Genomic DNA, 115,343 nt, shown 5'->3' with positions numbered 1-115,343 from the left:
CGATATCCAAGTGTTTCTCCATGGTCAGGATAAGGTTCCTGGAACCTCTGGTTTTGACCTCATGGAGATTGGAAACCATCTTTTCTACCAGATCCGACTGAGTCACCGGACTGATCACGACAGTGCCGTCTTCAATCAGCGCAATCGGGCCATGTTTCAGTTCTCCTCCGGGATAGCTCTCAGAGTGAATGTAGGTTAGTTCCTTAAGTTTCAGGGAACCTTCGGTGGCAGTGACATTATCCAATCCTCTTCCGAGGAAATAGACATCATGGACTCGGAACATGGTTTCGGCATAGGCTCTGACTTTCTCGTTCATGGCCAGTGCTTCTTCCACTTTTTCGGGAAGATTCAGCAGAGCGCTCTTCAGTTCATCCAGATCGGAACCCTGGCTGATGTTCAGGATTTCGGCGAACTTCATGGCAAGGGTGTACATGGCCACGAGCTGGGTCAGATACGCCTTGGTCGAGGCGACGCCGATTTCCGGTCCAGCCCAGGTATAGATGACGTCATCTGCATCCCGGGCAATGGAAGAACCAACGACGTTGGTCACGGCAATAACCCGTGCCCCTTTGGCTTTGGCGTCCCTGAGGACGGCAAGGGTATCGGCGGTTTCCCCGGACTGGCTGATCACGATGACCAGGGTCGCCTGATCCACGATAGGATTCCGGTAGCGGAACTCTGACGCGACATCGACTTCGACTGGTATGCGGGCCAGATTTTCAATGGCTTTTTTCCCAGCCAGGCCGGCATGGTAAGCTGTGCCGCAGGCTACGATGTAGATCCGGCGGTAGGCTTTCAGCTGTTCCTCGGTCAGTTCCAGCTCATCCAGTCGAATCGGGTTGCCGGGCTGAATCCGGCCGGTCATGGTATCGCGCAGCGCTTTGGGCTGCTCATGAATTTCCTTCAGGGTAAAATGGTCATATCCGCCTTTTTCAGCCAGTTCCGCAGTCCAGGTAATTTCATGAATATCCTTCGTGAGCGGATTGAGATCATAATCATAGAAGTTCATGGCATCGGCGTTCAGCACGGCGATTTCCTGATTATCCAGATAAACGACCTGTTTGGTGTATTTCAGAATCGCCGGGACATCACTGGCAATGAATCGTTCTTTGTCACCAACTCCGACAATGAGAGGGGAATCCTTGCGGACGGCAATCAGCTGGCCTGGCTCGCCCTTTGAGAGAATGCCCAGCGCATAGCTGCCCTTGAGTTCCTTCACCGTGCGGGCTACTGCCTTAAGCAGACCGCCTTCCTTACTGAGATAAAATTCAATGAGATTCGGAATAACTTCCGTATCGGTGGCACTGCGAAATTCGATGCCTTCTGCCTGAAGTTTCGACCGCAGTTCATTGTGGTTTTCGATAATGCCGTTATGAACCACCGCAATATTGCCGCTCATGGAGGCATGCGGATGGGAATTGATGTCACTGGGAGCTCCATGGGTTGCCCACCGGGTATGGCCGATGCCGGCATGACCTTCCAGATGGTGATGTTCCAGTTCCTGAGCCAGATTCTTCAATCGGCCTTTGGCCTTTGACATGCTGAGCTCTCCGTTTTTCTGAATGCAGATTCCGGCTGAGTCATAGCCGCGATACTCCAGTTTGGAGAGGCCCTCCAAAAGAATCGTTTCTGCCTGCTGTTGTCCTAAGTATCCTACAATACCACACATAGTCTGTTTCCTTTCCTGTCAAAAAATTGCAGGGGCAGCCTGGTCAGATCTGTCACCGAAGTTGCCTTCGGGCTTTGCTGACTGTTATCGGAAGCTGTCATTCCGTGGAGCATCCGCCGAATTTTCGATCACTCCAACCTCGTCAACCCCAAGGGGTTCTGGCGCTTGGTTCGTCCGTAATTCCTATAATAAATTCCTGCTCATTCATTATATTGAAATTAACTACGCAATACAAATCAAATTATAAATAATATCGTGCTAAATCCTCTTTTTGTTAACACCTCTCCTTCATAGATGGCTTGATTCTGCCAATGCATTAACGATTAGCCTTTGTTCAGAATTTGAATGGGAAAGATATAAATATATTTATGTAATTTTCAGGAGTTATTCATAACTTCCAAACATTCAGAGGCTATAATGTTATAAAGATTACAGCCACTTTTTTGAAAGGGACGATTGCATATGAACAGAAAAGGGGAGAACTCATTCAATTTGGATGAGGAGAAGGCGAAATACGACCTTGGCATGGAGGTTTACCTGAAAAAGAAAACCGGTAATATCATCTTCATGAATGAGCATTATATCACAGTGAAATTTAAGGACGGCATTAAGGAATCATTTATCTGGCACGAACTTTTTGAAAAATACACGGGGATCCTGGGTGAGTCCGAGGAATCGGATGAGCCCCTTGATCTGAACCTGTAACGGAGCGTGAGCTTACATGCGAAGACCAGTGGGTCCGGCTCCGAAAAAATGGAATATGGGAAGGGCATTTCTCGGCTCCATCATGGGAGCATTCCTGGGGAGTGTTCCTTTGTTTTTTATAGAATTCAGGGATCAGCTGATGGTCCTGCCGCTGGCCGCTCTGACAGGCTTTCTGGCCGTCATGGGCAGTCGCCTGCTGGGGGCGCGTCTGAAAAACTTCAAGGTGCTGGGAATCATTGTCCTGGGGACCACTCTGGTGAACGCAGTCTATCAGCTGTCGATCAACATGCTCTATGTGTATGAGTCCGGTCAGGCAACAACACTGGGCAATTTGTATCAGTTTACGCTGGTTGGCCCGGCTTTGATCACCGCGTTGACTCAGTTCAGCTTCCGAGGGGTGATCATCCTGCTCAGTGTCATTTTCATGGCTTATTTTCTGGTCGATCCCGACCTGATGGTACAAACCAGCTCCCGATCCAGATCACGATCCCGATAGTATGTTAACGTTCTGATAAGATCCTTAGATTTTTTGACATAGCATGTAAAAACTTCATTGCTGGCCGTCCCGAACCGGGACGGCCTGTTTGAATAACAGGATTCAGCAGATTAGCTGGTCATGGACCGGGATTTTAAGTCAGTCTGCGGCGGGTTCCTGCTTGGTCGGGTCTCATTGTTTTTCGTGAATTATTTATTGAATATGAACTCATGGAGCTTGCGGACCGTATACTCTTTGTCGTATTTGAGGTAATAGATGCCCTTGATCAGAACACCCTTGGAGGTTTCATCCTCCGGGTAAGAATCCTGTACCACTTCATAACCGCCCAGACCGGTGGTATAGCCCATTCCCAGAATCTCCGGAGAGGACAGGGAGGTTTTCACCAGCGGAATCAGGCTGTCTACAGCCTTGGCCATTTCGATGGGATTGAGTTTCATGAGCTTCTGAGTAATCGCGGTCAGAACTTTCCGGTGTCTCAGGGTCCGGGTAAAGTCTCCGCCTGCAGTGCTTCGAATTCGGGCATAGCGCAGAACCTGATCTCCCTGCAGATGATACGTGCCGCTGCCGGGTACACCGACAATTTTGGCCTCAGCGTCCGACAAAGCCAGTTCCAGACCGCCAAGAGTATCGACAATCTTCTTGATGGAATCAAAATTCACTGTGACATAGTCCGTAAGGTTCAAATCAAAATTGGAATTGACTGCCCGCAGCGCCAGGGAAGGACCGCCAAAGGAAAAGGCATGGTTGAGTTTATCCATGCCGCGTCCGGCAATATATACATAGGAATCACGGATCAGAGAGGTCAGTTTAATTTTCTTGGTGGTTCGGTCCAGTGTGAAGATCATCATGGAATCAGAACGTCCGATGCCGTTTTCAGAATCGATGCCCAACAGGAGGATGTTTGTTATCGTACCATCATATTTTTTTAAACCATCGAGAACATCTTCGGACATGCCCAGGCCGTTGGTGGAGGGGGCGATTCCCTGCTGGGCCAGCAGATCGGGGTCCTCATTGGTGACGACGGGTTCTACAACGGCTTCCTTCGGTATTTTTTCCAGGTAGTACCAGAGAGCACCACCTGCGGTTACTGAAACAACCGTGAGGATAATAAGCAGTGAAAGCAAGATTTTTTTAAGCATAATCATTACGTCCTTTTTCGTTAATCACGTTTTATTATAAACCGTTCTGCACGGGAGAAGTTAAAAAAAGGTGTCAGAAGCGGAATTGTATTTGAAAAGATTTGTTGGTATTTAAACGTTTTATGTTGCCGGAAATCATCATGTTATTATAAGATGAATGTGTCAGGCCAAATGTTTTTCTAATAATTTCGTCATTTGGCAATAACAGTCTACAGGGGGAGTCATGAATTTAGCAAAAAGAATCTTAGTCTGCATTTTGTCTGCGGTGATCCTTTCGCCCGTCATTTTTCACCAACCGGTTATGGTTTCTGCAGCCAATGAGGTGGTCATCATGTCACCGCAGCCTGATAACTGGGTAACGGACCAATATGTGGTTCGCTATAATGTCAGCAATTTGATCCTGCCGACTTCTATTCAGATCAGTTATCGCAATGCCATGAATACCGAAGCTCAAGTGATGGTAGTCCCAAATCTTTCCTCGACTACGAGGTCTTCCTACACGACATTGATCCAGGGCCTTGGTGTGGGAGCCAATTATATTAAAGTCACGGCGCAGGGTCAGGACGGGCAGATCTTCAGTGACATCCGTCAGGTGACTGTGGATCCCCAGCTGACCAACATTCATTCCGATCAGACAAATATTGCGCCATATGTCAACGACCGCAATCAGTTCAAGCACATGCTCAAGATCAGCAATGAAGCTTCCGCAAAAGAACATGGGCTCATCCCCAAGGACAACGCGTTTGTCAGCCGGTTTGTGGATCTGCTGTTTGAAGAGGCCGCCCTTGAGAAAGTCCGGCCGGATATCGTATTTGCTCAGATGATGCTTGAAACGGGCTGGCTGAGTTATCTGTATACCGTTCAGGAAACTCAGAACAACTTCGGCGGAATCGGCGCTACGGGTGGTCCGGTCCGCGGCAATGTGTTCCTGAACATGAGAGAGGGAATTCGGGTCAATGTTCAGCATCTTGTGGCCTATGCGTCCGCACGGAAACTGAATGGAACCCTGGCGGATCCGCGCTTCAATTATGTTACCCGGGGGAACGCGCCTGCTGTCGAGTATCTTGGCTATCAGGAGAACATCCAGGGCGGAGGCTGGGCTATGGGCCATCAGTATGGCTACAAGATCCGCAACATCATTGATCGGACCAGCAAGTCTTCCAACCTGCCCTTTGATCCGACGCCGGGCACAGCGGCTATTACGGACATGGAAGTCTCCAGCGTCCTGCGCTCGAAAACCAATGCCCTGAACATCACCCTGGAGGATGGCTTTGCCCCCGGACAGGAGTTGCGGGTGGCTGTTGCGACGAATTCAGATACAGAACACCGTTTCACGTTTACCAATCGTACCACCAACCAGACGGTTCAGACTGCCTGGACAGAGAATAAGGCGGCATTTTATACGCCCACAATTGCAGGAAACTATCGTTTCTCGGTTCAGATTCGGCCTAGAGGCGCAACGACGGTCAAGGATGTTAAGGAACAGGACGTGACCATCGGTGAAATCATCGAACAGCCCGATCCGGACCGCGATGTCATTCCGGTAATCGGCACGGTCCTGTTAAGCTCATCGCCTTATTATCCTGGAACTGAAATCGGAATCCAGATTGAGGATGTGTCGGAGGCGACCACCCGAGTGAATGAGTATCAGCTGGAAGTGGAACATGCCGGAAAAACCACTTTGCTCAGCTCCTGGTCAGGCAGCCGGGTTTATGAATACACACCGCAGACCACTGGAACCCATATGATTCGGGTGCTGTCCAGAAATAAACTGATCGGCGGGGAAGCGGTCCAAAGTGCCACGGTGACTATTGAGGTGGAAGAGGCACCCGTATCGCAGGCGGTGATTGCTTCTATCTCATCTCCAACCGGAGGAGTATACGTGAATCGCCCGGCTTCGGTTACAGTGACTCCGATTGCCGGAACGGGAATGAACCTTGAATATCGACTCATAGATCAGTCCGTTTCTCCGGCCAGAATTTTACGGGACTGGAGCCTGGATCCCAAGCTCACCTTTACACCAACCCGGAGCGGCGAGCTGAACCTGACCGTTCAGGCCCGTCAGCAATCCGGCAACGGGACAGTGCTTGAAGAAAAAGGACTGAAACTGCAGGTGCTGGCGGAACCCGTTGCGGATCTTAAGACCATTGCGCTGGGAACCGGGCCTTACGTAAAGGGAAGTCCGCTGTCTGTCAGCGTGACGCCTTATCGGACAGATACGGCCTATGAGTATCGACTGTTCCTCCAGGACGGTGCAGCCAGCCTGCCCCTGACTCAATGGGGTTCTTCTTCGAAGTTGAGTTTCACCCCGACCATGAAGGGAAGCATTACGCTGGGAGTAAGGGCGAGGGAAATCGCTACCGGCCGCGAAGGAGCCCTGAAGACAATTCAGGCAACCATTACCGATGCGTCTGTACCGGTATATGGCCCAGCTTCATATACTCCTGAAAACCCTTATTCAATCTCATTGAACGGAATGTATACCGCAGGCATCAAAGCGGCCGGCAAAAACCTCGAAATCAATGCAGCGCCTGTCAGATCGGACTACCTGTATCGCTATTACCTGATCAGCCAGTCCACCGGACAAAAGATCATGGTGCAGGACTGGTCCAGTCAACCCAAGGCCACTTGGAAAGCTCTGACCGGTTATTACACCGTTGTGGTGGAAGCCAGGCATGCTGCTTCCCGCAGTTTCTGGGATGTGCGCCGGACAGAATCCATTCGGATCAAGAACTATCCTACTGTGTTCCTGGATCCGGGCCATGGTGGAACCGATAAGGGCGTAACGGTCCTGAAAAATGGCGTGACCTACTCGGAAAGCAATCAGGCACTGTACCTGTCGAATCTGGTCAGAACCAAGCTCAAGGGCCGCGGCATCAATGTCGTTGTTTCCCGCAGCACCAATACAACGGTCTCGCTGGATCGCCGCATCGAACTGGCCAACAATGCCAAAGCAGACCTGTTTGTGTCGTTCCACTACAATAAGAGCTCAATTTCAACGACCAAAGGAATCCGCACTTACTTTGCAGGAGCCAAGCTGGATCCGCTGGCCAATCTGTACCAGCCGGAAGGCAAGGAAGCCGCTGGAATTCTGTCTTCGAAAGTCGCGCCGATCTACACCCGCAATCTGGGCATTATCTCAGATGTCGACCATATGGGATACAGCTTCCGCATTCTGAAGAATACTCAGATGCCGGCAGCCCAGCTTAACCTGGGATATCTGTCCAATGTAGAAGATCTTGCCCGAATCAAGAGCAGCTCTTACCGCGACAAACTAGCTCAGGCAATCGCAGATGGGATTATGAACTACATGAACGCCAATTAAACGGGGTACGAGCTTCGATGGAATCGCTCGTTGCGCCATCAAGTCAATAAAAAATGACAGGGACCTTCGCGGCAGGCAGCAGCCTGCCTGGGAAGGTCCCTGTTTGATATGACGGAACTAATATTGATTTCGGAAAGTCAGGATTGATTTCGGAAAGTCAGGATTTGGTTATCAATCCTTGATCCACAACCTTAAACCCTGGATTCTTCACCAAGATCGGCTCTGGTAATTGATCGGAAGGCTCCAATTCCCGCACAGCTCAACGGGCAGGTGATAGGGTTAGCTGCCCGATTCAGCGCGGTCTGATTAAGGATACTGTCCTTCGGACGGGCCCTGCTGCAGGAAGGTTTCAGTGTTTTGTGGGGGGATATCACGGTAGATGTAGTCATGGAGTTCATCCACTGTGGCGGGTTTGTCCATTTTGATGTACCACTCGGATTTGCTGATTTCCTCCGAGGTATTGACCGTGGGGAAATGAGTTCCCTTGATGCTGAATTCTTCCGTCAGGACTTTCAGACCCAGGTCGAATATCTCATCATAAGTCAGGCTGGTCTTGACAAAGGGACTTAACTGGGCGATATAGTTGGGCAGATCCACCAGGCTGGCGGTTCGTACTTTATCATACACTTTCTTCAGGACGAGTCGCTGTCGCTCGGTTCTGGCGTAATCTCCGCCCTTCGTGCTTCGGATCCGGGCGTAGGAGGTCGCCTGGGTGCCATCGAGATGGATCAGGCCTGGTGTTTCTACATAGGGGATTTGAGTGCCTTCCAGGTTGTTGAGGTTTCGAATGCCGTTGTTGATATATTCGATTTCATTTTCTTTGATGTCCACATCAATCCCGTCCACCGCATCTATGATAGAGATCATGTCATGAAAATCAACCATGACATAATCCTCGATATCTAAATCAAAATTCGTGTTCACGGTTTTCATCAGAAGCTTGACTCCGCCATAGGCATAGGCATGGTTCAGTTTGGTGGTGCCGTGGCCGCTGATTTTTACGTGAGTATCACGCATCAGGGATGACAGTTTCAATGAATTGTGCTGATCATCAACCGAAAGAATCATCATGGTGTCCGAACGGCTGGGATCAGCCGGATCATTGTTCCGGTCAATGCCGATCAGGAGTATGTTTTTGATTTGGTTGTCGTATCGATTGATACGATCCCGAACGGAGCGATCGATTCCTGCCTCCATAGGGGTAATGGCTTCGCCGCGGATATTGGTCAGTACGGTGGAGGTGTACTGATGGATAAACCAGGCGATGCAGCCAACCAGCAAAAACAGTACGACGAGAATGGATCTCATGATCAGTTTTCGTTCGACCAGCAATCTATGTTCTGTATGATTCGGCTCCAATGGTTCACCTCCTAGTTTAGAATACAAGGGTATTATATCATCATGAAGTTACGGCAGGGTTACAGCGGAGCGGCCTGACCGATTACTTTTTCCAGGTGGTTCTGTCAATTTGCCGGGCAGATATATTATGAAATTCGAAACATTGCCTGGCGGAGCTGGATAATTGGTGAAAGCCTGTCCTTCTCCCCGTCAGGTTGAATAAACCCCCTCCAAAGTTTATCATGAAATTACTATTTCAATTCTTCAGTCGGTTGGTATAATGATTAAGTCAACCGCCCGGATGAAATAAGATCCATGAAAGAAGGTCTCAAACTGATGAAAGAAATTACATTAAATGCCATATTGCTCCAAATTCTCCGTAGAAAAAGACTGTTTGCACTGGTGATTCTGATTCCTCTGGTTCTGGGAATGGTGCTCGGCATGCAAAAGAGCCTGAGTCCGGTAAGTTCCGGAGAACAGCAGGAAGAACCACTTTCCTTCAATTATCGAAAAACTCAGTATGATGCGCTCGAAAGCCTTTACCTGAGTCAGCAGAAGAGTCTCAAGGAGAGCATTTTGCTGAATTTTGATCCTTCTGCGGTCACGACCCGCAGACACGCCATTTTTATTGATGATTCTTCCCGCGTGGAAGGAGGAGCACAGGTCCAGACTGCCAATGAAATTGGATATTTCTACTCATTCTATAAGTTCACGTCGCAAGATTATGTTCAGTTCAAGCGGATTTTGGGCAATGCTTCCCTCAGTGATGAGCAAGTTGATGAACTGGTGGCGCAGGCCTATAATGACGATCTCAATCTACTGACACTGGCTGCAGTCCATGAGGATCCGGCCGTGGCGGAAGCACTGGGAAACTACAACTATGACCGCATCATGGGGATCTATGAAGCACAGGCTAATAAAACCTATGAACTGAAAGAAATCGGCGCTACGACGCAGAAAAAAGCTGATGAGACCATCATGCAGCGGCTCACACTTCGAATTGAGCAGCTGGATGACTATAAGAAGCAAATGGATGAATTGAGACCGGCCCTCGTACTGCCAACGAATCCCTCAGCCGGAGTCAGTGCCGGTTCCATTCTCCGCTCGGTAGCGAAATGGGGACTGCTTGGGCTGTTCGGAGGATTGGCTCTGGCCTTTGTTCTGGCAGCGGTCCTGGCGGGGCGCTCCATGATGATTCATGACAGTGCAGACCTTGAGCAATTGACCGGAAGACCGCTGCTTGGGTTTATTCCGGATGGTTCGCAAAAGCTGGCTGACCGATTGATTTTTGGAACCGTGACACAGAAGGATCAGACCGAGCGACTGTTGTCGCGTCTGAGTCTTGATTTGAAGGATGCCCAGGCTCACCGTCTGACACTCATCCAGTTGGGAGCTGCCTCTGCGTCAAAGCTCCAGACGACGTTGTCGGATCAGCTGAAGGAAACGGAAGTGGAGCTGCTGGAGCGATTCGATTATGACCATCTCTCAGAAATCGGCCCGGATTCCCAGGTTGTCCTGGTTGCCAATCCCATGATTTCCAGGAGTGAACTGAAAAACGTTCAGGAACTGGCACAAAAGGCCGGAGCCAGACTGTTCGGGACGGTTATCATCGCCGAATAGAACGGCTCAATGCCACAGAAAGGAACCCTATTATGAAAGTACAATCGAATCACCGGGATCTGGTGAATCTGGGAGGGATCCTGGCATTCAAACTGGTGCTGGAGGCCATATACATCTTGTTCGTCCAGCCGCTGTTTGTTTCCAACCGGTTTATTCTGGAATTCTCTCCCTATAAATATTTGCTGGGTATATTTCTCCTGGTCCTGATGTATTTTCTAATGCCGCGGGACCAGCGCCCGGCCTCTGTCATTTTGCAGATCCACCTGCTGCTGATCTTTCTCCCAATGCTGTCCTATTACAGTCTGACGGACAGTTCCATGCGGTTCATGGGATGGAGCATAGCCGCCTTCCTGCTGGAGTGTATCCTGGTACGGGTGATCCCTCCACTGCGAATTTTACGAATTGCAAATTCCCGCCGGATTCTGCTCGTTCTGATCGCGCTGATGACGGTTGCGGTTTATGCGGTGATGATCCCGGCGAACGGTATTTCCCTCGGCGCGCTCAACTTCGACAACACGTATGACATCCGGGAAACCATCCGCTTTCCTTTGGGGATGGGATATCTGGTGCCATGGCAGAGCAAGGTCATAAACCCGTTTTTGATCGCTTTGGGATTCAAGCAGAAAAAAAAGAGCCTGCTGGGACTCGGCATAGGACTTCAGCTCCTCCTGTTTTTTATTACAGCCCAAAAGGCCATGCTGTTTATTCCCGTGGCCATCCTGGGAGTCATGTGGTTTATGGAGCACTTTGATTTCCTTCCGTCGGCGGCTCTGATTGCTCCGCTGTATGCCGCCGGCAATCTGGTAGTGTATGTCTACACCGGAAATATCTATATTCCGTCCCTGTTTATCAGACGACTTCTGTTTCTTCCCGCGCAGCTGAAGTTTTTCTGGTATGAGTTCTTCACCTTCAATCCCAAGCTGTACTATTCTCAGGGAACCATCGGGCGGATTCTGAATATCCCCAATCCGTATCCGACGGACGCGGCGAAAGTCATCGGTGATACCTTCTTCAATAAGCCGGATATGCACGCCAATGCCGGTTATGTGGCGGATGCCTATGCCAACGGCGGTCTCATCGGACTGGTGGCCATTGCCGTCGTGTTTGCGCTGATTCTGGTTCTGATCAATTCGCTCAGCCAGTCCCTGGGTCAGGATTTCATCATCGGAATGGCTATGTTCCATATCATTTCCCTGAATGACGGAGGGCTTGTAACTGGCCTGGTTACCGGAGGACTGCTGTTTCTGCTGCTGATCCTGTACCTTTATTCCTCAGAAACCGAAGATGGCCTCTCAAAAACCAGGTAAAATCTGCTCAGTGGCTTATGACAGAAGATCGCCGGGCTGACAGACCACAAATACAATGCAAAAAGAAGAAGGTGCTGGCCTTCTTCTTTTTGCGTTGTATTCGATTCGTGTTTCCCTGTGTTTGGATATGACTCATGGACTTGGGTTTGATCCCGGAAATTCTCTGATCCTGACTCTGGATGGCGGCAGGATCAGAGTCTTTGGCAGCGGTAGATGTATTTCAGTCGACTTACAACTGATAGCTACTGTTATCTACCGATTTCTACTGATATCTGCTGGTTCATTCATGTTCGCACAGGGGGCGGTAATAAGACTTGACCATTCAGGCATCAACGATTAGGGTCAGACTGATAGATCTGACTGAGGTCCTTCACCACATGGTCCCAGGTGAACTGGAACTGAATGGATTTCATTCGTTCCCGCATTTGGGCCAGTTCCTCGCGATGGGTGGCGATATGAGCCAGCAGACGGCGAATTTCTCCGATGTCTTCACCATCGACCAGATAACCGATGCCATACCTGGTAACATACTGAGCCAGGCGGGAGAGCGGACTGACGATCATGGGGGTTCGCGTGATGATGGCTTCGAAGAACTTGATGGGTTCAGATTCCCGGTTCTGCAGCGTATCCATGGGGTACATGATATATAGCAGATCGGCTTCTGAGAACAGACGAGTGCTTTCCTGGAAATGGTAAGGACCGGTAACCTGAGCATTGGGATAGCCCGCTTCAAGCTCCTGGAGCTGTTTATATGCCGTTCCAAACCCGTGGATCGATGTGTAGACACCTTCGGCACCTGAGGCGGCATCCAGGAGGTTTTTCATTTGCTGAAAGTGCCGGACCGAACCGATATAGGAAACCCGCAGCAAAGGAGAAACGGTCTTTTCATCCGAACTGAAATTGGCTGCATCGGGATAGTTTGGCAGATGAATCAGTTTTTTACGATTCGCCGGGCTCATGTGCTCCAGCTGAAGTTCATTGACATACAGGATGGCGTCGGCCAGGCCGTGATAACGCGAAACCAGCGCACGAACCAACCGGCGGATTTTCTGCTTTTTTCCCTGAACTTCATAGATTTCGTGCATATCAAAAATCAGTTTGGCAGAAGGATTGGCGGAGCGGCAGGCCGCGCCGACGATCATGCCGTCCAGATCATGGCAATGGAGATAGGCATATTCCTGAGTCTTAAGATATTGCCGAACCTGCCGGAGAAATTTGATGTAGGGAACCAGCTGCTGCAGGCCTGTGCCATATACAGCGGGCGGATTGAACCGGCGGATTCGTATTCCATCCACCACTTCAGTCCGGGCATATTCATTTTCCCGATCCCAGCACAGGATTTCAACGTCAAAACCTTGTGCTGTGAGGTAGCGGGCTTCTTTATAGACACGCACATCGGGATCAAACCGATTGGTCAGTATCATTTTCACGGATTGCTGCCCGGATGCAGCAGGGGAGTGGGCGACAGGCGAAACTTGTTTCATGATGGGATCCTCCAGCGGATAATTTCCATCCCCATTATATACCATGGTATAATAAAAATGGTGTATTATTGTCTGGCTTCCTATGAACAGCCAGGAACAATGGGGTCCAAGGGATCCTCAAAGCGGGAATAAATATGTTTTGATACTGTTTTGTTCTTTATTTCTTTATATGCCGGATATATAATAGGGAACGGTAAGCATTCAGACTGAATGGTGTGGCATAAAGGAAATTCCTTTATGCCATTCGTATAGTTATGGAAAGAAAAAACTTGATTCCCAAATCTGAATGGTCACTTGCACATGTGGCTGGATGTTGGGATTGATCCCTGAGGCAGAGGAGGAACCGTGCTTGTCCCCTCGAGAAGTGAATTGACATTTGAAAGGAACTATCATGACAACCAATTATCGCAAGTATGTTTTGATGATCGCGGATATCATTATTATCTCAGGCGCATATTTCATCTCGCTGAATCTGAAGCGGGACTTTTTCCTGACTTCGGGTGATATCAACTATTTTAAAACTTATGTGCCCTTTATCCTGATGATTTATCTTGGCAGTTTCCTGCTGTTCGGTCTGTATCGCAACATGTGGGCCTATGCGGGACTGGACGAATACATGAACGTCATGTATGCCAACGTCGTTGCCATGTTCGGTTCAATTATGCTGGATCAGTTTTATCTGAACGATATCACCATCGCCACGATTCTGATCTCGGTCATCATTGCGTTTATCGGGACAGAGGGGGTTCGAATTGCCTACCGCGTCCTTCTGAATAAAACCAAGGCTCCGATCCTGGGAGCAGAGAACAAGACCAGACATGTCCTGATCATTGGAGCCGGACTGGCTGGCAAGCTGCTCATCAATGAAATCCGCAACAACCCGAATTTCGACTATGAAGTACTGGGCCTCATCGACGATGATCCCTTAAAGCTCCATCAGAGCATTTCCGGTGTATCCGTCATCGGCACCACTGCCGATATCCCAAGACTCGTGGAGGATTTGTCGGTGGATGAAGTCGTGTTTGCGATTCCGTCGCTGACCGGAGAGCAGAAGAAACGCATTATGGAAATCATCAACCAGACGAAAGTCCGGATGAAAACTCTGCCCAACCTGTCTGAAATCATCAGCAAAGGGGTCGACGTGGCTGCGATCCGCGATGTTGAAATCACCGACCTGCTCGGCCGCAAGGAGATTGAGCTCGAGGTGTCCTCCATGATGGAGTACATTGAGGACAAAGTCATCCTGGTGACAGGGGGCGGTGGATCCATCGGTTCAGAGCTTTGCCGTCAGATTGCGGAGTTTAGGCCCCGCCAGCTGATCATTTTCGACATCTATGAAAACAATGCCTATGAGATCCAGATGGAGCTCCTCCGGCGCTATCCTCAGATGAAGCTGGTCACGCTGATCGGCAGTGTCCGTGACCGCAAAAAAGTCTTTGAAGTATTTCAGACCTACCGCCCTAATCTGGTATTCCATGCCGCGGCTCACAAGCATGTTCCTTTAATGGAGACCTCTCCGAAGGAAGCGATCAAGAACAATGTGTTTGGGACTCTTAATGTGGTACAGGCAGCCGATGAAACGAAAACAGACCGGTTTGTCCTGATTTCAACGGACAAGGCAGTGAATCCGACGAACATCATGGGCGCGACCAAGCGTCTGTGCGAAATGATCATCCAGACTTATAACCAGACCTCAAAACACACGGCCTTTGTGGCAGTCCGTTTTGGCAACGTGCTGGGATCCAACGGTTCCGTCATTCCGCTCTTTAAAAAACAGATTGCCGAAGGCGGCCCCGTAACCGTTACCCATCGCAACATTACGCGTTATTTTATGACCATTCCAGAAGCGGTCAAGCTTGTCCTGACAGCTGGTTCATTCGCCAGAGGCGGTGAAATCTTCGTTCTGGATATGGGGGAACCGGTCAGGATCTACGATTTGGCCAAGAATTTGATCCGCCTGTCCGGCTATGAACCGGATGTCGACATTAAGATTGAAGTCACGGGGCTGCGCCCCGGAGAAAAGCTCTATGAGGAGTTGCTCATGAGTGAAGAAGGACTGACCAAGACCAAAAACTCCCTGGTCTTCATTGGCAAGCCCAGCGAATTCAAGTGGGAAGAACTGCTTGACGGACTGACTCAGCTCAAAGCGGTCATCGAAGATAGCGCTGCATCGAATCAGAAAGTGAAAGACACCATGAGGACCATTGTTACGACCTACCGGGAAGCTCCCACCGAGAAGCTTTCTTGAAAGAGGGACATTTGATGAAAATTAATTTTTCGCCACCGGATATCAGCCAGCTGGAAATTGATGAAGTGGTCGACACCCTGCGGTCCGGCTGGATTACGACGGGTCCGAAAACCAAACGACTGGAACAGGAACTGGCTCAATTTGTCGGCACCAGCCGTGTCGTGTGCATGAACTCAGCGACTATCGCCATGGAAATGGTGCTGCGCTTTCTGGGAATCGGACCAGGGGATGAAGTCATTACATCAGCCTATACGTACAGTGCTTCCGCTTCCGTGATTCATCACGTCGGCGCCAAGATCGTCATGGCCGATACCGCGAAAGACACCTTTTTTATTGACCCGGAAGATGTCCGCCGCAAAATAACGAATCGGACCAAGGCGATCATACCCGTGAACCTGGGCGGTGTCATGACTGATAATTCCGCCTTGATCGAACTGTGTGAGGAGTACCGCTCTGTGTTCACTGCAGCCAATGACCGGCAGAAACAGCTCGGACGGATCGTCGTGCTGGCCGACGCGGCCCATTCTCTGGGAGCAGTTCGCAATGGACTGCGCAGCGGACAGGACGCCGATTTTTCCTGCTATTCTTTCCATGCGGTCAAGAATTTTACGACCGCAGAAGGCGGAGCCATCACCTGGCGGCAGGAGGGCGGCTGGAATGATGAGGAAGTGTATCGGGAATTCATGCTGCTGGCCCTGCATGGCCAGAATCGGGACGCCCTGGCTAAAACCAAGGGCGGTGACTGGGAATATGACATTATCTATCCCGGCTATAAGGGCAATATGACTGATATCATGGCATCTCTGGGACTGGCTCAGTTAAAGCGCTACCCCGAACTGCTGGAACGCCGGGCTCAGATGATCCACCGCTATGACGAGCGTCTGACCCAATTGCCTTACCTGCGCCCGCTGAAGCACTATGATGATACCAGCCGGTCCAGCGGACACCTCTATCTGGTCAACCTCCTGGGCTTTCCGGTTGAGGCCCGCAATGAGGTGATCGAGCGCATGAGTGAACGCGATATCGCCGTGAATGTCCATTACAAGCCTTTGCCGATGATGACGGCCTACAAAAATCTGGGATTTGACATTGCGGATTATCCCAATGCCTACCATATGTACGAAAATGAAGTCACTCTGCCCCTGCACACCCTTTTGACCGATGAGCAGGTGGAGTACCTTCTGGACCAGTTCATTGAAGTATGTGAACTAGTGCGTAAGGAGCACCGGATTGACTATGAAACCATCTAACAGCTTCGCCAAATCAGCCTTTGACCGTATATTCGGAGTCATCGGTTTTGTCCTGCTGTCGCCGTTCCTGGCAGTCATTGCCCTCCTGGTCAGACTGACTTCGCCGGGCCCTGTGCTGTTCCTTCAGGAACGGGTGGGGAAAAACGGGAAACCGTTCCGGATCATGAAGTTCAGAACCATGGTGGAAGGAGCGGAAGAAATGGGCCTGAAGATCACAGTGGGCAATGACGCCCGGGTGACCCGGGTAGGGGAAACGCTTCGCAAATTCAAGTTGGACGAACTGCCCCAGATCCTCAATATCGTCAAGGGGGAGATGAGCTTTGTCGGTCCTCGGCCGGAAGTTCCCAAATACGTCGCCCATTATACACAGGAACAGAAAAAAGTTCTGTCCATTAAGCCTGGGGTGACCGACCTGGCCTCGATTAAATACCGCAAGGAATCCGAGCTGCTGGGTCAGTCACAGGATCCTGAGAAAACTTATCTGGAAGAAATCATGCCGGAAAAACTCCGGATCAACCTGGACTATGTCGAACGCGCTTCTCTCGCTTATGACCTGAGACTGCTCTGGATGACCGTGCGTGAAGTGTTTTTCGGCAATTGACCTTCCCTGAATTTAAAGGAGATGACTCCGACCATGAACGTACTATACATTGACCATTATGCCGGCTCAGAAACCCTGGGGATGGAATTTCGCCCCTTTTACCTGGCTCATGAGTGGCGCAGGGCGGGAATTGACACGACCATCCTGGCGGCTGATTATTCTCATCTGCGCAGCCATAATCCGGACATCGGCGAAGACCTGGAAGAAAAAGTCATTGACGGGGTCCGCTTTTGTTTTCTAAGGACCAGGCATTATCACGGCAATAATTTTGACCGTATTCTGTCTATGGCGCAGTTTGTTCAGAAGGGCATGAAAGCCGCCGATGAACTCATCCGGCGCTACCAGCCGGATGTGGTCATCTGTTCCTCCACGTATCCAATGGATACCTGGATCGGGCAGAAAATCAAACGAAAATCCGGGGCGATGCTGATCCATGAGATTCATGATCTCTGGCCGCTGTCACCGCGCCTTCTGGGCGGTTATTCCAAGCATCATCCCTTCATCGCGGCGATGCAGGTTGCGGAAGATTCGGCCTACCGTCAATCGGACTGCATCGTTTCGGTTCTGCCGAATGTGAAGCCCTATATTCAGTCCCGAGGCTTCACGACTCCGGTAATCCACATTCCCAATGGACTGCCGCCATCCTATTTCAAGGAAGCCGGCACTCCGCCGGAGGTCAGCGACCGCGTCGCGAACCGGATTCAGAAACTGAAAGAGCAGGGGAAATTTGTCGTCGGTTATGCCGGAGGCATCTCGGTCAGCAACGCCATGGAGGATTTGATCCGCGCCATGATTCATCTGAAGGATCATCCCGAGATTGCCTGCGTGGTTATCGGTGACGGCATTCTGAAGAGTGAGCTCCTTCGCCTGAAGGAAGAGCAACAGCTGAATGGGGTGCATTTTGAAGATCCCATTCCCAAAGCTCAGGTCATTGGGACACTTTCTGAATGCGACGCGCTGTATCTTGGCAGCCAGCCTTCGCCGCTTTATGAATATGGAGTGTCCGCCAACAAGATCTTCGATTATTTGCTGGCTGGCCGTCCCATCATCAACGCCTGGGATACGGAGCACAGCCCGATGGATGAAGTCGGGAATACCCTGAAAGCCCGTGCCGGAGATGCCCGGGACATTGCTGACCGGATCCTGGAGGCGAAGGGTCTGAAAGAGGAAGAACGAACAAAGATTTATGAGGAATCCAGACGTTTTGTCCGTGAAATGCATCACTATGGCAAGCTGTCCGATGACTTCCGCAGATTATTCCGTAAACGAAAAGAGGATAAAAAATCATGATGAAAAATGAACTGTTGAAGAAGATTCAGGATCGTGCGATCACGGTCGGGGTCGTGGGACTTGGCTATGTCGGCCTGCCGCTGGCCGTGGAAAAGGCAAAAGCCGGATTCCAGACCATCGGCTTTGACGTCCAGGAGCAGAAAGTGGACTGGGTGAACGACGGCCATAACTATATCGGCGATGTGGTAGATGACGATCTGAAAACCCTGGTTCAGCAGGGCATGCTGCGGGCCACCAATGACTTCTCGTTTATCCGTGATGTCGACTTCGTCGCCATCTGCGTTCCGACGCCGCTGGATGCGTATCAGCAGCCGGACATCAGCTATGTCAAGAGTTCTACGGAAGCCATAGCGGGGTACCTGAAAAAAGGTAGCATTGTGGTTCTGGAGTCCACCACCTATCCCGGTACAACGGAAGAACTGCTGAAGCCGATTCTGGAGGCTGGCTCAGGACTGACCTGCGGCGAGGATTTCTATCTGGGATTCTCTCCCGAGCGGGTCGATCCGGGCAATAAACATTACAATACCAAGAACACCCCGAAGGTAGTGGGCGGAGTCGGCAAGGATGCCACCGAAGTCATCGCGGCCATGTACCGGGCGGTTCTGGCCGGCGATATTCTGGAAGTTTCGTCTCCGGCTGTCGCTGAAATGGAAAAGATCCTGGAAAACACCTACCGCAACATCAACATCGGACTGGTCAATGAAATGGCGATTATCTGCGATAAAATGGGCATCTCCGTCTGGGAAGTGATCGACGCGGCCAAAACAAAGCCTTACGGCTTCCAGGCCTTCTACCCGGGCCCGGGTCTGGGCGGCCACTGCATTCCGCTGGATCCCTATTATCTGACCTGGAAAGCCAGAGAGTATGATTATCACACCAAGCTGATTGAAACGTCGGGTGAAATCAACAACTACATGCCCCAGTACGTCATCGAGCGCGCCGCCCGGGTGCTGAACCGGCATCGGAAACCGCTCAACGGCTCCAAGATCCTGATACTGGGTGTTGCCTACAAGAATGACATAGACGACTACCGCGAATCCCCGGCACTGAAAGTCATTGAAAACTTTGAGAAGCAGGGCAGCGAAGTGACATTCTTTGATCCCTACATCCCGGAATACAAGTTCAAGGGTCAAAATCATCAGGGACTGACGGAACTCACTATCGAAACCGTGGGACAGTATGACCTGGTTGTGATCACTACGGCCCATGGCGTCATGGATTATGAAGCCATCAACCGGGAAGCCCAGGCGATCCTGGATACCCGGAATGCCATGAAATACATTGCGGATCGGTCCAAGATCGATCTGTTATAGGAGATATGTCATGAAATTTGCAATTATCGGCTGCGGCCGGATTTCGGTTAATCATTTTGCGGCGGCCCAGGCCAACGGCCTGGAGATTGTTGCCATCTGCGATGTGATTCCGGAGAGAATGGATGAAAAGGCACAGGCGTTTGGGCTTGCCCAGGTTAAGAAATACACGGATTACCGTGAGATGCTCAGGCATGAGGCCATCGACCTTGCGGCCATCTGCACCGAGTCGGGCAAACACGGGTCCATTGCCCTGGACTGCATTGATGCCGGGGTTCATCTGATCATTGAAAAGCCGATCACGCTGTCCCTGCCGGAAGCCGATGAAATCATCCGGCGCAGTACGGCCAAGGGGGTAACGGTGTGTGCCTGCCACCAGAACCGGTTCAATAAATCGGTCCAGAAGATCCGTGAGGCCATGGAACACGGCCGGTTCGGCCGTCTCCTGCACGGAACCGCCCACATCCGCTGGAACCGCGGTGAATCCTATTACAGCCAGGCTCCCTGGCGGGGAACCTGGGAACAGGACGGCGGCGCGCTGATGAATCAGTGCATCCACAATATCGATCTCCTGCGCTGGATGATGGGCAATGAGATCGAAGAAGTGGTCGCCTACACCGACAACCTGATGCATCCGTTCATTGAGGCGGAAGACCTGGGCATGGCTCTGGTCAAATTCTCCAACGGATCCTACGGCATCATCGAGGGAACAACGAACATTTTCCCGCAGAATCTGGAAGAAACGCTCTACCTGTTTGGTCAGGACGGTACCGTTAAGGCCGGCGGAAAATCCGTCAACATTATCGAAGAATGGCTGTTCCGTGACCAGCTGGATGATCCGGAAGAGATCAAAACGGTGTACCATGAGAATCCCCCCAATGTCTATGGGTTTGGCCATACGCCGCTGTATCAGGATGTCATCGCTGCCATTCGGGAAGGGCGTCCGCCGTACATCACGGCGCAGGACGGACGCAATGCCCTGGAACTGGTGCTGGCCATCTATCAGTCGGCGGCGTCCGGCAAGCCGGTCAGACTGCCCCTGACAGAGGTGGCATCCACCGACTTTGAAGGCCGGTTCAGCGACCGGATCGATGTCGAGCATGTTGCCCAGGTCAAACGCAGGCTGCGGGAGACCAACTGATGAGCGAATCGATGGAACAACATCTGCCAGAGGCTGCTCCGGCCTTGGAGAAGGACTATTTTGTCCATGAGTCGGCATATATCGATGAGGACGTACAGATCGGCACTGGAACAAAGGTTTGGCATTTCGGCCATATTCAGCGGGGTGCCCGCATCGGGGAACACTGCTCCCTGGGACAGAATGTCAATATCTCGAACAATGTCATCATTGGCAGCGGAGTCAAGATTCAGAACAACGTGACGGTCTACGAGGGGGTGGAGCTGGAAGATTATGTCTTCTGCGGCCCCTCCATGGTATTTACCAACGACCTGACTCCCCGGGCCAAATATCCCAAGGGACGGGTCGGCTATCTGAAGACAAAAGTAAAATATGGCGCATCGATCGGCGCCAATGCCACCATCGTATGCGGCGTCACACTGGGCGAATGGTGTCTGATCGGTGCCGGTGCCGTTGTGGTGCGGGATGTGAAAGCCCATGCCCTGATGCTGGGCAGTCCGGCCCGTCAGCGCGGCTGGGTCTGCGAATGTGGCAAGGTTCTGCCCGGGGAACTGCACTGCAGCTGTGGTCGTTCCTATGAACTGACTGAGACCGAGGAACTGAAGGAGTTGAAATAGTTGGAATTCAGAGATCTGAAAAGCCAGTATCTGGCACTAAAGGAAGCCATTGACCCCAGAGTCATGGAAATCATGGGCTCCGCCCAGTTCATCGGCGGGAAGCCGGTGCGGGAGCTGGAAGAAATGCTGGCAGATTATGTCGGAGTGAAGCACTGCATCAGCTGTGCCAATGGCACGGATGCTCTGATGCTGGTATTGAAGGCGTGGGGCATCGGACCCGGCGACGCCGTCTTCGTTCCTGACTTTACGTTTTTCGCCTCCGCGGAGGCTGTCAGCGTAACCGGGGCGACCCCGGTGTTTGTCGATGTCCTGGAGGACACGTTCAACCTCGATCCCAAAGCATTGGAACAGGCCATTCGCAAGGTTCGGGCGGAAGGCCGCCTGACCCCGAAAGCGGTGGTAGCCGTTGACTTATTTGGTCTGGCGGCGGATTATCCGACCCTGGAACCGCTGTGCCGGCGCGAAGGCCTGAAGCTTCTGGAAGATGGGGCGCAGGGATTTTCCGGGGCCATCGGAGATCGCCGAAACTGCAGTTTCGGTGATGCTGCCACCACTTCCTTCTTCCCGGCCAAGCCGTTAGGCTGCTATGGCGACGGCGGAGCGGTCTTCACCAATGATGATGCAGTGGCTGCGCTGATCCGCTCCCTGGCGGTGCACGGCAAAGGGGAGGAGAAGTATGACAATGTCCGCATTGGGTACAATTCACGGCTGGATACGATCCAGGCGGTGATTTTACAGGAAAAGTTCAAGGCCCTCAGAGACTATGAGCTGGATGACATTACCGGAGCAGCCGCCAACTACGACGATCTGCTCCGGGGTGTGGCTCAGACTCCCATCATTCCTCAGGGGTATACCTCCGGCTGGGCGCAGTATACCATTAAATGCAAGGATGAAGTGCAGCGCGATCATGTCATGACCGAGCTCAAAGCCCGGGGAATTCCTACCATGGTGTATTATCCCAAACCGATGCACCGGCAGACCGCCTATGCCAACTTGGCCGTCAATGAGGCGGAGCTGGCGGTTTCAACCGACCTGTGCCGGCGTGTACTGGCTCTGCCATTGTCGCCCTATATCACGCCAGCGGATCAGGAAGCCGTTGCTGCGGCGTTAAAGGACGCTCTTCATGCCTAAGAAACCGCTCACCCCGGAGGAAAATCTGAACCAGAAACCTGCGGCTGAAACCACCAGCAGCTCAAAGGGAAAGTCTGCCCGATCGGCGGTCATCCTGCTGATGGCATTGTCAGCATTTACGAAAGTGTTCGGATTTATCCGCGATATCCTGCTCGGCCGGTTCTTTGGGATCGGTGAAACGGCCGAAGCCTACAAAATCGCTCAGACCATCCCCATGATCATCCTGATGATGGTGGGGACAGGAATTTCCACGGGCTTCATTCCGACCTTCAACCGGACTCAGATGAAGAAGGGCAGGGACCAGGCCCACCGGTTCCTGGCCAATACAACCAATGTGACGATCCTGATCGGGATCGTCTTCAGTCTCATTGTTACGCTGTATCCCGGATTTTTTGTGAAGCTGTTTGCCTCAGGCTTTACCGGCAGCAAGCTGGAACTGACCAAGCAATTCACCCGAATTGCGGTGTGGGGCGTGGTATTCTCATTTATGAGCTATCTGCTGCAGCCCTATCTGCAGATTCACGACAACTTCTGGGTGCCGGCACTGGTGGGGATTCCGATGAACCTCGTGTTCTATCTGTCCTATCCAGCCGCAAAGTACCTGAATCCTCTGTTCCTGCCCATCGGGATTGTTCTTTCGGTGCTGGTTCAGGTTCTTTGGATGATTCCTTTTGCCCGGCGGCTGGGCTATCGCTGGCAGCCGGTGATTGATTTTCAGGACCGGGAACTCCAGCATCTGCTGGCTCTGGCGGCGCCGGTGGTGCTGGGAGTGGCTGTCAATCAGATCAACGTTGTCGTGGACAAGACCATGGCTTCCCGGCTGCTGGACGGCGGGGTGGCTTCTCTGGACTATGCCAGCAAGATGAATGGCTTTGTACAGGGGATCTTTGTTTACTCGATCATCGCCGTCATCTATCCCAAGATCAGCAAGCTGTTTTATCAGAAAGATCTCAAAGGAGTGGAGGACATGACAACCAATTCCATGGTGACCATGGCGCTGGTAGTCATTCCGTGTGTCATGGGGCTGATGGTTTTAAGCCACCAGATCATCTATCTGCTGTTTTTTGGCGGAGAATTTGATGAACGGGCCGTCAATCTGACCGGCGGCGCCATGTTCTATTATGCGCCGGGCTTGATTGGTTATGCCTTCCGTGAAATCTTCTCCCGAATTTTCTATTCCATGAGTGATTCCAGAACCCCCATGATAACAGCGGCCATTGCCGTTGGAATCAATGTGGTCCTGAACCTGTTGCTGTCGAGTTTTATGGGCATCAATGGCCTGGCTTTGGCTACCTCGATTTCCTCACTGATCAGTGCCGGCCTGCTGGTAATTATCCTGCGCTGGCGCGGAGAGATTTCGCTGCAGTATCGGTCCATGGCAGGGAAGCTTTTAAAAATCACGTTCGCGTCCCTGGTAATGGGTGCCACGGCATGGTTCTCGTTCCATCAGCTGGAAGCAATGGCGGGGACAAAACTGGGTGTTATGGCTTCCATTCTTCTCTCTGCCGTCGTTTATGGTCTTCTGATCTTGTGTCTGAAGATCCCCGAAGTGGATCAGATCGTCCAGGCTGTCTGGAAAAAGATTCGTCGGGCCTGAAGCATAAGTTGAGCAACTCTTTGCCGCCGGCAGAGAAAGGAGCATTCGCATGAAAAGAATTCTTGTCATTTTTGGCACGAGACCGGAAGCCATCAAAATGTGCCCCCTGGTTCTGGAACTGAAAAGCCGCGAGGAGTTTGAAACCATTGTCTGTGTTTCCGGCCAGCATCGCGAAATGCTGGATCAGGTGCTGGATGTCTTTGGCATTGTGCCGGATCATGATCTTTCCATTATGAAACCCAGACAGACCCTGAATGACCTGACCACAAATATCCTGACGCGGTTAAAGAAAGTGCTGGAGCTGGAAAACCCTGATCTGGTCCTGGTTCATGGCGACACGACCACAACCTTTGCCGCTTCCTTAACCTGTTTCTATGAAAATATCCCGGTGGGGCACGTAGAGGCAGGGCTGCGCACCTTTGACATTCATTCGCCCTTTCCCGAGGAATTCAACCGACGGGCGGTATCTTTGGTGGCGGATCTCCATTTCGCCCCGACGGCTACTGCCAGAGAAAATCTGCTGCGGGAAGGGGTTGACCCCGCGCGTGTCTTTGTGACGGGCAACACGGCCATAGATGCTCTGCGCACCACGATCAGCCCGGACTTTGAGCATGATGTGCTCGATTGGGTGGGCGACTCCAAAATGATCCTGATCACGGCTCACCGCCGGGAAAATCAGGGGGAACCGATGGATCACATGTTCCAGGCACTGGCTCAAATCTTGCAGGAGAGACCCGAATTGAAGGCAGTCTACCCGATCCACCTGAATCCGGATATCCGGGCAACCGCCGATCGGATCCTGGGTCACTTGGACAATCTGCTGCTGATTCCCCCGCTGGATGTTCTGGAGTTCCACAACATTATGGCTCGGGCTTATGTAGTCATGACAGACTCCGGAGGAATCCAGGAAGAAGCGCCGGCGCTGGGCATACCTGTTCTGGTCATGCGCAACACGACCGAACGGCCGGAAGGGATAGAATCCGGCACCCTCAAACTGGTCGGGACCCAAATTGAGGAAATCACCACAGCCCTGTATCAGCTCCTGGATGACCAGGCCGAGTATGACCGAATGAGTCAGGCCAGGAATCCTTACGGCGACGGAACGGCATCCAGACAGATCGCGCAGATCCTGTCGGAGACCATGAATCGCTGATCCGGCAGTTCGCTCTGGCGGATTGCCTCAGTCATAGCAAAAAATCGGATAAGACACTTCATTCAAATATTAATTCAGCAAAAGGACTCCGAATTGCCGAAGGGCAGCCGGAGTCCTTTGCTATTTTCGAAAGCGTTAGTTCCCTGCGGGGACAACACTTTGGAACAGCGCTTTGGGGAAAGCGCTGTTCCGGGTCAGGTTTTTTGTTAATATGTGCTTATTTTCTCCGGTTCGACATTCTAACACGTAAAGCGATCCGGCAGCGGTTGACGCCTGAAAAGCCCGGTGATAGGCTTAATTTGGGTCTTTCCGAGAATGAAAGAATTTCCGGGCAAACCGATGATCAAGACGGACAAATTTCTATTTCTTGATCGATATGGCAGCTATCATTAAGCGGATAATCCTGGATAGCAGCAAAGCCATTGCCAGGTAATTCTGCTTGGAATCGGAAAGTCCATGGATTGACGAATGGTGGCGAAAATAGAAACACATGACATTTTAGAGGGGGAGAAAATGAAGATTGCAGCAGCAGGGGATAACTGCATCGACTGGTATGATGAGGCCGAAACGGGGTATCCGGGAGGGAATGCGGTCAATGTGGCCGTCTATTTTAAGCGACTGGGGGGAGAAGCCTCCTACACCGGAGCGGTGGGGCCGGATGATCATGGAACCATTCTGCGCAGCGCGTTGTTGTACAAAGGGGTCGACATTACTCATCTGTACACTCTTCCGGGCCAGACGGCAGTGACGCATGTTGCCGTCAAAGAGGGAGACCGGATCTTCGGGGCCTATGAAGAAGGAGTGGTGGGTGACTTTGATCTGCAGGCGACTGACATCGACTTTCTGTGCGATCACGATCTGGTAGTCACCGGCTGCTGGGGACATCTGGAACACCACCTGGCCGGTCTGAAACAACGCGGACTACAGACCGCCTATGACGCGTCGACGGACCCAAACAGTCCCGCAGCTTATCTGGCGGCAGCATCCACAGATTATTTCTTCTATTCTGCGCAAAGCCCGGATGGTCCGGAACTTCGCAAACAGATGGCGAATATCAAAGCCCGGGGACCACGTCTGGTCATTGCGACCCTGGGTGAATCCGGCAGTCTGGTTTTTGATGGTACTGAGTATCATCAGTACGGCATTGTCCCCTGTGAAGCGGTGGACTCACTGGGAGCAGGAGACAGTTATATCGCGGGTTTCCTCAAAGGCATTCTGCTGGACCTGCCCATCATTGACTGCATGGCACTGGGGGCAGAAAGTGCAAGCATTACGCTGGAATATAAAGGAGCCTGGTAAGCAGCTCCCTGGAGCAAAGCACAATCAAGCTGAGTCATCGGTAGATCCGACTGATTCCCTCATCTCGGGATCAGCGTGATCTGGCTGATTCCCTTTGAAATGACTACACGGCAAATAAAACTCAGAATTCGTCAGGTGCAAGGATTCTATTGGAAGAAGGAGTGAAGAACATATGTTGAATCTGGATGTCGAACGGCAGGTCATGAGCGTAACAGGGGCACTGGAGCTGCGGCCAAGGATTGAAGCGGTGGTGGACCAGTTCTGCCAGGTGGGCTATGATGCTGTTTTCATCATGGGCATTGGGGGAACCTGGGCGTCCGGTCTTCAGACACAAGCTCATGTTAAGGCGAGAAGCGCCATCCCGTTTGATGTAGAACATGCATCGGAATATCTGACTACCGGTAACCGAAGGATTACGGATCGTTCCATCGTTCTGTTCTCTTCGGTCACCGGCACTACGGAAGAGATGGTACAGGCATCGAGAAAAGTGAAGCAGACCGGTGCCAGGATTCTTGGATTCATTGATCTGGAACATACCGCGTTGGAGGAGTTCTGTGATTATTGCATCTCCTATCCGAAGAATGAGCAGCTGAAGTTCTTTATGACGGCTGATCGATTTCTGTATCAGGCTGGAGATTTTCCTGAATACGACACATATTATGAAGAGATGGAGGCGCACCTGCCGCAGGCTCTCGCCGAAGTGGAGAAAGCAGCGGATGAATGGGCTCAGGAGTTCGCGGCGGACAAATACCGCTACTGCCTGGAGAATCCGCACATGCCGCATTATTTCATTGGTTCAGGCACTCAATGGGGTGCGACCTATTCCTATGCCATGTGCTACTGGGAAGAGCAGTTGTGGCTCCGGACCAAATCCATCAGCGCAGCCGAATTTTTCCACGGAACACTGGAAATCATTGATGCCCAGACCCCGGTGGTGCTGTATATCGGAGAGGATGCCCAGCGTCCCTTAGCGGAGCGAGTGGCCAGATTCCTTCCGAAAGTGTGCAGAAACTATACGGTGATTGATTCGAAAAACTACGAGCTGAAAGGAATTCGGGAAGAATACAGAGGCTCTGTTTCCCACTTGATTTTAAGAGCTGTGAACAATCGCATCGATGCCCATATGGAACGTGAATTTTGCCATCCCATGGGGATCCGGCGCTACTACCGTCAATTCGATTATTAGGATCTGCCGGTATCCAGGTGAAAAGTGAATGCAGACAAGGGACCATACGATCGTATGGTCCCTTGTTCATGAAATGCAATTTAAGGCAGGGGAAAGAGAGTATAGATTTCATCTAGAAAGGAGCAGTCTGTGACTGTTTACTGGACAGGTGCCATAAGCACAAAATCGGCTGAAATATAGTACTTGCGTCCATCCAAATTCAGTTCATACCAGCCATTGAAGTTGTTGCCAAGGATGACCTGATCTCCTTTGTACAGCTGGGTGACAACCGGGAAATCAAGGCCTGGTCCAGATCGGACATTAACGGAGTCCTCCAGGACTGTACCATTGGGGGTTGTTTTCAAATACAGTGGAGTGGTATCTGTGGCAGGACTGGTTTGCGGCTGGGAACCGGCTGATGTTGTGGATCCGGCACCAGGGGTTGGGTCAGCGGCCGCAACCGGCGTAGTTGAATTTTGCGCTGTCAGGTTTTCAAATTCCGTTATTGCCAGTGATTCTTCGGGACTCAATGTCTCTTTATGGCCAAAGAAGACCATGAAGGAGAGGACGGCAACCAGGAAGATCATGTACTTCAGGATTTTCATCGTAAAAAATACCTCCAACCGGATTGGATGTCTGTTGTTATTGGGAATGAGTTTGATTAATTAATATCATCAGTTCATGATTAATTATAGCATAAGTGTTCAGTTGTGCCGTGAATTTTTGGCCAGGCTCATGACATTTGCTTGAAAATTCTTGATACGGAGTGATCAGTGTAGCGAATTCATTAATAAAAAGAACAATACGAAAAGGATGAAAACGCCGGAACAGATTGAGTTCACGGATAGGAAACCTCAATGGATGAGTAGGAGGTCTCAAACCAGGGATATTGAATGGACTTCATGAAGCAAGGCAAGAAATTGCAGACCCGATTTGTCATGTGCTGATGTTGTTTCTGGAGATAGGAAAGGCCTCTGGAAATGTTTCCAGAGGCCTCTAATTATTCACTTTACTGATTGGATCCGGTCATGGTCTTGACGGAGACGAATTCACTCTTGATGTAGAGCTGAGTTCCGTTGATGGAGACTTTCCACCAGCCGCCGACCAGTTCTTCTACAAGCTGAACTTCATTTCCCTTAAACAGCTGCATAACTGCCGGGAAATCTACGCCGGGTCCTTTTCTGACGTTGACACTGTCTTCCAGAACGATTCCGTACTTCAGGTCGGAAGGAGTTCCTTCCGTCATCGTGGGTACAACCGTTTCGGAAGCTACCTGAGTCGGAGCAGCCGGTTCACTGTCCACTTGAGCGATAAATTCCTGGACATAAGACTGTTCTTCGGCTGTCAGTGTTTCTTTTGGACCTAATACAATCATCCAAGCCATGACAGCGGCTAAAAAGAAGGTGTATTTGATCACCTGGCGTCCGATACTTTTCAATTTACCATTCAGTATCATGCAAACTTGCTCCTCACGTATAATTATGATTTCACCTTTTTCATTATATAACGAATCAGGCGAATGTAAAGTGTATTTTCCGAGAATTCTGTTGATGTCAGTTGATTATTTTACTCAGCCGGCACGCTGGTGCGCCATACGCCGCCGCGTCTTGAATCAGCCGCGCCGTCCACGGTTTTGGTGACCGGATCAAACAGCAGCGCCTGGATTCCACCGAAGTAGATCGAGTCATCATTGACTCGGATGGAGTAGCCCATGCGGTTGAGATCTTCAGTCACCTGGGCGTTGAGTGCACGTTCTGTTTTAATGACGTTCTTATCAGCAAAGATTCGGTACCGTTCCATGGCATCGCTCAGCGGAAGGTTGTAATAAACGTAGTTTGCCACGCCTTGAGCGAGCATGGAAGGGATTCGAGCGCCGCCGGGAGATCCCAGTCCAAGCACTTTGCCATCCTTGATCATGATGGAAGGGGTGATAAAGGAGCGGGGACTTTTGCTGACACCCCAGTAGCCGGGATTTTCATCGTAATCGTTGAAGTTTGTCAGCAGGTTGTTCATGAAGAATCCTTTGGGGAACTTTCCGGTTCCGAAGAACGTACCCAGAGTATTGGTCATGGAAACCATCATGCCCGTCTTATCCACGACAACCAGGTGGGTGGTGTGGGATTCTTCCTTCGGAGCATAGGTGGGGATGGGATCAGCCATACCGGTGGTTCCTGCGGGGGTTGTGGAGGCAGGATCCCCGGGGTTGATTTCTGAATCCTGGTTCGGAATAAAATCATTCTGATCCAGTTCGGTCTTCACCCCTGGCTTGATCTGGGCTGCCAGCTTCTGAGAATAAGTTTTGCTGGCCAGCGAGGTTGTGTCGATAACATCGACCGAAGGATCAGCCAGTTCCAGGAAGCGGGAGCGATAGGCCAGATTCGTGATGTCGGCAATGAAGTGATAATACTCCGTAGAGTCAACAGAGTAGTTCTGCAGCTTGACGTATTCCATCATGTTCAGCATCTGTACGAAGGTAACACCGGACATTGGGGGGGATGCGGTAAAGATGTCCCAGCCCTCGAAGGAGCCCTTGACCGCTTCGTCCACATACATGGTGTATCCTGTAATATCGGACACATCCAGACCGGTCACGGCTTTGGCCAGTTCGGAGGCAAAGGGTTCCTTGTAGAAGGAGCCCAGCCCGTTATCCTGAAGATACTTCAGGGTGTCAGCATACTCCGGCTGTTTCACGAAGGTCTGCATGACGCCGCTGGGGAAGAACAGGTCATTGGCTTTTTTATCGAGCAGGTTGCCGAATTTATAGCGCTTCCAGATATCAAACAGAGTGGAGTCCATCTTGAAGCCATTGGCGGCAAGCTGCCGGGCGGGTTCAATGAGAGTTTTTTCATCCACCGACCCGAAGGAAGCGATAAGATACTCCAGACCTTTCGCCAGTCCCGGAACGCCGGTTTTTTTGCGAAGGTTCTCCGGATTGGCGGACGACTTTTCGCGGTACATGATCTGAGTGACTTTCTGATCCGCCGGGGTATAGACCAGAGCGGCGCCCGCTCCGCCCAGACCGGAAGCATGAGGTTCTACCACGCTGAGCACCAGAGCGGCGGCAGCGGCTGCATCTGCGGCATTTCCGCCCTGTGCCATAACTTCCATGGCGATATCTGCGGCAATGCGGTTTGAACTGGAGACGCCGTAGGCTCCGTCAGCGGTGACCACGGTAGTGGTGGTATTGCCAGGCTGAGTAGAAGGGTTGGTCGGAAGGGTCGAGACCCCCGGCACGGTTTTTCCCGTTGAGCCCGGTGTGGTGTTTCCGATGTTGACATATCCCTGGACATTTCCGGTTTCCCGGGTGTTCTGAAAGATCGCCATCAGTGGCTTGACTGCCATGGACAGGATGACGACAAAGCCAAGAACAACGGTCAGTTTGGATGCCCAGCTGCGATATCTGTTATTTTGATCTCCCATTAATTATCCCTCATTCTATTTCGTTCCCAGGTTGATGATGATTTTATCGTCTTTCACTTCCCACTCAATTTTGGAATCCAGATCCTTCGTCAGAAGGGCTTTCATTCGATTGAATTCCATGCCGGCCAGCGGGCCGCTCAGCGGGGATGGACTTGCTTCATTCACCTTCATGGGGGTGAGTTCAACCGTCTTGGATCCGTCGTCGTGTATTTTGAACTGGGCGACCACGGAATCCTTGGTTTTGGACCAGCCCTGGTCAAATACAAAATTGCCCAGTGAGTAGAAAATTACTTTGCCTTTGTAGATTTCCACCGGCTGCAGCGTGTGGGAATGATGTCCCACGACAATATCCGCTCCGGCATTGACCAGAGCCCGGCCGATTTCTTTCTGCCTGGGGTTAGGTGATGAATCATATTCTACGCCCCAGTGAGAATGAACAATGACCAGGTCGGCATTCTTTCGGGCTTCCTTGACGATCGGCAGCACATCGGTGAGCCGGGTTTTGTTGGCACCGGCCTGATGATCGGTGGAATAACCCCACTGATAACCGACATCGGTCATCCCGACCGTTGCTACGACAAAGCCATTGTAATCTTCATAATGGATCTGTCCGGACTGGAATTTGTTCAGTCCGCCGCCGATGGCGGCAGTTTCAGTTTTTGCAAAGGTGTCCAGCGTTTCGGTGAGTCCGGCTACCCCGTAGTCCATGAGGTGATTGTTGGCCAGGTTCACGGTTGTAAACCCAATAGAGGACAGGTAGGGGGCAACATCGGCCCGGGCATGAAGGTAAATGCTTTTATCCGGCAGTTCATACTCTGATTCATCCCGCAGAATGATCGGATTTTCGAAGTTGCCCGTGTTGTAGTCGGATGCGTCCAGATAAGGTTTGGCGTAACGGAAAAGGAAATCATATCCCTTGCTGTCCACGACTTTCTGCACATTTCGGCCGAACATCATGTCACCGACCATGGTTGCTGTAAATTTCGCGTCTTTGGTTACCACCACCTGAGCGCTGGCAGTAAAGGCATTGGCCAGCTGTACGACCAGATACAACACAATGAGCCCTAACAGGAGCAGTACCGCCTGGCTGTCAGTCTGACGCCGGTTCTTTTTCTGGAACAGCATGATGCGTTCCTGAAAACTCAGATTTTTATATTTATTTGGCTTTTGGTTTCGTTCTTCCATAGGTCCCTTCCTTTTCCTAGAATATGATGTTGTATCCCAGGATGATGAGATAAGTGAGCGCTGTCATCAGAACAGTACTGGTAACGGTGAGAACGACGCCTTCCTTATGAATCGTGTTGGCGATGAGTCCGGGAACAATAACGCCGATTCCGCGGAATTCATGGATCTGAAAGGGGACGATGGGATACAGAAAGTCAAATACCAGTTTCAGCAGCAAGCCGACGGTAAGCATGGCGGCAAATTTGCGCTTTCCATAAAGAATCGTGAAACGCCCGATTCCGTGAACTACAATCAGATAGGTCAGCAGAGCGAAGATGAACACATAGGCGATGAACATGGGCTGGTCAAAAATCAATGACAGGTATCCCGGAACAACCAGACCCGATGGGGAAATACCGGTGACATCGTTATAAATCAAGCTGACAACAATTCCTACAACTAAGGCAATATACAGATCAGTACCGAACATGGTGATTAATCCTCCTGAAGATTCCGTGAAAGATAGTTTGAGAATTTTGGACTGGTTGATTGAAGATTTCTATATAAGTCGGTGTGTTCACTGACCTCTTCCAGGGCTTCCAGAAGCGGCTCGCCGTCTCTGTGGATATTGCCGACGGAGAAGATGACCGAATTCGGTTCCTGTTTTCGAAGTTCCTTCATGATCGAGGCAATGGGAGCGTCTTCCATGTTTATATACTCCGGTGCCTGATACTTGCCTTGCTGATAAGCCTGAGTGATGGGATGAGTGATCTGACCCATGGCAATGATTTTCTTTACGTTCATATAAGGCAGGACATCATCGGCGAACTGCTGCGACCGGTCGACCCGGTCGGGCCGGCAGTTCATAATGACTGTAGCATTTTCCGTCTGATAGCCCAGGGCATTGATTCGCTCCAGCATGGACAGCGTAGAGGAGGCATCATTTACGGCAAAGCCATTGATGAAGTAAACATTTTTGCCGAAGGAGGGCAGGCTCCAAACCTCAGCAGCACCCGGATCCGGGTGAGCGTGCAGCATTCCTCGGAACGAGGTTTGCCGGTCAATGCCGAGCGCATCGGCGACTGCCAGCGCCAGCGAGGCGTTTTGAGGGAAAACCATGTATTTGAATTTTTTCAGGAACGCTTCTGAGATCAGGTTGTCATCCGCCACATAGACCTTGGTTTTGCGGCGGCGGGCGATCCGTTTATAGTAATTGACGTATTCATTATTGGAAATGATCAGCTGTCCGTTGTAGGGGATCGTATTGGTGAACCCTTCCGCAATCTGGTCCAGGGTTGGCCCCATGACGTCCATGTGATCTTCCAGGACGTTCACAATGACCACCAGATTGGCCTGTACGAATTCTTCCTGCAAGGCTTTCTGGTAATCCGGATTTACCGCCATGCATTCCGAGACCAGAGCGTCGGCTCCTTTTTTAGCAGCTTTTCGAACGACGGATTTTTGTTCCGTTATGTTCGGACCTTCCGGCCGGCGGTAAATGATCTCCTCTTCCTCGGAGTCCCAATAAATCATTCGGGCTGCGGAGCCGGTAGTTTTACCAACCACCTGATAACCGGCTTCCTTCAGGATTCCGGTGATCAGTCGGGTAACCGTGGATTTCCCTCGAATTCCGTTGACGACAATTCGCAGCGGGATTTGATCAATATTTTTTTTGACCTTTTTCTTTTCCATGACGCCAAGCGCGAATGCGCCAGCCATGATGACCGGAATCAATGTTAAATTCTGCATCTCTTTAACCTTTATTTTCATATTTAACGTTAATATTGTGCCCAATTGGCACACACTAAATCTTAACACATCCACTGTTCAAACTCTACCTTCAATATAAACTTTTCATTAGATGGCAAGGTGTTTACAGGTTGCATTCAGCCATCTTCCCGGGGAGTGAATCAGGTGGTTTCGGATGGAACCGGATGATGTCAGACCTCAAACAAGCTTAATGGACGGACGTGTCCAAATCATGTAGAATTTGAGGCAATTTAGTGACAAAAAAATGACACCGGACCAGTCAGGAGATCCTAGTGTTCCGAATCATTCATTGCCATCGAGAGTGGGAAGTATGTCGAATGTAGAAACGCAAAAAAAACCGGTCAATGACCGGTTTGGATTAAGGCAGTTTTCATTTGCTGAATCGTAAGGGACAGACCCTGCTGAATGGGCGTGACCGGAAGAGTCAGGAGTTGGTCCATCTTTTTTGTCGACAGGAAAGACCGCTCAATATCACCAGGTCTGGGTGGACCAAAGCGAGGCGGCTTTGAAAAGCCAGTGAACCCGGCAATCAGTTCATACAGCTGTAGTATGCTGGTCTCAACTCCGGTGCAGACATGAATGGTTTCCTGTCCAAAGCCCGTAAGGCAGCGCAGATTAGCCTGAGCCGCGTCGTTCACAAAGAGAAAGTCACGGGCAGCCTGCCCGTCTCCAAAGATTACCGGGGTGCTGTCATGGAGCATGGCCTGACTGAAGATTGATACCACACCACCTTCTCCGGATGCATCCTGTCGCGGACCGTACACATTGCTGTAGCGCAGGATGGTGTAGTCCAGGCCATACAGTGCGTGATAGACCTGAAGATAGTGCTCCACTACCTGCTTGCTGACTCCGTAGGGAGAGAGGAAGGAGATGGGGTGGGACTCATCGATTGGCAGATATTGGATTTTGGCAAACATCGATGCCGAGGCGGGATAAATGATCTTGCGGACGCCTGTTCTGACGCAGGCTTCCAGAAGATTCAGCGTTCCCAGGATATTGACGGAGGCGTCATGAAGCGGATGCTCAATACTCTCAGGGACGCTGATTTGAGCCGCGTGGTGAATGACCACTTCCGGGGCCAACTGACTGATCACCTCAGTCAATGCCGGATCTCTGACATCAAAGGTCAGCAGCGGGATCTCAGAAGGCAGATTGGAACGATGGCCATGACACAGCGAATCAATCACCGTCACTTCATGGCCTTGCAGCAGTGCCAGTTCAGCAATATGTGAGCCGATGAACCCGGCTCCTCCGGTTACAGCTATTTTCATTGCCCACCTCTTTGGCTGCAGTGCGATGCGAATGGGTTAGCACTGCGGATATCAATTATTATCCTTATTATAAGGCAGGACAGCAATGTATGATCATTCTTTGCAAGGCAGCAGATAATTTTTGATGATCTATTATTGATGATCAGTGGCAAAGTCACTACAGGGTGGATTTCAGCTTGGCCAATGCCAGATCCTTCATGTAACGGACTTTCCGGTAATTCTTGCTGTATTTGTCGGCATATTCTTTCAGACCGCCATAGGGGTTCATGATGTAATAGGAGATAAGGTCTTTCTCTTCGGTGGAGAGGGTATTGTAACTCTCCTTGAGGGCCCGCTTGTCCAGGTTGTACAATACCTGGGACTCGGTATTGGCTGAATCATCCACCAGCAGGTCCATTAATTCCAGGCCGGAATCTCCTTCGGTGTTTAAACTGTCTGGCTCGGGCTTGGACAGAACCTTGCGGCATTCAAATTTCAGAGCGTTCTGCATGCAGCGGATAATAAAAGACGGCGCTGTGACCAGCTCCTGTTCGTTCAGGCGATAAACGGCATATACGATGGTCTGGTAACAGACCTGCTTGAGATCTTCAAATTCATAGCCGCGAAGGTGATAATAGTTGCACTGCTTTACCACCCAGCCCTCAAAGCTCTTGATTACCTGAAACATCGCTGCCTGATCTCCATTCTTTGCCAAAAGCAACACATCGGTTTTCATCTACTTGGTACTCCTTTAGAGAAAATTGTTCCTACAATAATTCAATATGGTATCATTAGGATAAAAAGCAGGTGTATTTATATTTCCGAAAATAAAAAAATATAGACAGATTTTTGCGCTATTATTATATTTGTCCTTTATTTACGGATTGTCAATGATAGATTGCATATAATCTGAGGGAGGGATCCACATGAGCGTGAAGACAAATGCCATGCGCCAACTGGACAAAGCCAGGATTTCATATCAGATGGTTGATTTTTTGCCTTTGAAGGAAGATGAGGAACTCAGCTACGATGAAATATCTGCCCGAACGGGGGTGCCAAAGGAGAAAATTTATAAGACCATTCTTGCTGTCGGTCATTCAGGATCCTACTGTGTCCTGGTTGTCCCGGGTGAAGCCTCCGTTGATTTGAAAAAAGCTGCAAAGGTCCTGGGTGAAAAATCCATCGAGCTGGCAGATGTCAGGGATCTAGAGAAAATCACCGGCTATGTTCGGGGCGGATGCTCTCCGGTAGGCATGAAGAAGCAGTTCCGGACGGTGATCGATCAAACGGCAGGTACTAAGGAGTACATTATGGTTTCCGCCGGCAAGCGGGGATTCCAGTTGAGACTCGTTCCAGAGGATCTGATTTCTTTTGTAAAAGGATCCGTGGCAGACATTTGCGCCGGTACTGATTAAAGTGATTCCCACTCGCGCTGCCCGTCAGAATCACTCAAAAAGCCTCCATGACCTCAAGGACTACAATGGCTTCAATAGTTGCAATGACTTCAAGTGTCTCGAAACAATAATGGCAGAACGCTATAAACGATAAGACCATCGGATGATCTTAACCTCACTTTATGGGAACCATCGACCCTAGGAACCACCGTCAATAAGAATCGCAGGCCATCAGTACCTCAGGCCATCAGTACCTCACGCCATCAGTACTTCGTACAATAACAATCCCCGTTCGGTCAGATCACCAGATGAGATCAACCGGACGGGGATTTTTTAGCTGCTTATGATATTTTTTATTTGATCATATGGGTTCATCCGCCCCCCTGGGAAAGCGGGGAATAAAAAGCCATTCAATGGACTCTTCCGGTGAGGAATAAATGCCGACTGCGCCCTCTGCGGAAACACAGTAGAGGATGTCCGGATCCGGCGGATTGATTTCATCGTGGACTGTACAGACGGCCAGGAGAGAAGCTTTGTCATGACATTCTTCGGTTTCCTGGAATCGCCAGTTGGAACAATGTTTCGCGGCTTCGAGAGCAGCCAATGTCAGAGTCTCGATCTTCTTCAAGACAGATCACCCGTTTCCCGTGCTTTCGCTTTGTCACAGCCTTCTGCCTGGTTATGAATGATTCCATCCCAGCCGGAGATTGTCGCGCAGACGCCGGTTTCCTGCCACAGTTCATCTTTGAGCTTCAGAATTTGCTGTGAATCCTTAATTCCATGAACGATCTCGATGCTGGAAGCTGTTCCCTTTTTGCCGAAAGTCAGCTGGAGGTGTTGCTGATCAATGCGGATTCGTTTCAGGTAGTCTTTGCCGGAGCCCTCTGTGTCCCAAGGGTATACCTTGCTGCCCACCAGCAGGCCTATGTTTGAGATCACAGTATCGCCATGAGTCCGCTGCATCTTCCCACTGGCAGTTTTCAAGTAGCTGGAAGGGAAGGTCCAAATCGCATTGCTGGTTATGCGCCGGGCATGAAACAGGTGCTGGTTCAAAATGAGCAGAAGGACCCATAAAAGCAGATTGATCCCCATCAGTAAATAGGGGAAATCCTTGGATGTCAGTGAGGACCACATGGTGACTGCGACTGACAGAAGTAAGAGTGCTGTGAGAAGGAATTTTTGTTGCTTTATGACTTTCATACGATGTCACACTCCGTGCAAATAATGATTTATGTAGAGGGAGAAAAGGGCCACAGGCCGGGCCATGAAGTTGTGGATGCCGGTTCGTAACATGCAAACGCCGGTCTCTTTGATTCCTAATTATAAGGGATGAACGCCTAATAATAAACAGATTATTCACAAATAATTACGGAAATGTTAACGTTATAACTTTTTATGCATTCTCTTATATTTTAGTGAATATTGTTGGCTGAAACTGCGAATTAAGCTAAAAAAACAACACCACCCCGAATCGAAACTGAGGTGGTGTCAAGGAATATCTGCTATTTACGTACACCGAGCAATCCACCAATGGCCATCTGCCGGATTTGGAATGCTGTCAAGCGTTCGTCCGTATAGAGGCGTGGAACCACGAAATCAAAAATGCTGAAATCGGAGGCGACCACTCCACCAGGCAGACCGATAACCGGACAGTCCTGATGATATGCCAGCATGAACATTGCTCCTGGCAATACCGATGTTCCATATATCACTACTTGATCGCAGACTTCAGCAATGGCGTCCTTTGTGCAGTCATCGGGATCCACGGACATTCCTCCGGTCAGCTGCACCATGGTGCAGCCTTCATCCAGGAAATCCCGGATGGCCTGTTCAATCGCTGCCTGCTCATCGCCTGGGTAGCGAGTTCCGGCAATCACACCGCCTAATTCTTCATTGCGGCGAACCAGAATGGGCCCAAAAGCATCCGCAATTCGTCCGTCCGATATTTCGGATCCAGTGATAATCAGACCGACTTTTTTCGGAAGGTATGGATCCACCCGAAGGAGAGCAGGCCGGGAGCTAAATGTATCTTCGATGGCTTTCAGCTCTGATTCGGGCTTGAACAGGGGAATAATCCGGCAGGAAGCCAGGAGGTCGCCTTTTTTTACAGCCAGGTTCGGAGTTCGGGTTGAGTAACAGATTTCAGGATCTTCAAGGAGTTCCATGAGACCAGATTCATCCAGACGAAAGACACCTGCGCAGGGACTTTTCAGGTTGACTTTTCCTTCCGCCGGTTCAGTGATTATGATGGATTCGTCGCAGGTTGAGCGGGCAATGCGCAGCCCGGCTTCATCTTCATGAACCCCTGATTCGGATCCGTCGGATACATAAACATTCTTCTTTCCAATATCGAGTAAAAGCGGAATATCATTTGCTGTAATCAGATGACCCCGTTTAAAAAAAGCGCCTTTTTCTACCCCGGGAATAATCCGGGTTAAGTCATGGGCAAGAGTCATTCCGATGGCGTCTTCCACCCTCATTTTCTTCATGCTGATTCCTCCTGATTGGAACTTCTGACCCGCGAATGGGCAGATTGATCGATTGACTGCGCCGGGCTAAACCCAATGTCTGATTGGTATCACTATCTATTATAACCATTTTTCATGCAATTGCTTCCTTTTGCTTTTCCGTCTCAATCTTATTTTTCCTTCTCGACTCAACAGATCAGCTGAAAAAATCAGCTGGATCTTACCGCCTGATCGATTCGTCGATCCCATGATCCCGATCGATTCTCCCATCGGTCAGACCATGGCATTGCCCGGATGGATTCGCCGGGATGACCGGCTCAGACCACCGGCCGGGACATTCGGAGGGTGATCACTTAAAAGCTCTTGATAGCACAACACACAGCTGTTCCAGTGGGGGGAGCGCTTGAAAGGATGCGGCCTCACGGCAGGAGGACATGAATCCGGTGATGTATACCCTGTTTTCGGGGATCGGGCAACGATCGGACCTGGCTTGGAACGGATGCAAGCGACGGTTTTAGAACAACGAGTCATTATGGCAAGAATTGCCAGGACGTGAAAGACTTATCCGAACAGGACAGGACAAAGCTTAACAGACATTGACAGGAATCTGTTTCGAGAGTGTTTGAATGATGCCAGTTGCAGTCATGCATAAGTTGCAGTCATGCATAAGTTGCAGTCATGCATACGTTACAGTCATGCATAAGTTGCAGTCATGCATCCGTTTTTCACAAAGGGAACGTGATGCTATAATTTAATGGTTGACTCATGGCATCCTTCTGTGCAGTGGCACCAGATTCAATGCCTAGATTGACCGTATTAGCTTATATTTAGGTGTCCGCAGATCTGCCTTCGATGGCAGGAACGTCTGTGGGACAACCGGAAGTGAGGGAATCATTCATGACAGGACAAAAGGTCGTTCTGGCCACCGAGCAGCTTTCGTTCCAAAACTTCTTATCCTATCCTGACCTTGAGGTCTGTGAAGGCGAGTTTATTGCCGTTGCCGGAGCATCCGGAGCTGGAAAATCGACATTGTTTAAATTAATGAACTATACGCAGACACCCACCCAAGGGACGATCTACTATCGGGGGATGCCAACGCATGAAATGGATACGGTTGAGTTAAGACGGAAGATTCTACTGGTCAGCCAGTCGACGTTTCTGTTTGACGGAACCATCTCAGAAAATTTTGACCGGTTTTACGAGTTTCGTCAGAAGTCTCATTTAACCGAAGCGGAAAAGAAGCAGTTTTTGCAGCTGGCGCAGGTACCCTTTGGTCTTGATGAGATATGCCAGACAATGTCAGGCGGGGAGCGCCAGCGTGTCTACATCGCGATCTGCCTGTCGTTTCAACCGGACATCCTGCTGCTGGATGAACCGACATCGGCGTTGGATCAGACAACTGGCAGCAGACTGTTTCATGCCATCAGGGACTACGCGCAACATCAGGGGATGACGGTTCTTGTCATCAGCCACGATCGGTCTCTGCTGGATGGGGTTGCGGATCGTACCATTCTGATCGAGCGGAGGAATTGATATGAAAGGAATCGTCGTCATGCAGATCTGGCAGTTTGCATTAATTTATCTGCTGTTGCTGGTTGTGCTGTTTGTGATGAAAAAAAGTCGGATTGATCAGACCAGGCTGCTGGTTATAGCCAGCATTCGAATGACAGTTCAGTTGATCCTGGCCGGTCTGATTCTGACTTATATTATTCAGAACCCGCATCCTTTGTTTACTGTGGCGTATTTTCTTCTGATGACTGGGTTCGCTATTCTGCGGATTCTGCGCAAGAACAAGGGGCTGAACCGCGGCTTTCAAATCGCAATTGCCGGATCGCTCTTTTTTTCGGGACTGTTTGTCGTGGTCTTCTTTATTGCCCTGGTGGTGGGGGAGTCTGTCTTTAATCCGCAATATATGATTCCAGTCAGCGGGATGGTCGTGGGGAATGCAATGACCGGAACCACATTGGGGGTGAAAACCTTCCGGGAGAGCTTCTCGGGTCAGCGCAACCGGATTGAAGCCTTGCTCAACATCGGAGCACGGCCGGATCAGATTCTTCTGCCTTTTGCCAATCAGGCCATTGAGACGGCTCTCCTGCCGACTCTTAACTCGATGCTTGGCATGGGGATTATCGCCCTGCCGGGAATGATGACCGGGCAAATCCTGTCCGGCACTCTCCCAACCACGGCAATTCTCTATCAGATCGCCATTATGATTGCGATTACGACAGTGGTGTGTCTGTCCGTGTTCGGCTCACTTTATTTTGGGTATCGTTCGATCTACAATGACAAAAATCAGATTCTGCTGGAGTCGGATCCGGCAGCTTAGCAGTTGATACCGGCTGATCCGTGCCTGATTCACGGTTCATTCGGAGTTCCGTTACTGAACGTCCATCAACTTATGGTAAACTGGTCTCATCAGGAATCGATCTTCATAATTAAATCACAGGAAGGGAAATCGATATGAGCATTTGGGATAAATTGAAAAAGAAGCCAACAGTGCCTGCTAGTACGGAGTATCACCGGGAAAAAGGCCGATATGAGAAACCTGAAAATGAGAAATCGCCTGTCGATCACTCAGATGCCTTGAATCAGGTGAATGATGACGCTCTGAAACAGCTGTATGAGGATCAGGCCGTAAAAGCTCGTCTGAAGGAAGAACTGGCAGCCTGCGAAGACAACGAGAAGAAGACCTTTGGTCAGATGCTGGGCAAGGGTGCCGCCACCCTGGGGGAATCACTGAAGAAAGTGTCAACCGGACAGGATCTCCTGGATGAGAACCCGCAGCGGAAGGATTCTCCAAACCAGGACTAGGAGAAAAGGCAGGGACACTCACTCCGGATCCATGCATCCATTCAGTCGAAAAAACCGATCTGACTCAGATCGGTTTTTTCGTGTGGAAACCTGCAGTAATCATCTTACGGATGCCAGGGATTGATTTTTCATCTCGGAAGCGGTTCGGTTCGGGCGATCCATCAGAGGATGCCTGAACTAAAAATCATGGCGTCAACCAGTATGATTACAGCCATACTGGTTACAGTCAGTCTGTTTACTGTCAATCGATTGAAGACAGTCGGTTTAAAGCAGACTGTTCATAGCAGTTGCCAAATGGAATATCAGGATGATGAATAAAGCGGTGTGCCGGTCGGTGGTTTGTGGATCAGGTCATCATCTCATAAATCATCTTGACGAATACAGCAAAACTCATGATGAGGAAGATCGGTTTGACGAAGGAGGCACCTTTTCGGATGGCTACTTTGGTTCCAATCACGGACCCCATCAGGGAGAAGATGCCAGCCATAAGACCGAAGCTGTAGTTGATTTTGCCAGCCAAGGCAAAGACGATGAGGGAGGTAATGTTGCTGATGAAATTGAGAATTTTAGTATTGCCTCCGGCCAGGACAAAGTCCATCCCGAAAAATTTGATGAAGATGAAGAGCAGGAAGGATCCGGTACCGGGGCCAAAGAATCCGTCATAAAAGCCAATGACAAACCCAAAGAACATGCCCATGGCGATCTGAGTTTTGGATTTGAGTTGGAACGTATTGATCAGGCCGAGATCTTTCTTAAAGTAGGTATAGATGCCAACGACCAGGATCATCACCGAAATCAGCGGGTACAGGAAATCCTGATTGATCAGCAGAACTGAATTCACGCCCAGGATCGCACCAAGAAGGGTGCAGGGGATGATGTATTTGACCAGGGGAAAGTGGATCTTGCCTTGCCGGAAAAATTCGATGGTGGAGGAAAAAGAGCCAAAGGTGGCCGAAAGCTTGTTGGTGCCCAGTGCGAAGTGGGGCGGGAATCCGCCCAGTACGTAGGCTGGCACGGTGATCAGCCCGCCGCCTCCCGCAATGGCGTCAACAAAAGCTCCGATAAAAGCGGCGGCGCATATAAAAACGAATGAAATAAGACTGCCGTATTCCATATGAATAATCTCCTTAAGTCCATTAAAATCAGCACTTTTTCCATTTTATCATTCTTTTGTCCGGTCGAGACAGGGTACAGTCAATTTTCCTGTACTCTCCAGCGCAAATCAGAGGAGCATTTCAGATTGTTCCCCTATGTTATAATGGATTTCAGACACGAAAGGGAACTGAATCCATCAAGCCAAAGGAGTACCGATATGAGACGTGTTGTCATCCAGATTTTCAGCATTTATTTTTCTGTGTTTTACGGGATCTTCGGAATATACATGAGGGAGTACCCGATCGCGATTTTTTTGATTATGAGTGCCATCCTGAACTTCATAGTGGCGATCAAAATCAGTATGTTTAAATCCCGGACGAATATGTTCTATAACAGTCTGTTTATGTATCTATCGTTCCTTATAAACTACTTCATGATCCAAAACTTTTTATTGATCAATTCGGATCTGATGAGCAATTATATTTATCGTACGCTGCCTGACTTGTTGAAATACAGCTTCCTCCTGGTAAACCTGGTGGTAGTGATCATAGCTCTGATTGAATTCACCAATTCGAAAGTTATGTATTAGGACAGGCGTTCAAATGAAATTTACCGAAAGGCGGAGCTAACAAGTCCATGGAAAAAAGAAGACGAAACCGACCAGAATATGAGATGGAGATCATAGATACCACCTATCCGGGCATTGGCGTGGGGTATGTGGAAGGTCAGGAGATGCATGCCAAGCATATGTTTCCAGGTCAGGTCATTCTGGGGCGGCATCTGAAAAACAAGCAGGGCATCGGTCAGATGATGGTTCTGGATAAAGTAAAGGCAGCACCATGGGAAGTTGAGCCCAAGTGCGTTCATTACTTAAAATGCGGCGGTTGCATGAGCCAGGAAGTCCCGTATGACCTTCAGATTCGCTGGAAGGAAAAAGAAGTCCTTGAGATGATGGAAGCCGGCGGCTTGATCCCGGTTCGATATCACGGTATACACTCCAGCCCGGAGCAGTATCATTATCGAAACAAAATGGAGTACACCTTCGGGGATGAAACCAAGGGTGCACCCCTTAGTCTTGGACTTCATTACCTGAGTCGCAAGAACTCAATTATTACGGTGGATCAGTGCCAACTGGTATCGGAAGATTTCAATCGCCTGCTGCGTGCTACGCTGGATCACTTCAGTGCAACTGGAATACCCTACTACTGGCCGATGAGCCATCAGGGAACCCTGCGCAATCTGATCATCCGGGAAGGCAAGCGAACCGGAGAGTTAATGGCAATTCTCGTGACCGCCACCGACCCAGAACTCGATCCCCTGGCTTGGGCCAACGAACTGCTTAAGACAGACTTGTCTGGCAAGCTGACCTCGATCTGGCACATGACCAATGATTCACTTCAGGATGCCGTAGTGGCAGACCGGCTGGATCTGTTGTATGGGGAGCCCTATATTCATGAGATTGTCTGTGGACTGAATTTCAGAATCTCCCCGCAAAGCTTCTTCCAAACCAACACAGAAGCGGCCGAGCGTATGTACCGGCAGGTTCTGGAGTTTGCCGGAGATCTTGCAGTGAAAGATGTGTTCGACCTGTACTGCGGGACCGGTACCATCGGCAACATCCTGGCTCCTTACGCCAAACACGTGACAGGAGTCGAAATTATTGAAGAGGCCGTTCAGATGGCACAGGAGAACGCCAAAATCAACGGAAATGATAATGCCACATTCCTCGCCGGTGATGTGAAAGACGTCATAGCCACACTAACCAAAGCCCCCGATTTGATCGTGGTAGATCCCCCCAGAGGCGGAATCCACCCCAAAGCACTCCAGTACCTCCTGGAGTTCAAGGCAGAACAGATCATCTATGTCTCCTGCAATCCCAAAACAATGGTTCAGGATGTCATGAAGATGACCGACTACGCAATCCATGATCTGGTTCTGATGGATAACTATCCCAATACGAACCACGTTGAGACGGTGGTATTGATGTCAAGGGTCGATAAGTAAGGGTGCAATAAGATAAGTAAATAAAGGCTTTCCGTGATTTGAGGTCTGGTTCTAAGCTGGAAGGATAATCATGGTTTTTTGCTTTGAGGGAAGTTATCTAAGATTGTTGAACTTAAAAAGTCATCAGCAAATACCGCAGATGACTAAGTGAGTTGATAAGATAGTTGGCGAAATAATAGTGAGTTGACAAGATAGCTAGTATGTTCAGAGGATTATCAAGTTAAAAAGGGTGTTAAAAGTAATTACTTTATAAGTGCATAAACAGGTTGAAATAGCAATGTCTATATGTTATTATAAAAAGAAAAGGTGGATTTAGGTATGGATAAGGAAGATAAAGCCCAAAAACAACCAATGGAGTTTTATAACATGTCAGATTTTCTTAGAGGACAATCCTCTAAATTAATCACAGGTTTATCAGATGAAGATAAAACTGCTTTTGTTTTGAAAAATGGAAAGCCTGTAGCAGTGCTTATTTCTCACGAGAGATACGAAAGGCTATTAAAAGCAGGAATAGATATAACTGAATACTGAATATAAAACAACTAAGAGATGAGAGAGGTTAAATGAATGGCCGTGAAAAAATCAGAATTGTATTCCCTATTATGGGAGGCTTGTAATAAATTAAGAGGTGGAGTAGAACCTTCAAGGTATAAAGATTATGTGCTTGTATTGTTATTTTTTAAGTATGTATCAGATCGATACAAAGGGCAACGTTTTGCTGAATTTACAGTAAATGAAGGTGCCTCATTTGACGACTTGATTGCTGCAAAAGGTAAGCCAGATGTTGGCGAAAGAGTAGACGTAATTCTTCAAAAGTTTCTAGAAGATAATAAGTTAGTAGGTGCGCTTCCTGATGTAAGCTTTAACAATCCAGATGAACTAGGTTCTGGTAAAGAACTCGTTGATAAAGTTTCTGGTCTTATTGCTATTTTCCAGAATCCTGCGATTGACTTTAAAAGTAACAGAGCCAGTGGCGATGACATCATTGGAGATGCATATGAATACTTTATGATGAAATTCGCTCAAGAGTCTGGTAAGAGTAAGGGACAGTTTTATACACCTAGTGAGGTATCACGTATTATAGCTAGACTTATTGGCATTGGCGATATTAAACAAGAGACAGGAAAGAAATGGACCCTCCATGATCCTGCGGCGGGAAGTGGATCTTTACTTATTCGTGCAGCAGATGAAGCACCAACTGATGATAATGGAGATTCCATAGTTACAATATTTGGACAAGAAAAATATCCTGATACTGCTGGTTTAGCAAAGATGAACTTCATCCTACATAACAAAGGTACAGGTGAAATTAAAAGCGGAAATACATTAGCTAATCCACAATATACTGATGATTTTGGTGGACTTAGAAAATTCGATTTTATTGTCATGAACCCACCATTTTCTGATAAAGACTGGACTGATGGAATTAAACCATCTGAAGACAAATACAAGCGGTTTGATGGTTATGGCATTCCGCCAGAAAAGAATGGAGACTACGCTTGGTTTTTGCATGTTCTAAAAGCATTGGAAAGCAACGGTAAGGCAGGGATTATTCTGCCACACGGTGTACTATCTAGACCTAATGCAGAAGAAATTATTAGAAAAGCGGTTATTGATAAGAAATATATAAAAGGTATTGTTGGATTGCCTACAAACTTGTTTTATGGCACAGGCATTCCTGCCTGTATCATTATTATTGACAAAGAAGAAGCGGATAAACGTGAAGGCATTTTTATGATTGATGCAAGCCGTGGATTTAAGAAAGACGGAAACAAGAACCGCCTTCGTGAACAAGACATTGAGAAAATAGTTCAAACCTTTATTAACAAAGAAGAGATTGAGGGATACTCTAAATTTGTTACCTATAAAAAAATCCTAGAAGAGAATGATGGGAACTTAAATGTGCCTCGCTATATCAAAAAGATTGATGACACATTGCCTCAAAATATATCATCTCATCTTAAGGGAGGTATTCCAGAAGTCGATATTAACTCTTTAGAGAGACTCTGGAAAATATCGCCCCAGTTAAGACAAGAGATATTCACTTGTGTCGATGAAGATCATAAAGTCTATAATCTTGCTATAAAACCAAATGAAATTGAAACAGTCATTTCTGAAGATAAAAATATAAAGGTTGAAAAGGAAACTGAATACGGTTCTCTATTCGAGGCATGGAAAAATAAAGTAAAAGATTTATTACTCAACGTTAATACAGATACAAATCCAAAAGAATTAATTCGAAGCTTGGGCATTGAAATTTTAAGTGATTTTGAATCGGCAAAACTTTTAGACAATTACGATGTGTACGACTTCTTGCTTAATTATTGGAATGAGAAAATGCAAGATGATGTATATGTAATAAAAGCGAGTGGATATGATGCGGGACGCGAGATTGAATATGTATACGCTCAAAAGAAAGCTAAAGATGAAAATGGAGAAGAAATAAAAGTCGATGATACTTCAAAAATGAAGTCTTTTGAAGGTACTTTAATTTCGAGAGACATTATTGAACGGGAGTATTTTGAAACTGAGTTAATGGCTCTTAATGAGCTAATTGAGAAATCTGCATTGCTTGAATCTGAACTGGATGAAATGAGAGAAGAAGAATCAGGTGACGAAGGCTTGCTTATAAATGCATTGAATGAAAAAGGTGACGGTATACCTAAGGCAAATCTGAATAAGCAGATAAAAGAACTTGAAAGAAAAAAGACTTCTGAAGTGATTGATGACATTACAAAACTTATTGAATTATTTGATGCAGGCAGTACTTCAGAGATGGAGAAAATTGTCAAAGTAAATAGTGAGCTGAAGATATATGAACTTAGAAATAAGAACGGTTCTTTCGGAAAGGCTAAGCTTAAAAATGCATTAAAAGAAGCAAATGATAATGCAATAATGCCTGGAACATATATTGAGGAATATAATGCTCTTCTTTCTTACCAAGCTAAGTTAACTGCAAAAGAAGAAGCTGACAAAGCGATTAAAGATGCTCGAAAAGAACTGGATGATTTAGTACTTGCTAAATACGGGGAACTAACGATTGATGAAGTAAAGCATTTACTCTTTGACAAAAAGTGGATGGCAAGACTTGAAAATGATATTACTGATGCTATTGATCAGGTACTGAATAGTCTCGCCTCAAAGGTTGTTTTAATTGCCAAACGCTATGAGCACACTTTAGGAGAGGTTGAAGAAAAGACAGCTCTGTCGAAGGCTAAAGTTAAATCTGCATTAGAAAGGATGGGATACACATGGTAACTCATTCTAAAGATATTATTGAGTATAACGAAATAAAAAATATATATAAGCGTGTTAGAGGAACTCCTATAACTGCAGAAAGAATGAATGAAATAAAATCTGCTACTGGAGCGATAAGAGTTTTTGCCGGAGGAGCAACAGAGATTAGAGCAAATGTATCAGATTTGTCCAATGCAAATATTATTAATGATCCTGTAGTAATTGTTCAATCAAGAGGGTTAATAGACTTTATTTATTGCAATGTCCCTTGTACATTTAAAAATGAGATGTGGGGCTATACGTCATCTGATGTATATGCGGTAAAATTTCTTTTTTATTATCTGAAACATAATGTTGATTATTTCAGAAATGCTGGAGAAGGAAGAAGTTCTTTTTCGCAGATTTCATTAGCTGTTACTGAAGAGTATAAAATCCCGCTTCTTTCTTCTAAAGAACAACAAGCCGTTGCTTCAGTATTATCAGATTTTGACGAGCATATCGACAATCTATCTGAACTAATCGAAAAGAAAAAAGCAATTCGTGAAGGTGCTTTAGAAGATTTGGTTAGTGGGAGAACAAGAGTTGATGGGTTTGATGGTGATTGGACAGAATCAACAGTAGCAAGTTTAACAAGTGCAATTATTACAGGAGGTACTCCATCAACCACGATAGACAAATACTGGGGCGGGGCAATTCCATGGCTTGCTTCTACAGAAATACATCAAAAAATAATTACCAAAGCAACCAGAAATATTACAGAAATTGGTTTGAATAATTCATCAGCTAAAATAGCACCAAAAGATTCGGTATTAATCGCACTGGCAGGACAAGGAAAGACTAGGGGGACAGCAGCGTTTCTAGCTTACCCAATGGCATTAAACCAATCCTTAGCTGCATTAGTCCCATCAGATAAAACGGATCCCAAGTTCTTATACTACTTATTTGAAAATATGTATGTTGATTTAAGAGAGCATTCATCAGGTGATGGTGGACGTGGTGGATTAAATAAGACGCTAATAAAAAATATAAATATACGACTTCCGAGGGAAATAAAAGAACAACATGCAATTGCCGAAGTTCTGACAGCAATGGACGAAGAAATAGAATCTCTCGAAATAGAAAAAGAAAAAATGATGCAAATTAAAGAAGGTGCAATGGACGACCTCTTAACAGGCCGTGTGCGTCTTAAAGTATGAGGAGGTAAAGGCTATGTCTGTTGATTTAGAAAGAAAATTGCAAAACAAGGTCCTTCACTGGTTAATAGATAAAGAGGAAGACGGTGGTCTTGGTTATACGTATCTCGGAAATCTAGAGGATCAGAATAACAAACCTATCAGAGAAGATTTGCTGAATAAGAATCTTGAAAAACGAGGTTATACGAAAGACCAGATTTCCAAAGCTGTAACTGAGCTTGTTTCAAAAGCAAGTAATCAAGTAGATAGTCTTTACCAAATCAATAAAGAAGTCTATTCCCTACTCCGCTATGGCAAGCAAGGTGTTAAAGATGAAAATAAGAATCGTCAAACAGTCCATTTTATCGACTGGAACAATGTCGAGAACAATGATTTTTATGCTGCCGAAGAAGTAAGTGTTCTTTGCTTTAATCAAATAGAAAGAAAACGCCCTGATGTTGTGCTGTATATAAACGGCATTGCTCTTGGCATATTTGAGTTAAAGCGTTCATGTGTGAGTATTGGTGAGGGAATTCGTCAGAATCTCACAAACCAAAAAAAAGAGTATATTCAGAACTTCTTTAGTACTACGCAGTTTCTCTTTGCTGGTAACGAAGCTGAAGGGCTGAAGTATGGAACAATCGAAACTCCTGAAAAGTATTATTTAAACTGGAAAGAAGATATTAAAGCTAGTGATGAACTTTCAACGACTGTTAAAGGTATTCAATCTAGAGAACGAAATAAACTAAGAGATGGTGTAATTTCTCTTTGTCATAAAGAGAGGTTTCTTTCACTGATCCACGACTTTATTATTTTTGATGCAGGAGTGAAGAAAGTTGCAAGGCATAATCAGTATTTTGCTAATATTGCAGCTAGGAAAAAGATTCTCGCAGGCGAAGGTGGCATAATCTGGAACACACAAGGTTCAGGTAAATCCTTAATTATGGTTTGGCTTACAAAGTGGATTATTGAGAACGTAGCAGATAGCCGAGTGGTAATCATCACCGACCGAGATGAGCTTGATGACCAAATTGAAAGCCTGTTTATTGATGTAAATGAAAAAGTACGAAGAACAAAAAGCAGTGCTGATTTAAGAGAGATTCTGAATAAAAATGATGATTCTATTATCTGCTCTTTGATTCATAAATACGGACATAATGCAGGTAAACAATCTGACGTGGATCAATATCGTAAAGAACTGATAAAAGACCTCCCTGCTGACTTTAAAGCAAAAGGGAATATTATAGCTTTTATTGACGAGTGCCATCGTACTAACTCGGGAAAATTGCACGAGGCTGTTAAAGTACTGATGCCTGAAGCGTTACTTATTGGTTTTACAGGTACTCCACTGCTTAAAAAAGATAAAGCGACCAGTCTTGAGACTTTTGGACCTTACATCCATACTTATAAATTTGATGAAGGTGTTCAAGATGGTGTTGTTCTTGATTTACGTTATGAAGCAAGAGATGTTGACCAAGACTTATCTAGTAAAGACAAGGTCGATTTATGGTTTGATAATAAAACTTTAGGTCTTACAGATAGAGCAAAAATACAGCTGAAACAAAGTTGGACATCAATCAACAAATTATATAGTTCAAAACAAAGACTTGAGAAAATAGCTAGCGATATCATTTTCGACATGAATTTAAAACCTCGTCTGAAAAATGAGCGTGGTACAGCCATGCTTGTGGCAAATAGTATATACGAGGCTTGCAGATACTGGGATATTTTCACGAGCAACGGCTTTAACAAGTGTGCGATTGTTACTTCATTTGAGCCTTCAACAGCAAGTGTAAGAACTGCAACGAGTGATTTGAGCCAAGAGGGCGAAGAAGAATATAAGAAATCTATTTATGAGCGTATGCTTAAGGGCAAAAAATTGTCTGAATTTGAGAAAGAAGTAAAAGAACAGTTTAAAAAAGAACCAGCTAAAATGAAACTTCTTATCGTTGTAGACAAGCTATTAACAGGTTTTGATGCTCCCACAGCGACATATTTATATATTGATAAATCTATGAGGGATCATGACCTTTTCCAGGCAATCTGCCGAGTTAATAGACCAGATGGCGAGGATAAGGACTATGGTTACATCGTAGATTACATGGACTTGTTTCGCAATGTGCAGCTTGCAGTTGCAGATTATACTACGGAAGCTTTCGATAGTTTTGATAAGGAAGACGTTGAGGGGCTTATCAAGAATCGTTATGACGAAGCTAAATCTGAGATGGTGGGAGCAATTGCATCGCTGAAGGATTTATTAGAAAATGTAAATGATCCTAAGGAAGATACGGATTATATTGACTATTTTTGTGGTGAGAACAGCGAAGATGATGAAAACACTGGGCGCAGAGATATTTTGTATACTCTTACCGCCTCTCTAACACGCTCTTTTGCTAACTGCAGTGATAAACTTGTGAGCGATTATGGTTATTCAGAGAATCAAGTTGTCAAACTAAGAAGTAATATTTCAGGTTATAACAAAATAAAAGAAATGGTTAAACTAGCAAGCTGTGATTATATCGATTTAAAACCATATGAGGCTGATATGCGCTATATCCTTGATACTTACATACGTGCAGAAGACTCTACGGTTGTAAGTGAACTTGGCAATATGTCATTGGTTGAATTGTTACTCGAAAACACTTCAACAACACCAATAGAGGCTCTGGTACAAGGTCTTCCAGGTAATGAAAATGCTAAAGCAGAGATCATAGAAAATAACTTGCAGCATGAAATTGTAAAGAAGATGTCATCTAACCAAGTTTATTATGGAAAGTTATCAGAAATGCTCCAAGTGCTAATCGACCAGAGGCGAATAGAAGCTATGAGTTACGAGGAGTATTTACGGCAAGTTGTTGAGTTGGCACAAGCGATTTTGCATCCTGAAGATAGCTTGGATTATCCTGATACCGTTAAGACTAGTGAAGCTAGAAGGGCTTACTTTGATTACTTTAATAAAGACGAGACTTTAGCAGTAAATATTGATAGTGCTGTCCATAGTGCATTACGTCCTGATTGGAAAAGGAATTTTCAGAAACAACAAAACATAAGGCTTGCTATATATGAAAATTTATTGGTATATGGTTATGACGAAGATGAAGCAACGCAAGAAACTGCTACGGTCTTCGAAATAGCTGAAAGGCAGGCAGAATACGATGTGTAATGAAGAAATAATTGGCGGGTTGCCAATAGAAATTATAAAAAAGAAAAATCTTAAAAATCTATATATCAGGGTGAATCCACCAGAAGGTAGTGTAACAGTTAGTACTCCTAGTGATTATCCTGATGAAGAAATAAGGCTCTTTGTATTAAAGAAAATGCCAGAAATCACTAAGGTAAGAGACAGGATGCTATCACAGGCACGTCAAACAGAGAGAGAATATGTTTCAGGAGAATCCCATTACCTGTGGGGTAAGCCATATCGGCTACAAGTTATCTATGAAGGAAACAAATACGAAATTTCAAAACTACCAAACAAGATAATATTGACTGCTCCCGAAAGATCAACTAAAGAATCAAGGGAGAGGGCATTTAATGAATGGTACAGAGAGGAACTTAAACGAGTGTTAGACGGAGTTGTTTCGAGGTGTGAAACAAAAACAAACCTCCATGCTAATGAGTACAAAATTAAGAATATGAAAACTAAGTGGGGTACATGCAATATTGATAAAAAAAGAATATGGATTAATCTACAGCTAGCCAAGAAGCCAATAGAATGTCTTGAATATGTTGTTATCCATGAACTGGTACACCTGTTAGAAAAGAATCACACCCATAGATTCAATTCGCTTGTGGAGGAGTTCTACCCTACCTGGAAAGAGGCAAAAAAGTTATTGTCAGAGTTGCCTTTAGATCATATTGAAAAAGGAGAACAGGTAGATTATGAAGAGGAAGATAACTCCAAGTGATATATTCGATGTCAATAAAAAATCAGGTGCTCTGATTCTTGGAAAGAATCGCCTTGATGACTATGCTACAAAATTTCTGACTAAATACTGCAAACAGGCATTGGTTGAACCGATGCCTCTTCCAGTTGATGACATTCTTAAGGATATGGGGCTTACTGTTCAAGAGGCTCATTTATCAAGCGATCTAGATATTTTTGGATGTTGTTTACTTCTGGATGCAGATGTGGATATTTATGATAGGGAAACAGGTAAATATTTATCAACTTCCTTCAGTGCTGGAACAGTATTAATTGACCCCTTGTCTGAGGCTGTATATGGTGAAGGTTCGAAAAGAAATACGCTCATTCATGAAGCACTCCACTGGGAAAAAGATAAAACTTATTTTCAAATTCTTAAGGTTAAAAATAAGAACGAATCTGAAAAACTATATCCAATTTTATGCCGACAATCGGAGACTTTCTTTACTCCACCTGAAGGAAAGAAGACAAAGGAAAATGAAGTTCGATGGTTGGAATGGCAAGCACATAGATTAGCACCTAGAGTTCTGATGCCCAAGAACAGCTTCAAAAAGAAAGCATTAGAGTTTATTGAGCAGTATAAAGCATCTGGTGAAAATACGATATACTCTTGTGATGCCTTGATTGAGGATTTAAGTAGCTTTTTTATAACGTCAAGACTATCAGTAAAATATAGATTGATTGAAGTTGGTTTAGAGGATACCATATCTGATTTCTCTGATTACAATGATGTCTATGAAGAAATCCACAGTAATAAAGACTTTGTTAAGTTAACCCCAGTAGAAGCAATACAAATAATTAACTCTGATACAACACTGAAAAATTGGATAAAAGAGCGGCATTTTGTATACGCTGAGGGATATTTTGTACTTGCTAATAACCAATATGTTGTACAAGAAGATGGGGTTCTCCATCTAACACCAAAGGCAAAGCAAAATCTCTCTAGATGTGCCATCAATATTCGAGAACAAAGATATGTGGCATATAACAATACAGAAAAAGACTTCATTGGTTATGCAATCCTAAATAAGGTAGAAGGAATTGATAATAGACTTCTTACATTTCATCCTAAATTTCAATCTGATCTAATAAATGAACCAGAAGAAGTATATCAAGCATTTTCTAAACAATTGGCTTGCTATGATGTAGATGAAGAAATTGAACTTATGAAATTACTTGGCGACCCTACCAAAACATTATGTGATTGCATATGGTTTTTGATGGAAAATAGAAAATGGATTTATCCTGAGAAATTCAATGAAGAGACAGGACTCCATAAAAACTATCATGGCAAAATTAAGAATAATAAGTACGAAGATATGGGAACAAATGTTTTGATGGCAATCTGTGTAGGTATGCGCTTAAGTTCTCGTATTACTCAAAAACTATTTGAACGCTCGAAGAACAAACTGAATTATTACGAGGATCCCGACATGACTTATATACATATATTAGATGTTATGCCCGGACTATCGCTTGATAATTTTAACAGCATTTTAGAACAGAGCGGTATTCCAGAATTAGGTAGTAAAATAAAAGAATAAAAAAGTTGATAACTCAGTGAGTTGGTTTAGGACCCCGAAAGGGGTTCTTTTTTTATGCCCAAATTTAGAAAAGGCTGATAAATAGGCAAATTTGGACCAACTCAACGAGTTGGTCGTGAAATTTTGAAACCTATTATATTTATAAATGTAAGGTACAAGCTTTACAAAAATTAAATGCGTCTAAAGCTGGCCAGCAGAAGACGGCGGATTCATAAATGATTCTAAGATAGCCAATAACAGGTTATTAGAAAATTTGTGTTCCTCCGTTTTATTTCCTATACGTAATTTTAGGAAGTAATTCTGTTGGTCATTTTTTTCAAAGAATCATTAGTCTCCGCCGCCTTCCAAGACGGGATAGGAGAATCTAATGAGATTATCAGTAAGATACGACAACAAATTTCAGATTATCGAACTTAATGAAAAAGAAACTGAGGAAATGTGGATTAGTTTATCGCTCGAAGGTGATGAGCTTCCAAACTCTGACAAAGAACGGTTAATTCAAGATGCCTTCAATGAAAAATTTAATAAGCCCGAATACAATAACTGGCACAAATTTGATAGGTACAAGGGATATTCAATAGCAAAACCAAATGCAGATGGTCAGGAGTGTGATACTTCAGAACCTCTAATGAAAGAAGTAGTCGATGATAGAGTTTTTAGAAAAGATGAGATAGAACGGAGTTTCCAAGATGAGTACGAATCTGTCTGCCAATGGATACGCACCACTCTTGGTAAAAAGCAGGATTGGGCAGATATGTTCATTGCAGTACGCATTGACGGTATGTCTATCCGTGAGTATGCGAGTTCCATCGGTGTTAGCGAAAACAACATTACTCAGAAATTAAAGCGAGCTACACAAAAATTAAGAAAAGAAATTGACAACCGTCAGATTTGACCTTCTCCCAAGGCTACTAGGTAGGAGGTCAAGACCTCCAATTAAAAATACAAGGAGGTAATTCGAATGGAATTACAAGTTTACAAAAATGCAGAGTTTGGCTCTGTACGCACTACATTGATTGGCGGGCAACCTTATTTCGTAGGTAAGGATGTAGCTGATATTCTCGGTTATGCAAATACTCGCAAAGCATTAATTGACCATGTTGACGAAGAGGACAAGGATGGCGTAACGATTCGTGACGCCATCGGAAGAAATCAAACGATGACTGCTATCAATGAATCCGGTCTCTATAGCCTCATCCTCTCAAGCATGATGCCAAATGCTAAAAAGTTTAAACGCTGGGTCACCAATGAAGTCCTTCCTGCTATTCGCAAACACGGACTATATGCTACGGATGATTTAATCGCAAATCCTGACCTGGCCATTGCTGCATTTACTGCATTAAAAGAAGAGCGTGAAAAGAACAAGGAGTTGATGGCGGCCGTTGCGATTGGTCAGCAGCAGATTGCTGAGATGAAACCCAAGGCTACTTATTATGATGTGGTTCTTAAATGCAGGGATGCGGTAAACATTTCTGTGATTGCCAAAGATTATGGCTGGAGTGCCATGCGTATGAACGAATACCTTCATGAAAAAGGGATTCAGTTTAAGCAAGGTGACATTTGGCTTCTTTATCAAAAGTATGCTCCCAATGGATATACCAAAACCAACACTCATATTTACGAAGATAGCAAAGGTATAAAGCATACGAAAGTGCATACCAAGTGGACGCAAAAAGGAAGACTTTTTATCTACGAACAATTAAAGGTGGATGGTATTTATCCGCAGATTGAGATGGAGGTGTGATATGGGAATCAATATGAACAACGCAGAAGGGTATCATGACCCAACTCCTCATAAAGCACTTAGCAATATCACTCGTGAGGAAAAGGCAGCAGCAAAAGCTGCCTTTAAGCCCCTTGTCTATATTTGCTCTCCTTTTAGTGGCGATATTGAAAACAACAATAAGCGCACACGAGCATTTTGCCGTTTTGCTTTAGATAAGGGCAATATCCCGCTTGCTCCTCACCTTCTATTTCCTCAGTTCATGGATGACAGCAATGAACAGGAACGTGACCTTGCTATTTTCATGGATATTATCCTGATGGGCAAATGCCAAGAGGTCTGGGTGCTAGGTGATGTGATCTCAAGAGGCATGAGTATTGAAATTGAAAAAGCAAAGAAGCGCAGACAGCCGGTTAGATACTTTAATAAAGATTTTGAGGAGGTAGAGTCTCTATGAAGATAGCATACGGTAACAGCCGAATGGATAAGAAATGGAAAAACACAGACATCAGCTGGGAGGACTTTTGCTCCCGGGTTAAGAACACACAGCGTACCACTGAAACCGTAGAAGAATATCGAAAAATGAGAAAAGGTGGTCAAGATTCCATTAAAGATGTCGGAGGTTTTGTTGGCGGTCACTTAAAAGATGGTAGACGTAAAAAAGGGAATGTTCTATCACGCTCCATGCTCACCCTTGATATGGATTATGGCACAAGTACTATATGGGAAGAAATCTCTACCTTCTTCCCATATCAGTGTTGCATCTATTCTACTCATAAACATACTCCAGAAAATCCAAGACTAAGGCTGATTATTCCTCTCTTTCGTGATGTGGGAGAGGAAGAGTATGCTGCTGTTAGTCGCATGGTCGCAAAAGAAATCGGCATCGACCTTTTTGATGATACGACCTATGAGCCGGAACGATTAATGTATTGGCCGTCTACTTCTAGAAACGGCATTTTTGTGTATGAGGAAAAAGATGGTTCTCTCCTTGATCCTGATGTATTTCTAAATAAATACGATGATTGGCGAGACACCAGTACTTGGCCCGTATCCTCTAGGCAGTCAGAAATCCTTGACCGCTCATTAAAAGAACAAGCCGATCCACTTTCTAAAGAAGGTGTCATCGGTACTTTTTGCCGCACCTACTCAGTTAGCCGAGCGATCGATACGTTCTTAAAGGATATATACGAGCCTTCAGCAATGATTGGTCGCTATGATTATATCCCGGCTGATTCTAGTGCCGGTGTCATCCTCTATGATGATAAGTTTGCCTATTCCCACCACGCAACAGATCCTGCAAGTGGGAGACTACTTAATGCTTTTGACCTTGTTCGCATCCACCGATTTGGTCATTTTGATGATCGAGCGACAGAAAGCACGCCACCAAGTAAACTACCATCCTTTATCAATATGTGTGAATTTGCTATCCAAGACGACGAAGTAAAAGCACAGTTTACGAAAGAGCGGATGGAGCAGGCAACGATTGATTTTACGGAGGACAATTGGCAGACAGCACTGGAACTGGATAAGCAAGGAAAGATTAAGGACACCTTGGATAATATCGTTCTCATCATCCGTAACGATTCAGAACTAGAATCCATTGCTTTTAATAAGCACCGTGATGGAATCGATGCTAGAGACGGACTGCCTTGGGAACAGATGAAGGGCGGCTGGAATGATTCAGATAATGCAGCCCTTAAAGTTTATCTATCTAATAAATATGGCATCTACTCCCCAACCAAAACAAAGGACGCAATACTAGCAGTCGCAGCAGAGCGATCCTATCATCCTATAAAAGAATACCTGGATCATCTACCAGAGTGGGATGGAACCGATCGCGTTGAGACCTTACTGATTGATTATTTTAATGCAACAGATAATTCCTATACCAGAGCCGTTACTAGAAAAATGATGGTGGCAGCAGTCGCTAGAATTGTTCATCCTGGCACGAAATTCGACAGCGTTTTAATTCTGAATGGACCACAAGGCATCGGTAAGTCTACCTTCTTTGCAAAGCTTGCAGGCGATTGGTTTTCTGATAGTTTAACCCTCACGGATATGAAAGACAAAGCAGGCCCTGAAAAACTTCAAGGATACTGGATCTTAGAACTGGGCGAACTAGCTGGCATGCGAAAAACCGATGTGGAGGTTGTGAAATCCTTTATTTCAAGATCGGATGATAAATACCGTGCCAGTTATGGGGTGAATGTTGAAAGCCACCCACGTCAATGTATCATTGTCGGCTCTACCAATGCAGAAAGTGGATTTTTGCGAGACATCACGGGTAACCGAAGATTCTGGCCAGTGCGTATTAGTGGTGACGGTAAAAGAAAAGCATGGCAGATGTCCGTATACGATGTAGAGCAGATTTGGGCAGAAACTTTGGTGCTTTATGCCAAAGGTGAAAAGCTCTATTTAGAGGGCAGTGATGTAGAGTTGGCAACGAATGAGCAGGCAGATGCCATGGAAAGTGATGAGCGAGAAGGCCTTGTTCGCAGCTATCTCGATACGCTTTTACCCGATGATTGGAATGCCCTGTCCTTATACGAGCGAAGAAATTACCTAAACGGTAGTGAATTTGGTGGGGAATCCCGTGTTGGCACGGTAGAACGTAGGCTTGTTTGTAATATGGAAATTTGGTGTGAATGCTTTGGAAGGGATGCCTCCGCCATGAAGCCTGCGGACTCCTATGCCATTGCAGGCATTATGAAAAAGATTAATGGGTGGAACAAGTACCAAGGGAACAAGAACGGAACAAGTAATTTTCCCATTTACGGTAGGCAACGTTGTTACGAGAAGAATGAGTAAGGTCGTTCCTTGTTCTATGGTTGTTCCTTATGCTTGTTCTCTTAAAAACCCAGTCATTACCGACATTTTGGCTTTACTGGAATGAGTGGAACAAGAGTTTTACTACTTAGTAATAAATTAATAAATAGTAGTAGTAAAGCATCGTGAGCGTGTGTATGCGCGCGTATAGGAAAAAACGTTAAAAGTTGTGCTTGTTGTTCCTAATCAATTTATGGAGGTCATTTATGCAAGAAAAATATATAGAACAAAAACTGGTAGCGACAGTAAAAAGCATGGGAGGTATGGCCCCGAAATTTGTGAGTCCTGGTATAGATGGCATGCCTGATCGCATTGTATTACTTCCCATGGGAAGAATCGCCTTTGTCGAATGTAAGGCAACAGGGAAAAAGATGCGTCCTTTACAGAATAAAAAAAAGAAGCAATTAGAGGCATTAGGCTTTTTGGTCTATTGCCTGGATGATATAGAACAGATTGGAGGGATACTTAGTGAAATACAATCCACATGAATACCAAAGCTATGCTACTGAATTCATTTTATCCCATCCCATATCTGCAGTATTTCTTGAAATGGGTTTAGGTAAAAGTGTGATTACCTTATCCGCCATATTTGATCTGTGTTTGGATAGCTTTCTCGTTTGCAAGGTGTTAGTCATTGCTCCTTTAAGAGTAGCAAGAGATACATGGCCTGCTGAAATAAAAAAGTGGGATCACTTAAAAGGACTCTCTTATTCGGTGGCAGTAGGAACAGAAAAAGAAAGAATCGATGCCCTCAAGAAACAATCAACGGTATACATCATCAACCGCGAGAACGTGGATTGGTTGGTTCATAAAAGTGGTATTCCTTTTCATTTTGATATGGTAGTCATTGATGAGCTGTCATCCTTTAAGTCCTATGGTGCAAAGCGGTTTAAGAGTCTACTCAAAGTTAGACCCTCTGTAAAAAGAATAGTTGGTCTTACCGGCACTCCCTCCAGTAATGGATTGATGGATTTATGGGCAGAGTTTCGCATTCTTGATTTGGGTCAAAGGCTTGGACGCTACATCAGCCATTATCGAAACACCTATTTTAAGCCAGATAAGAGAAACGCACAGATTATATTTTCTTATAAACCACTGCCAGGTGCAGAAGAGGAAATCTACAAACAAATATCGGACATCACTATTTCTATGAAATCTACCGATTATCTCAAGATGCCTGAATATGTCAGTAATGAAGTGTTTGTCACTTTAAGTGAAAAAGAATGGAAAGTCTATTCAGATTTTAAGGAAGACATGGTGGCTAACTTAGGTGATGAAGAAATTGATGCTGTTAATGCGGCAGTCCTTTCTGGAAAACTGCTACAGATGGCAAATGGTGCAGTATACGATAGCGAAAATAAAGCTCATGTGATTCATGACAAAAAGCTAGATGCCTTGGAAGATTTAATCGAAGGAGCAAATGGGAAACCAGTCCTTGTTGCTTATTGGTATAAGCATGATTTAGAACGGATTAAAGAGCGATTTCCAGTCAGACAGATTCAGTCATCAAAGGATATTGAGGCTTGGAATGATGGAAAGATCCCCATTGCTGTTATTCATCCAGCCAGTGCCGGTCATGGTCTTAATCTTCAAAGCGGCGGTTCAACGCTTATCTGGTTTGGTCTGACCTGGTCACTAGAGCTGTATCAACAAACTAATGCAAGACTTTATAGGCAGGGTCAAAAGGATACAGTTATTGTTCACCACATCATCACCAAAAACACCATCGATGAAGACGTACTGCTTGCACTCACAAAAAAAGAGAAAACTCAAGATGCCTTGATTGATGCGGTAAAGGCAAATTTAGAGGTGATGCGATGACAGAACCTTATCAAAACTTAGCCAATGCCATCATTTTAATGGCTGTTAAGGATTATCGGACAGCCTTAAAGAAACTAAAAAAGCGTCCAAAGTATGGACCTGCACAAGATTTGAAAAACGAGGTGGAGAGGTTCTTCCGCTCTGATTGGTATAGAGAACTTACCTCTGTTGATGGAGAAATCCTAATCAAAAAGCTACAAGCGGAGGTGAGCGAGAAATGAAAGCAAAAGAATATTTACACCAAGCCTACAGGCTAGACAAACGAATCCAATCAAACATTGAGGAAATGGAAAGGCTGAGGGAATTATCGACCAGTGTTTCCTCCCCCAGCTGGGGCGAGAGAATACAAACACAACGGCATACCGATGCTTTGTTTGTCAGATACCTTGAGCGAATTGAAGAACTACAAATCAAGATTAATGATGAGGTAGATCATCTTGTAGCACTTAAAGCAGAGATTCGAGATGTGATTAATAAAGTAACGGATATCGATGAACGCATGGTGTTACGTTACCGCTACGTTCATAACTTTACCTGGGAGCAAATCGGTGATGAGCTGAATGCTGATAAGAGTACCATTCGCAGATGGCATGGCAATGCCTTAAATCACGTTGTCGTACCTGAAAATCCAATTGTTATTCAAATGTTGAACAGCAATGAGCACTTTTGAGCAGAGATAAGCACCTCATCTTTATGTTACATTATAATCAGCAAGATAGAATACTTACTAAGCCTTGTGGGTCATACCCTGCAGGGCTTTTTCTATGCCCAGAAAGCGAGGTGATATGATGCCAAGAAAACCAAAACGACCATGCAGTACACCAGGCTGTCCCAACTTAACCGATGGCCAGTACTGTGAAGACCATCGAGTAGAAGAGCGTAGGCGCTATGACAAGTACCAACGGTCAAGTGATGTTAATAAGAAATACGGCAGAGCCTGGAAAAGAATCCGTGACAGATATGCACGAGAACATCCCCTGTGTGAGATGTGTAAAGAGGACGGCAGACTGACTCCCACCGATGAAGTGCATCACATCCTCCCTGTTTCTCAAGGTGGTACACACGATCGAAGTAATTTGATGTCCTTGTGTAAATCCTGTCACAACAAGATTCATTTAGAACTCGGTGATAGACAGATTCGCAACTGAGCCAAGGGGGAGGTCAAATCTCTAGACCTCTTATGGTGGACAACGGCCTGGGGCTTCGTGTGTAAAAATCAGAAATCAAAGGGGGTATTAAAGACTTTTAGGAAAGTGGGGTGAAAACATGGCGAAAGATGGTACAGCAAGAGGTGGTCAGCGCGTTGGTGCTGGAAGGAAATCAAAGGCTCTAACCGATAAAATTGCTGATGGCAGATTAAATGGTGCCATGGTACTGCCAGAACCAACGGATATAGAAGGTGCAGATGTGCCAGCTGTAAAAGATTATTTAAAGGCTACTCAGAAAAATGGCAAAGACCTCTGTGCAGAAGATATATATATCGAAACTTACAAGTGGCTGAAAGATCGTAGCTGCGAAATGTTAGTAAACAACCAGTTAATCGAGCAGTATGCCATGAGTGTTTCTCGTTGGATTCAGTGCGAAGAGTGCATTTCAGAGTATGGCTTTCTTGCCAAGCATCCAACCACTTCAGCTGCCATCGCATCACCTTATGTTGCGATGAGTCGTGAATATATGAAACAGGTTAACCAGTGTTGGTATCAGATTTACCAAATTGTAAAAGAAAACTGCTCTGTGGAGTTTGGAGGCAGAAGCCCACAAGATGATTTGATGGAGCGCTTATTATCTGCTCGGAAAGGAAAATAAAATGAAAAAATATAGAACGTGTGAAAGTGTATGTAAAGGTCATCCCGATAAATTATGTGACCTTATTTCAGATAGCATTTTAGATGCGTGTTTAAGAAAAGATAAATCCTCTCGTGTTGCTTGCGAGGTGATGGCTACCAAAGGACACATCATTGTTGCTGGTGAGATTACCTGCTCAAAGAGAATTGACATTAGAGGTGTTGTCCGCCGTGTTCTGACGGATGTGGGCTACAATCCTAGAAAGTTTTTAGTCTTTGTCTACGTCCATCAACAAAGTAAAGATATCGCAGGTGGTGTAGATAGGGCATTGGAATCTCGTGAGGGTGATACGTCATGGTATTCCATGTTAGGTGCTGGTGACCAAGGCACCGTTTATGGCTATGCCACGAATGAAACTAGTGAGAAACTACCTCTCCCCTTAGTCTTATCCCATGCCATTTGCGAAAAGCTGGATAAGGTGATGACGAATGGCGTAATCAAAGACATTGGCCCAGATGGTAAGGCTCAAGTGACTGTGGAATATGAAGGTGACAAACCAAAACGAATTAAGACCATCGTTGTCTCCGTTCAACACAGTGCAGATAAAGATTTAGATGTTTTAAGAAAAGAAGTCATTGCTCAGGTGCTGTGGCCAGTCTTTGAGAAATATCCATTTGACGATGAAACTGAGATCCTTATCAATCCAAGTGGACGCTTTGTTGAAGGAGGACCAGCAGCAGATACCGGTCTTACAGGAAGAAAAATCATGGTTGATACCTATGGCGGACTCGCCGCTCATGGTGGCGGTGCATTTTCAGGCAAAGACCCGACCAAAGTTGACCGCAGTGGTGCCTATATGGCAAGAGCCATTGCAAAGAACATCGTTCGGTGTGGCTTTGCTAAACGATGCCAGGTAGCAATTTCCTATGCCATTGGAAAAGCAGATCCTGTTGCCCTTGAGATTGATACCTTTGGAACAGGGACGGTTGAGGAAAGTATCCTTTGCCGTGCTGTGTTAGATGTATTCAATCTAAGGCCTGCAGCCATTATTGAAAAGCTAAAGCTAACGGATGTCATTTATGCAGATACAGCTACTTACGGCCATTTCAGATATGGATTAAGCACGTGGGAGTTTTTGGATTGTTATACAGAACTAAGGGAGGCGGTAAACAAATATGTTGATTGAAAAGAAGAATACAAAAGACCTCATCCCTGCAACATACAATCCTCGTAAAGATTTGAAACCTGGTGATGCAGAATACGAAAAGCTAAAACGATCCATTGAACAATTTGGTTATGTAGAGCCAGTTATCTGGAATAAGGTGACCGGCCATGTTGTTGGTGGACACCAAAGACTGAAGGTTCTCATGGATATGGGTATTTCTGAAGTTGAGTGTGTTGTTATCGAAATGGACGAAGAGAAAGAGAAAGCACTCAATATCGCACTCAATAAAATTAGCGGTGATTGGGATAAGGATAAATTAGCTCTTTTAATTGCAGATTTACAAGGTGTAGATTTTGATGTTTCCCTAACTGGATTTGACCCTAAAGAACTAGATGACTTATTTAAAGACACGCTGAAAGAGGGGATCCACGATGATGACTTTGATGTGGAGGAAGAACTTAAAAAACCAGCAATCAGTAAGTTTGGTGACATCTGGACGCTTGGCAGACACAGGCTTATCTGTGGTGACTCCACCCAGAAAGAAACCTATGATCTGCTGATGAATAAAAAGAAGGCAAACTTGTGTGTAACAGATCCTCCCTACAATGTGAATTATGAAGGTGCTGCAGGGAAAATCAAAAATGACCATATGGCAAATGATGCCTTCTACCAGTTCCTCTTAGACGCCTTTATCAATATCGAAGATGTTCTGGCAGACGATGCCTCCATCTACGTATTCCATGCCGACACCGAAGGGTTTAATTTTAGAAAAGCCTTCTCGGATGCCGGTTTTTATTTGTCCGGCTGTTGTATATGGAAAAAGGACTCCCTTGTGCTGGGTCGTTCTCCTTATCAATGGCAGCACGAACCTGTGCTGTTTGGCTGGAAAAAGAAAGGCAAGCATCAGTGGTATACGGGCAGGAAAGAAACCACCATCTGGGAATTTGATAAGCCGAAGAGAAATGGCGACCATCCTACGATGAAACCCATTCCTCTGCTCGCCTATCCAATTGTAAATTCCTCGATGACTAACACCATTGTGCTAGATCCTTTTGGTGGCAGTGGTAGTACCTTAATTGCTTGTGAACAATCAGAGCGCATTTGCTACACGGCAGAACTAGATGAGAAGTTTTGCGATGTCATCATTAAACGCTACATTGAACAGGTTGGAACTTCCAAAGAAGTCAGTGTTCAAAGAGACGGGCTTAGCTATGGTTTTGATGAGTTGGAATTAGCTGCGGATGAATAGTCGCCACTGTTTGGTTTACACAATTAGAGGGTAATACTTAGGACTTCTTTCTACACTAAATAATCGAGAAAAAGCTTGATATATCAGTGCTTTAGAGTGATATATGTACATACCAAAACAAAAGGAGGTTTTGTACATGGTCATTAACTATAACGTAACAGGAGCAGAAAGAAAAAGGCTGGTCGCAGCTCTTAGTAATCTCACAGGAGTTAAAGATAAGTACCTTGGAATGCCTAGCATGGCTTATGAGGTAGGTGACTTTACCATCGACAAGAATGGAAACCTTGAACTCAGTGACAAGGTAAACAGCGAAGAAATCGAACGTGTGGCTGGGCATTTAGCAAGCGAGGGCTTTACCCCAGAGAAAGAAAGTAAGGGCACACAGGCCGCACAAACGGCGGACAGCGGAGCATTTGGTCTTTGTATTTCTATGCCAAGAAGTAGCTTTACTGAAACGGCGCTAGATAACGTAAAGGCAATCACTCAGGCGAAAGGAAAACTCATCCGTCATGCCCTTCAGCTAGATGATTTACCGATTGAGATTACAGAAGACCAAGTCTCATTTCCTTGGTTTGAAGAAATGCCTTCACCAGAAGAGGTACAAGCGTATACCCACTTGGTTTCTGCACTTTGTGAGATGGCAAGGAATCAAAAACGCATCACGGTGAAAGAGAAAGAAGTAGAGAATGAAAAATACGCCTTCAGATGCTTTTTACTCCGCCTTGGCTTTATTGGAAAAGACTATAAAGATGAGCGAAAAATACTGCTTAGAAACCTGACAGGTTCATCGGCATTTAAAGGAGGAGCAAAAAATGAGGATAATTAGCAAAGAACGGTTACAAAATCTTCGTGAGAAGTACCCTGTAGGCTGCCGAGTAGAATTACTAAGAATGGATGATATTCAAGCTCCAATGATTGGCACAAAAGGAACAGTCATAGGTGTTGATGACATCGGCTCCATAATGGTGTCTTGGGATACAGGCTCCAATTTATCCGTAGTCTTTGGAGAAGACCTTTGCAGGAGGGTTTAAGATGACAAGTAAGATAAAAGAGCAGATTATTGCCATTCGAGATACAGGCCTTACCAATATGTTTGATGTGAACACAGTCCAAAGAATCGCACATGAGATGGAATTTTATGAGTTGGTCATTTTTCTTGAAGAAGAAAAAATCAAGTATGTAAACTTCATTTTGACTGGTAAGGGAGAATGAAGCATGTGGAAAAAAGGTAGCATCAAAGTTCGGGACAATATCATCCGCTATTGGATAAAATGCTATGAAAGAGGTTCAAAATTTGGAATTGACGAAGGACGCATCTCTAAGCTCATGCTTAAGCGAGACGGTGAGATTGTCGCAAATTATGACCGAGGCTGGGATATGAAGCCCGCTGATGAAGAGACAGAGTTTGCACTTAGCATACTACTAAAAGAATACAATTAACGATTACTAGAGGACAGTGCCAACATTGGCTCTGTTTCTCGTATAGAAAGAGTAATAAGGCTTGCTTGATGCAGGTCTATTTTTATGCTCATATTGAAGGAAGGTGACCGCAATCAGAAAACTAAAGAAATATAAACCGACACCTTTTATGGCTAAGGACTCTATCTACGATAAAGACGCTGCAGATTATGCGGTCAACTTTATTGAATGTTTAAGTCATACCAAAGGGAAATGGTCTGGAAAACCATTTGAACTGATTGATTGGCAAGAACAAATTATTAGAGACCTCTTTGGCACACTGAAACCAGATGGCTATCGGCAATTTAATACCGCCTATATTGAGATTCCTAAGAAAATGGGGAAATCTGAATTAGCGGCAGCTGTCGCACTACTGCTTACTTGTGGTGATGGTGAAGAAAGAGCCGAGGTTTATGGTTGCGCCGCAGACAGGCAACAGGCATCCATTGTTTTTGAAGTGGCTGCTGACATGGTGCGTATGAGTCCGGCACTGAGTAAACGAGTCAAAATCTTATCGGCAACAAAACGGATCATTTTCCAACCGACTAATAGTTTTTATCAAGTGCTGTCAGCAGAGGCCTATTCAAAGCATGGATTTAATATTCATGGTGTTGTTTTTGATGAGCTGCATACGCAGCCCAACAGAAAACTCTTTGATGTCATGACCAAAGGTTCTGGTGATGCCAGAACGCAGCCCCTATATTTTCTGATCACCACGGCAGGCTCTGATACAAAATCAATCTGCTATGAAACCCATCAGAAAGCCAAAGACCTCATGGAGAAAAGAAAGATTGATCCAACCTTTTATCCGGTTATTTATGGAGCAGATGAGTCCGATGATTGGACCAGTCCAAAGGTGTGGAAAAAAGCGAATCCAAGCCTTGGCATAACGGTAGGGATTGATAAGGTAAAAGCCGCTTGTGAATCAGCCAAGCAAAACCCTGCAGAAGAGAATGCCTTTAGACAGCTAAGGCTTAATCAGTGGGTCAAACAAGCTGTTCGATGGATGCCAATGGATAGATGGGATAAATGCGCCTTTGCTGTAAATGAAGAGGATTTGCTTGGCAGAGTATGTTATGGCGGACTAGACCTTTCTAGCTCCATTGATATTACTGCCTTTGTATTGGTGTTTCCTCCCCTAGATGAGGATGATAAATACATCATTCTTCCCTACTTTTGGCTGCCAGAAGAAACTCTAAGTGCCAGGGTCAACCGTGACCATGTTCCCTATGATGTCTGGGAAAAGCAGGATCACCTTAAAACAACCGAAGGCAATGTGGTCCATTACGGTTTTATTGAGAAGTTTATTGAAGAACTTGGCGAAAAGTACAACATTCGTGAGATTGCTTTTGACCGTTGGGGAGCCGTACAAATGGTTCAAAACCTAGAAGGCATGGGCTTTACTGTTGTCCCCTTTGGTCAAGGATTTAAGGATATGAGTCCACCGACTAAGGAACTGATGAAATTAACGCTAGAAGAAAAGGTTGCTCATGGTGGGCATCCTGTACTTCGTTGGATGATGGATAACATTTTTGTTCGAACAGACCCGGCAGGCAACATCAAGCCGGACAAGGAAAAATCATCAGAAAAGATTGATGGTGCAGTGGCAACGATTATGGCTCTTGATCGAGCGATTCGTTGTGGCAATGATACGAGTGCTTCGGTTTATGACAACCGAGGCATTCTCTTTATATGAGGGAGGTGATTGGTTTTGGGATTTTTATCGTCGTTTTTTAAGGCAAGAGATAAGCCTACTGACAGAGCAGTGAGTTCCAACTATACATTTCTAATGGGCTCTACCACAGCGGGTAAAACAGTGACCGAACGGTCGGCACTTCAAATGACGGCCGTATACTCTTGTGTTCGAATATTAGCTGAAGCAGTAGCAGGTCTTCCTCTACACCTTTATCGTTATACAGAGGATGGTGGCAAGGAAAAAGCAATTGACCATTCCCTATATAAACTTTTGCATGATGAACCAAATCCTGAGATGAGTTCTTTTGTGTTTAGAGAAACAATGATGACTCATCTTTTATTATGGGGGAATTGTTATGCGCAGATTATTCGTAATGGCAAAGGTGAAGTTGTAGGACTCTACCCCTTGATGCCAAATCGGATGTCAGTTCATCGAGATGAGAGTGGGCAGCTCTATTACTTATATACCAGAGGTGCAGATGATGTGAACAGTACGAAGGGTATGACAGTAAAACTTAGTACCTCCGATGTACTTCATATTCCCGGACTCGGGTTTGATGGACTGGTTGGCTACTCCCCGATTGCGATGGCTAAAAATGCGATTGGTCTAGCCATTGCAACAGAGGAATATGGAGCCAAGTTCTTTGCTAACGGTGCTGCTCCAAGTGGTGTGTTGGAGCATCCGGGAACGATTAAAGAACCTGGGAAAGTCAGAGAGGCTTGGCAGTCACAATTTGGTGGCAGTGCCAATTCCAACAAAATAGCTGTGCTTGAAGAAGGGATGAAATATACACCGATTTCTATCTCACCAGAACAAGCACAATTCCTTGAAACAAGGAAATTTCAAATCAATGAAATTGCTCGGATTTTTAGAGTCCCTCCCCACATGGTAGGCGACCTTGAAAAATCGAGCTTTTCAAATATTGAGCAACAATCCCTTGAGTTTGTGAAATACACCTTAGACCCGTGGGTAGTGCGTTGGGAGCAAACCCTAGCACGCACCCTTTTTACACCGGAAGAAAAGAAAAAATACTTCTTTAGATTCAATGTAGAAGGTCTGCTTAGAGGGGATTATGTTAGTCGTATGAGCGGATATGCCACAGCAAGGCAGAACGGTTGGATGAGTGCCAATGATATTCGAGAGCTTGAAAACCTAGACCGTATCCCAGCAGAGGACGGTGGTGACATGTACCTTGTCAACGGTAATATGCTCCCTCTTACAAAGGCAGGTGCATTCGCAAAAACAAACGAGGATGGAAAGGAGGAAGACTTGGATGAAGAACAAGATGTTTTGGCGATGGAAGAACCAAGCAAGCGAACAAGAAGAACGAGTTCTTGAGCTTTATGGAACAATCGCTGAAGAAAGCTGGTTTGATGATGATGTGACCCCGCAGATGTTTAGAAATGAACTCTTTAGCGGAAAAGGACCCATCACCTTATGGATTAACTCACCGGGTGGAGATTGCATTGCCGCAAGTCAGATTTATACCATGTTGATGGATTATCCAGATGAGGTCACCGTCAAGATTGATGGGGTTGCAGCATCAGCTGCTTCTGTCATTGCCATGGCAGGAACAAAGGTATTGATGGCTCCGACAGCACTGATGATGATTCATAATCCAGCAACCATCACGATGGGTGATCATGAAGACATGAAACGAGCGATTGAGATGTTAGATGAGGTGAAAGAAAGCATTATCAATGCCTATGAGATTAAGACTGGAGTATCTCGCATCAAACTATCTCATCTGATGGATGCTGAAACCTGGATGAATGCCAACAAAGCCATAGAACTTGGCTTTGCAGACGATGTGCTAAAGGATGAGAAACAATCCGAACCCACTTTTTCTGCCTATGCGTTTTCTAGAAAAGCAGTGGCTACGAATCTGCTAAATAAAATTGCAGAAAAGAATAAACCAATTCAGGCAGAGGAATCTGCCAAACCCCAAGGGCGCTCAATTGATGAACTCAAGGAGCGTCTTTTAATTATCAAAAAATATATATAAATGGAGGAATTTTACTATGACGATTACAGAAATGCGTAACAAGCGCAAAAAGCTCATTGAAACAATGGACGGGTTCTTGGACACTCATAAAACCAAGAATGGCACATTGTCCGCAGAAGATGATAAAACCTACAAAACCATGGAAGATGAGATCACTGAACTCACGAATGAAATCCATCGCATGGAAAGACGTGAAGCAATCGAGGCTGAACTTGAAAAACCTGTCAGCAAGCCAATCATTGAAAATCCGATGAATGGTCGACTGGATAACAGTGAAATTAAAACTGGCCGAGCAGCTGATTCTTATAAGACTGCCATGCTTTCAGCCCTTCGCTCAAACTTCCGTAATGTATCCAATGTCCTACAAGAAGGGGTAGACGCAGATGGTGGCTATCTCGTACCCGAAGAATACGACAGCAGATTGATTGATGGTCTGGAAGAAGAGAATATCATTCGTAAGCTGGGTCACAGAATTACCACATCAGGTGAGCGAAAAATCAATATTGCAGCTACAAAACCTGCAGCTGCATGGATTGATGAAGGTGAAGCACTGACCTTTAGTGATGCTACATTCTCTCAGATTAATCTGGATGCCCATAAACTTCATGTGGCAGTCAAGGTGACTGAAGAGCTGCTTTATGATAATGCCTTCCAGCTTGAGAATTACATTATTAAGGAGTTTTATAAGGCTCTGGCTAATGCGGAAGAAGATGCCTTTATCAATGGTGATGGCACAGGAAAACCTCTAGGCATTCTTGCTGCTAGTGGTGGTGCTGAAGTAGGAGTGACTGCTGCCTCTGCCACAGCAATTACGGCCGATGAAGTGATTAATTTAGTGTATTCACTGAAACGTCCATACCGTAAGAATGCAGTCTTTATTTTAAATGACCAGACCATTGCGGCACTTAGAAAACTAAAGGACGGTAACGGTGCCTATATGTGGCAAGCAGCTCTTGTTGCGGGTGAACCAGATAAACTACTTGGCTATCCTGTTTATACATCTGCTTATATGCCCACCATTGAGGCAGGTGCTAAAACCATTATCTTTGGAGATTTGTCTTACTACAATATCGGCGATCGTGGGTCTCGCTCATTTGCAGAGCTTCGGGAACTTTTTGCTGGCAATGGCATGGTTGGTTTTGTGGCGAAAGAACGTGTTGATGGAAAGCTTGTACTTCCTGAAGCAATCAAAGTTCTTCAGCAGAAAGCCTAACGGAGGTGTGATATGGATTACAACACAAAAAACTACACCGAACAAGGCGGAGATAAAACCGTCATCGCAGGAACATTAGAGATTAAGGAGGGAGCAACCGTAACAGGTCTCCCTTCCTCTTTTACTCCTGCAGAAAACCAAGCACCTAGTGTGGCAGAAGATATTACGAGTTTAGTTGCTGATTTTAATGCATTGCTTTCAAAGCTTCAAACAGCAGGACTCATGGAAGCTGATTAAAAAGAGAAAGGATGGTAGCGGTATGACACTGATTCAAAAGGTAAAGGCAAACTTGATTTTAGAGCATGAAGCTGATGACGAACTCTTAGAGATGTTCATCGCCGCTGCTGTCAGTTATGCCGAGAGTTATCAGCATGTACCAGAAAATTTCTATAGCGAAAATCCTATGCCACCGACTACAGAGCAAGCCATTATTATGCTCTCTTCTCATTTTTATGAAAGTCGAGATGGCAGCACGGGTGGCTTTTTTGCAGATAATGTGCAAGCCGGTCAGCAGGTGTGGAATACGGTCAACCTGCTATTAAGGCTTGATCGGGATTGGAAGGTGTAAAAATTGAAGGCGAGGTACTGGTTGTGAGTTTCGGAAAAATGAATGGATTTGCTGACATTAAGGAAATAACAAAAACAAAAGACAATGAAGGATTTGCGACAACATCAGAAACCGTGATTGCTTCGATTCGAGTCTACCGGGAAGGGCGTCATGGTAGTGAGCGCTGGGCTAACCTGGCTACTTTTTCAGAGGCTACGGATTTATTCAGGTTTCGTGCTATTCCAGAAGTTGAGGTTACGACAGAACACTTTATTGAATGTGATGGAGAACGTTTTGATATTACCTCGGTAGAAAACGTAAAAGGTCGAGGGATGTATACAGAAGTTTTGGCAAAGAAGGTGGTGAGCAGTATTGGCAAAAGTTGATATTAAGATGCCCGATGAATTTCTACTTAAGGTTTCAAAGCTTGGATCTGACTTTGACCCTGTTGCCGAAAAGGTGCTAAAAGCAGGTGGCGAAGTCGTTTTCAATCGAACGAAGAGCAATCTTTCTGCTGTAATCGGTAAAGGTACAAAGCATGAATCACGATCAACGGGTGAATTAGAAAAGGCACTCGGTGTCACTTCAGTCAGGCTAGATAGGAACGGAAACCACAATATTAAAATAGGTTTTTCTGAACCAAGGTCTGATGGAGAGAGTAATGCAAAACTAGCAAATATCCTTGAATACGGCAAACACGGTCAGCCTGCAAAACCTTTTTTGAAACCAGCTAAAAGTGCATCAAAGTCTGAGTGTATCTCGACAATGAAAAGCACTTTTGAAGAGGAGGTCAAAAAGATATGAGCATTCTAGCAGACTTACAAGTCGCTTTAGAATCACTAGATGTACCAATAGAAACAGGTGTGTTTTCGGATACTGTCCCTGGTAAGTACATGGTGATTGTTCCGATGAGCGATAGCTTTGACCTTCATTCGGATAATTTACCATGCATGGATGTTCAAGAGGCACGGATTTCAATTTATAGCAAAGGTAGTTATACAGCGTTAAAAAATCAAGTGGTGCAGTTATTGTTGGATTCCAGTTTCACCATAACCGCACGGAGCTACATCGGCTTTGAAGATGATACGGGCTATTACCACTACAACGTGGATGTAGCCAAACATTATGAAATAGGAGGTAATTAAAAATGGCAACAATTGGTCTGGATAAACTTTATTATGCGACCATCACAGATGATGAAAATGGCGAAGAAATCTATGGCACACCCACTCAGCTGGCAAAAGCAATCTCAGCAGAGTTATCTGTTGAACTGGCAGAGGCAACTCTCTATGCAGATGATGGTGCGGCAGAAATCGTTAAAGAATTTAAAAATGGCACTATCTCTCTTGGAGTGGATGATATTGGCTCGACTACTGCAGCCGCCTTAACCGGAGTCACGGTTGATAAGAACAACGTTATGGTTTCTAACAGTGAAGATGGCGGAGATCCTGTAGCCGTTGGTTTTAGAGCAAAGAAATCCAATGGCAAGTATAAATATTACTGGCTCTATCGAGTGAAATTCGGTATTCCTGCGACAAACCTAGCAACAAAAGGTGACAGCATCACTTTCTCAACACCAACAATTGAAGGTACGGTTCTCCGAAGAAACAAGCCGGATACAAGCGGTAAACATCCGTGGAAAGCGGAAGTGACCGAAGGCGATAAGGATGTACCGGCATCGGTTATCAGCAGTTGGTATGCAGAAGTCTATGAACCGGATTACACAGTATAAGGAGGGATAATTCATGGATAACGAACGAACAGCAAGCATTAGTATTGGTGGCGATGAATATGTGCTACTACTTACTACAAAGGCAACAAAGGAAATTGCAGGACGATATGGTGGTCTTGAAAACTTAGGCGATAAGCTAATGAAGTCTGAGAATGTCGAGATGGCACTTTCGGAGATTGTGTGGCTGATTACCTTACTGGCCAATCAAAGTACCCTTGTCTATAACATCAAGCACAAGGATGCACCGAAGGAATTGCTGACAGAAGATGAGGTAGAAATTCTCACAAGCCCGATTGATTTGGCAGAGTACAAAGAGGCAATTATGAATGCCCTTTACAAGGGTGCAAAAAGAAATGTACTCAGTGAGGAAAGCCAAAAAAACGCAGTAGCCCCGTAAGTGACGAAGAGTTATTTACGAGGCTTTTATATTACGGCATCAGCGTATTACATCTGACCATGGATGAATTTTGGCTGATGCCGTTTGGTTTGCTACTAGACTTGTGGGAGTGTCACAAACAGTATCAGGGGCTGGCAAAACCAAAAAGAGAGATATTTATTGATGACATTATCCCTGATGGAATCTGACAAAGGAGGTGGAAAGCATGGCAGATAATTTTGGTTTGAAGATTGGTCTTGAAGGCGAGAAAGAATTTAAGAAGGCATTAACAGATATCAATCGTTCCTTTAAAGTACTTGGCTCTGAAATGAAACTGGTAGCTTCAGAATTTGATAAAAACGATAAGTCTGTCCAGGCTCTTTCCGCCAGAAATTCAGTCCTCAACAAAGAGATTGAAACCCAAAAAAGCAAAATTGATACCTTGAGGTCGGCTCTAGAAAATGCAGCTACCTCCTTTGGAGAAACCGATAGAAGAACACAAAACTGGCAGATTCAATTGAACAATGCTGAGGCGGCACTCAACAATATGGAGCGAGAGTTAAGTAGCAATAATGCTGCTCTTGAAGAAGCTAACTCTAATTATGATGATGCCGAAGATGCCCTCGATGACATGAACCGTGAAATGAACGATGTCACCGATAGCGCAGACGATATGGGAAAAGAGATTGATGAGGCAGCTGACTCTGCTGAAAAATCCGAATCTAAGTTTAAAGGCTTAGGTACAACTTTAAAAGCTATCGGCATTGCCATGGGAGCAGTTGCTGTTGCAGCAGGTGCGGCGGCTGTCAAACTTGGTAAAGAAGTCATTTCTGCCTATGCTGATTACGAACAATTAGTCGGTGGTGTAGATACACTTTTTAAAGAAAACTCTCAGCAGTTACAAGACTATGCATCGAATGCCTATAAGACGGCAGGTCTTTCTGCCAATGACTATATGGAAACCGTGACTTCTTTTTCTGCAAGCCTTATTTCTTCTCTTGGAGGAGATACAGAAAAAGCAGTTAAGTATGCTGATATGGCAATTACGGATATGTCTGACAATGCCAATAAGATGGGTACAGACATGGAATCCATTCAAAATGCCTATCAGGGTTTTGCCAAGCAGAATTACACCATGCTGGATAACCTTAAACTTGGTTATGGCGGTACAAAAAGTGAAATGGAGCGTCTCCTTGCCGATGCCGAGGCTATCTCTGGCATTGAGTACGATGTTTCTTCTTATGCCGATGTAGTTTCTGCCATCCATGTCATTCAAGAAAGCATGGGCATTGCTGGTACGACTGCTCTTGAGGCAGAGGAGACTATTTCAGGGTCCTTGAATGCTTTTGAATCTGCTTTACAAAATCTTTTAGTTGGTTTTGGGAATGCCGATGCAGATATGGAACAACTCAGTAATAACATGGTGGATGCCTTTCAGTCGGTGGTAAAAAACATTACACCAGTTATTGAAAATATCGTAAAGGCCCTGCCCGTCGCAATTGAAGCATTATTGGATGCGGTTTCTGATTTGTTACCGACACTGCTTGCTACGGTGACAGATTTATTTACTCAGGTACTAAACGCACTGATGAACCTATTACCTACCTTAATACCGGTAGCGGTTGATTCCATCCTTACAATTGTGAATGCCTTGATTGAAAACTTACCACTGCTAGTGGATGCAGCCGTTCAGTTAATAGCAGCTTTAGTGGAAGGTCTTGGGCAGGCTCTCCCAGAACTGATTCCTGCGGCAGTTAATGCAATTACTACGATTGTGCAAGGTTTGGTGGATAATCTACCCATGCTGCTCGACGCAGCACTGCAGTTAATACTTGGTTTGGCTCAGGGGCTTCTCGAGGCGATCCCACAACTAATTGAGGCTCTCCCTACGATTATTTTGGCAATCGTTGATTTTATTATAAGCGCAATTCCTCAGATTATAGATGCAGGTATTCAGCTATTATCATCGCTGGTTACAGCCTTGCCTGAAATTATTACGGCTATTGTAGAGGCGATTCCACAGATAATTGATGGAATATTAAATGGGATTTTAAGTTCGATTCCACAACTCATACAAGCGGGTGTCGACTTACTTGTTGCACTGATTCAAAATCTACCGACCATTATTACCACCATTGTGGTGGCAATCCCTCAAATCATTTCAAGTATTGTAAATGCATTAATTGGAAACATCGACAAGATCATTATGGCAGGGGTTCAGCTATTTGTAGCACTCATTCAGAATTTACCAACCATTGTGGTAGAGATCGTAAAAGCAGTGCCCCAGATTATTGGCGGCATCGTCAGAGCATTTACAAACTCCATGGGTTCAATCGTGACGGTGGGTGGCAACATTGTAAAAGGACTATGGCAGGGTATTCAATCCCTTGCTTCTTGGCTATGGAATAAAGTCAGTGGTTGGATTAGTGGCATTTGGACTGGTATCAAGGATTTCTTCGGTATCAAATCACCATCGAAACAGATGGGGTGGGTTGGTGAAATGCTTGTGAAAGGTCTTGCAGGTTCTATCCAAGATAACGGTGATGAGGCTGTAAAAGCAGCTGAAATGATGAGCGAGGATATCAACGATGTGATGACCAGTCTGGCCAGCGATATGAGTACATCCTTGCCTACAGACTTTTCAGTGGATACTTCTGTAGGCGGCGTGATTTCAAATGCAGCGACCTCTTCCCTAGGTGGTGTCAGTGGGTCGCTAGTTACTGTACAGCAGATGATTGTACGAAGTGAAGATGATATCAGAAGGGTATCTCAGGAACTTTATAACTTAATTCAGACAGGCTCTCGTGCTCAGGGTCGGTTTTCTACAACATAAGGAGGTGTGCCGATGGGTTTTTCATATGACGATATTTCTTCAAAAAGCATGGGACTAAAAGCCAGGCTCACTTCCTGGCAGGTCTGTGGAGGAATGCGAAATTTCACCACCAACGTACCTGGAAAGTATGGGGTGACAGACTTTGGAGCTGATTTTGATTACCGAGAAATCAATGTAGCTTGCAATATCTATCCCAAGCGTAGCTTTTCTGCACTGGTGACTACCCTTGATGAACTTTCAACATGGCTTGATCCCATGCAAGGGTTAAAAGAACTTGTTTTTGATGATGTACCCGACAGGTATTTCATGGCAAGGCTGAATGAAAAAGTGGACTGTGAACGACTCATTCGTTTTGCAGGAAGTTTCAACTTGAAGTTTTTCTGTCCTGACCCTTTTGCTTATGCCATTACGGATGAAAATTATTTAATAGAAAGCGAAGGCGACCACACGGTTACAAGACTGACCGGCAATGTTGATTCCAATCCTATGTATCGCTTGAAGGGAATCATCACATCGGGTGTGAACAATTCTATTTCTGTTACAACCAATGGCTTGGAAATGAAAATAGTGAATGCATTACTTTTGGCAGAAGAAACCCTTGTCATTGATACAGATAAGATGACGGCTTATGTGGAAGACGAAAACGGGATAATCTTAAGAAACGCTTTGCCTTACCTAGAGGAGATAGATTTTCCAAGTCTCAATGTAGGCAATAATACCCTAGCAATAACAACGAATAATGCTGTGTTTACAGCACTTGAAATAAAGGCTCGCAGTAGATGGAGGTGATCGTGTGGCACTAAAAACAATTTTAAATAAACAGACAGATTTTACGGGAGAGTTCCCAGTCGAATATGCAAAATCTGGACTGTGGCGGTTTAATGATGTATCAGTTGATGAAAATGGCTATCTTGCAGACTCTTCTGGGTTAGATAGAAAAATAGAGCTTGTCAATTATCTAGGAACAACTGCAAGCCTTCAAAGCGGCCAAAAAGGAAGACAAATCCGAATCAACATCAACAATCCCGCTACAGAAAAAACCTACCTTAAAGTGGTCAATGATGGTACTTTCTTTTCGGAGATGGGAGAGCGAATCCTTGTTGGCGGTTGGATGATACCGACTACTTATTCGGTGGGAAATACCTATTGCCCCATATTAAATACGCGCTATGGTCCTGGTCAGCCTATCTTTTACCTGTCGCTCTTTGCAGGCAGACCTAGAATCATGCTTTATAACGCTAGTGGTTCTCTCATACTCGACCAAACAACCACACCGCCTTTTTCACTTATCAATGGTGGTGTGTATTTTATTTGCATGGTCATAGAGCCAAACAATAAAAATGCATGGATTGTACTAGGAGATAGGACGAATGAAATAAGCTGGGTATCCCCGACCTATTCCTTTACAGGCACACTAAATCCTTCTTGCACGGCCGACATCATTATGGGCATGCATGCAGATGCCTATTGGTATGCTGGAAGATTTGATGACTGGTTTTTTGATATGGATTCAAGTCTTACAGTGGATGATTTGATTGATTATTTCAATGGGTCTCTTTTGACTAACGGTGGTGATATGGGCGGTGCTGTTGATGCTCTTAGCGTACCGGGAGTGGTGAGCTTAAGGGAAACAGAAGGTGTCTATCCAACGGAAGGAACACTATATACTGCTCCGGCAACGTGCAATCTGTCTGGCACAGGTCGGGTATCTGTTACCAGTGAATATATTTCTGGGGTAACTGCAGTTGGGCCAATAGAAACCTCAACAAGCGATGACCTGGTTCATTGGAGTGATTGGGCAGCCATCGCACTTGATGGAAAACTGGTATCTCCGAATAAGGCATACATTCGTTTTAGGGTTACACTTACTACCACAGATACGAGTAAGACCCCTCGAATCATTGATGTCAGGCTATATGACATTCCAAAGTCACCTTATGAGAGGATTGGTTTTTCAAGACCGGTCGTACTGGATTCAAATGGGGCTTGGGAGGCTGTGTTAGAAAATGCTTATAACATTGTGGTAACCAGTGAAATCAATGGCGAAGATACGCTCTCTTTTATGATCCCCTACCGTGATACCAAGCGGGGATTTATTGATAGCGAAAAGAAAATTCAGATTGTTGATGACATCTATAAAGTAAGGACTTTGACGGATACAAAAGACAGCGAAGGAAATCTAGCGACTGAAGTGTATGCTGAGGCAGAGTTTTATGACCTGACTTTTTCAGTGCGAAAAGAAGAGCATAAATTTGATGCAGAAACTGCTGAAGTCTCCATGGCTTATGCCTTAGAAGGAACGGAGTGGAGCGTAGGCACAGTTAATGTACGAACCAAAAGAACCTGGACGAGTACAGAAAAGAATGCTCTGTCCATCCTTCGCACAGTTGCTGACTTACACGGTGGTGATCTCGTCTTTGATTGCCCTAATAGGCTGGTCCATCTCTTAACGGTCTATGGTACGGATAGCGGTGCATTGTTTGCCTATAAGAAAAATATGAAGAGCATTAAAAGAGTCGTTGATACCAGAAGTCTTGTGACAAGGCTCTATGCCATTGGTAGCGATGGTCTGAGCTTTGCAGACATCAACGGAGGAAAAGCCTATGTGGAGGATTATACTTATTCGTCAGATATTCGGATATCAACATTAGATTGCTCCTCTTTTACCAATCCCTATCAGATGAAAGAATATACGGAAATGAGGCTTGCTCAGTATTCAAAACCAAATATCTCTTATGTTTTAAACGCAATGGATTTATCGGTGTTAACGGGTTATGAGCATGAGGCATGGTCGCTTGGCGATTATGTTCATGTAGAAGATAAAGATTTAGGACTGTCGGTGACAACTCGTGTTATACGAAGAGAATATAACTTACAAGAACCATGGAATACAGTATTAGAACTATCCACTACCCTTAAAAATCTGGGTAGTTCTGCAAGCCAGTGGGACAACGTGGCAGATTCTCTTGAAGGCACAAGTATGGTGACAAACAATGATATCCGGGAAATGGTGCCTTTTAACTTGCTGCGAAATTCTCGTGCTGATGATGGGATGGCTTACTGGGTTAACTCAGGCTTTGAGGTTGATGGTGATAACGGTGTGAGTGGGTCGACATCGTTTAAAGCGATGGGTGTAGTCAATATGACAAAGAGTATGGCTCAGACCATCTATCCAGCGAATCGCTCTAGCTACACGCTCTCGGCACAAATCGCATCTGAAAACTTAGAAAAGCTGAGTAGCGATTCACAGGTTGGTATTGAAGTGGTTATTGAATATGAAGATGGAACGACAGAAACAAGATTTATTGATTTGTATTAAGGAGGTGGATTGGTGGCTTATTTTTCAAGAACATCAGAAAAGATACTCCCAGAAAGCTACTCTTCTAAAGTAAAATCCATTACCATCCGTGTCTGTGTCACAAATTGCACAGGCACTTTTTATATTACGGATCTTTTTTTACAAGCAGGGTCAGTAGTCACGGGATGGGTAGGTCATCCCTGTGAAATAAGGTGGACGTTAGATGGCTAAGGTTAAATTTATAAGGTTGGCAGAAGTCATAAATAAAAAACAAGATAAGCGTGTCATGAGTGTAAGCATAAAACCTACCCTCTATGATTGCACTGGCATGATTTGGTTTACGGACATCCAGTTACAAGAAGGACCTGTTCTAAATGGTTATGCGCCTCATACAGAAATTAGGTTAGAAAAACTAAAGGAAGATGGCAGTATCAAGAATCCTGTTTGGTTTAACGGTGTGGTCCGTTCAGAGGAAACCATTATTTTATTTAATGTTGGTGAAACCTCTGCAGGACTTGATATTCATATCTATCCAAAGCTTTCTATGTCTGCTGGAACAGTGAAACTAAGCCAAGGTATAGGAGGGCAACAGGTCTCCTTCCCTGGAACCATTGGAAAAGATGTTGATTTGGCGCTCCTAGCATCTACACGAGCATGTACCAAAAACGGAGCAAGCGAACCCAAAGAGGGGTTCTATCAATACAGTGCTGCCTGGGACTCAAAGCACAAAGTGACCCTTGAAAAAGGGAAATCTGCAAGGGTGCTGTTTACCATGCAGGAAATGCAAGACGGAGGTGAACCATTCTAATGGAACGACTAAAAGGCAAGAAAATCATGGTGTGGACTTTTATGGGAAATGCACGGATGTATGAAGCTTTAGAGAAATATGGAGACCGGATTGATACCATCGGTCTTTTTTCTTTTAAGGTACGAGCTACGGGTGAAATTGTTGAGAGTGGTGTCACCATCAGTAGTATGCTCCCCTACATTAACCGTTATCGTCACATCAAATGGTTACTGACCATTGCCAATGATGGAGCAAATAGTATTTTCAGAGCATTGAGAGATAACACGAATGGCGCTCAGGAACTGTTTCTATCCGAGCTTATTCGTATTATGAAAAAGTATCCTTGGTGCGATGGTATTGATATTGACCTAGAAAGAGGCGATGACTATTCCACTCATGCTGAGTCAACCGCCATGTTCAAAAAAATTTACAACACCATCAAAGCCTATGATTCAAGTAAACTGATGAACATTTGCCTTCCAGGTATGACTAGCGTCAATGGTTCAGTAGGCGGTGAGAATTGGTGCGTCTATGGTGACCTAGACCCTTATTGCGATACCGCATCAATTATGAGTTATGGTATGGCTTGGTCAGGTTCTGCACCGGGACCTGTATCTCCAAGGAGCTGGCTTGAAGGGATTTATGATTATGCCGTTACAGTGATGAATCCCGACAAGATTTTCTTTGGGATGCCTGCTTACGGCTGGAACTGGCAAATCTATGACACACCAGAAAACCTAGGTAAAGCCTACCGAGGAACGTCCCATACCTACTATGCGGCAAAATACTGGATGACTGGAGTCTATAATTTCACAGACGATGCTCCTCCTCAACCGTTTATTCCCATAGTGGCTTACTGGGATGATGATAATAAAGTGCCCTGGGCATTGCCGCATGTCTACGATTATATGGAAGGAAGAGATGCCACTCGCTATAGCTATCCACTCTTATCTGCAAGCTACAATGGCAGACAGTATCTGACAGCCTATGGCAAACAACAAAAGTTAGCCTTTGGAACTGTTTATGTAGATCATGATGCCATGCCGGATAGTTATTCTGGTGTTGTTTCTGTTTCTAATAGCGTCACAACACTGGGGGATGAAGGTGCGGCAACCTATCATTTTACGCTTGCTCAGGCAGGTACTTATGATGTAGCAGTAAAGCTAGGCTTTCCATTTTGGGATAAGAATAATATTCATATCTCCCTTGATGGAAATGAAGTAGATTTTTTTGAAAACAGACTGTGGTGGCCTTATTGGAGAACGACTTTCTGGGCGGTGCTTAAAAAAGGAGTGAGCCTTTCTGCAGGAACACACACCATCACCATTTCGCTTGGGGCAAAGGGTGTACAGTTTTATGGCTTTAGAGTCTGTTCTTCATTTTCTGAGGAGCCATCAGTTGGTGAAGCAGAATATACCCTCGCTCCTAGACATTTCAAAGATGTAAACGGTGATATGGTAGGTCCTGCAACAGGCTTTAAGTTGACACTGGAGATGTTGAGACGAAAAGCTGATTCAGCCCTTGTGTGGTATGAGGATTTTAGAGATGATAACCCTCTCCCCCAAAGCTACTGGACAACATTATCAGGCGAATGGAGTGTTTGGCAAGATACAAGCAGTTCGATGAATAGACCCTATTCCCAACTAGAGGGTAAGGGTCAGTTAGCATGGAACTACAACAATTTTTCAGATATCCATTTAAGGGCGCAGATTATTTTTCCTGAGACCTTTAGTGGCAAGGCAGGTGTTTTTATTGGAACGATTTATTGTTGCTTTAATTATGATAACCAGCGTATTGAACTGTATGAAGGTTCTACTTTAAAAGGTAGTTATGCCACCAGCTTTTCAAAAACATCGGCCGCAAACATTCGATCGAATCCAAGCTTTTACACTCTAGAAATTCGAAAGCGTGGCAATCAAGTGCGGGTCTATTCCTCTGCATCTAATACACTGCGCTTTACAGCCACTTGCTCGGATGTGACAGGGTATGCAGGTATTCGTTCGGATAATAAAGTCCATTGCCAGTTGCTTCGCTTAGGCGATGCTTGGACCTATGAGCCTTATGAACGCTTTGACGTGCTTATGCCCGATGGAACATTTAAAACTTATGGTCGGCTATCAAGAAGTAACTGTTCTTGGGATGATGAGTTTCAAGTGTTTACTTTAACAGCAGACCTTGAAGAATCAGCCACAAGAAGTGAAAGCATCTCCCTAGATTATGATTTTTTTCATTCAGATATGATGCCATCCATTCAGTGCGGAAATGACTACAGTGTCACCATCATTCCAAGGGATATCAACATCTGGATATCTCGTCTTTTCTTAGGTGATGGTGACGGATTTTCCATTCTTTATTATCAAGATGTAGATAGTCTTGTGTACTGGTCAAATGAAGCAGCTTATCGGTGGAAACTTCGAGGCATGTGTATGTGGTCACTAGGTCAGGAGGATTTAAGGCTCTGGGAGTGGCTACCAAAACAAATAGAGTAATCAAAGGAACATCTGCAAAAGTAGGTGTTCTTTTTATTTCATCAAAAGGAGGAATTTTAAATGAAAGAAATATGGAACTGGATCCAAGTTGTGATAACAGCAATCGGTGGATTCTTCGGATGGTTTTTAGGAGGAGCAGACGGATTTTTATATGCGCTACTAGTCTTTGTAGTCATCGACTATCTAACAGGTGTCTTATGTGCCATCGCTGATAATACCCTATCAAGTGAAGTGGGATTTATCGGAATCAGCCGTAAAGTGCTGATTTTTGTTTTAGTGGGTGTAGCCAATATTTTAGATGTTTATGTGATTGGTGATGGGAGCGTACTAAGAACAGCGATTGTTTTCTTCTATCTATCAAATGAGGGAATTTCGCTGTTAGAAAATTCAGCTCACCTTGGACTACCTATCCCAGAAAAACTAAAAGATGTATTAGAACAGCTTCATAACAAGAGCGACGAGGAGGAATAATCATGAAAACTAAAGGAATCGATATCAGCACGTGGCAAAAACCAAGTCAGATAAACTATGACCAACTTGCAAAAGAGGTTGATTTTGTTATTCTACGTGCAGGATACACCGGTCACGGTACAGGAGTGAGTTTACACAAAGATGATGCTTTTGAAAAACACTACAAAGCCTTTCACGAGAGAGGTATTCCTATCGGCGTTTACTGGTACAGCTGTGCGAATACTAATGCCAAAGGCGTAGCAGAAGCAAAGAAATGCCTTGAAATTATCAAAGGCAAGACCATCTCTTATCCCGTTTTTATTGATACAGAGGATAATTATCACCAGCGACCAAGTGGCAAGAAAGCCATTACCGATGCTTTAGTAGGCTTTTGTGAAACCGTAGAAAATGCAGGCTATTATGCCGGTATCTATGCGTCTAGTTCTTGGTTTCAAGATTTAACAGAACTGGATCGTATAGCACCTTATGATTTCTGGGTCGCTCAGTGGTCTAATAAAGAACCGACACTTCGTCATGGTATCTGGCAGTACACAAGCAAAGGTAAATTGAATGGTTATTCAGGTAATTTGGATATGAACTATGCCTATAAGGATTACAAAACGATTATCCAAAGGGCTGGGCTAAATCATCTTGCTAAAGAAGAAAGCACACCTGCTCCTACCGAAAAGAAATCGGTCGAGACGCTGGCCAAGGAAGTCATACAAGGGTTATGGGGTAATGGTGAAGACCGAAAGAAACGCTTAACGGATGCAGGCTATGATTACGCGGCGGTGCAATCAAAGGTCAATGAAATGCTATCTAGTAAAAAGTCTATTGATGTCATCGCAAAGGAAGTCATTCGTGGCGATTGGGGTAACGGACAAGATCGAAAAAACAAACTTACAAATGCCGGTTATGACTACATTTCGGTACAAAAAAGGGTCAATGAACTCTTGAAATAAGAAGTATCAAAAATGCTTATTGTACACTTTGCATATATTGAAAGTGACTAGAAATAAACTCAAAAATTCTATTTAATCTCAAAAAGAAAACCTGTGAAATCAATCTTTGTTATGGACTGATTTCACAGGTTTTAAATTATTTAGGGTTTATTTCCTAGTCCCAACCAATGAAATCAATGAGTTTTTAACGACGTTCTTCAAGCTCTATCCTACAGCGACAGCCAGTGAACTTTCCTACTATGTGAATGACGGGATATTAAAACCAATCGGAAAAGAGTACATCTTTCAAGAACTGGTAAATCCTATTCACAATCGTAAGGATAATCAAGTCACGGTATCGCTGACAGTGGAGTATATCGACCAGCAGACCAAAGCAACGCAGGTATCTCAATTTGATTTGGTACTTGAAAAGAACGGGAGTAATTGGAAGATTATAGAATAACAAATATTGGTACATTATTACAGCTATTTTGTAATCACGTACTCTCTTTGATAAAAAATTGGAGATTCCTTTACAAATATGCTCTTACGTGCTATTATTTAAGTATCTATTTAAAAGGAGTTAATAAATATGCGGCAAGGTATTCTTAAATAAACTGTCAATTTGATAGTGGGAACAAATAATTGGATGTCCTTTTTTAGGAGGGCTTAGTTTTTTGTACCCAGTTTAAGAATACCTTTATCATGTGATTCTAAAGTATCCGGAGAATATCTGTATGCTTTGTATGCCTATGGTTATGCATAAAAATCCCAGTGATAAGAGTATTTATCACTGGGATTTTTATGCCCTTTTGGGCTTTTGAATGGAGGAAAATCACATGAAAATTATTAATATTGGAGTTTTAGCTCATGTTGATGCGGGAAAAACTACCTTAACAGAAAGCTTATTATATAACAGTGGAGCGATTACAGAATTAGGAAGCGTGGACAGAGGTACAACGAAAACGGATAATACGCTTTTAGAACGTCAGAGAGGAATTACAATTCAGACGGCGATAACCTCTTTTCAGTGGAAAAATACTAAGATAAACATCATAGACACGCCAGGACATATGGATTTTTTAGCAGAAGTATATCGTTCATTATCAGTATTAGATGGGGCAATTCTACTGATTTCTGCAAAAGATGGCGTACAAGCACAAACTCGTATATTGTTTCATGCACTTAGGAAAATAGGTATTCCCACAATCTTTTTTATCAATAAGATTGACCAAAATGGAATTGATTTATCAACGGTTTATCAGGATATTAAAGAGAAACTTTCTGCGGAAATTGTAATCAAACAGAAGGTAGAACTGCATCCTAATATGCGTGTAATGAACTTTACCGAATCTGAACAATGGGATATGGTAATAGAAGGAAATGATTACCTTTTGGAGAAATATACGTCTGGGAAATTATTGGAAGCATTAGAACTCGAACAAGAGGAAAGCATAAGATTTCATAATTGTTCCCTGTTCCCTGTTTATCACGGAAGTGCAAAAAACAATATAGGGATTGATAACCTTATAGAAGTGATTACGAATAAATTTTATTCATCAACACATCGAGGTCAGTCTGAACTTTGCGGAAAAGTTTTCAAAATTGAGTATTCGGAAAAAAGACAGCGTCTTGCATATATACGTCTTTATAGTGGCGTACTGCATTTGCGAGATTCGGTTAGAATATCGGAAAAGGAAAAAATAAAAATTACAGAAATGTATACTTCAATAAATGGTGAATTATGTAAAATCGATAAGGCTTATTCCGGGGAAATTGTTATTTTGCAGAATGAGTTTTTGAAGTTAAATAGTGTTCTTGGAGATACAAAGCTATTGCCACAGAGAGAGAGAATTGAAAATCCCCTCCCTCTGCTGCAAACGACTGTTGAACCGAGCAAACCTCAACAAAGGGAAATGTTACTTGATGCACTTTTAGAAATCTCCGACAGTGACCCGCTTCTGCGATATTATGTGGATTCTGCGACACATGAAATCATACTTTCTTTCTTAGGGAAAGTACAAATGGAAGTGACTTGTGCTCTGCTGCAAGAAAAGTATCATGTGGAGATAGAAATAAAAGAGCCTACAGTCATTTATATGGAAAGACCGTTAAAAAAAGCAGAGTATACCATTCACATCGAAGTTCCACCGAATCCTTTCTGGGCTTCCATTGGTCTATCTGTAGCACCGCTTCCATTAGGGAGCGGAGTACAGTATGAGAGCTCGGTTTCTCTTGGATACTTAAATCAATCGTTTCAAAATGCAGTTATGGAGGGGATACGCTATGGCTGTGAACAAGGATTGTATGGTTGGAATGTGACGGACTGTAAAATCTGTTTTAAGTATGGCTTATACTATAGCCCTGTTAGTACCCCAGCAGATTTTCGGATGCTTGCTCCTATTGTATTGGAACAAGTCTTAAAAAAAGCTGGAACAGAATTGTTAGAGCCATATCTTAGTTTTAAAATTTATGCGCCACAGGAATATCTTTCACGAGCATACAACGATGCTCCTAAATATTGTGCGAACATCGTAGACACTCAATTGAAAAATAATGAGGTCATTCTTAGTGGAGAAATCCCTGCTCGGTGTATTCAAGAATATCGTAGTGATTTAACTTTCTTTACAAATGGACGTAGTGTTTGTTTAACAGAGTTAAAAGGGTACCATGTTACTACCGGTGAACCTGTTTGCCAGCCCCGTCGTCCAAATAGTCGGATAGATAAAGTACGATATATGTTCAATAAAATAACTTAGTGTATTTTATGTTGTTATATAAATATGGTTTCTTGTTAAATAAGATGAAATATTTTTTAATAAAGATTTGAATTAAAGTGTAAAGGAGGAGATAGTTATTATAAACTACAAGTGGATATTGTGTCCTGTATGTGGAAATAAAACACGATTAAAGATAAGGGAAGATACTGAATTAAAAAAATTCCCCCTCTATTGTCCGAAATGCAGACAAGAAAATTTAATTGAAATAAAGCAGTTCAAAGTAACTGTGATTACAGAGCCAGACGCAAAGACGCAGAGCCGATAAAATGAGATTAATACAATCTCATTTTATCGGCTCTTTCCGTTATGTATGGATTCTTTTAATTAGTCTTCGATGTTTCTTGCTTCGTTGATACCGCTGGCTAAAGATTCCATTAAGGATAGTTCTTTGTCTGTAAAGCTATCCATGTATTTCTCTATCTGTAATCGTCTGGTGCTTTTTACAAGATCGTTGGCAGGTAAGAAAAATTCATCAACGGACACAGGAAGTAATGATACAAGGTCATAAAGAACTTGTATACTTGGGTGTTGCCCCTTATTTTCAATATTGGTTAAGTAACGTGGGTCAATTTCAATCAATGCTCCCACTTGTTCACGAGTTAAACCTTGCTTCAATCGAGCTTCTTTAATGGCTAAACCAAAGGCTCTAAAATCATATCTATCTTCCTTTTTACGCATAATAAACCACCTCTATACATTTTACTGTTCCTATCAAATTAGAAACAGGATGTCACTCCAAACATTTTGAAACATACATTCTGTACTAACTATGTAAATGAAGGAATGGATACGAAAGCATTACGGTATATTATGGGTTCACAAGTATAAACATGGCCTATCAAGGAGTACTTCTCTTTGGTAGGCTTTCTTTTTTTCTAAACCGTCAGATTCTATCACCTCCCGAGGCTACTAGGTAGAGGGCAATAAATAAATCGCCCTTTGGAAAGAGGTGATGGATATGAAACATAATCTAAAAATTAGTGTTTCTAAGAAACCACAGACAGGCGGACTTGTTACCTACCGTAATGTGTCCGTAAGGGAACGAATTCTTCGCTTTCTTTTAGGGAGCAACCAGCGTGTAACGATTGTGATCCCTGGAGATAGCATCGAGGAACTCTCTATCTGTGAAATGACGAAAGGAGGAACTGACCTTGAGCAAAATAAAATTACTGCTTGAAGTGGTCAATGATATGCGAAGTCTTGCTGACAGCATACAGGCAGTTTGCGATGCGATGACAGAAGGAGATCCTGCTCCAGGTGCAAAAGCTTCCACTGAACAAGAACCAGTAAAAGAGCCGGATATCCCACTGGAAAAAGTGCGTATGGTACTTGCTGAAAAGAGCCAGATTGGGTTTACTGCCGAAGTGCGAGGACTCATTCAGAAGTATGGTGCAGACAAGTTAAGTGCTGTTGATAAGGCGTATTATTCTGACATTTTGAAAGATGCGGAGGGTCTTGGAAATGGGTAATCATGCAATATTATCTGCATCCTCATCCCACAGGTGGCTTAACTGCCTACCCTCTGCAAGACTTGAACTGGAGTTTGAAGACCAAAGTGGTGAGGCAGCAAAAGAAGGCACAGCGGCTCATGACCTGTGTGAACACAAACTAAAAAAGGCACTTCATATGAGAAGTCAGCGACCTATCTCTGAGTATAACTCTGATGAGATGGAGGAATGTACAGATGCTTACGTGGACTTTGTTATGGAGCAGGTGGAACTTGCAAGAAAGTCTTGCACAGATCCTATCGTTCTTATTGAACAGCATCTTGATTTTTCATGCTATGTGCCAGACGGCTTTGGAACAGGAGATTGCGTGATTATCGCGGATGACAGACTTCACATCGTAGACTTTAAATATGGGCTGGGTGTGCTAGTTGATGCAGTGGACAATCCACAGATGAAGCTCTATGCCCTCGGAGCACTTGGAATCTATGATCACCTGTATGACATCAAAGAAGTGTCTATGACAATCTTTCAGCCAAGAAGAGAAAATGTCAGCACCTGGACAATACCGGTGGAAGAACTAAAAGGCTGGGCGGAAGAGGAACTAAAGCCTAGGGCGGTCAAGGCCTTTAATGGTGAGGGTGAATACATCCCCGGTCCATGGTGTACCTTCTGTAAAGCGGCAAACAGATGTCGGGCCAGAGCCGAAGAAAAGCTAAAACTTGCAGAGAAAGAATTCAAGATGCCACCTCTGCTGACGGATGCTGAGATAGAAGAAATCTTACTTATTCTTCCCGACCTTACCAAATGGGCAAATGAAATAACAGCCTATGCCACTGATGCAGCAGTCAATCACGGTAAAGAGTGGAACGGTTTTAAAGTTGTGGAAGGTCGCTCGGTTCGTAAGTACAAAGATGAAGGAGCCATTGCAGAAAAAGCCGTGGCAGGTGGATATAAGGATATTTACAGAAAGAGCCTTATTCCGATGACAGAGATGCAAAAACTGATGGGTAAAGCCAAGTTTGAGGAACTCCTTGGTGATCTCATTTTCAAACCACCGGGTAAGCCGACTCTTGTTCCAAACTCAGATAAAAGACCGGCGATTAACGTAGTAAATGCTAAAAACGAATTTAACGAAATTATGGAGGATTAAATATTATGGCAAATATGCAAAACAAAACAAAAGTTATCACAGGTGTAAACTCAAGATTTTCTTACTTCCACGGATGGGATCCTGTATCTATTAATGGTGGTGCAGAAAAGTACAGCGTATCCGTCCTTATTCCAAAGGATGACAAGGAAACCATTAATGCTATCCATGCAGCAGTTGATGCTGCCATTGAGGAAGGTATCGCAAAGTTTGGTGGTAAGAAACCAAATAAGGCAGCCATTAAACTACCGCTGCGTGATGGTGATGTAGAGCGTGATGATGAGGCTTATAAAGGCCATTACTTTATCAATGCGAATAGCAAGACAGCGCCACAGATTGTAGACAAAAGTGTTAAGCCGATACTGGATCGTAGCGAGGTATACAGCGGTTGTTATGGTAGGGTTTCTCTTAACTTCTATGCTTTCAACTCAAATGGTAATAAAGGTGTAGCTTGTGGTCTTGGTAACATTCAAAAAATTAGAGACGGAGAACCTCTAGGCGGTAAGACTTCTGCAGTAGATGATTTTACGACTCTTGTCGATGATGACTTCCTTGCCTAAAAGGAATAGAAAACTTGATGGTGGTGGAGGTCTTACCTCTGCCACCTTTTTTCATTTAGGAAAGGTGGTAGCTATGAAGAACTTAGAAATTGATATCGAAACCTATTCTTCTACCAATCTACAAAAAAGTGGTGTTTATCGTTACGTAGAAGCAGATGATTTTGAGGTGATGCTGTTTGGTTATGCGGTTGACGGTGATGAAGTTAAGGTCATCGATTTGATGAATGGAGAAAAGATTCCAAAAGAAATCCTAGATGCCTTAACCGATGAAACCATTACGAAGTGGGCATTTAATGCTCAGTTTGAGCGAGTATGCCTTTCACGTTATTTGGGCTATCCCACTGGGACTTATCTAAATCCTTCCTCATGGAAATGTTCCATGGTTTGGTCTGCCTATATGGGTTTACCTCTTTCTTTAGAAGGTGTAGGTGCAGTGCTAGGACTTGAAAAGCAAAAGCTGACAGAGGGTAAAGACCTGATACGATATTTTTGTCTTCCATGTACTCCGACTAAAACAAATGGTGGTAGGACCCGTAACCTACCCACTGATGAAATCGATAAGTGGCAAAAGTTCAAAGCATATAACAAGCGTGATGTGGAGGCAGAAATCCAGATACAACAAAGATTGATCAAGTTTCCAGTGCCAGAGGACATCTGGGATGAGCATCATCTCGACCAAGAAATTAACGATCGAGGCATAAAGGTTGATATGGATTTTGTTAAGCAGGCCATCGCTATGGATGACATCTCTCATGAAAAACTACTAACCGCCATGCAGCAGATAACACATCTCGAAAACCCAAACTCCGTACAACAGATGAAAGGCTGGCTTTCAGATAACGGTCTAGAGATGGAGACACTCGGGAAAAAGGCTGTCGCTGAGAAACTTGAGGAAACAGATGGTGAACTAAATGAAGTTCTTTCACTTCGTCAGCAACTGGCAAAATCCTCGGTAAAGAAATATACAGCAATGGAAAATGCGGTTTGTGCAGATTCTCGCGCCAGGGGAATGTTTCAGTTTTATGGAGCTAACAGAACCGGTCGCTTTGCCGGTAGGCTTGTGCAATTGCAAAATCTCCCTCAGAACCATATGCCAGATTTAAAAGAGGCGCGAACTATTGTCAGAAATGGTGATGTTGAAACACTAGAACTGCTCTATGAAGATATACCCGATACACTCTCACAACTAATTCGTACAGCCTTTGTACCAAAAGAAGGTCATAAGTTTATTGTGGCTGACTTTTCAGCCATTGAGGCTCGTGTGCTTTCATGGCTTGCAGGTGAGACATGGCGAACGGATGTATTTGCTAGTGGTGGTGATATCTACTGTGCATCTGCCTCACAGATGTTTGGTGTTTCCGTTGAAAAGCATGGTGTGAACGGTCACTTGAGACAGAAGGGTAAAATCGCTGAATTGGCACTTGGCTATGGTGGTTCTGTTGGTGCATTAAAAGCCATGGGCGCATTAGAGATGGGGCTTGAAGAGGAAGAATTAAAACCGCTTGTGAATGCCTGGAGAATGTCTAATCCCAACATCACACAGTTCTGGTGGGATGTAGATCGGGCGGCTAAACAATGCGTAAAGGAAAATAAATCACAAGAAACCCATGGCATCGAGTTTCATTGTCTTAGTGGCATGCTTTTTATCATTCTTCCCTCAGGTAGACGGCTTGCCTATGTAAAACCTCGAATCGGTGAGAATCAGTTTGGTGGTGAGTCCGTGACCTATGAAGGAGTAGGTGGAACAAAGAAATGGGAGCGTCTTGAAAGTTACGGTCCTAAGTTTGTAGAGAATATTGTTCAAGCTATATCCCGTGATATTTTGATGTATTCAATGAAGATGCTTAGTACTTATCGTATTGTGGCTCATGTCCATGATGAAGTCATTATTGAAGCCAATTCTAAAATATCTGTTAATGAAGTATGTAAACAGATGAGTCAAGTGCCACCTTGGGCAAAAGGGCTGCTCCTTGATGCCGATGGCTATGAATGTGAATTTTATCAAAAAGATTAAAGAAATCATCAGATTTCACCTCCTGCCGTGGCTACTAGGTAGGAGGTGTTTTTCTATGAACATTTTTGAAGTAAAAGATGGTTGTCCTTTAAAGGGCAAGACCGAACAGATGACAGAGGAAGAATTACAGAGGGAATATGACTTTCACATAGCCGAGAGTATTATCGCAAACCTATATAAAGAAGGTAAAATTACAGTGGATGAATTACACAAAATATCAGCCTTGAACAGGCAGAAATTCTCTCCCCGTTTAGCCGAGATTATGTCCTAAAAAGCTTGCTATTAATAGCTTTTAGAGTGATGTATGTAATGGGCGAAAGCGAGGTGAGATGATGAAAAAGATAACAAAAATAGATGAACTGCCCCAGGGACAGCTACCTAATACGAAACTTAGGGTTGCCGCCTATGCCAGGGTCTCAACCGATAGTGATGAACAACTTGAAAGCCTTAAAGCACAGCGTGAACACTATGAGCGCTATATTAAGTCTAATCCTGAATGGGAGTTTGCTGGTCTTTATTATGACGAAGGGATCTCCGGCACCAAGATGGAGAAACGGACTGAACTGCTCCGTATGATACGAGATTGTAAGCAAGGTCGGATAGATTTTATTATCACCAAATCAATCAGCCGCTTTGCTCGTAATACAGTAGATTGCCTAGAGTTAGTAAGAAAGTTGATTGATATCGGTGTTTACATTTATTTTGAAAAAGAGAATCTGAATACGGGTGATATGGAAAGTGAGCTGATGCTTTCTATCCTTTCAGGATTTGCTACAGAAGAGTCTGCATCTATTTCACAAAACTCAACATGGTCCATTCAAAAGAGATTTCAAAATGGCAGTTATGTTGGTACTCCACCCTACGGCTACACCAATATAGATGGTGAAATGGTAATCGTCCCAGAAGAAGCAGAAATCATCAAACGTATTTTTGCAGAGTGCCTTTCAGGGAAAGGTGGAGGTACCATAGCAAGAGGTTTGAACAAAGACAAAATCCCTGCAAGTAGAGGTAATCACTGGAGTGCAGGCACGGTGATAGACATGCTTCGAAACGAAAAATATATGGGTGATGTCCTACTACAAAAGACTTACACCGATAGTAACTACAATCGCCATCCAAATACAGGTGAAAAAGACCAGTATTACTACAAGGATAATCATGAACCTATTATAAGTAGAGAAGACTTTGCTAAGGCACAAGATCTCATTGATGAAAGAGCCAAGATGAAGTGTAAGGGCGTGAAAAAGAACGTTTATCTTAATCGATATGCTTTAAGTGGCAAGATCGTCTGTGGAGAGTGTGGTCGCAATTTCAGGAGAAAGACAAATTACTCAGTTGGCAGGAGCTACATTGCTTGGAGTTGCATCGGTCATATCGAAGACAAAGAGAGCTGCTCCATGTTGTTTCTGCGAGATGGGGAAATCAAAGCCACATTGACAACCATGATGAATAAGCTTGCTTTCAGTCATAAGCTAATCTTAGAACCGCTATTCAAATCAATTAGCCAAATCGATAAAGAAAGCGACCGTGAAAGAATGGATGCTATTGATAAGCGACTGGAACAATTAATGGAAGAACGCAATACCCTTATTACACTGATGGCCAAAGGTTTCCTTGAGCCAGCTCTTTTTAATCAGGAACGAAATGTTTTAGATAGTGAGATGAAAAATCTTTCAACTGAAAAAACAAACCTTGTATCAAATTCCGCGAGTGGGATTTTGCGAGCAAACGAGATAAAGGACCTCATTGATTACGTATCAGCAGATAATTTTAATGGTGACTACACGGAAGAGATATTTGAAGAATTTGTAGAGAACATCATTGTAAATTCCAGGGATGAGCTGACATTCAATTTGAAATGCGGTCTTTCCCTGAAAGAAAAGGTGGTGAGATAAATGGCATATATTCCATATGGATACAAAATTCAAGATGGAGTGGTTACTGTCGATGAAAAGGCAGCAGGTCAAGTAAAGGTATTCTTTGAGAAATACATATCAGGACTATCCCTTACAGTGGCTGGCGAACAGGCAGGTATTGATAAGACACACTCTGTGATGGGTCGCATTTTGAAAAACGTCAACTACCTTGGAAATGATACGTATCCAGCAATTATTGATAAAGAGATATTTGATAAAGCTGAAGAAGTTAGAGATAAGCGTGCAAAGGATTTAGGACGAGTGGTAGAGCTTGCCGCTTTCACCTCTCCCCCTCCTAAAGAACGATTTAAAATGAGAAAGGCAGATAATAAGATGCCAGTTGATCCTTTTGAACGAGCAGAATACTTATATAGTCTGATAGAAAGCGAGGAATAAAGTGACAGAGAAAAATATAATGGTTATTCCTGCTCGTAAAAGAGTAGGAAGTACAGCCGCAAAAGAAAAGATAAAGAAACTTCGTGTTGCTGCCTATTGCCGTGTTTCTACAGAAACAGAAGAACAAAATTCTAGTTATGAGGTTCAGGTCGCACACTATACAGAGTTTATAAAGAAAAATAATGAATGGGAGTTTGCCGGCATCTTTGCAGATGATGGTATATCAGGTACAAACACTAAAAAGCGTGACGAATTTAATCGTATGATTGCAGAGTGTATGGACGGTAATATCGACATGGTTATTACAAAATCCATCAGCCGATTTGCACGTAACACCCTAGACTGCCTTCAGTACATTAGACAGCTCAAAGATAAGAACATATCCGTCTATTTTGAGAAAGAAAACATCAACACAATGGATGCCAAGGGTGAGGTTTTGCTGACTATTATGGCATCTTTGGCACAACAGGAAAGCCAGAGCCTTTCACAAAACGTTAAGCTTGGACTTCAATACCGATACCAACAAGGAAAGGTGCAGGTCAACCATAAGCGATTTATGGGCTACACCAAAGATGAAGATGGAAATTTAATCATTGTTCCCGAAGAAGCTGAGGTTATCAAACGTATCTACCGAGAATACCTTGAAGGTCAGAGTCTAGTAGGCATTGGTCGAGGTCTTGAAAAGGATGGTATTTTAACAGCAGCAGGAAAACCAAAATGGCGACCGGAATCAGTTAAGAAGATCCTTCAAAACGAAAAATACATCGGAGATGCCCTTCTTCAAAAGACCGTCACAGTAGATTTTCTGACCAAGAAAAGAGTTAAGAACGAAGGTCATGTTCCACAGTATTATGTTGAAAATAGCCATGAAGCGATCATCCCCAAAGAATTATTCCTACAAGTTCAGGAGGAAATTCATCGAAGAAGCAATATCTACACAGGAGAAGGTAAGAACAAACGAATTTATAGTAGTAAGTACGCTTTAAGTGCCATCACCTTCTGTGGAGATTGTGGCGATATTTATAGGAGGACCTATTGGAATATTCATGGCAGAAAAGAATTTGTCTGGCGATGCGTGACTAGAATCGAGCAGGGTCCTGAAGTCTGTAAGAACCGAACCGTAAAAGAAGATGAACTCTATGGTGCTGTAATGACTGCGATTAATAGGCTGCTTGCAGGTGGCAATAACATGATAAAAACACTGGAAGAAAATATTCATGCGGTGATTGGAGAAACGACAGAATACCAAATTTCAGAGATTAACAACTTACTGGAGGAAAAGCAAAAAGAAATCATCAAGCTGGCTAACATGGGTCAAGGCTATGAACACCTAGCAGAAGAGATTGATGAGCTGAGAGACAAGCGACAGACCCTTTTAGTAGAAGACGCCTCTCTTAGTGGCGAGAATGAGCGAATCAATGAGTTGATTGAATTTATCCGCAAGAACATATTCCGAACCTTAGAATATGATGATAAGCTAGTGAGGAAGATAATCCAGAGCGTTACAGTCTATGAAGACCACTTCGTCATAGCCTTCAAATCAGGTTTCGAAATGGAAGTATGAGATGCATTTGATTATTTTTGTATTGAACACATCGTTTTGTTGTGTTATTCTATAGGTTGATATAAATAAAGATGTAGGAGGAACCGAAACTATGACAGCATCAATACGTTTAAGATAAGCTGGCAATAAAAAAGGCAGAATCTATCCCAATGATAGGCTTTTTTGTTGTGCTTATTTATACGATATTGAGCATTCATTAGTTAAGGTGAGGATATAGGTTATTTAACTATACCTTTATTTAACTATGTCTTTAATATGAATGTTTCCAGATTGTATGTATGCAGACCAAAAGCCACATTGTGGATTTTGGCCTGCATTTTTTATTGCCTAGAATACTATTTAAAAAAGAAATTTAAGCAAAATAATATGCAGGAGATAATAGAAATGGAAAAATATATAAATTGGAAACTTAAGTTTTATACTATATGGGCAGGGCAGGCGGTATCTTTAATCACTAGTGCCATCCTGCAAATGGCGATAATTTTTTACCTTACAGAAAAAACAGGATCTGCGATGGTCTTGTCTATGGCTTCACTAGTAGGGTTTTTACCCTATGCGGTCTTTGGACCAGCCATTGGTGTATTAGTGGATCGTCATGATAGGAAGAAGATAATGATTGGTGCTGATTTAATTATAGCAGCAGCTGGAGCAGTGCTCGCTATTGTTGCATTGTATACGGAGTTATCTGTATGGATGGTTATGGTAGTATTGTTTATCCGTAGCATTGGAACGGCTTTTCATTCTCCGGCTCTCAATGCGGTTACGCCGCTTTTAGTACCAGAAGAACAGCTTACGAAATGTGCAGGTTATAGTCAGTCTGTGCAGTCGATAAGCTATATTATTAGTCCGGCGGCTGCAGCATTGTTATACTCCGTTTGGAAATTAAATGCAATTATTGCTATCGATGTATTGGGCGCTGTGATTGCATCTATTACGGTAGCAATTGTAAGTATTCCTAAGCTGGGCGATCAAGTGCAAAGTTTGAAACCAAATTTCTTAAGAGAAATGAAAGAAGGAATTGTCGCATTGAGACAAAACAAAGGCTTATTTGCCTTATTACTCTTAGGAACGCTATATACGTTTGTGTATATGCCAATTAATGCACTATTTCCTTTAATTAGCATGGAATACTTTAATGGAACACCTGTGCATATTTCCATTACCGAAATCGCTTTTGCATCTGGAATGCTAGTAGGCGGTCTACTATTAGGAAGGTTGGGGAACTTTGAAAAGCGTGTATTACTAATAACAGGTTCATTCTTTATAATGGGAGCCAGTTTAGCCGTTTCAGGATTACTTCCTCCAAGTGGATTTGTTATATTTGTAGCTTGCTGTGCAGTAATGGGGCTTTCGGTGCCATTTTATAGCGGTGTGCAAACAGCTCTTTTTCAGGAGAAGATTAAGCCTGAATATTTAGGACGTGTATTTTCTTTGACCGGAAGTATTATGTCATTTGCTATGCCAATTGGATTAATTCTTTCTGGATTCTTTGCTGATAGAATTGGTGTAAATCATTGGTTTTTACTATCAGGTATTTTAATTATTGGCATTGCTATAGTTTGCCCAATGATAACAGAGGTTAGAAAATTAGATTTAAAATAAAATAATATTGGAGGGATATTTATGTATCTTATTTTCATGTAATTCTTCCTGCTAAAATCGCAGGGTTTTCCCTGCGTACAAGCAAATGAAAGCATGCGATTATAGACAGGAGGAAATGTTATGGAATTGATATTAAAAGCAAAAGACATTCGTGTGGAATTCACAGGGCGAGATGTTTTGGATATAGATGAAATAGAAGTATATGATTATGACCGTATTGGTTTAGTAGGAGCAAATGGTGCAGGGAAAAGCACTTTACTCGAGGTGCTTTTAGGGGAATTAACTCCAGAAGGATGTAAAATTAATCGTCTGGGTGAACTTTCCTATATCCCTCAGTTGGATGAAGTAAGTTTGCGGGAGGAAAAAGATTTTGCACTTGTAGGCAAGCTCGGTGTTGAGCAATTAAATATTCAGACCATGAGCGGTGGGGAAGAAACAAGGCTTAAAATAGCACAGGCCTTATCAGCACAAGTACATGGTATTTTAGCCGATGAACCTACCAGTCATCTAGACCGTGAAGGAATTGATTTTCTAATTGGACAGCTAAAATATTTTACAGGTGCACTGTTAGTTATTAGCCATGACCGCTATTTTCTTGATGAAATAGTAGATAAAATATGGGAACTGAAAGATGGCAAAATCACTGAGTATTGGGGAAACTATTCTGATTATCTTCGTCAGAAAGAGGAAGAACGCAAGAGCCAAGCTGCACAATACGAACAATTTATTGCGGAACGTGCCCGATTGGAAAGGGCTGCGGAGGAAAAGCGAAAACAGGCTCGTAAAATAGAACAGAAGGCAAAAGGTGCTTCAAAGAAAAAAAGTACTGAAGGCGGAGGGCGTTTAGCTCATCAAAAATCAATAGGAAGTAAGGAAAAAAAGATGCATAATGCCGCTAAATCCCTAGAGCACAGGATTGCGGCCTTAGGAAATGTAGAAGCTCCGGAAGACATTCGCAGAATTCGTTTCAGGCAAAGTAAAGCATTGGAGCTCCATAATCCATACCCTATAGTCGGTACGGAAATTAATAAAATATTTGGGGATAAGGCACTGTTTGAAAATGCATCTTTTCAAATTCCTCTAGGAGCAAAAGTAGCGCTAACTGGAGGTAATGGAACAGGAAAAACAACCTTAATCCAAATGATCTTAAATCATGAAGATGGAATTACTATTTCACGTAAGGCCAAAATAGGATACTTTGCACAAAATGGTTACAAGTACAACAGTAATCAAAAAGTCTTGGAATTTATGCAGGAGGATTGTGATTACAATGTTTCGGAAATTCGTTCTGTGTTAGCATCAATGGGAATTAAACAAAACGACATAGGAAAAAGCTTAGCTGTTTTAAGCGGTGGTGAAATTATGAAATTATTGTTAGCTAAAATGCTTATGGGTAGATATAACATCTTACTAATGGATGAACCCAGCAACTTCCTTGACATACCAAGCTTAGAGGCTTTGGAAATATTAATGAAGGAGTATGCTGGAACTATAGTGTTTATCACCCATGACAAACGGCTACTCGATAATGTGGCTGATGTGGTTTATGAAATTAGTGATAAGAAAATAAATCTGAAACATTAAATTTAAGGTAGTCGCTAGTCAGTATAGTCTGTTCTGGCTAGTGGCTTCATTATAAAGCTAGTTTCTAATGTTTTGAAATAAGATATGAATATCTGATTGGAGGGTTTAGAAATGTTAATACGGGTAGTTCCATACGACCCTTTTTGGGAAGCAGCATATGATAATGAAGCACAGAAAATAAGTAGTATTTTGAAGGACATATTGGTGGAGATTTACCATATTGGCAGTACAGCAGTTAAAGGTTTACATGCTAAACCAATCATAGATATAATGCCCGTAGTGACAAATATTAGTTTGGTTGATAAGCATAACAAAGAATTTGTAGCCATTGGATATGAGTGTATGGGTGAGTTTGGTATTAAAGGGCGGAGATATTTCCGTAAAGGTGGCGATAACAGGACACACCAAATTCATATTTTTGAGCAAAACAATCACAATGATATTACTAGGCACATAGCAGTAAGGGATTTTCTGCGTACACATCCTGACATCGCTTTAGAGTATGGCGAATTAAAGATGGAGTTGGCTTATCGATTCCCGGAGGATATTGAAGGCTACTGCGCCGGTAAGGATGCATTTGTAAAACAACTAGAAAAGGACGCTTTGCTATGGTATCAAGCTGTCTTATAGGGAAAAATTCAATACTTCTCTATTTTATATGTAAAATACTCCGAGAAAAAAAGCATGTGATCCATTCAGGTTTATTATCGACCATATTACCATATGAATGAAAATGGTTACTATATCAATCATGCAACAGACAGAAAATGAATAATCATTCTAATTATTAATCTAGATGAGCCACATGTAGGGTGTATAATAATGATTGCAAAAATGTTTGTCGATATGTTCCCACATACGGCAGTCAATCTTTGATATGTTTCCACAAATAAAAATCACTAAAAAAGGAACATGGTAATTTCCATTTGATAGCTATCCCTTCATCTCAAAACACGTCGAGGCAATCGTATTGATGTCTCGAGTCGATAAATAGATTATTGTAGAACCATTGATACCAAAGATTTCCAGGTTTCGAGCGCTTTTTTTGCGACCTCCGTTGCCGGGAAATCTTTGTTTTTTACCCAATTAAATCGAGACCTGCAGGTCAAAAACCATTGGGTTGAGTGGATACTTTAGATATAAGAGCTTTTTTAGAGGGTTGAGAAGACGGTTTTGATTTATAAGATTTAAGTCAATTTTGATTCAGGGAAAGCACAGATGAAAATCGTAAATTAGTATAGAAACATAATCAAATGGTAGTAAAATAGACTAAACATCATAAGTGGTTTCTGCGAATATGATTATTAGGCGAATCGTGTTTATTTGCCAGTAACCCACTGGATTTCAAAGTCCAAGCAGGATTCATCGCCAGGTTTTAATGGTATTATGGAAATATATAAAAAATCTCCTGATTGCAATTCATCTTTTTCAAGAACACGCTGCCTGGTCAGGCTGATTAGGATGATAATATAATCACAAAGCTCTGAGCAGGTTTTAAGAGTTGTCTTTTACTGAATGTTATAAGATCTGGAGAGGTGCTCGCCATATCAACGAATTTCATTAACTGAGCAGTTAATCCGTCCATGCTTATATTGATTGAGGATTCCCAACGATCGTTCGTTAGTCTTAGTGAATATGCCGTCAATCGATCGCGGAGCCTTGCTTTAATTTCTGAGTCGCCAGGGTAATAAACTGAAATATCCATACTGATACCCCCTTGTTAGTACCATATGTTAGCTCTGTAATCGAACAGTATCAAGCAATTTATCCATGAATTCAGACCTGGTTTGAAGGGAAGGCGATATGGTTTTGAAAAAGAATGACCAAGTGCGAGAAATCCTATTGAAGCCGATTGATTGTGACAAAAGCCAATCGAAAGTATATTTATCAGAGAATAGGGTAATATCGGGCCAGACATATTATTCTTCAGCGGATGCTGATATGTCAGACTTCGCAATAGGCTTTTATGAAATAATCTATAAAGAAGTCTTGAAAGGTAAGCCCATCTTAGGGCGAAAGGGGTCCCTGAAGAATTCCGAGTTTGCTGGTGATACCATGAACAGTTTTAATACAATTGCGAATTGTATTCCGGGAGCAGGGAAATCCAGTCGTCAACGTACAGAAAAAGAAGAATGGCCAGAGTATTTGAGGGGCTACCAAACTCAATATCATTGTCTGGCGAACTTCTGGATCCTGCCAATGGAAATCGGTAGAACGACAAAAGGAAAATTCAATAAATCAATTAAGCCAATTAGCGATTATATGGATCGCTTTTTACAGTTAGTAAAGTCTGAAGTCAGCTACAACGATCGAGACAGGGAGTATTTCAAATCCTTCAGTGGGTGGAATGATTTCGTCAGTAAGCATTTCCTGAATGGCTATTTGGACAATAACCAACAGATTGAGTTATATAGTTATTTCGACGAAAAAGGACATCCTAATTTCATTACAAGTGCCTTGCAAAAAATCGAACAAAGAGCTACTTGCATAGCTGAGTCTGAGTATGCGAATGAATTGTGGGAGTATTTTGATGAGTTGAAGCTTTTTTATTGAGATCAATTCTGCATCATCACGTATCTATTTTTCTGAAAGTTTTCCAATTGCAGATAAGGATAATGAGGCCGGATCGAGGGGTTAAGTGGACAAAATGGATGTTCATGTTTGTTATAAGTAACCATAAAGGAGTAGTTAGCGATGGATCTTTCAATAACTGCTAATCTTCCTACTAATGTCGACTTATACGTTTTTATTAAGAACTCAAAATACGATATTAGTAATGACAATAAGGTACTACAATTTAGGGAAACACTGATTATTTGAGGTTAACGTTTCCCAGTTCGTTCATTATGTTGTTTTTTTGCTCATGGGTGCACAAAAATGCTGGATTTTAGTGCGATTTCAGCCCGTTTTGTGGGCTAACCCCCAATTTTGGGCGCACTTATCCCATGCAGAATTCTTTCGTTCGTTTTGCACGAATACAATTCAACAAATTGGCGCTGGCAAACAAGATGTTGAATCTATTCAAATTTTTGCTGATCCCCCGATAAACTACTTTGGCATAACCAAAGAACCGTTTGACGATCAAAAATGGGTGCTCCACTTTGCTTCGAACGGATGATTTGCGTTGTTCAATTGCCCGGTCCCACTGGATCCCGGGATAGTTCTTATTGGTCTTGATCTTGGAAGGGCGAACATTGCTGCGAAATTCAATAGTAGATAAGTGCGGATCCTCGGTGAATTCTTTTCTTGACTCGACTCCATTATAGCCGGAATCTCCGTAAGCTACTTCATCATCGGGACGAATCAGTTTGTGTGTCTCGTTTATGTCATGGACATTGGCCGCAGTCCCTGTGACTGTATGGACATACCCACTGCCGGCGCAAACTCCGGTATGAACCTTCATCCCAAAGTACCACTGATTGCCTTTCTTTGTCTGGTGCATCTCAGGGTCTCGTTCTCCCGTCTGGTTCTTGGTAGAACTGGGGGCTGCAATAATGGTGGCATCCACGATGGTGCCGCCATGCATCATTAGTCCGGCAGATTCCAAGCGTCTGGTGACATCATGAAAGATCTTCTCCCCCAAGAGATGGCTTTCCATTAAATGGCGAAAGTGAAGAAGCGTGGTTGCGTCAGGCACTTGCTGCGAGATGAAGTCCAGCCGCATGAATTTGCGCATGGCATAACTGTCATAGATGGCGTCTTCCATTGCAACATCGGAGAGGTTAAACCAATTTTGCATCAGGTACATCCGAAGCATTGTTTCAATTTCGATGGGCTTTCTGCCGCGTTTTCCCTGAGGATAGTAGGGGCGAATCATCTCGACCCAATCTTTCCAGGGAATGATAGTTTCCATAGAATCAAGAAACTCTTCTCTCTTTGTAGTCTTGCGGCGATGTGCGTATTCAAAATCACTGAAAGTCTGCTGCTTCATAAGAAAAACCTCGCTGGTAACGTAATACTTAAATTATATCGTGAGAGCGTTCCTCAGAGTTACAGAAAACAGAATTAATCAGCGTTTCCTTAGATTTGCTCATACTGATTCAGAATAATGAAGGATGGCAGCTGGGCACGGGCGTTATCTTAACGAATAGTAAAGTAGGCTATGACATATATTGTACAAACTGGGATCGACTTAGATATGATGCCGAATGTCATCATGCCCAGCTTTCTAGATTGATGGATTCCAAGATTGTGTACATTAAAAATCAACAAGCTTACGATGGACTATGTAAACTAAGAGAACAGGCAAAACTCTTTTTAGCATCTGAGGAGCGCTTCCAAAGGGTGAATGAGTTGATCGACAAAGCTAAAGTATCGTATGCTAATGCTTATTTGCATGAAGAGTTAGGGCAAGTACGCCTTGATGCATTTGGGGTGATTCATTCTCTGATGAATGCAATTATGCTTTTTCATGGAAGCTATTTTAAACGCAGCACAAAAAGTATGCTTGAAGAATTAGCGACCTTGTCTATTGAAGAGTTTTTTGTTGATCATATAAAGAGCGTTGCGGCAAGTAAAGATGTTTTGGAGTTAAGAGCTTTATTAAAGAGTCTTCTTTTATATACGGAAGTTAATTTGAAACAAAAGAAGAATAAAGCAGCGCCTTCCGAAAATCTTATGGGCACCTATGAAGAAATGTATTCAAATTGGAGAAACAAGGAAGAGGAAGCGGCGAAGCAAAATAATGCTTTTTCCTCTTTTATGAATATGTGCAGTTTGCAAAATATGTTGATTGAGATTTCCTCAGAGGTTGCCATAGGAACTTGTAATATCATGGAAGAGTATAATCCAGATTGTTTAGGGGACAACGTTAAACTACTTGATGCATGTTTACAAGAATATGAGAATGTATATGAGACAGCAGGAATAGCGATTAAACATTATCCCAGTGTGGATGAGTTTGTCGAAGATTATTTACATAAATAAGCTCTGTCCGAAACATAGCGCAAACATTCAGTTTGACGTAACGGTAATTACCCATGTAACTAAATGATATCAATATTTATTAAAAAAATACAGATGATTCCTCGTTTCGTGAACCGGGAATCCAGGATGTTAACCTCTGTGGTGTCAATATAACCCGGAGGATATTCGATGAATGGAGAATTTGTCTATGTACAGCAAGATCAAGGACCTGGAGAGAAAAGGGATTCACTGAACGACGGAATGCCCGAATCCTTAGGATCAATAGTAAGATGGTGCTAAATACCGAGCGATGTTCCTGGATGACGATATGGAATATTTCACAACAAATTGCAAGCGCGACGCATTGGACGAGATCAGACCGGTCATCCGCGATTGGCTTCGTTCTATTCGCAGTATGACCTCTGCGCAGGCCCACGACTGGATCTTGGAGAGCTGTCCAGAGCGGGCGACCGCTGAACGTTCGGTCAGCCGTTATGTTCCGTACCTCAGATTGGATTGCGGAAATCCCAAATCAGGTACCGGCAGGGACTACGAAGCAATGGACGAACGGCCAATGGGTCATCCGACGCAACTGGACTTCGGTGTCAAATTTATCGTATTATACAAATTTCGAAAGTAGGTATCTGACCATGTTTATTGCCCTGACTTTATTTTTTGCGACATATGTCCTGATGATAGCCCTACCCAAATACCGTGCGTATGTCGCATTCGCTTCGGCGGTCATTTTCGTCGTTTCAGGCCTGCTGCCGGCACGATTGGCGCTGCAGGCCATCGACTGGAATGTCATCCTCATGATTGCGGGTACGATGGGAATTGTAGATTTGTTCATCGAATCAAAAATGCCTGCTCGGTTGGCGGATCTCATCATCAAGAAAGTCCCTGATATCAAATGGTCCATCATTGCATTGTCCCTTTTTTCAGGAATTGTTTCCGCATTCGTTGACAATGTTGCAACGGTCCTGATTGTTGCACCAGTGGCAGTGACTATCGCGAAGAAACTCAACATCAGCCCCGTTCCGAGTGTGATTGCCATCGCCATCGCTTCCAATCTGGAGGGTGCTGCGACCCTGGTGGGTGATACGACATCGATCCTGCTGGGCAGTTACGTGGACATGGACTTCCTTGACTTTTTCTGGATGCAGGGACGCCCGGGCATGTTCTGGATCGTCCAGCTTGGACTGGGGGCAGCGACCCTTGTCCTCCTGTTTAAGTTCCGCACTTATCGTCAGAAGGTCGACATTGAAAGAATCACACCAGTCGAAGATTTTTTCCCTACTTACTTGCTCATCAGCACAATCGTTCTCCTGATCGTGGCGTCATTTTTCCCAGACAAACCTCATATCACCAATGGCCTGATCTGTATGGGGCTGACATTTGTCGGTGTGATTTATGAGATGATCCATCAAAAACGGACGGATGTATTCTTCCGGACTTTCCTGAGTCTGGACTATTTCACCCTCCTGCTGCTGGCGTCCCTGTTTGTTGTGATCGCAGGCATCAGTGAAGCCGGTGTCATCGATGCGATCGCTGAAAGCTTCGTCAGTATCGGTGGAAATTCAGTTTTCCTGATGTACAGCATGCTCTTGTGGTTCTCCGTTCTCCTGTCCGCCTTTATCGACAACATCCCCTATGTCGCGACCATGCTGCCGGTCGTGAGCAGCATCGCTGTTTTCATGGGTGTCAATCCAAACCTTTACTATTTTGGGCTGCTTGCCGGAGCAACTCTGGGCGGCAATCTGACCCCGATCGGCGCTTCTGCCAACATCATGGCCATCGGGATCCTGCGAAAGAATGGATATGAAGTCAAAAGCAGTGATTTTATGAAAATCAGTGTTCCGTATACTCTGGCTGCCGTCACTGTGGCTTATGTTATTATCTGGCTGCTCTGGGGTATCCGCGCTTGAAGGCAATAAGGAGGATTTCATGATGAGAAAAAGAACGATTATATGCATCAGTCGTCAATATGGCAGTGGAGGGAGGATAACAGGGGAGAGGCTGTCCGAACTGCTCGGAATTCCATGTTACGATAAGGAACTGCTGACACGGACAGCCATGGAACATGGCGTACAGGAAGAAACCATCGCTACCAGTGATGAGAAAGCAGCTACCTGGAAATCGATGGGGTTTCCCAGGGGCATTCGGAATCCTTACAAGATTCCGCTTGAACTCGATTCTCATTATGCCATTAACGACACTGTCTTCCAGATGCTAACTGAGACGATTCAGAATCTGGCCAGGGAAGGGTCGTGCATCATCATTGGGAGGGCAGCAAAGAAAGTGCTGAAGGACGATCCCGATATGATTTCAGTCTTTATCCATGCTGATTTGGAAAGTCGAATCAATAGCATCATGGACCGTGAGCAGGTTGACGAAAAGCATGCCCGACACATGATTCAGGAGATTGACAAAAGGCGCGCAAAGTTTAACAACACGTATCTGAAGGACCAATGGACCGCTTGTACATCCTATGATTTGTCGATTTCAACCTCACGTTTCGGGATTGAAGGGGCTGTCAAGGCTATTATGAGCTTGCTGGAGGCAGACAAGCATTGTCAATCGGATCCCGCGGATGGATAGGCGGCGCCAGGTTACCGCATAGGAGGAACAACCGGCAGGAGCGGTCGGACAGTCGACAGCCTTCATGTTAATGTCGTATACCAAGGTAACCGTGGAAAAGGGGCTCTTGAAAGTCAGGATCGACCATGAGATACCGGATGTTGTCAAAGTCAACCACTACCTGAAAAATATGGAGGATCTCCCGGCTGTGGATGAAGTCTATGCCACCTTCTTCCCGGCGGGAACGCCTGCCCGTCGAACAGTCGGTGTTTTTAGCTTTGCCGGGCGATGCTCTAATTGAGATTGTTGCCGTTGCCGGAAACACAGAAGGTACACCTCCCACCGCCTAGCAGCGGCCTCGGAACAGCCATCGGGGTCGACCGCCGGTGAGCTGACCAGCCTTTTGTAACCATAGCTCAAGGCTGAAGTCCCGCATCAAAATTACCGATAAATCCTGGAGACCATTAATAATACTGGCTTCCAGGATTTATTTTGTTCGAAATATCACTTGCGATGCAGTCGTCTGGTAGGATAAACGCATCATCTGACAAGCGACCATGAAAGCAGCAAGAGGTCCATTAGTCCTTGCAGGCCAATGGACCTCTTGCTGCGTTGCATTGATTCTTGGGCGAACTTTCCCGCTAATTTTGAGTTTACTTCCATATCCCTATTTATTATATGTATATGAAAGTTCTAAAGCGTTCTTTAGAACTTTATCATCAAATGAATATTTCGAGCTAATGATTCCACCTATACCGCTTTGGAGTCCGCATGCTGAAATGAATAAGTCCATCATATATTAGAAGGTGTACACAAATGAAGTCCACCTGTATTCCTTCAGAGTCCGCTTCTCTTTAAAATTAATGTGTAACCCTTGGTTACCAATAATTTTGAGGAGGCTTATTATGGCCAGTAAAATCAAAGTCAAAACCATCTTGGAGCTACGATCCAAGAACTTATCTCGAAATCAGATTGCTGATCTTCGTGGAATGTCGCGTAATTCAGTGTCGCAAGTCATCAAGATTGCCAATGAGCTTGGTATCAAGTATTCGGACGTCGCAGATAAGGATCCAGAGTCAGTATACAAGCTCTTCTTTCCTGACAGGCATAGCACGGAGTCGATTTATGGGCAACCCGATTACGAGTATATCCATGGAGAGTTAAAGCGAGTTGGCGTCACCTTAAAGCTTCTGTGGCAGGAGTACCAGACTAAGTGCGCAGCAGAATCGACTATATCTATGGGCTACACTCGATTTTGCAAAGGTTATGCAGACCACACAGAGGCCAACATGATAACCAGTCATCTGGTCCACAAACCTGGACATAATGTTGAAGTTGATTGGTCCGGATCTACGATGCAGTATGTAAACCCTACAACCGGAGAGATCATCAAAGTCCATCTATTTGCCAGCACCTTGCCCTATAGCCAATATAGCTATGTTGAACCCACCATGGACATGAAGCAGACCACCTGGCTGAGGTGTCATGTCCACATGTTTGAATATTTTAATGGAGTGCCGCTTCGGATTACCTGCGATAATTTGAAGACGGGGGTAATTAAACACCCTAAAGAAGGTGATATCATCCTCAATGAAGAATATGATGCACTGGCCCAGCACTATATGACCACAGTAATGCCCGCTAGAGTTCGTAGGCCACGTGATAAGCCTAGCATTGAAAGCACAGTGGGTGATATCGCCACTGCGGTCATCGCTAAACTTAGGAATCGAAAATTCACCTCTTTTGAGGAACTCAGGCAGGACGTCTGGTTAGCTCTGGAAGAATACAATGTTGCTGATTTTCAAAAGCGCGAGGGTAGTCGGATCAAAGTATTCCTGGAAGAAGAGCAGCGGTACTTGCACCGTCTTCCTGACATTCCTTATGAAACAGCTGAATGGGTATACAGTCGCTCGATCGGATTAAACTCTCACGTGGTATATGCTAAAAACTACTACTCATGTCCCTTCCAATACTTTGGAAAAAAAGTGGATTTGAGGATCACTGACATGCAGCTGGCCATTTACTGCAACAACCAGCGGATCCAAACGCATCCGAAATTTCCAGCCTATGTCACAAACAAATATTCAACCCATGAAGAGGACATGCCTGAAAAGCTTAAGTATACCGAGTGGGACGATGTGCGCATAAAGCAGTGGGCGGTTAAAATCGGGCCATCCACAAGGCAAGTTGTTGATTTGATCTTCTCGATGGTAAAAATCAAAGAACAGGGATATAATTCTTCCCTGTCCGTTCTTCGTCTCACCAAAAGCTACTCAGAGGCTAGGCTGGAGACCGCCTGTGAACTAGCACTGACTAAAGTCAGGGTTCCACGTTACCACCATCTTAAAGCAATCCTGTCAGCCAATCAAGACGTTCTATACTCAAACGGTAAACAGAGCGCTCAAGCTCCTGAAGTTGCTCCGAAAGGCTATGTACGAGGAGCCGAATACTACAGAGGGCGAAACAAATGATAAACGAAGAAACGCGCAGAAAGCTAAATGAATTGAACTTGTCGGAACTCATCAGCTATCTGGAAATGCAGCATATTGAGGCTCATAGCAACAGCCTGACGTTTGATGAACGTCTGCAAATGATGATCGACTACCTCTATCAGGAAAAATTCGTAGCCAAGTTTCACCGTCTTCTTAAGTCTGCCCGACTGAGAATACCCTCTGCAGATATCGGCGATGTCCTCTACGCACCAAGGGGTGTGGAAAAATAAATGATCTTGGAGCTCGCGACCTGCCAATATATCAAAACTAACACGAACATTATTCTGCAGGGTTTCACCGGATCCGGCAAAACATATCTGGGGTGTGTGCTGGGAAAACAAGCCTGTAAGATGCAATTTCGGACTCGATATATTCGGATGCCTGATTTGCTCATGGAATACGATGAGTCCACACTAATAACCGGTGGACCACATAAGCTCTTAAAGAAATATTCTGGAATCCCATTACTGATTATCGATGAGTGGCTGATGGATGAGATTTCTGACTTAGAACAGCATTTCCTGTTTGAGCTTATTGAACGGCGATACGATTCTGGTTCGACTATATTCTGTACCCAATTTCGGAAGGAAGATTGGCACAACAAACTCGGAGGGGGCGTCCATGCGGACGCTATTATGGACCGAATCATACACAATGCCGTTTTCATAGAAACTGGGATCATCAACATGCGAGAAATTGCCTCAGGGAAAAAAACATTGGACTTAACTGGACTCTAAACCCAATGTTAGTGGACTTCAAAGTGAATATTACCGGTCTTAGCTTCCGCTAAGGCCGGTATCATTAGAGTGAAATAACCACAAAGGAATTCAGTGACAAGGCCATTTTATTGCGATTGCTCAAATTGGTGAATGCCTGCTGATCAACGGTGGTGTTGTCACCTTCATGGAACGCCAAAACCAGATGCCAGTGCAGCTGGTTTTGGCGTGCTTGTGGAATTCAAGACAATCCGCAGATGATGGTCCATCGCGCAACATCGATACACAGGACCTATGGGAAAAACATCGAGATTTCCCCTTTGTTTCCATGGAAAACTGCTGGATGGTCGGCCTCCCTCGCGTTGGTCTTCAAGCGTTGTACCTACGCTCAGTTATGTTCAGAAGCTGAGCTGTTTGCTGAGGGGCCGGTTTCGATTAGGGATTTCATCTGGAATGATGAAGCTCTTGGCTTCCTTGATGACATATTGATTTTCACCCATTAAAGTATAATTTTGAAGGTGACATAATCACAGCACACATACAAGGTGACATTTTCACAGATCATCAACAAAGATGCCAGTTGCAGTGGTCAGAGCGCAGTCTATCCGTTATACTGGAAAGAACATGTTAACAAAAGAGGTGGAATAATGAGGATCAATCAAGTGGGCATCGTCGGTGCCGGAGCGTTAGGACTGCTCCTTGGAGAACGTCTGGTGAAAACATTGGGGCCGGAAGGAGTTCAGTTCATAGCGGATGAATCGCGGTGCCGGCGTTATGAGCAAACTGGATTTCAGGTCAACGGCCAGGCCCTTCGTATCCCTTGTGTCTCCGCACCCCGGGGCAAGTACCTGGACCTGATCCTGTTTGCAGTAAAAAGCTACGATCTGCCGTCCGCTTTGGAGCTGGTCCGACCCTTTGTAGGACCGGAGACCATTCTGATGTCCCTGCTGAACGGCATCAGCAGTGAGGAGATCATCGGCGAGGCGCTGGGAGCGGAGAAAGTGCTTTACACGGTCGGACAGGGAATGGATGCTACCCGGGTGGGTCAAACTCTGAACTATACTGTGCCAGGGTTCTGGCGCCTGGGTGAAGCCGACGGAACTGAGAGTGAACGGTTGCAGGCTGTAGTGGCTCTTTATGACCAGGCGGGCATTGCCTTTGAAGTCTGCCCGGATATCCGATATCAGCTTTGGAGCAAGCTCATGCTCAATACGGGAGTGAATCAGACACTGGCTGTTCTGGGCGGATCCTATCGGGTAATTCACGAAAATCAAAACGACTCCCGCCGAATCATGCGTCAGGCAATGGAAGAAGTACGAAAGCTGGCTGCCCTGGAAGGGGTGACAATCCCGGAAGCTGAGATAGACGTCTGGTTCAGGATCGTCGATAGTCTGGGGCCGGATCAACAACCCTCCATGCTTCAGGATGTGGAAGCCGGTCGCCAGACGGAAGTGGAACTGTTTGCCGGAACCATCCGCCGCCTGGGGGCACGCCATGGAGTGGCAACTCCGATTAATGATTGGTTCTATGAGGAAATCCTGAAAAAATCCCCGCCCCACTCGGAAGGATTCGGATCCCGGGGGCTGACAGACTGAAGTAGAGAAACGGTCATTCACTAGTGACGGATGGCTTTTTTTAGTGTTGGGTGATGATCCGAACCTACTGAAGGAGTAGGTTTTTATCGCATGGCGTGGAAATATGCGCAGCTTATGCGACACAGCAGAAAATGACAGTGTTTATCCTCATCGATTCTCACTGATCGAAGTCTTTAATCACAGGGATAGAGATGCCCGCCGCAGACCGGACAAGGGAAGGTTCAAATTCCCCGAATAACGCGGACTGTTGCTTACCAAGATCTTTGACTTGCCTGAAGATCTAAACTGCCATAAAGCAGGTGAAAAGCACAATGAGAATCCTGGGGTCGGTCGGCCAACTTTAACACCCAGGGTTCTCATTGTTTGAACGTGTGAAAGCGCTTCTGGATAAGTTGACTTTTGATATTGGGATCCGTTTGGAGTGTATTGCTGTTTGTGTAAAAAGGCTTCTGTTTCAATGAAATTTAGGCAAAACGTTGAATGAAGATGTTGGCTTTAACCATATGGCTGCGATTGTAACCATTATGTTACTAAATAATAAGTTTTAAAGTTTAATATTCAGATAACCGATGAAACAATTATGAAAGAGCATAGTTCATGAAATACCATGTGGTTTAATTAAAGATGAAACAGAACGGACAGCAATCAAACGGAAATTCCTTTGGGTTACAAGATCCACTGGCTGAAAAGGGGAGAAGAATGAAAAGCAGAATGCTCGCATCAGGACTAGCCATTGCGATGGTACTCGGGAGTACAGGCTGTGGCATCAATTTTTACTATCCTGGAAAACAAGTCTCCGCCAGTGCTCAGAGTGGGGCTGTGCATCAAACAGAGTCCTTAAGCACTCCGGAATTTCACCCAGCCATGGAGGTTGTTGAAAATTACTTTAAGTATTCGGATGGAAAAAACGAAAAAGGTGTTTTGTCTACTCTCACTGATCGTTGGAACGCTCCTAACATAGTCTGGGAGCTGGGTAATTTGGAGTATATAGATCTCAACTTCATTGAAGAGGAAACGGATCAAAAACAGTACGAGAGTTACTTAAAAAATGGCAGAGGCAGCATCAATGGCACAACCATGGAGAACCTTATAGTGTTTAAGGTAATGTACGAAGTAGAGTATAAGAATGACTACGTAAGTTCTCAAGAGAGTGGAATGTATGAATGGTGGTTCTTCCTAATTAGAAAAGATGAAAACTCCCCGTGGCTCATTGATGATATGGGAGTCTGACACCCCCTTTCATCTGATGATCTTTCAATCGGGATCCAGGGGATTGAAGAACAGCGGTTGCGGGTATTTATGTTTCCTTGACTACTGAGGTGAAGAGAGATTTTTAATAACGTGGGATATCAATGGCTGTGGCAGAGGTCCAAAATATAATTCTTAAAACAGCTTGTTTGATTGATACTGGATCCCAAAACTCCTGTTGTTGGTGGGAACGCTTAATACGGGAGCGATAAAGGACAAGTGATTTTATACCAATTGATTCTGACCGACATTAATCCCCAATAATATGAACCGGAGGACGATGGCTTTGAAGAAAGTAACTGGAGTTTTCGTTGGATTACTGATTGTCTCGGCTGGGATCAACGCCTGGAAACTCATTCCGCCTTACCTGGCTGACTTTTCGGTAAAGTCAAAGATAGTTACATCCATTGTTGAAGTGAATGATCAATTTCTTGGTACGGATATTCTTGTGCCTGAGTTTGTGCCCTTTGAGAAGGATCCCTATGCCTATGTTTCAGTTCCGGAATACACACTGGTCAGGAGCCGGCAAAAGGGCGACTGGGACGGGTATGTCATATCGATCACACCAACAAAGTTATCAAACTCTCATTATTATCAACTGATGATTTCGGCTCAAACCACGGATCAATTCTCTGACAGGGAACTGACCTGGGAATTCCGAGACGTCAGCCATTATTATAGGCAAACGCAAAACGTTACTCCGGGAAGGTACACGAAGGTTTTGGGAACATTTCAGAAAGGACCGGTATATTATGAAGTCTCTGGTGAGATGACGGGGAAAATTGATGAGGAGCTCAAAACAGCCGCAATCGCTGAATTGCAGCTAATTATCGATCAAATGGATCCCGTCACCAGCGTGGTGAAAGAGAACTCTCCATAAATGATAAGTACTGAGTGTTTTGAAGTTTTCTACGTGCGTTATTACTAGAAAACGACCTCCCTCACAATGAAGAAACCACCTGGTAAAGACTCACGGGAGTCTTTACCAGGTGGTTTCTTCATTGAGAAGCAGTGAATTATTATGCCTGCTGAAGGTCTTTCATCCGGCGTTTGCTGGTCGGATCGGAGTTGCGCAGATCCCGGATCATGCCAATCATTCCGAGGAATGCAAAGAACAGACCCATGCCAAGATCAAGGATAGAACCCTTCAGGAATTCAATGTCGGTATAGGCTGCGGTCAGCATCAGCGGGATATCGCGAAGAGTAGCTTCGGCAATTTCACCATCATTGATCATCGTTCCTAGAATCAGGCCATCACTGAGCACA

At 44.7% G+C, this 115,343-nt stretch carries 110 protein-coding genes and 2 pseudogenes (2 of these 112 only partly in view); 93 read left to right on the top strand and 19 right to left on the bottom strand.

Annotated features, from left to right (window positions below; translation table 11 throughout):
- Positions 1–1,669: the 5' portion of a glutamine--fructose-6-phosphate transaminase (isomerizing) gene (glmS, locus tag NQU17_07805; GenBank protein UUM10592.1), read on the bottom strand. The gene continues 167 nt to the left of window position 1, outside the view; only the first 1,669 of its 1,836 coding nucleotides appear in the window; it begins with the start codon at positions 1,667–1,669; the stop codon falls past the left edge of the window.
- Positions 1,670–2,131: 462 nt separating this feature from the next.
- Here glmS and NQU17_07800 point away from each other — a divergent pair, with 462 nt between their 5' ends.
- Complete coding sequence (locus NQU17_07800) at positions 2,132–2,374, top strand: hypothetical protein (GenBank protein UUM10591.1); 243 nt, start codon at positions 2,132–2,134, stop codon at positions 2,372–2,374.
- 109 nt (positions 2,375–2,483) lie between these two features.
- Entirely contained in the window at positions 2,484–2,870 is a 387-nt protein-coding gene (locus NQU17_07795) for a hypothetical protein (protein ID UUM10590.1), read from the top strand.
- A gap of 188 nt (positions 2,871–3,058) precedes the next feature.
- On the opposite strand, the gene NQU17_07790 is transcribed toward NQU17_07795, so the two are convergent.
- The gene (locus tag NQU17_07790) at positions 3,059–4,009 is read right to left on the bottom strand and encodes an LCP family protein (GenBank protein ID UUM10589.1); all 951 of its coding nucleotides are present in this window, start codon (positions 4,007–4,009) and stop codon (positions 3,059–3,061) included.
- Between the two features lie 223 nt (positions 4,010–4,232).
- On the opposite strand from NQU17_07790, the gene NQU17_07785 reads away from it, so the two are divergent.
- Positions 4,233–7,334 carry an N-acetylmuramoyl-L-alanine amidase gene (locus NQU17_07785; GenBank protein ID UUM10588.1) on the top strand — a complete coding sequence of 1,034 codons (3,102 nt, stop codon included), beginning with the start codon at positions 4,233–4,235 and terminating at the stop codon, positions 7,332–7,334.
- Positions 7,335–7,640: 306 nt separating this feature from the next.
- On the opposite strand, the gene NQU17_07780 is transcribed toward NQU17_07785, so the two are convergent.
- The gene (locus NQU17_07780) at positions 7,641–8,693 is read right to left on the bottom strand and encodes an LCP family protein (protein ID UUM10587.1); all 1,053 of its coding nucleotides are present in this window, start codon (positions 8,691–8,693) and stop codon (positions 7,641–7,643) included.
- A 315-nt stretch (positions 8,694–9,008) separates the two neighbouring features.
- Here NQU17_07780 and NQU17_07775 point away from each other — a divergent pair, with 315 nt between their 5' ends.
- From NQU17_07775 to NQU17_07765, 3 genes are read left to right on the top strand one after another with little or no spacing between them, the layout of a single operon-like run.
- Positions 9,009–10,292, top strand: a complete 1,284-nt coding sequence (locus NQU17_07775; protein UUM10586.1) for a hypothetical protein — start codon at positions 9,009–9,011, stop codon at positions 10,290–10,292.
- Positions 10,293–10,324: 32 nt separating this feature from the next.
- On the top strand, positions 10,325–11,599 hold the full coding sequence (locus NQU17_07770) for a hypothetical protein (protein UUM10585.1): 1,275 nt from the start codon (positions 10,325–10,327) through the stop codon (positions 11,597–11,599).
- Between the two features lie 55 nt (positions 11,600–11,654).
- Positions 11,655–11,939, top strand: a complete 285-nt coding sequence (locus NQU17_07765; GenBank protein UUM10584.1) for a hypothetical protein — start codon at positions 11,655–11,657, stop codon at positions 11,937–11,939.
- Here the strand turns inward: NQU17_07765 and NQU17_07760 are convergent.
- Entirely contained in the window at positions 11,929–13,083 is a 1,155-nt protein-coding gene (locus NQU17_07760) for a glycosyltransferase (GenBank protein UUM10583.1), read from the bottom strand. The two genes, NQU17_07765 and NQU17_07760, sit on opposite strands and share 11 nt — an antisense overlap.
- Positions 13,084–13,474: 391 nt before the next feature.
- Between NQU17_07760 and NQU17_07755 the strand changes: the two genes are divergently transcribed.
- The 12 genes from NQU17_07755 (at position 13,475) to NQU17_07700 (ending at position 27,903) form a co-directional block, all read left to right on the top strand.
- Entirely contained in the window at positions 13,475–15,331 is a 1,857-nt protein-coding gene (locus tag NQU17_07755; protein UUM10582.1) for a polysaccharide biosynthesis protein, read from the top strand.
- A 14-nt stretch (positions 15,332–15,345) separates the two neighbouring features.
- Entirely contained in the window at positions 15,346–16,581 is a 1,236-nt protein-coding gene (locus tag NQU17_07750) for a DegT/DnrJ/EryC1/StrS family aminotransferase (protein UUM10581.1), read from the top strand.
- Complete coding sequence (locus NQU17_07745) at positions 16,568–17,182, top strand: sugar transferase (protein UUM10580.1); 615 nt, start codon at positions 16,568–16,570, stop codon at positions 17,180–17,182. Before NQU17_07750 ends, NQU17_07745 begins: the two co-directional genes overlap by 14 nt.
- 33 nt (positions 17,183–17,215) lie before the next feature.
- Complete coding sequence (locus tag NQU17_07740) at positions 17,216–18,472, top strand: glycosyltransferase family 4 protein (protein ID UUM13433.1); 1,257 nt, start codon at positions 17,216–17,218, stop codon at positions 18,470–18,472.
- A complete protein-coding gene (locus NQU17_07735; GenBank protein UUM13486.1) occupies positions 18,472–19,785 on the top strand; it encodes a nucleotide sugar dehydrogenase in 1,314 nt (437 codons plus the stop codon). Before NQU17_07740 ends, NQU17_07735 begins: the two co-directional genes overlap by 1 nt.
- A gap of 10 nt (positions 19,786–19,795) precedes the next feature.
- Positions 19,796–20,923, top strand: a complete 1,128-nt coding sequence (locus tag NQU17_07730; protein ID UUM13432.1) for a Gfo/Idh/MocA family oxidoreductase — start codon at positions 19,796–19,798, stop codon at positions 20,921–20,923.
- Positions 20,923–21,537, top strand: coding sequence for an N-acetyltransferase (locus NQU17_07725; protein ID UUM13431.1), 615 nt, complete (start codon positions 20,923–20,925; stop codon positions 21,535–21,537). Before NQU17_07730 ends, NQU17_07725 begins: the two co-directional genes overlap by 1 nt.
- A complete protein-coding gene (locus NQU17_07720) occupies positions 21,538–22,668 on the top strand; it encodes a DegT/DnrJ/EryC1/StrS family aminotransferase (protein ID UUM13430.1) in 1,131 nt (376 codons plus the stop codon).
- The gene (gene murJ / locus NQU17_07715) at positions 22,661–24,265 is read left to right on the top strand and encodes a murein biosynthesis integral membrane protein MurJ (protein ID UUM13429.1); all 1,605 of its coding nucleotides are present in this window, start codon (positions 22,661–22,663) and stop codon (positions 24,263–24,265) included. Before NQU17_07720 ends, murJ begins: the two co-directional genes overlap by 8 nt.
- Before the next feature lie 49 nt (positions 24,266–24,314).
- Positions 24,315–25,418, top strand: a complete 1,104-nt coding sequence (gene wecB / locus NQU17_07710; GenBank protein UUM13428.1) for a UDP-N-acetylglucosamine 2-epimerase (non-hydrolyzing) — start codon at positions 24,315–24,317, stop codon at positions 25,416–25,418.
- A 513-nt stretch (positions 25,419–25,931) separates the two neighbouring features.
- Positions 25,932–26,717, top strand: a complete 786-nt coding sequence (frlD, locus tag NQU17_07705; protein UUM13427.1) for a fructoselysine 6-kinase — start codon at positions 25,932–25,934, stop codon at positions 26,715–26,717.
- Positions 26,718–26,889: 172 nt separating this feature from the next.
- Positions 26,890–27,903 carry an SIS domain-containing protein gene (locus tag NQU17_07700; protein ID UUM13426.1) on the top strand — a complete coding sequence of 338 codons (1,014 nt, stop codon included), beginning with the start codon at positions 26,890–26,892 and terminating at the stop codon, positions 27,901–27,903.
- A 137-nt stretch (positions 27,904–28,040) separates the two neighbouring features.
- On the opposite strand, the gene NQU17_07695 is transcribed toward NQU17_07700, so the two are convergent.
- From NQU17_07695 to NQU17_07660, 8 genes are all read right to left on the bottom strand, one after another.
- Positions 28,041–28,487, bottom strand: coding sequence for an SH3 domain-containing protein (locus NQU17_07695; protein UUM13425.1), 447 nt, complete (start codon positions 28,485–28,487; stop codon positions 28,041–28,043).
- A 404-nt stretch (positions 28,488–28,891) separates the two neighbouring features.
- Positions 28,892–29,338: an SH3 domain-containing protein gene (locus tag NQU17_07690; GenBank protein UUM13424.1), complete on the bottom strand. Its 447-nt coding sequence runs from the start codon at positions 29,336–29,338 to the stop codon at positions 28,892–28,894.
- 110 nt (positions 29,339–29,448) lie between these two features.
- Entirely contained in the window at positions 29,449–31,302 is a 1,854-nt protein-coding gene (locus NQU17_07685; GenBank protein ID UUM13423.1) for a gamma-glutamyltransferase, read from the bottom strand.
- 15 nt (positions 31,303–31,317) lie between these two features.
- A complete protein-coding gene (locus NQU17_07680; GenBank protein UUM13422.1) occupies positions 31,318–32,487 on the bottom strand; it encodes a CapA family protein in 1,170 nt (389 codons plus the stop codon).
- 16 nt (positions 32,488–32,503) lie between these two features.
- Positions 32,504–32,956 carry a poly-gamma-glutamate biosynthesis protein PgsC gene (pgsC, locus tag NQU17_07675; protein UUM13421.1) on the bottom strand — a complete coding sequence of 151 codons (453 nt, stop codon included), beginning with the start codon at positions 32,954–32,956 and terminating at the stop codon, positions 32,504–32,506.
- Between the two features lie 5 nt (positions 32,957–32,961).
- Positions 32,962–34,215, bottom strand: a complete 1,254-nt coding sequence (gene pgsB, locus NQU17_07670) for a poly-gamma-glutamate synthase PgsB (protein ID UUM13420.1) — start codon at positions 34,213–34,215, stop codon at positions 32,962–32,964.
- A gap of 362 nt (positions 34,216–34,577) precedes the next feature.
- Positions 34,578–35,507: an NAD-dependent epimerase/dehydratase family protein gene (locus NQU17_07665; protein ID UUM13419.1), complete on the bottom strand. Its 930-nt coding sequence runs from the start codon at positions 35,505–35,507 to the stop codon at positions 34,578–34,580.
- 157 nt (positions 35,508–35,664) lie between these two features.
- The gene (locus NQU17_07660) at positions 35,665–36,222 is read right to left on the bottom strand and encodes a helix-turn-helix domain-containing protein (GenBank protein UUM13418.1); all 558 of its coding nucleotides are present in this window, start codon (positions 36,220–36,222) and stop codon (positions 35,665–35,667) included.
- A gap of 190 nt (positions 36,223–36,412) precedes the next feature.
- Between NQU17_07660 and ybaK the strand changes: the two genes are divergently transcribed.
- Complete coding sequence (gene ybaK / locus NQU17_07655; GenBank protein UUM13417.1) at positions 36,413–36,901, top strand: Cys-tRNA(Pro) deacylase; 489 nt, start codon at positions 36,413–36,415, stop codon at positions 36,899–36,901.
- Between the two features lie 340 nt (positions 36,902–37,241).
- On the opposite strand, the gene NQU17_07650 is transcribed toward ybaK, so the two are convergent.
- The 3 genes from NQU17_07650 to NQU17_07640 form a co-directional block, all read right to left on the bottom strand.
- The gene (locus NQU17_07650) at positions 37,242–37,508 is read right to left on the bottom strand and encodes a hypothetical protein (GenBank protein ID UUM13416.1); all 267 of its coding nucleotides are present in this window, start codon (positions 37,506–37,508) and stop codon (positions 37,242–37,244) included.
- Positions 37,505–38,080, bottom strand: coding sequence for a hypothetical protein (locus NQU17_07645; protein ID UUM13415.1), 576 nt, complete (start codon positions 38,078–38,080; stop codon positions 37,505–37,507). Before NQU17_07645 ends, NQU17_07650 begins: the two co-directional genes overlap by 4 nt.
- 302 nt (positions 38,081–38,382) lie before the next feature.
- Positions 38,383–39,369 carry a molybdopterin-binding protein gene (locus tag NQU17_07640; GenBank protein UUM13414.1) on the bottom strand — a complete coding sequence of 329 codons (987 nt, stop codon included), beginning with the start codon at positions 39,367–39,369 and terminating at the stop codon, positions 38,383–38,385.
- Positions 39,370–40,245: 876 nt separating this feature from the next.
- Between NQU17_07640 and NQU17_07635 the strand changes: the two genes are divergently transcribed.
- From NQU17_07635 to NQU17_07625, 3 genes are all read left to right on the top strand, one after another.
- Positions 40,246–40,881, top strand: a complete 636-nt coding sequence (locus NQU17_07635; GenBank protein ID UUM13413.1) for an energy-coupling factor ABC transporter ATP-binding protein — start codon at positions 40,246–40,248, stop codon at positions 40,879–40,881.
- A gap of 1 nt (position 40,882) precedes the next feature.
- Positions 40,883–41,674, top strand: coding sequence for an ABC transporter permease (locus tag NQU17_07630; GenBank protein UUM13412.1), 792 nt, complete (start codon positions 40,883–40,885; stop codon positions 41,672–41,674).
- Positions 41,675–41,808: 134 nt separating this feature from the next.
- Entirely contained in the window at positions 41,809–42,159 is a 351-nt protein-coding gene (locus NQU17_07625) for a hypothetical protein (GenBank protein UUM13411.1), read from the top strand.
- 346 nt (positions 42,160–42,505) lie between these two features.
- Here NQU17_07625 and NQU17_07620 read toward each other — a convergent pair whose 3' ends face one another.
- Positions 42,506–43,273, bottom strand: coding sequence for a TSUP family transporter (locus tag NQU17_07620; GenBank protein ID UUM13410.1), 768 nt, complete (start codon positions 43,271–43,273; stop codon positions 42,506–42,508).
- Positions 43,274–43,890: 617 nt separating this feature from the next.
- Between NQU17_07620 and rlmD the strand changes: the two genes are divergently transcribed.
- The 46 genes and pseudogenes from rlmD to NQU17_07390 all read left to right on the top strand — a co-directional run bounded on the left by rlmD (position 43,891) and on the right by NQU17_07390 (position 88,578).
- On the top strand, positions 43,891–45,258 hold the full coding sequence (gene rlmD, locus NQU17_07615) for a 23S rRNA (uracil(1939)-C(5))-methyltransferase RlmD (protein UUM13409.1): 1,368 nt from the start codon (positions 43,891–43,893) through the stop codon (positions 45,256–45,258).
- 318 nt (positions 45,259–45,576) lie between these two features.
- Positions 45,577–45,789, top strand: a complete 213-nt coding sequence (locus tag NQU17_07610; protein UUM13408.1) for a type II toxin-antitoxin system Phd/YefM family antitoxin — start codon at positions 45,577–45,579, stop codon at positions 45,787–45,789.
- A 36-nt stretch (positions 45,790–45,825) separates the two neighbouring features.
- Entirely contained in the window at positions 45,826–48,516 is a 2,691-nt protein-coding gene (locus tag NQU17_07605; protein UUM13407.1) for a type I restriction-modification system subunit M, read from the top strand.
- Positions 48,510–49,691 carry a restriction endonuclease subunit S gene (locus NQU17_07600; GenBank protein ID UUM13406.1) on the top strand — a complete coding sequence of 394 codons (1,182 nt, stop codon included), beginning with the start codon at positions 48,510–48,512 and terminating at the stop codon, positions 49,689–49,691. Before NQU17_07605 ends, NQU17_07600 begins: the two co-directional genes overlap by 7 nt.
- Positions 49,692–49,704: 13 nt before the next feature.
- Positions 49,705–52,830: an HsdR family type I site-specific deoxyribonuclease gene (locus NQU17_07595; protein ID UUM13405.1), complete on the top strand. Its 3,126-nt coding sequence runs from the start codon at positions 49,705–49,707 to the stop codon at positions 52,828–52,830.
- The gene (locus tag NQU17_07590; GenBank protein UUM13404.1) at positions 52,823–53,575 is read left to right on the top strand and encodes a M48 family metallopeptidase; all 753 of its coding nucleotides are present in this window, start codon (positions 52,823–52,825) and stop codon (positions 53,573–53,575) included. Before NQU17_07595 ends, NQU17_07590 begins: the two co-directional genes overlap by 8 nt.
- Positions 53,550–55,136, top strand: coding sequence for a hypothetical protein (locus tag NQU17_07585; protein ID UUM13403.1), 1,587 nt, complete (start codon positions 53,550–53,552; stop codon positions 55,134–55,136). Before NQU17_07590 ends, NQU17_07585 begins: the two co-directional genes overlap by 26 nt.
- A gap of 367 nt (positions 55,137–55,503) precedes the next feature.
- Positions 55,504–56,031: a sigma-70 family RNA polymerase sigma factor gene (locus NQU17_07580; GenBank protein ID UUM13402.1), complete on the top strand. Its 528-nt coding sequence runs from the start codon at positions 55,504–55,506 to the stop codon at positions 56,029–56,031.
- A 66-nt stretch (positions 56,032–56,097) separates the two neighbouring features.
- Positions 56,098–56,880 (top strand): phage antirepressor, encoded by a 783-nt coding sequence (locus NQU17_07575; protein UUM13401.1) that lies wholly within the window; start codon positions 56,098–56,100, stop codon positions 56,878–56,880.
- A gap of 1 nt (position 56,881) precedes the next feature.
- Entirely contained in the window at positions 56,882–57,316 is a 435-nt protein-coding gene (locus tag NQU17_07570) for a DUF4406 domain-containing protein (GenBank protein UUM13400.1), read from the top strand.
- Positions 57,313–59,670 (top strand): virulence-associated E family protein, encoded by a 2,358-nt coding sequence (locus NQU17_07565; protein ID UUM13399.1) that lies wholly within the window; start codon positions 57,313–57,315, stop codon positions 59,668–59,670. The genes NQU17_07570 and NQU17_07565 overlap by 4 nt, the downstream gene beginning before the upstream one ends.
- Positions 59,671–59,894: 224 nt before the next feature.
- Positions 59,895–60,176 carry a VRR-NUC domain-containing protein gene (locus NQU17_07560; GenBank protein ID UUM13398.1) on the top strand — a complete coding sequence of 94 codons (282 nt, stop codon included), beginning with the start codon at positions 59,895–59,897 and terminating at the stop codon, positions 60,174–60,176.
- A complete protein-coding gene (locus NQU17_07555; protein ID UUM13397.1) occupies positions 60,157–61,509 on the top strand; it encodes a DEAD/DEAH box helicase in 1,353 nt (450 codons plus the stop codon). The genes NQU17_07560 and NQU17_07555 overlap by 20 nt, the downstream gene beginning before the upstream one ends.
- Positions 61,506–61,730 carry a hypothetical protein gene (locus NQU17_07550; GenBank protein ID UUM13396.1) on the top strand — a complete coding sequence of 75 codons (225 nt, stop codon included), beginning with the start codon at positions 61,506–61,508 and terminating at the stop codon, positions 61,728–61,730. Before NQU17_07555 ends, NQU17_07550 begins: the two co-directional genes overlap by 4 nt.
- Complete coding sequence (locus NQU17_07545; GenBank protein UUM13395.1) at positions 61,727–62,179, top strand: DUF1492 domain-containing protein; 453 nt, start codon at positions 61,727–61,729, stop codon at positions 62,177–62,179. Before NQU17_07550 ends, NQU17_07545 begins: the two co-directional genes overlap by 4 nt.
- A gap of 118 nt (positions 62,180–62,297) precedes the next feature.
- Entirely contained in the window at positions 62,298–62,657 is a 360-nt protein-coding gene (locus NQU17_07540) for an HNH endonuclease (protein UUM13485.1), read from the top strand.
- A 118-nt stretch (positions 62,658–62,775) separates the two neighbouring features.
- Positions 62,776–63,315 (top strand): P27 family phage terminase small subunit, encoded by a 540-nt coding sequence (locus NQU17_07535; protein UUM13394.1) that lies wholly within the window; start codon positions 62,776–62,778, stop codon positions 63,313–63,315.
- Position 63,316: 1 nt separating this feature from the next.
- Positions 63,317–64,480, top strand: coding sequence for a methionine adenosyltransferase (gene metK / locus NQU17_07530; protein UUM13393.1), 1,164 nt, complete (start codon positions 63,317–63,319; stop codon positions 64,478–64,480).
- Positions 64,470–65,708 (top strand): site-specific DNA-methyltransferase, encoded by a 1,239-nt coding sequence (locus NQU17_07525; GenBank protein UUM13392.1) that lies wholly within the window; start codon positions 64,470–64,472, stop codon positions 65,706–65,708. The genes metK and NQU17_07525 overlap by 11 nt, the downstream gene beginning before the upstream one ends.
- 136 nt (positions 65,709–65,844) lie before the next feature.
- Entirely contained in the window at positions 65,845–66,534 is a 690-nt protein-coding gene (locus tag NQU17_07520) for a virulence protein (protein ID UUM13391.1), read from the top strand.
- The gene (locus NQU17_07515; protein UUM13390.1) at positions 66,521–66,739 is read left to right on the top strand and encodes a DUF4314 domain-containing protein; all 219 of its coding nucleotides are present in this window, start codon (positions 66,521–66,523) and stop codon (positions 66,737–66,739) included. The genes NQU17_07520 and NQU17_07515 overlap by 14 nt, the downstream gene beginning before the upstream one ends.
- Before the next feature lies 1 nt (position 66,740).
- Positions 66,741–66,920, top strand: a complete 180-nt coding sequence (locus tag NQU17_07510) for a DUF5049 domain-containing protein (GenBank protein UUM13389.1) — start codon at positions 66,741–66,743, stop codon at positions 66,918–66,920.
- 3 nt (positions 66,921–66,923) lie between these two features.
- Entirely contained in the window at positions 66,924–67,148 is a 225-nt protein-coding gene (locus NQU17_07505) for a hypothetical protein (protein ID UUM13388.1), read from the top strand.
- 112 nt (positions 67,149–67,260) lie between these two features.
- Positions 67,261–68,862, top strand: a complete 1,602-nt coding sequence (locus tag NQU17_07500) for a terminase large subunit (GenBank protein ID UUM13484.1) — start codon at positions 67,261–67,263, stop codon at positions 68,860–68,862.
- Positions 68,863–68,877: 15 nt separating this feature from the next.
- On the top strand, positions 68,878–70,200 hold the full coding sequence (locus NQU17_07495) for a phage portal protein (GenBank protein ID UUM13387.1): 1,323 nt from the start codon (positions 68,878–68,880) through the stop codon (positions 70,198–70,200).
- Positions 70,136–70,867 carry a Clp protease ClpP gene (locus tag NQU17_07490; GenBank protein UUM13386.1) on the top strand — a complete coding sequence of 244 codons (732 nt, stop codon included), beginning with the start codon at positions 70,136–70,138 and terminating at the stop codon, positions 70,865–70,867. The genes NQU17_07495 and NQU17_07490 overlap by 65 nt, the downstream gene beginning before the upstream one ends.
- Before the next feature lie 16 nt (positions 70,868–70,883).
- Entirely contained in the window at positions 70,884–72,080 is a 1,197-nt protein-coding gene (locus NQU17_07485; protein ID UUM13385.1) for a phage major capsid protein, read from the top strand.
- Positions 72,081–72,092: 12 nt separating this feature from the next.
- On the top strand, positions 72,093–72,317 hold the full coding sequence (locus NQU17_07480) for a Head fiber protein (GenBank protein ID UUM13384.1): 225 nt from the start codon (positions 72,093–72,095) through the stop codon (positions 72,315–72,317).
- Positions 72,318–72,339: 22 nt separating this feature from the next.
- The gene (locus NQU17_07475) at positions 72,340–72,648 is read left to right on the top strand and encodes a head-tail connector protein (protein UUM13383.1); all 309 of its coding nucleotides are present in this window, start codon (positions 72,340–72,342) and stop codon (positions 72,646–72,648) included.
- A 23-nt stretch (positions 72,649–72,671) separates the two neighbouring features.
- Entirely contained in the window at positions 72,672–73,013 is a 342-nt protein-coding gene (locus tag NQU17_07470) for a head-tail adaptor protein (GenBank protein UUM13483.1), read from the top strand.
- Complete coding sequence (locus NQU17_07465) at positions 73,000–73,431, top strand: HK97 gp10 family phage protein (GenBank protein ID UUM13382.1); 432 nt, start codon at positions 73,000–73,002, stop codon at positions 73,429–73,431. Before NQU17_07470 ends, NQU17_07465 begins: the two co-directional genes overlap by 14 nt.
- Positions 73,428–73,772: a hypothetical protein gene (locus NQU17_07460; GenBank protein ID UUM13381.1), complete on the top strand. Its 345-nt coding sequence runs from the start codon at positions 73,428–73,430 to the stop codon at positions 73,770–73,772. The genes NQU17_07465 and NQU17_07460 overlap by 4 nt, the downstream gene beginning before the upstream one ends.
- Before the next feature lie 2 nt (positions 73,773–73,774).
- Positions 73,775–74,359 carry a phage tail protein gene (locus NQU17_07455; GenBank protein ID UUM13380.1) on the top strand — a complete coding sequence of 195 codons (585 nt, stop codon included), beginning with the start codon at positions 73,775–73,777 and terminating at the stop codon, positions 74,357–74,359.
- Positions 74,360–74,372: 13 nt separating this feature from the next.
- Positions 74,373–74,756, top strand: coding sequence for a hypothetical protein (locus NQU17_07450; GenBank protein ID UUM13379.1), 384 nt, complete (start codon positions 74,373–74,375; stop codon positions 74,754–74,756).
- A gap of 205 nt (positions 74,757–74,961) precedes the next feature.
- A complete protein-coding gene (locus NQU17_07445; protein ID UUM13378.1) occupies positions 74,962–77,568 on the top strand; it encodes a phage tail protein in 2,607 nt (868 codons plus the stop codon).
- Between the two features lie 12 nt (positions 77,569–77,580).
- The gene (locus tag NQU17_07440) at positions 77,581–78,357 is read left to right on the top strand and encodes a phage tail family protein (protein ID UUM13377.1); all 777 of its coding nucleotides are present in this window, start codon (positions 77,581–77,583) and stop codon (positions 78,355–78,357) included.
- A 4-nt stretch (positions 78,358–78,361) separates the two neighbouring features.
- Positions 78,362–80,887 (top strand): phage tail protein, encoded by a 2,526-nt coding sequence (locus NQU17_07435; protein UUM13376.1) that lies wholly within the window; start codon positions 78,362–78,364, stop codon positions 80,885–80,887.
- A 12-nt stretch (positions 80,888–80,899) separates the two neighbouring features.
- Positions 80,900–81,097: a hypothetical protein gene (locus NQU17_07430; GenBank protein UUM13375.1), complete on the top strand. Its 198-nt coding sequence runs from the start codon at positions 80,900–80,902 to the stop codon at positions 81,095–81,097.
- Positions 81,090–81,674 carry a hypothetical protein gene (locus NQU17_07425; protein ID UUM13374.1) on the top strand — a complete coding sequence of 195 codons (585 nt, stop codon included), beginning with the start codon at positions 81,090–81,092 and terminating at the stop codon, positions 81,672–81,674. Before NQU17_07430 ends, NQU17_07425 begins: the two co-directional genes overlap by 8 nt.
- On the top strand, positions 81,674–84,142 hold the full coding sequence (locus NQU17_07420) for a glycosyl hydrolase family 18 protein (GenBank protein ID UUM13373.1): 2,469 nt from the start codon (positions 81,674–81,676) through the stop codon (positions 84,140–84,142). Before NQU17_07425 ends, NQU17_07420 begins: the two co-directional genes overlap by 1 nt.
- 60 nt (positions 84,143–84,202) lie before the next feature.
- Entirely contained in the window at positions 84,203–84,613 is a 411-nt protein-coding gene (locus tag NQU17_07415) for a phage holin family protein (GenBank protein ID UUM13372.1), read from the top strand.
- 2 nt (positions 84,614–84,615) lie between these two features.
- Positions 84,616–85,554, top strand: a complete 939-nt coding sequence (locus NQU17_07410; protein UUM13371.1) for a 1,4-beta-N-acetylmuramidase — start codon at positions 84,616–84,618, stop codon at positions 85,552–85,554.
- A gap of 163 nt (positions 85,555–85,717) precedes the next feature.
- Positions 85,718–85,996, top strand: a pseudogene (locus NQU17_07405) (conjugal transfer protein).
- A gap of 244 nt (positions 85,997–86,240) precedes the next feature.
- The gene (locus tag NQU17_07400) at positions 86,241–86,357 is read left to right on the top strand and encodes a tetracycline resistance determinant leader peptide (GenBank protein ID UUM13370.1); all 117 of its coding nucleotides are present in this window, start codon (positions 86,241–86,243) and stop codon (positions 86,355–86,357) included.
- Positions 86,358–86,372: 15 nt separating this feature from the next.
- Positions 86,373–88,292: a tetracycline resistance ribosomal protection protein Tet(M) gene (gene tet(M), locus NQU17_07395; GenBank protein UUM13369.1), complete on the top strand. Its 1,920-nt coding sequence runs from the start codon at positions 86,373–86,375 to the stop codon at positions 88,290–88,292.
- A 118-nt stretch (positions 88,293–88,410) separates the two neighbouring features.
- Positions 88,411–88,578, top strand: a complete 168-nt coding sequence (locus NQU17_07390; GenBank protein UUM13368.1) for a cysteine-rich KTR domain-containing protein — start codon at positions 88,411–88,413, stop codon at positions 88,576–88,578.
- A gap of 59 nt (positions 88,579–88,637) precedes the next feature.
- Here NQU17_07390 and NQU17_07385 read toward each other — a convergent pair whose 3' ends face one another.
- Complete coding sequence (locus NQU17_07385; protein UUM13367.1) at positions 88,638–88,991, bottom strand: helix-turn-helix domain-containing protein; 354 nt, start codon at positions 88,989–88,991, stop codon at positions 88,638–88,640.
- 51 nt (positions 88,992–89,042) lie between these two features.
- On the opposite strand from NQU17_07385, the pseudogene NQU17_07380 reads away from it, so the two are divergent.
- The 14 genes and pseudogenes from NQU17_07380 (at position 89,043) to NQU17_07315 (ending at position 103,097) form a co-directional block, all read left to right on the top strand.
- Positions 89,043–89,129, top strand: a pseudogene (locus NQU17_07380) (site-specific integrase).
- A 142-nt stretch (positions 89,130–89,271) separates the two neighbouring features.
- Entirely contained in the window at positions 89,272–89,490 is a 219-nt protein-coding gene (locus NQU17_07375) for a hypothetical protein (protein ID UUM13366.1), read from the top strand.
- Entirely contained in the window at positions 89,465–89,782 is a 318-nt protein-coding gene (locus NQU17_07370) for an rRNA biogenesis protein rrp5 (protein ID UUM13365.1), read from the top strand. The genes NQU17_07375 and NQU17_07370 overlap by 26 nt, the downstream gene beginning before the upstream one ends.
- Positions 89,775–90,911 carry a DUF2800 domain-containing protein gene (locus tag NQU17_07365; protein UUM13364.1) on the top strand — a complete coding sequence of 379 codons (1,137 nt, stop codon included), beginning with the start codon at positions 89,775–89,777 and terminating at the stop codon, positions 90,909–90,911. Before NQU17_07370 ends, NQU17_07365 begins: the two co-directional genes overlap by 8 nt.
- Positions 90,912–90,916: 5 nt before the next feature.
- Entirely contained in the window at positions 90,917–91,468 is a 552-nt protein-coding gene (locus NQU17_07360) for a DUF2815 family protein (GenBank protein UUM13363.1), read from the top strand.
- Positions 91,469–91,541: 73 nt separating this feature from the next.
- Positions 91,542–93,482: a DNA polymerase gene (locus NQU17_07355; GenBank protein UUM13482.1), complete on the top strand. Its 1,941-nt coding sequence runs from the start codon at positions 91,542–91,544 to the stop codon at positions 93,480–93,482.
- 55 nt (positions 93,483–93,537) lie between these two features.
- The gene (locus tag NQU17_07350) at positions 93,538–93,753 is read left to right on the top strand and encodes a hypothetical protein (GenBank protein UUM13362.1); all 216 of its coding nucleotides are present in this window, start codon (positions 93,538–93,540) and stop codon (positions 93,751–93,753) included.
- A 61-nt stretch (positions 93,754–93,814) separates the two neighbouring features.
- A complete protein-coding gene (locus tag NQU17_07345; protein ID UUM13481.1) occupies positions 93,815–95,377 on the top strand; it encodes a recombinase family protein in 1,563 nt (520 codons plus the stop codon).
- Positions 95,378–95,794, top strand: a complete 417-nt coding sequence (locus NQU17_07340; GenBank protein ID UUM13361.1) for a recombinase family protein — start codon at positions 95,378–95,380, stop codon at positions 95,792–95,794.
- Positions 95,795–95,813: 19 nt separating this feature from the next.
- Positions 95,814–97,358: a recombinase family protein gene (locus NQU17_07335; protein UUM13480.1), complete on the top strand. Its 1,545-nt coding sequence runs from the start codon at positions 95,814–95,816 to the stop codon at positions 97,356–97,358.
- Positions 97,359–97,742: 384 nt separating this feature from the next.
- Positions 97,743–98,960: a macrolide efflux MFS transporter Mef(A) gene (mef(A), locus tag NQU17_07330; protein UUM13360.1), complete on the top strand. Its 1,218-nt coding sequence runs from the start codon at positions 97,743–97,745 to the stop codon at positions 98,958–98,960.
- Positions 98,961–99,080: 120 nt separating this feature from the next.
- Positions 99,081–100,544, top strand: a complete 1,464-nt coding sequence (msr(D), locus tag NQU17_07325) for an ABC-F type ribosomal protection protein Msr(D) (protein ID UUM13359.1) — start codon at positions 99,081–99,083, stop codon at positions 100,542–100,544.
- 111 nt (positions 100,545–100,655) lie between these two features.
- The gene (locus NQU17_07320) at positions 100,656–101,174 is read left to right on the top strand and encodes a GrpB family protein (protein ID UUM13358.1); all 519 of its coding nucleotides are present in this window, start codon (positions 100,656–100,658) and stop codon (positions 101,172–101,174) included.
- A 1,173-nt stretch (positions 101,175–102,347) separates the two neighbouring features.
- A complete protein-coding gene (locus NQU17_07315) occupies positions 102,348–103,097 on the top strand; it encodes a hypothetical protein (protein UUM13357.1) in 750 nt (249 codons plus the stop codon).
- A gap of 385 nt (positions 103,098–103,482) precedes the next feature.
- On the opposite strand, the gene NQU17_07310 is transcribed toward NQU17_07315, so the two are convergent.
- A complete protein-coding gene (locus NQU17_07310) occupies positions 103,483–104,475 on the bottom strand; it encodes an IS5 family transposase (GenBank protein UUM13356.1) in 993 nt (330 codons plus the stop codon).
- Positions 104,476–104,720: 245 nt separating this feature from the next.
- Here NQU17_07310 and NQU17_07305 point away from each other — a divergent pair, with 245 nt between their 5' ends.
- From NQU17_07305 to NQU17_07255, 11 genes are all read left to right on the top strand, one after another.
- Entirely contained in the window at positions 104,721–105,470 is a 750-nt protein-coding gene (locus NQU17_07305; protein ID UUM13355.1) for a hypothetical protein, read from the top strand.
- A 289-nt stretch (positions 105,471–105,759) separates the two neighbouring features.
- Entirely contained in the window at positions 105,760–106,089 is a 330-nt protein-coding gene (locus tag NQU17_07300; protein UUM13354.1) for a hypothetical protein, read from the top strand.
- A 10-nt stretch (positions 106,090–106,099) separates the two neighbouring features.
- A complete protein-coding gene (locus NQU17_07295) occupies positions 106,100–107,374 on the top strand; it encodes an SLC13 family permease (protein UUM13353.1) in 1,275 nt (424 codons plus the stop codon).
- A 22-nt stretch (positions 107,375–107,396) separates the two neighbouring features.
- Positions 107,397–108,047, top strand: coding sequence for a cytidylate kinase-like family protein (locus tag NQU17_07290; protein UUM13479.1), 651 nt, complete (start codon positions 107,397–107,399; stop codon positions 108,045–108,047).
- 64 nt (positions 108,048–108,111) lie between these two features.
- Positions 108,112–108,327, top strand: a complete 216-nt coding sequence (locus NQU17_07285) for a RidA family protein (protein UUM13352.1) — start codon at positions 108,112–108,114, stop codon at positions 108,325–108,327.
- Between the two features lie 604 nt (positions 108,328–108,931).
- Complete coding sequence (istA, locus tag NQU17_07280; GenBank protein ID UUM13351.1) at positions 108,932–110,497, top strand: IS21 family transposase; 1,566 nt, start codon at positions 108,932–108,934, stop codon at positions 110,495–110,497.
- The gene (locus NQU17_07275) at positions 110,494–110,748 is read left to right on the top strand and encodes a hypothetical protein (GenBank protein ID UUM13350.1); all 255 of its coding nucleotides are present in this window, start codon (positions 110,494–110,496) and stop codon (positions 110,746–110,748) included. The genes istA and NQU17_07275 overlap by 4 nt, the downstream gene beginning before the upstream one ends.
- Positions 110,749–111,255: an ATP-binding protein gene (locus tag NQU17_07270; protein ID UUM13349.1), complete on the top strand. Its 507-nt coding sequence runs from the start codon at positions 110,749–110,751 to the stop codon at positions 111,253–111,255. It abuts the gene before it with no gap.
- Positions 111,256–111,881: 626 nt separating this feature from the next.
- Positions 111,882–112,829, top strand: coding sequence for a ketopantoate reductase family protein (locus NQU17_07265; GenBank protein UUM13348.1), 948 nt, complete (start codon positions 111,882–111,884; stop codon positions 112,827–112,829).
- Between the two features lie 624 nt (positions 112,830–113,453).
- Positions 113,454–114,059: a DUF4829 domain-containing protein gene (locus NQU17_07260; GenBank protein ID UUM13347.1), complete on the top strand. Its 606-nt coding sequence runs from the start codon at positions 113,454–113,456 to the stop codon at positions 114,057–114,059.
- A 304-nt stretch (positions 114,060–114,363) separates the two neighbouring features.
- Positions 114,364–114,957 carry a hypothetical protein gene (locus tag NQU17_07255; protein ID UUM13346.1) on the top strand — a complete coding sequence of 198 codons (594 nt, stop codon included), beginning with the start codon at positions 114,364–114,366 and terminating at the stop codon, positions 114,955–114,957.
- Between the two features lie 139 nt (positions 114,958–115,096).
- Here the strand turns inward: NQU17_07255 and NQU17_07250 are convergent, their stop codons facing one another.
- Positions 115,097–115,343 carry the 3' portion of a hypothetical protein gene (locus tag NQU17_07250; protein ID UUM13345.1) on the bottom strand. The gene runs 716 nt beyond the window's last position, so only the last 247 of its 963 coding nucleotides appear in the window; the start codon falls outside the window, past its right edge — the gene reads right to left on this strand; it ends in the stop codon at positions 115,097–115,099.

This window comes from Clostridiaceae bacterium HFYG-1003, assembly GCA_024579835.1.
Classification (GTDB): Bacteria; Bacillota; Clostridia; order Clostridiales; family Clostridiaceae; genus JG1575.
This window is presented reverse-complemented; position numbering and strand designations above follow the sequence as displayed.

Excerpts from the sequence above, each read along its gene's own strand:
- NQU17_07800 (UUM10591.1), top strand. The coding sequence starts at position 2,132 with ATGAACAGAAAAGGGGAGAACTCATTCAATTTGGATGAGGAGAAGGCG.
- NQU17_07790 (UUM10589.1), bottom strand. The coding sequence starts at position 4,009 with ATGCTTAAAAAAATCTTGCTTTCACTGCTTATTATCCTCACGGTTGTT.
- NQU17_07785 (UUM10588.1), top strand. The coding sequence starts at position 4,233 with ATGAATTTAGCAAAAAGAATCTTAGTCTGCATTTTGTCTGCGGTGATC.
- NQU17_07775 (UUM10586.1), top strand. The coding sequence starts at position 9,009 with ATGAAAGAAATTACATTAAATGCCATATTGCTCCAAATTCTCCGTAGA.
- NQU17_07770 (UUM10585.1), top strand. The coding sequence starts at position 10,325 with ATGAAAGTACAATCGAATCACCGGGATCTGGTGAATCTGGGAGGGATC.
- NQU17_07765 (UUM10584.1), top strand. The coding sequence starts at position 11,655 with ATGCAAAAAGAAGAAGGTGCTGGCCTTCTTCTTTTTGCGTTGTATTCG.
- NQU17_07760 (UUM10583.1), bottom strand. The coding sequence starts at position 13,083 with ATGAAACAAGTTTCGCCTGTCGCCCACTCCCCTGCTGCATCCGGGCAG.
- NQU17_07755 (UUM10582.1), top strand. The coding sequence starts at position 13,475 with ATGACAACCAATTATCGCAAGTATGTTTTGATGATCGCGGATATCATT.
- NQU17_07750 (UUM10581.1), top strand. The coding sequence starts at position 15,346 with ATGAAAATTAATTTTTCGCCACCGGATATCAGCCAGCTGGAAATTGAT.
- NQU17_07745 (UUM10580.1), top strand. The coding sequence starts at position 16,568 with ATGAAACCATCTAACAGCTTCGCCAAATCAGCCTTTGACCGTATATTC.
- NQU17_07740 (UUM13433.1), top strand. The coding sequence starts at position 17,216 with ATGAACGTACTATACATTGACCATTATGCCGGCTCAGAAACCCTGGGG.
- NQU17_07735 (UUM13486.1), top strand. The coding sequence starts at position 18,472 with ATGAAAAATGAACTGTTGAAGAAGATTCAGGATCGTGCGATCACGGTC.
- NQU17_07730 (UUM13432.1), top strand. The coding sequence starts at position 19,796 with ATGAAATTTGCAATTATCGGCTGCGGCCGGATTTCGGTTAATCATTTT.
- NQU17_07725 (UUM13431.1), top strand. The coding sequence starts at position 20,923 with ATGAGCGAATCGATGGAACAACATCTGCCAGAGGCTGCTCCGGCCTTG.
- murJ (UUM13429.1), top strand. The coding sequence starts at position 22,661 with ATGCCTAAGAAACCGCTCACCCCGGAGGAAAATCTGAACCAGAAACCT.
- wecB (UUM13428.1), top strand. The coding sequence starts at position 24,315 with ATGAAAAGAATTCTTGTCATTTTTGGCACGAGACCGGAAGCCATCAAA.
- frlD (UUM13427.1), top strand. The coding sequence starts at position 25,932 with ATGAAGATTGCAGCAGCAGGGGATAACTGCATCGACTGGTATGATGAG.
- NQU17_07700 (UUM13426.1), top strand. The coding sequence starts at position 26,890 with ATGTTGAATCTGGATGTCGAACGGCAGGTCATGAGCGTAACAGGGGCA.
- NQU17_07695 (UUM13425.1), bottom strand. The coding sequence starts at position 28,487 with ATGAAAATCCTGAAGTACATGATCTTCCTGGTTGCCGTCCTCTCCTTC.
- NQU17_07690 (UUM13424.1), bottom strand. The coding sequence starts at position 29,338 with ATGATACTGAATGGTAAATTGAAAAGTATCGGACGCCAGGTGATCAAA.
- NQU17_07685 (UUM13423.1), bottom strand. The coding sequence starts at position 31,302 with ATGGGAGATCAAAATAACAGATATCGCAGCTGGGCATCCAAACTGACC.
- NQU17_07680 (UUM13422.1), bottom strand. The coding sequence starts at position 32,487 with ATGGAAGAACGAAACCAAAAGCCAAATAAATATAAAAATCTGAGTTTT.
- pgsC (UUM13421.1), bottom strand. The coding sequence starts at position 32,956 with ATGTTCGGTACTGATCTGTATATTGCCTTAGTTGTAGGAATTGTTGTC.
- pgsB (UUM13420.1), bottom strand. The coding sequence starts at position 34,215 with ATGCAGAATTTAACATTGATTCCGGTCATCATGGCTGGCGCATTCGCG.
- NQU17_07665 (UUM13419.1), bottom strand. The coding sequence starts at position 35,507 with ATGAAAATAGCTGTAACCGGAGGAGCCGGGTTCATCGGCTCACATATT.
- NQU17_07660 (UUM13418.1), bottom strand. The coding sequence starts at position 36,222 with ATGAAAACCGATGTGTTGCTTTTGGCAAAGAATGGAGATCAGGCAGCG.
- ybaK (UUM13417.1), top strand. The coding sequence starts at position 36,413 with ATGAGCGTGAAGACAAATGCCATGCGCCAACTGGACAAAGCCAGGATT.
- NQU17_07645 (UUM13415.1), bottom strand. The coding sequence starts at position 38,080 with ATGAAAGTCATAAAGCAACAAAAATTCCTTCTCACAGCACTCTTACTT.
- NQU17_07640 (UUM13414.1), bottom strand. The coding sequence starts at position 39,369 with ATGAAGAAAATGAGGGTGGAAGACGCCATCGGAATGACTCTTGCCCAT.
- NQU17_07635 (UUM13413.1), top strand. The coding sequence starts at position 40,246 with ATGACAGGACAAAAGGTCGTTCTGGCCACCGAGCAGCTTTCGTTCCAA.
- NQU17_07630 (UUM13412.1), top strand. The coding sequence starts at position 40,883 with ATGAAAGGAATCGTCGTCATGCAGATCTGGCAGTTTGCATTAATTTAT.
- NQU17_07625 (UUM13411.1), top strand. The coding sequence starts at position 41,809 with ATGAGCATTTGGGATAAATTGAAAAAGAAGCCAACAGTGCCTGCTAGT.
- NQU17_07620 (UUM13410.1), bottom strand. The coding sequence starts at position 43,273 with ATGGAATACGGCAGTCTTATTTCATTCGTTTTTATATGCGCCGCCGCT.
- rlmD (UUM13409.1), top strand. The coding sequence starts at position 43,891 with ATGGAAAAAAGAAGACGAAACCGACCAGAATATGAGATGGAGATCATA.
- NQU17_07610 (UUM13408.1), top strand. The coding sequence starts at position 45,577 with ATGGATAAGGAAGATAAAGCCCAAAAACAACCAATGGAGTTTTATAAC.
- NQU17_07605 (UUM13407.1), top strand. The coding sequence starts at position 45,826 with ATGGCCGTGAAAAAATCAGAATTGTATTCCCTATTATGGGAGGCTTGT.
- NQU17_07600 (UUM13406.1), top strand. The coding sequence starts at position 48,510 with ATGGTAACTCATTCTAAAGATATTATTGAGTATAACGAAATAAAAAAT.
- NQU17_07595 (UUM13405.1), top strand. The coding sequence starts at position 49,705 with ATGTCTGTTGATTTAGAAAGAAAATTGCAAAACAAGGTCCTTCACTGG.
- NQU17_07590 (UUM13404.1), top strand. The coding sequence starts at position 52,823 with ATGTGTAATGAAGAAATAATTGGCGGGTTGCCAATAGAAATTATAAAA.
- NQU17_07585 (UUM13403.1), top strand. The coding sequence starts at position 53,550 with ATGAAGAGGAAGATAACTCCAAGTGATATATTCGATGTCAATAAAAAA.
- NQU17_07580 (UUM13402.1), top strand. The coding sequence starts at position 55,504 with ATGAGATTATCAGTAAGATACGACAACAAATTTCAGATTATCGAACTT.
- NQU17_07575 (UUM13401.1), top strand. The coding sequence starts at position 56,098 with ATGGAATTACAAGTTTACAAAAATGCAGAGTTTGGCTCTGTACGCACT.
- NQU17_07570 (UUM13400.1), top strand. The coding sequence starts at position 56,882 with ATGGGAATCAATATGAACAACGCAGAAGGGTATCATGACCCAACTCCT.
- NQU17_07565 (UUM13399.1), top strand. The coding sequence starts at position 57,313 with ATGAAGATAGCATACGGTAACAGCCGAATGGATAAGAAATGGAAAAAC.
- NQU17_07560 (UUM13398.1), top strand. The coding sequence starts at position 59,895 with ATGCAAGAAAAATATATAGAACAAAAACTGGTAGCGACAGTAAAAAGC.
- NQU17_07550 (UUM13396.1), top strand. The coding sequence starts at position 61,506 with ATGACAGAACCTTATCAAAACTTAGCCAATGCCATCATTTTAATGGCT.
- NQU17_07545 (UUM13395.1), top strand. The coding sequence starts at position 61,727 with ATGAAAGCAAAAGAATATTTACACCAAGCCTACAGGCTAGACAAACGA.
- NQU17_07540 (UUM13485.1), top strand. The coding sequence starts at position 62,298 with ATGCCAAGAAAACCAAAACGACCATGCAGTACACCAGGCTGTCCCAAC.
- NQU17_07535 (UUM13394.1), top strand. The coding sequence starts at position 62,776 with ATGGCGAAAGATGGTACAGCAAGAGGTGGTCAGCGCGTTGGTGCTGGA.
- metK (UUM13393.1), top strand. The coding sequence starts at position 63,317 with ATGAAAAAATATAGAACGTGTGAAAGTGTATGTAAAGGTCATCCCGAT.
- NQU17_07525 (UUM13392.1), top strand. The coding sequence starts at position 64,470 with ATGTTGATTGAAAAGAAGAATACAAAAGACCTCATCCCTGCAACATAC.
- NQU17_07520 (UUM13391.1), top strand. The coding sequence starts at position 65,845 with ATGGTCATTAACTATAACGTAACAGGAGCAGAAAGAAAAAGGCTGGTC.
- NQU17_07515 (UUM13390.1), top strand. The coding sequence starts at position 66,521 with ATGAGGATAATTAGCAAAGAACGGTTACAAAATCTTCGTGAGAAGTAC.
- NQU17_07510 (UUM13389.1), top strand. The coding sequence starts at position 66,741 with ATGACAAGTAAGATAAAAGAGCAGATTATTGCCATTCGAGATACAGGC.
- NQU17_07505 (UUM13388.1), top strand. The coding sequence starts at position 66,924 with ATGTGGAAAAAAGGTAGCATCAAAGTTCGGGACAATATCATCCGCTAT.
- NQU17_07490 (UUM13386.1), top strand. The coding sequence starts at position 70,136 with ATGAAGAACAAGATGTTTTGGCGATGGAAGAACCAAGCAAGCGAACAA.
- NQU17_07485 (UUM13385.1), top strand. The coding sequence starts at position 70,884 with ATGACGATTACAGAAATGCGTAACAAGCGCAAAAAGCTCATTGAAACA.
- NQU17_07480 (UUM13384.1), top strand. The coding sequence starts at position 72,093 with ATGGATTACAACACAAAAAACTACACCGAACAAGGCGGAGATAAAACC.
- NQU17_07475 (UUM13383.1), top strand. The coding sequence starts at position 72,340 with ATGACACTGATTCAAAAGGTAAAGGCAAACTTGATTTTAGAGCATGAA.
- NQU17_07460 (UUM13381.1), top strand. The coding sequence starts at position 73,428 with ATGAGCATTCTAGCAGACTTACAAGTCGCTTTAGAATCACTAGATGTA.
- NQU17_07455 (UUM13380.1), top strand. The coding sequence starts at position 73,775 with ATGGCAACAATTGGTCTGGATAAACTTTATTATGCGACCATCACAGAT.
- NQU17_07450 (UUM13379.1), top strand. The coding sequence starts at position 74,373 with ATGGATAACGAACGAACAGCAAGCATTAGTATTGGTGGCGATGAATAT.
- NQU17_07445 (UUM13378.1), top strand. The coding sequence starts at position 74,962 with ATGGCAGATAATTTTGGTTTGAAGATTGGTCTTGAAGGCGAGAAAGAA.
- NQU17_07440 (UUM13377.1), top strand. The coding sequence starts at position 77,581 with ATGGGTTTTTCATATGACGATATTTCTTCAAAAAGCATGGGACTAAAA.
- NQU17_07425 (UUM13374.1), top strand. The coding sequence starts at position 81,090 with ATGGCTAAGGTTAAATTTATAAGGTTGGCAGAAGTCATAAATAAAAAA.
- NQU17_07420 (UUM13373.1), top strand. The coding sequence starts at position 81,674 with ATGGAACGACTAAAAGGCAAGAAAATCATGGTGTGGACTTTTATGGGA.
- NQU17_07415 (UUM13372.1), top strand. The coding sequence starts at position 84,203 with ATGAAAGAAATATGGAACTGGATCCAAGTTGTGATAACAGCAATCGGT.
- NQU17_07410 (UUM13371.1), top strand. The coding sequence starts at position 84,616 with ATGAAAACTAAAGGAATCGATATCAGCACGTGGCAAAAACCAAGTCAG.
- NQU17_07385 (UUM13367.1), bottom strand. The coding sequence starts at position 88,991 with ATGCGTAAAAAGGAAGATAGATATGATTTTAGAGCCTTTGGTTTAGCC.
- NQU17_07375 (UUM13366.1), top strand. The coding sequence starts at position 89,272 with ATGAAACATAATCTAAAAATTAGTGTTTCTAAGAAACCACAGACAGGC.
- NQU17_07365 (UUM13364.1), top strand. The coding sequence starts at position 89,775 with ATGGGTAATCATGCAATATTATCTGCATCCTCATCCCACAGGTGGCTT.
- NQU17_07360 (UUM13363.1), top strand. The coding sequence starts at position 90,917 with ATGGCAAATATGCAAAACAAAACAAAAGTTATCACAGGTGTAAACTCA.
- NQU17_07355 (UUM13482.1), top strand. The coding sequence starts at position 91,542 with ATGAAGAACTTAGAAATTGATATCGAAACCTATTCTTCTACCAATCTA.
- NQU17_07350 (UUM13362.1), top strand. The coding sequence starts at position 93,538 with ATGAACATTTTTGAAGTAAAAGATGGTTGTCCTTTAAAGGGCAAGACC.
- NQU17_07345 (UUM13481.1), top strand. The coding sequence starts at position 93,815 with ATGAAAAAGATAACAAAAATAGATGAACTGCCCCAGGGACAGCTACCT.
- NQU17_07340 (UUM13361.1), top strand. The coding sequence starts at position 95,378 with ATGGCATATATTCCATATGGATACAAAATTCAAGATGGAGTGGTTACT.
- NQU17_07335 (UUM13480.1), top strand. The coding sequence starts at position 95,814 with ATGGTTATTCCTGCTCGTAAAAGAGTAGGAAGTACAGCCGCAAAAGAA.
- NQU17_07320 (UUM13358.1), top strand. The coding sequence starts at position 100,656 with ATGTTAATACGGGTAGTTCCATACGACCCTTTTTGGGAAGCAGCATAT.
- NQU17_07315 (UUM13357.1), top strand. The coding sequence starts at position 102,348 with ATGGTTTTGAAAAAGAATGACCAAGTGCGAGAAATCCTATTGAAGCCG.
- NQU17_07310 (UUM13356.1), bottom strand. The coding sequence starts at position 104,475 with ATGAAGCAGCAGACTTTCAGTGATTTTGAATACGCACATCGCCGCAAG.
- NQU17_07305 (UUM13355.1), top strand. The coding sequence starts at position 104,721 with ATGGATTCCAAGATTGTGTACATTAAAAATCAACAAGCTTACGATGGA.
- NQU17_07300 (UUM13354.1), top strand. The coding sequence starts at position 105,760 with ATGTTCCTGGATGACGATATGGAATATTTCACAACAAATTGCAAGCGC.
- NQU17_07295 (UUM13353.1), top strand. The coding sequence starts at position 106,100 with ATGTTTATTGCCCTGACTTTATTTTTTGCGACATATGTCCTGATGATA.
- NQU17_07290 (UUM13479.1), top strand. The coding sequence starts at position 107,397 with ATGAGAAAAAGAACGATTATATGCATCAGTCGTCAATATGGCAGTGGA.
- NQU17_07285 (UUM13352.1), top strand. The coding sequence starts at position 108,112 with ATGTTAATGTCGTATACCAAGGTAACCGTGGAAAAGGGGCTCTTGAAA.
- istA (UUM13351.1), top strand. The coding sequence starts at position 108,932 with ATGGCCAGTAAAATCAAAGTCAAAACCATCTTGGAGCTACGATCCAAG.
- NQU17_07275 (UUM13350.1), top strand. The coding sequence starts at position 110,494 with ATGATAAACGAAGAAACGCGCAGAAAGCTAAATGAATTGAACTTGTCG.
- NQU17_07270 (UUM13349.1), top strand. The coding sequence starts at position 110,749 with ATGATCTTGGAGCTCGCGACCTGCCAATATATCAAAACTAACACGAAC.
- NQU17_07265 (UUM13348.1), top strand. The coding sequence starts at position 111,882 with ATGAGGATCAATCAAGTGGGCATCGTCGGTGCCGGAGCGTTAGGACTG.
- NQU17_07260 (UUM13347.1), top strand. The coding sequence starts at position 113,454 with ATGAAACAGAACGGACAGCAATCAAACGGAAATTCCTTTGGGTTACAA.